The sequence below is a fragment of the Phaeacidiphilus oryzae TH49 genome (assembly GCF_000744815.1).
Classification (GTDB): domain Bacteria; phylum Actinomycetota; class Actinomycetes; order Streptomycetales; family Streptomycetaceae; genus Phaeacidiphilus; species Phaeacidiphilus oryzae.
On the sequence record NZ_JQMQ01000005.1, the window covers coordinates 5,258,580 to 5,371,055 of the forward strand.

General features: G+C 73.8%; 101 protein-coding genes, 1 tRNA gene, 1 other RNA gene and 2 pseudogenes (2 of these 105 running past the window's edge). 64 read left to right on the forward strand and 41 right to left on the reverse strand.

The window, feature by feature from the left end; all coding sequences use genetic code 11:
• The 6 genes from BS73_RS27075 to BS73_RS27100 form a co-directional block, all read left to right on the forward strand.
• Window positions 1–420, forward strand: partial view of a hypothetical protein gene (locus BS73_RS27075; protein ID WP_037576823.1) — the 3' portion only. Its footprint begins 15 nt before the window's first position; 420 of the gene's 435 nt are visible here — the last part of the coding sequence; its start codon lies beyond the left edge, outside the window; its stop codon occupies window positions 418–420.
• 17 nt (window positions 421–437) lie between these two features.
• The gene (locus BS73_RS27080) at window positions 438–746 is read left to right on the forward strand and encodes a hypothetical protein (protein WP_037576826.1); all 309 of its coding nucleotides are present in this window, start codon (window positions 438–440) and stop codon (window positions 744–746) included.
• 11 nt (window positions 747–757) lie between these two features.
• Entirely contained in the window at window positions 758–1,465 is a 708-nt protein-coding gene (locus BS73_RS36610) for a hypothetical protein (protein ID WP_084704389.1), read from the forward strand.
• Between the two features lie 269 nt (window positions 1,466–1,734).
• Window positions 1,735–2,082: a type II toxin-antitoxin system RelE/ParE family toxin gene (locus BS73_RS27090; protein WP_037576828.1), complete on the forward strand. Its 348-nt coding sequence runs from the start codon at window positions 1,735–1,737 to the stop codon at window positions 2,080–2,082.
• On the forward strand, window positions 2,079–2,603 hold the full coding sequence (locus tag BS73_RS27095) for a helix-turn-helix domain-containing protein (protein ID WP_037576832.1): 525 nt from the start codon (window positions 2,079–2,081) through the stop codon (window positions 2,601–2,603). The genes BS73_RS27090 and BS73_RS27095 overlap by 4 nt, the downstream gene beginning before the upstream one ends.
• Complete coding sequence (locus BS73_RS27100; protein WP_037576835.1) at window positions 2,600–3,040, forward strand: DUF6941 family protein; 441 nt, start codon at window positions 2,600–2,602, stop codon at window positions 3,038–3,040. Before BS73_RS27095 ends, BS73_RS27100 begins: the two co-directional genes overlap by 4 nt.
• A gap of 168 nt (window positions 3,041–3,208) precedes the next feature.
• Here BS73_RS27100 and BS73_RS27105 read toward each other — a convergent pair whose 3' ends face one another.
• Both BS73_RS27105 and BS73_RS27110 read right to left on the reverse strand, forming a co-directional pair.
• Window positions 3,209–3,475 carry a hypothetical protein gene (locus tag BS73_RS27105; RefSeq protein WP_152617740.1) on the reverse strand — a complete coding sequence of 89 codons (267 nt, stop codon included), beginning with the start codon at window positions 3,473–3,475 and terminating at the stop codon, window positions 3,209–3,211.
• Window positions 3,476–3,520: 45 nt separating this feature from the next.
• The gene (locus BS73_RS27110) at window positions 3,521–4,219 is read right to left on the reverse strand and encodes an HAD family hydrolase (protein ID WP_037576840.1); all 699 of its coding nucleotides are present in this window, start codon (window positions 4,217–4,219) and stop codon (window positions 3,521–3,523) included.
• Window positions 4,220–4,337: 118 nt separating this feature from the next.
• Between BS73_RS27110 and BS73_RS27115 the strand changes: the two genes are divergently transcribed.
• The 3 genes from BS73_RS27115 to BS73_RS27120 all read left to right on the forward strand — a co-directional run bounded on the left by BS73_RS27115 (window position 4,338) and on the right by BS73_RS27120 (window position 6,150).
• Window positions 4,338–5,537 (forward strand): helix-turn-helix domain-containing protein, encoded by a 1,200-nt coding sequence (locus BS73_RS27115; protein ID WP_037576843.1) that lies wholly within the window; start codon window positions 4,338–4,340, stop codon window positions 5,535–5,537.
• Between the two features lie 74 nt (window positions 5,538–5,611).
• Window positions 5,612–5,896, forward strand: coding sequence for a hypothetical protein (locus tag BS73_RS37755; RefSeq protein WP_152617741.1), 285 nt, complete (start codon window positions 5,612–5,614; stop codon window positions 5,894–5,896).
• 56 nt (window positions 5,897–5,952) lie between these two features.
• On the forward strand, window positions 5,953–6,150 hold the full coding sequence (locus tag BS73_RS27120; protein ID WP_152617742.1) for a hypothetical protein: 198 nt from the start codon (window positions 5,953–5,955) through the stop codon (window positions 6,148–6,150).
• Between the two features lie 671 nt (window positions 6,151–6,821).
• On the opposite strand, the gene BS73_RS27125 is transcribed toward BS73_RS27120, so the two are convergent.
• Window positions 6,822–6,896: transfer RNA gene (locus BS73_RS27125), tRNA-Val, on the reverse strand.
• A gap of 150 nt (window positions 6,897–7,046) precedes the next feature.
• Here BS73_RS27125 and BS73_RS27130 point away from each other — a divergent pair.
• From BS73_RS27130 to BS73_RS39960, 4 genes are all read left to right on the forward strand, one after another.
• On the forward strand, window positions 7,047–7,673 hold the full coding sequence (locus BS73_RS27130) for a chemotaxis protein CheB (RefSeq protein WP_235215549.1): 627 nt from the start codon (window positions 7,047–7,049) through the stop codon (window positions 7,671–7,673).
• Between the two features lie 77 nt (window positions 7,674–7,750).
• Window positions 7,751–9,655, forward strand: a complete 1,905-nt coding sequence (locus BS73_RS27135) for a CheR family methyltransferase (protein WP_051940778.1) — start codon at window positions 7,751–7,753, stop codon at window positions 9,653–9,655.
• Window positions 9,656–9,763: 108 nt separating this feature from the next.
• The gene (locus BS73_RS27140; RefSeq protein WP_037576846.1) at window positions 9,764–10,633 is read left to right on the forward strand and encodes a hypothetical protein; all 870 of its coding nucleotides are present in this window, start codon (window positions 9,764–9,766) and stop codon (window positions 10,631–10,633) included.
• The gene (locus tag BS73_RS39960; RefSeq protein WP_051940781.1) at window positions 10,630–11,832 is read left to right on the forward strand and encodes an ANTAR domain-containing protein; all 1,203 of its coding nucleotides are present in this window, start codon (window positions 10,630–10,632) and stop codon (window positions 11,830–11,832) included. Before BS73_RS27140 ends, BS73_RS39960 begins: the two co-directional genes overlap by 4 nt.
• Window positions 11,833–12,063: 231 nt before the next feature.
• Here the strand turns inward: BS73_RS39960 and BS73_RS27155 are convergent, their stop codons facing one another.
• A complete protein-coding gene (locus BS73_RS27155) occupies window positions 12,064–12,657 on the reverse strand; it encodes a TMEM165/GDT1 family protein (RefSeq protein WP_037576848.1) in 594 nt (197 codons plus the stop codon).
• 258 nt (window positions 12,658–12,915) lie between these two features.
• Window positions 12,916–13,677 (reverse strand): ABC transporter permease, encoded by a 762-nt coding sequence (locus BS73_RS27160; protein ID WP_235215550.1) that lies wholly within the window; start codon window positions 13,675–13,677, stop codon window positions 12,916–12,918.
• Between the two features lie 117 nt (window positions 13,678–13,794).
• Here BS73_RS27160 and BS73_RS27165 point away from each other — a divergent pair, with 117 nt between their 5' ends.
• Entirely contained in the window at window positions 13,795–14,790 is a 996-nt protein-coding gene (locus BS73_RS27165; protein WP_037576850.1) for an aldo/keto reductase, read from the forward strand.
• Between the two features lie 23 nt (window positions 14,791–14,813).
• On the opposite strand, the gene BS73_RS27170 is transcribed toward BS73_RS27165, so the two are convergent.
• From BS73_RS27170 to BS73_RS27180, 3 genes are all read right to left on the reverse strand, one after another.
• Window positions 14,814–15,404, reverse strand: a complete 591-nt coding sequence (locus BS73_RS27170; protein ID WP_037576856.1) for a hypothetical protein — start codon at window positions 15,402–15,404, stop codon at window positions 14,814–14,816.
• 104 nt (window positions 15,405–15,508) lie between these two features.
• Complete coding sequence (locus BS73_RS40490; protein WP_037576860.1) at window positions 15,509–16,585, reverse strand: peptidoglycan-binding protein; 1,077 nt, start codon at window positions 16,583–16,585, stop codon at window positions 15,509–15,511.
• A 123-nt stretch (window positions 16,586–16,708) separates the two neighbouring features.
• On the reverse strand, window positions 16,709–17,941 hold the full coding sequence (locus BS73_RS27180; protein WP_037576863.1) for a cytochrome P450: 1,233 nt from the start codon (window positions 17,939–17,941) through the stop codon (window positions 16,709–16,711).
• A 308-nt stretch (window positions 17,942–18,249) separates the two neighbouring features.
• Between BS73_RS27180 and BS73_RS27185 the strand changes: the two genes are divergently transcribed.
• Entirely contained in the window at window positions 18,250–19,419 is a 1,170-nt protein-coding gene (locus tag BS73_RS27185) for a steroid 3-ketoacyl-CoA thiolase (protein ID WP_037576866.1), read from the forward strand.
• A 30-nt stretch (window positions 19,420–19,449) separates the two neighbouring features.
• Here the strand turns inward: BS73_RS27185 and BS73_RS27190 are convergent, their stop codons facing one another.
• The 4 genes from BS73_RS27190 to BS73_RS27205 form a co-directional block, all read right to left on the reverse strand.
• Complete coding sequence (locus BS73_RS27190; protein ID WP_037576869.1) at window positions 19,450–20,202, reverse strand: DUF6585 family protein; 753 nt, start codon at window positions 20,200–20,202, stop codon at window positions 19,450–19,452.
• Complete coding sequence (locus BS73_RS27195; RefSeq protein WP_051940787.1) at window positions 20,199–21,464, reverse strand: hypothetical protein; 1,266 nt, start codon at window positions 21,462–21,464, stop codon at window positions 20,199–20,201. The genes BS73_RS27190 and BS73_RS27195 overlap by 4 nt, the downstream gene beginning before the upstream one ends.
• A 73-nt stretch (window positions 21,465–21,537) precedes the next feature.
• A complete protein-coding gene (locus tag BS73_RS27200) occupies window positions 21,538–23,058 on the reverse strand; it encodes a M48 family metallopeptidase (RefSeq protein WP_037576873.1) in 1,521 nt (506 codons plus the stop codon).
• 82 nt (window positions 23,059–23,140) lie between these two features.
• Complete coding sequence (locus BS73_RS27205) at window positions 23,141–24,097, reverse strand: GntR family transcriptional regulator (protein ID WP_084704394.1); 957 nt, start codon at window positions 24,095–24,097, stop codon at window positions 23,141–23,143.
• A 164-nt stretch (window positions 24,098–24,261) separates the two neighbouring features.
• Between BS73_RS27205 and BS73_RS27210 the strand changes: the two genes are divergently transcribed.
• On the forward strand, window positions 24,262–25,764 hold the full coding sequence (locus BS73_RS27210; RefSeq protein ID WP_322987297.1) for an MFS transporter: 1,503 nt from the start codon (window positions 24,262–24,264) through the stop codon (window positions 25,762–25,764).
• A 115-nt stretch (window positions 25,765–25,879) separates the two neighbouring features.
• On the opposite strand, the gene BS73_RS27215 is transcribed toward BS73_RS27210, so the two are convergent.
• Both BS73_RS27215 and BS73_RS27220 read right to left on the reverse strand, forming a co-directional pair.
• A complete protein-coding gene (locus BS73_RS27215; protein ID WP_037576876.1) occupies window positions 25,880–27,340 on the reverse strand; it encodes a prenyltransferase/squalene oxidase repeat-containing protein in 1,461 nt (486 codons plus the stop codon).
• 232 nt (window positions 27,341–27,572) lie between these two features.
• Window positions 27,573–28,832 carry an MBL fold metallo-hydrolase gene (locus BS73_RS27220; protein ID WP_407675063.1) on the reverse strand — a complete coding sequence of 420 codons (1,260 nt, stop codon included), beginning with the start codon at window positions 28,830–28,832 and terminating at the stop codon, window positions 27,573–27,575.
• A 171-nt stretch (window positions 28,833–29,003) separates the two neighbouring features.
• Here BS73_RS27220 and BS73_RS27225 point away from each other — a divergent pair, with 171 nt between their 5' ends.
• Together BS73_RS27225 and BS73_RS27230 are read left to right on the forward strand one after the other, a co-directional pair.
• A complete protein-coding gene (locus BS73_RS27225; RefSeq protein WP_037576879.1) occupies window positions 29,004–30,467 on the forward strand; it encodes an aldehyde dehydrogenase in 1,464 nt (487 codons plus the stop codon).
• Window positions 30,464–30,697, forward strand: coding sequence for a ferredoxin (locus BS73_RS27230; protein ID WP_037576882.1), 234 nt, complete (start codon window positions 30,464–30,466; stop codon window positions 30,695–30,697). The genes BS73_RS27225 and BS73_RS27230 overlap by 4 nt, the downstream gene beginning before the upstream one ends.
• A 214-nt stretch (window positions 30,698–30,911) precedes the next feature.
• Here BS73_RS27230 and BS73_RS27235 read toward each other — a convergent pair whose 3' ends face one another.
• Window positions 30,912–31,511: a TetR family transcriptional regulator gene (locus BS73_RS27235; RefSeq protein ID WP_037576885.1), complete on the reverse strand. Its 600-nt coding sequence runs from the start codon at window positions 31,509–31,511 to the stop codon at window positions 30,912–30,914.
• Window positions 31,512–31,648: 137 nt separating this feature from the next.
• On the opposite strand from BS73_RS27235, the gene BS73_RS27240 reads away from it, so the two are divergent.
• The 5 genes from BS73_RS27240 (at window position 31,649) to aroQ (ending at window position 36,586) form a co-directional block, all read left to right on the forward strand.
• Window positions 31,649–33,127, forward strand: coding sequence for a glycosyltransferase family 4 protein (locus BS73_RS27240; protein ID WP_084704395.1), 1,479 nt, complete (start codon window positions 31,649–31,651; stop codon window positions 33,125–33,127).
• Between the two features lie 72 nt (window positions 33,128–33,199).
• The gene (locus tag BS73_RS27245) at window positions 33,200–33,955 is read left to right on the forward strand and encodes a class I SAM-dependent methyltransferase (RefSeq protein ID WP_051940804.1); all 756 of its coding nucleotides are present in this window, start codon (window positions 33,200–33,202) and stop codon (window positions 33,953–33,955) included.
• A 101-nt stretch (window positions 33,956–34,056) separates the two neighbouring features.
• Window positions 34,057–35,127 (forward strand): prenyltransferase/squalene oxidase repeat-containing protein, encoded by a 1,071-nt coding sequence (locus tag BS73_RS27250; protein WP_037581318.1) that lies wholly within the window; start codon window positions 34,057–34,059, stop codon window positions 35,125–35,127.
• A gap of 75 nt (window positions 35,128–35,202) precedes the next feature.
• Window positions 35,203–36,036 carry a maleylpyruvate isomerase N-terminal domain-containing protein gene (locus BS73_RS27255; protein ID WP_037576891.1) on the forward strand — a complete coding sequence of 278 codons (834 nt, stop codon included), beginning with the start codon at window positions 35,203–35,205 and terminating at the stop codon, window positions 36,034–36,036.
• Between the two features lie 79 nt (window positions 36,037–36,115).
• Window positions 36,116–36,586 (forward strand): type II 3-dehydroquinate dehydratase, encoded by a 471-nt coding sequence (aroQ, locus tag BS73_RS27260; RefSeq protein ID WP_037576894.1) that lies wholly within the window; start codon window positions 36,116–36,118, stop codon window positions 36,584–36,586.
• Between the two features lie 175 nt (window positions 36,587–36,761).
• On the opposite strand, the gene BS73_RS27265 is transcribed toward aroQ, so the two are convergent.
• Together BS73_RS27265 and BS73_RS27270 are read right to left on the reverse strand one after the other, a co-directional pair.
• A complete protein-coding gene (locus BS73_RS27265; RefSeq protein ID WP_063837188.1) occupies window positions 36,762–38,663 on the reverse strand; it encodes an ABC transporter ATP-binding protein/permease in 1,902 nt (633 codons plus the stop codon).
• A gap of 95 nt (window positions 38,664–38,758) precedes the next feature.
• Window positions 38,759–39,670: a substrate-binding domain-containing protein gene (locus tag BS73_RS27270; RefSeq protein ID WP_037576897.1), complete on the reverse strand. Its 912-nt coding sequence runs from the start codon at window positions 39,668–39,670 to the stop codon at window positions 38,759–38,761.
• Between the two features lie 185 nt (window positions 39,671–39,855).
• On the opposite strand from BS73_RS27270, the gene BS73_RS27275 reads away from it, so the two are divergent.
• Both BS73_RS27275 and BS73_RS27280 read left to right on the forward strand, forming a co-directional pair.
• Window positions 39,856–40,377, forward strand: coding sequence for a TOBE domain-containing protein (locus tag BS73_RS27275; protein WP_037581323.1), 522 nt, complete (start codon window positions 39,856–39,858; stop codon window positions 40,375–40,377).
• Between the two features lie 91 nt (window positions 40,378–40,468).
• The gene (locus BS73_RS27280) at window positions 40,469–42,277 is read left to right on the forward strand and encodes an MFS transporter (protein WP_051940810.1); all 1,809 of its coding nucleotides are present in this window, start codon (window positions 40,469–40,471) and stop codon (window positions 42,275–42,277) included.
• A gap of 103 nt (window positions 42,278–42,380) precedes the next feature.
• On the opposite strand, the gene BS73_RS27285 is transcribed toward BS73_RS27280, so the two are convergent.
• From BS73_RS27285 to hisD, 3 genes are all read right to left on the reverse strand, one after another.
• A complete protein-coding gene (locus BS73_RS27285) occupies window positions 42,381–43,208 on the reverse strand; it encodes a nitrilase-related carbon-nitrogen hydrolase (RefSeq protein ID WP_037576900.1) in 828 nt (275 codons plus the stop codon).
• Window positions 43,208–44,710, reverse strand: a complete 1,503-nt coding sequence (locus BS73_RS27290) for an APC family permease (protein ID WP_161789711.1) — start codon at window positions 44,708–44,710, stop codon at window positions 43,208–43,210. Before BS73_RS27290 ends, BS73_RS27285 begins: the two co-directional genes overlap by 1 nt.
• A 100-nt stretch (window positions 44,711–44,810) precedes the next feature.
• The gene (gene hisD / locus BS73_RS27295) at window positions 44,811–46,130 is read right to left on the reverse strand and encodes a histidinol dehydrogenase (protein ID WP_037576905.1); all 1,320 of its coding nucleotides are present in this window, start codon (window positions 46,128–46,130) and stop codon (window positions 44,811–44,813) included.
• 71 nt (window positions 46,131–46,201) lie between these two features.
• Here hisD and BS73_RS27300 point away from each other — a divergent pair, with 71 nt between their 5' ends.
• On the forward strand, window positions 46,202–47,116 hold the full coding sequence (locus BS73_RS27300) for a LysR family transcriptional regulator (RefSeq protein WP_037576908.1): 915 nt from the start codon (window positions 46,202–46,204) through the stop codon (window positions 47,114–47,116).
• A gap of 127 nt (window positions 47,117–47,243) precedes the next feature.
• Here the strand turns inward: BS73_RS27300 and BS73_RS36615 are convergent, their stop codons facing one another.
• The 6 genes from BS73_RS36615 to BS73_RS27325 all read right to left on the reverse strand — a co-directional run bounded on the left by BS73_RS36615 (window position 47,244) and on the right by BS73_RS27325 (window position 53,181).
• Window positions 47,244–47,420, reverse strand: a complete 177-nt coding sequence (locus BS73_RS36615) for a substrate-binding domain-containing protein (protein ID WP_084704397.1) — start codon at window positions 47,418–47,420, stop codon at window positions 47,244–47,246.
• A 15-nt stretch (window positions 47,421–47,435) separates the two neighbouring features.
• Window positions 47,436–48,452: an LLM class F420-dependent oxidoreductase gene (locus tag BS73_RS27305; protein WP_037581329.1), complete on the reverse strand. Its 1,017-nt coding sequence runs from the start codon at window positions 48,450–48,452 to the stop codon at window positions 47,436–47,438.
• 138 nt (window positions 48,453–48,590) lie between these two features.
• Window positions 48,591–49,619, reverse strand: a complete 1,029-nt coding sequence (locus tag BS73_RS27310; RefSeq protein ID WP_051940813.1) for a DUF5336 domain-containing protein — start codon at window positions 49,617–49,619, stop codon at window positions 48,591–48,593.
• Window positions 49,620–49,926: 307 nt separating this feature from the next.
• Window positions 49,927–50,928, reverse strand: coding sequence for an N-acetylmuramoyl-L-alanine amidase (locus BS73_RS27315; protein ID WP_051940816.1), 1,002 nt, complete (start codon window positions 50,926–50,928; stop codon window positions 49,927–49,929).
• A 65-nt stretch (window positions 50,929–50,993) separates the two neighbouring features.
• Window positions 50,994–52,058, reverse strand: a complete 1,065-nt coding sequence (locus BS73_RS38400) for a hypothetical protein (RefSeq protein WP_051940820.1) — start codon at window positions 52,056–52,058, stop codon at window positions 50,994–50,996.
• Window positions 52,059–52,494: 436 nt separating this feature from the next.
• The gene (locus BS73_RS27325; RefSeq protein ID WP_051940823.1) at window positions 52,495–53,181 is read right to left on the reverse strand and encodes a class I SAM-dependent methyltransferase; all 687 of its coding nucleotides are present in this window, start codon (window positions 53,179–53,181) and stop codon (window positions 52,495–52,497) included.
• A 323-nt stretch (window positions 53,182–53,504) separates the two neighbouring features.
• Here BS73_RS27325 and BS73_RS27330 point away from each other — a divergent pair, with 323 nt between their 5' ends.
• A complete protein-coding gene (locus tag BS73_RS27330) occupies window positions 53,505–54,386 on the forward strand; it encodes a MaoC/PaaZ C-terminal domain-containing protein (protein ID WP_037576914.1) in 882 nt (293 codons plus the stop codon).
• A 78-nt stretch (window positions 54,387–54,464) separates the two neighbouring features.
• The gene (locus tag BS73_RS27335) at window positions 54,465–55,424 is read left to right on the forward strand and encodes a 3-oxoacyl-ACP reductase (protein WP_037576917.1); all 960 of its coding nucleotides are present in this window, start codon (window positions 54,465–54,467) and stop codon (window positions 55,422–55,424) included.
• A 3-nt stretch (window positions 55,425–55,427) separates the two neighbouring features.
• On the opposite strand, the gene BS73_RS27340 is transcribed toward BS73_RS27335, so the two are convergent.
• Together BS73_RS27340 and BS73_RS27345 are read right to left on the reverse strand one after the other, a co-directional pair.
• Entirely contained in the window at window positions 55,428–55,628 is a 201-nt protein-coding gene (locus tag BS73_RS27340) for a hypothetical protein (protein ID WP_037576920.1), read from the reverse strand.
• Window positions 55,618–56,067: a hypothetical protein gene (locus tag BS73_RS27345; protein WP_037576922.1), complete on the reverse strand. Its 450-nt coding sequence runs from the start codon at window positions 56,065–56,067 to the stop codon at window positions 55,618–55,620. The genes BS73_RS27340 and BS73_RS27345 overlap by 11 nt, the downstream gene beginning before the upstream one ends.
• Window positions 56,068–56,246: 179 nt before the next feature.
• Here BS73_RS27345 and BS73_RS35155 point away from each other — a divergent pair, with 179 nt between their 5' ends.
• Window positions 56,247–56,696: a helix-turn-helix domain-containing protein gene (locus BS73_RS35155; protein WP_051940826.1), complete on the forward strand. Its 450-nt coding sequence runs from the start codon at window positions 56,247–56,249 to the stop codon at window positions 56,694–56,696.
• Window positions 56,697–56,759: 63 nt separating this feature from the next.
• A complete protein-coding gene (locus BS73_RS27355; protein WP_037576924.1) occupies window positions 56,760–57,035 on the forward strand; it encodes a hypothetical protein in 276 nt (91 codons plus the stop codon).
• Between the two features lie 139 nt (window positions 57,036–57,174).
• Here the strand turns inward: BS73_RS27355 and BS73_RS38405 are convergent, their stop codons facing one another.
• The 3 genes from BS73_RS38405 to BS73_RS27370 are packed head-to-tail and all read right to left on the reverse strand — an operon-like array spanning window position 57,175 to window position 63,031.
• Entirely contained in the window at window positions 57,175–58,038 is an 864-nt protein-coding gene (locus tag BS73_RS38405) for an alpha/beta hydrolase family protein (RefSeq protein WP_051940829.1), read from the reverse strand.
• The gene (locus BS73_RS38410; RefSeq protein ID WP_051940835.1) at window positions 58,035–59,624 is read right to left on the reverse strand and encodes a hypothetical protein; all 1,590 of its coding nucleotides are present in this window, start codon (window positions 59,622–59,624) and stop codon (window positions 58,035–58,037) included. Before BS73_RS38410 ends, BS73_RS38405 begins: the two co-directional genes overlap by 4 nt.
• Window positions 59,621–63,031 (reverse strand): class III lanthionine synthetase LanKC N-terminal domain-containing protein, encoded by a 3,411-nt coding sequence (locus tag BS73_RS27370; RefSeq protein ID WP_152617746.1) that lies wholly within the window; start codon window positions 63,029–63,031, stop codon window positions 59,621–59,623. The genes BS73_RS38410 and BS73_RS27370 overlap by 4 nt, the downstream gene beginning before the upstream one ends.
• A gap of 532 nt (window positions 63,032–63,563) precedes the next feature.
• On the opposite strand from BS73_RS27370, the gene BS73_RS27375 reads away from it, so the two are divergent.
• The 3 genes from BS73_RS27375 to BS73_RS27385 are packed head-to-tail and all read left to right on the forward strand — an operon-like array spanning window position 63,564 to window position 66,459.
• Window positions 63,564–64,490 (forward strand): Nif3-like dinuclear metal center hexameric protein, encoded by a 927-nt coding sequence (locus BS73_RS27375; RefSeq protein ID WP_235215558.1) that lies wholly within the window; start codon window positions 63,564–63,566, stop codon window positions 64,488–64,490.
• Between the two features lie 38 nt (window positions 64,491–64,528).
• Window positions 64,529–65,272, forward strand: a complete 744-nt coding sequence (locus tag BS73_RS27380) for a zinc ribbon domain-containing protein (protein WP_084704902.1) — start codon at window positions 64,529–64,531, stop codon at window positions 65,270–65,272.
• A 2-nt stretch (window positions 65,273–65,274) separates the two neighbouring features.
• On the forward strand, window positions 65,275–66,459 hold the full coding sequence (locus BS73_RS27385) for a bifunctional RNase H/acid phosphatase (RefSeq protein WP_051940838.1): 1,185 nt from the start codon (window positions 65,275–65,277) through the stop codon (window positions 66,457–66,459).
• Between the two features lie 48 nt (window positions 66,460–66,507).
• On the opposite strand, the gene yaaA is transcribed toward BS73_RS27385, so the two are convergent.
• Entirely contained in the window at window positions 66,508–67,320 is an 813-nt protein-coding gene (gene yaaA / locus BS73_RS27390; protein WP_037576930.1) for a peroxide stress protein YaaA, read from the reverse strand.
• A gap of 200 nt (window positions 67,321–67,520) precedes the next feature.
• On the opposite strand from yaaA, the pseudogene BS73_RS41030 reads away from it, so the two are divergent.
• Window positions 67,521–69,386, forward strand: a pseudogene (locus BS73_RS41030) (NEW3 domain-containing protein); the annotation flags it as partial.
• A gap of 974 nt (window positions 69,387–70,360) precedes the next feature.
• On the opposite strand, the gene BS73_RS27400 reads toward BS73_RS41030, so the two are convergent.
• Complete coding sequence (locus BS73_RS27400) at window positions 70,361–71,434, reverse strand: sigma-70 family RNA polymerase sigma factor (RefSeq protein ID WP_152617747.1); 1,074 nt, start codon at window positions 71,432–71,434, stop codon at window positions 70,361–70,363.
• Window positions 71,435–71,613: 179 nt separating this feature from the next.
• Here BS73_RS27400 and BS73_RS27410 point away from each other — a divergent pair, with 179 nt between their 5' ends.
• Together BS73_RS27410 and BS73_RS40495 are read left to right on the forward strand one after the other, a co-directional pair.
• The gene (locus BS73_RS27410) at window positions 71,614–72,081 is read left to right on the forward strand and encodes an SsgA family sporulation/cell division regulator (RefSeq protein ID WP_051940844.1); all 468 of its coding nucleotides are present in this window, start codon (window positions 71,614–71,616) and stop codon (window positions 72,079–72,081) included.
• Window positions 72,082–72,201: 120 nt separating this feature from the next.
• Entirely contained in the window at window positions 72,202–73,485 is a 1,284-nt protein-coding gene (locus BS73_RS40495; protein ID WP_051940846.1) for a PP2C family protein-serine/threonine phosphatase, read from the forward strand.
• Between the two features lie 151 nt (window positions 73,486–73,636).
• Here the strand turns inward: BS73_RS40495 and BS73_RS27420 are convergent, their stop codons facing one another.
• Window positions 73,637–74,185: an NADPH-dependent FMN reductase gene (locus tag BS73_RS27420; protein WP_037576934.1), complete on the reverse strand. Its 549-nt coding sequence runs from the start codon at window positions 74,183–74,185 to the stop codon at window positions 73,637–73,639.
• Between the two features lie 116 nt (window positions 74,186–74,301).
• Between BS73_RS27420 and BS73_RS27425 the strand changes: the two genes are divergently transcribed.
• The gene (locus BS73_RS27425) at window positions 74,302–74,964 is read left to right on the forward strand and encodes a TetR/AcrR family transcriptional regulator (protein WP_037576938.1); all 663 of its coding nucleotides are present in this window, start codon (window positions 74,302–74,304) and stop codon (window positions 74,962–74,964) included.
• A 111-nt stretch (window positions 74,965–75,075) separates the two neighbouring features.
• An RNA gene (rnpB, locus tag BS73_RS35400) (RNase P RNA component class A) lies at window positions 75,076–75,480 on the forward strand.
• Between the two features lie 89 nt (window positions 75,481–75,569).
• On the opposite strand, the gene BS73_RS27430 is transcribed toward rnpB, so the two are convergent.
• Entirely contained in the window at window positions 75,570–76,928 is a 1,359-nt protein-coding gene (locus BS73_RS27430) for a Tim44 domain-containing protein (RefSeq protein ID WP_037576941.1), read from the reverse strand.
• Window positions 76,929–77,109: 181 nt separating this feature from the next.
• On the opposite strand from BS73_RS27430, the gene BS73_RS40500 reads away from it, so the two are divergent.
• From BS73_RS40500 to BS73_RS27455, 5 genes are read left to right on the forward strand one after another with little or no spacing between them, the layout of a single operon-like run.
• Complete coding sequence (locus BS73_RS40500) at window positions 77,110–78,636, forward strand: glycosyltransferase (protein WP_051940849.1); 1,527 nt, start codon at window positions 77,110–77,112, stop codon at window positions 78,634–78,636.
• A 5-nt stretch (window positions 78,637–78,641) separates the two neighbouring features.
• On the forward strand, window positions 78,642–79,814 hold the full coding sequence (locus tag BS73_RS27440) for a hypothetical protein (protein ID WP_037576944.1): 1,173 nt from the start codon (window positions 78,642–78,644) through the stop codon (window positions 79,812–79,814).
• A complete protein-coding gene (locus tag BS73_RS40505) occupies window positions 79,811–80,395 on the forward strand; it encodes a cupin domain-containing protein (protein WP_037576947.1) in 585 nt (194 codons plus the stop codon). The genes BS73_RS27440 and BS73_RS40505 overlap by 4 nt, the downstream gene beginning before the upstream one ends.
• Window positions 80,392–81,399, forward strand: coding sequence for an ABC transporter ATP-binding protein (locus tag BS73_RS27450; protein ID WP_200886735.1), 1,008 nt, complete (start codon window positions 80,392–80,394; stop codon window positions 81,397–81,399). Before BS73_RS40505 ends, BS73_RS27450 begins: the two co-directional genes overlap by 4 nt.
• Window positions 81,389–82,174, forward strand: a complete 786-nt coding sequence (locus BS73_RS27455) for an ABC transporter permease (protein ID WP_037576952.1) — start codon at window positions 81,389–81,391, stop codon at window positions 82,172–82,174. The genes BS73_RS27450 and BS73_RS27455 overlap by 11 nt, the downstream gene beginning before the upstream one ends.
• Window positions 82,175–82,181: 7 nt before the next feature.
• Here BS73_RS27455 and BS73_RS39995 read toward each other — a convergent pair whose 3' ends face one another.
• Window positions 82,182–82,958, reverse strand: coding sequence for a phospholipase domain-containing protein (locus BS73_RS39995; protein ID WP_235215559.1), 777 nt, complete (start codon window positions 82,956–82,958; stop codon window positions 82,182–82,184).
• A gap of 101 nt (window positions 82,959–83,059) precedes the next feature.
• Window positions 83,060–83,956: pseudogene (locus BS73_RS40000) on the reverse strand (alkaline phosphatase family protein); the annotation flags it as partial.
• On the opposite strand from BS73_RS40000, the gene BS73_RS40005 reads away from it, so the two are divergent.
• The 11 genes from BS73_RS40005 to BS73_RS27515 all read left to right on the forward strand — a co-directional run bounded on the left by BS73_RS40005 (window position 83,955) and on the right by BS73_RS27515 (window position 95,955).
• Window positions 83,955–84,134, forward strand: a complete 180-nt coding sequence (locus tag BS73_RS40005; RefSeq protein ID WP_235215560.1) for a hypothetical protein — start codon at window positions 83,955–83,957, stop codon at window positions 84,132–84,134. The pseudogene BS73_RS40000 and the gene BS73_RS40005 overlap by 2 nt on opposite strands.
• A 1,370-nt stretch (window positions 84,135–85,504) precedes the next feature.
• Window positions 85,505–85,810, forward strand: a complete 306-nt coding sequence (locus BS73_RS27470) for a TBP family protein (protein WP_037576956.1) — start codon at window positions 85,505–85,507, stop codon at window positions 85,808–85,810.
• Window positions 85,811–85,827: 17 nt separating this feature from the next.
• Window positions 85,828–87,063 (forward strand): amino acid--tRNA ligase-related protein, encoded by a 1,236-nt coding sequence (locus tag BS73_RS27475; protein ID WP_051940852.1) that lies wholly within the window; start codon window positions 85,828–85,830, stop codon window positions 87,061–87,063.
• Window positions 87,064–87,077: 14 nt separating this feature from the next.
• Window positions 87,078–87,956: a transketolase gene (locus tag BS73_RS27480; protein ID WP_037576959.1), complete on the forward strand. Its 879-nt coding sequence runs from the start codon at window positions 87,078–87,080 to the stop codon at window positions 87,954–87,956.
• A gap of 29 nt (window positions 87,957–87,985) precedes the next feature.
• On the forward strand, window positions 87,986–88,921 hold the full coding sequence (locus BS73_RS27485) for a transketolase family protein (protein WP_037576962.1): 936 nt from the start codon (window positions 87,986–87,988) through the stop codon (window positions 88,919–88,921).
• Entirely contained in the window at window positions 88,921–90,366 is a 1,446-nt protein-coding gene (locus BS73_RS27490; protein WP_051940857.1) for an aldehyde dehydrogenase, read from the forward strand. The genes BS73_RS27485 and BS73_RS27490 overlap by 1 nt, the downstream gene beginning before the upstream one ends.
• Window positions 90,367–90,377: 11 nt before the next feature.
• Window positions 90,378–91,064, forward strand: a complete 687-nt coding sequence (locus tag BS73_RS27495) for an aspartate/glutamate racemase family protein (RefSeq protein WP_037576965.1) — start codon at window positions 90,378–90,380, stop codon at window positions 91,062–91,064.
• On the forward strand, window positions 91,061–92,335 hold the full coding sequence (locus tag BS73_RS27500) for an aminotransferase class V-fold PLP-dependent enzyme (protein WP_051940861.1): 1,275 nt from the start codon (window positions 91,061–91,063) through the stop codon (window positions 92,333–92,335). The genes BS73_RS27495 and BS73_RS27500 overlap by 4 nt, the downstream gene beginning before the upstream one ends.
• Before the next feature lie 19 nt (window positions 92,336–92,354).
• The gene (panC, locus tag BS73_RS27505) at window positions 92,355–93,230 is read left to right on the forward strand and encodes a pantoate--beta-alanine ligase (RefSeq protein WP_051940863.1); all 876 of its coding nucleotides are present in this window, start codon (window positions 92,355–92,357) and stop codon (window positions 93,228–93,230) included.
• 88 nt (window positions 93,231–93,318) lie between these two features.
• Window positions 93,319–94,533: an MFS transporter gene (locus tag BS73_RS27510; RefSeq protein WP_037576969.1), complete on the forward strand. Its 1,215-nt coding sequence runs from the start codon at window positions 93,319–93,321 to the stop codon at window positions 94,531–94,533.
• Window positions 94,534–94,665: 132 nt separating this feature from the next.
• A complete protein-coding gene (locus tag BS73_RS27515; RefSeq protein ID WP_161789713.1) occupies window positions 94,666–95,955 on the forward strand; it encodes an MFS transporter in 1,290 nt (429 codons plus the stop codon).
• A 112-nt stretch (window positions 95,956–96,067) separates the two neighbouring features.
• Here BS73_RS27515 and BS73_RS27520 read toward each other — a convergent pair whose 3' ends face one another.
• Complete coding sequence (locus tag BS73_RS27520) at window positions 96,068–97,786, reverse strand: dihydroxy-acid dehydratase domain-containing protein (RefSeq protein ID WP_051940866.1); 1,719 nt, start codon at window positions 97,784–97,786, stop codon at window positions 96,068–96,070.
• A gap of 529 nt (window positions 97,787–98,315) precedes the next feature.
• Between BS73_RS27520 and BS73_RS27525 the strand changes: the two genes are divergently transcribed.
• The 5 genes from BS73_RS27525 (at window position 98,316) to BS73_RS27545 (ending at window position 103,762) form a co-directional block, all read left to right on the forward strand.
• A complete protein-coding gene (locus BS73_RS27525; RefSeq protein WP_037576973.1) occupies window positions 98,316–99,140 on the forward strand; it encodes a GNAT family N-acetyltransferase in 825 nt (274 codons plus the stop codon).
• Window positions 99,141–99,184: 44 nt separating this feature from the next.
• Window positions 99,185–99,409, forward strand: a complete 225-nt coding sequence (gene infA / locus BS73_RS27530; RefSeq protein ID WP_037576976.1) for a translation initiation factor IF-1 — start codon at window positions 99,185–99,187, stop codon at window positions 99,407–99,409.
• 50 nt (window positions 99,410–99,459) lie between these two features.
• Entirely contained in the window at window positions 99,460–99,870 is a 411-nt protein-coding gene (locus BS73_RS27535) for a RidA family protein (RefSeq protein ID WP_037576979.1), read from the forward strand.
• A gap of 130 nt (window positions 99,871–100,000) precedes the next feature.
• Complete coding sequence (locus tag BS73_RS27540) at window positions 100,001–102,397, forward strand: heavy metal translocating P-type ATPase (RefSeq protein WP_152617748.1); 2,397 nt, start codon at window positions 100,001–100,003, stop codon at window positions 102,395–102,397.
• 87 nt (window positions 102,398–102,484) lie between these two features.
• Window positions 102,485–103,762, forward strand: a complete 1,278-nt coding sequence (locus BS73_RS27545) for a metal-dependent hydrolase family protein (protein WP_037576982.1) — start codon at window positions 102,485–102,487, stop codon at window positions 103,760–103,762.
• Window positions 103,763–103,825: 63 nt separating this feature from the next.
• On the opposite strand, the gene BS73_RS27550 is transcribed toward BS73_RS27545, so the two are convergent.
• Window positions 103,826–105,739 carry a ricin-type beta-trefoil lectin domain protein gene (locus BS73_RS27550; RefSeq protein ID WP_084704400.1) on the reverse strand — a complete coding sequence of 638 codons (1,914 nt, stop codon included), beginning with the start codon at window positions 105,737–105,739 and terminating at the stop codon, window positions 103,826–103,828.
• Window positions 105,740–106,122: 383 nt separating this feature from the next.
• On the opposite strand from BS73_RS27550, the gene BS73_RS27555 reads away from it, so the two are divergent.
• A complete protein-coding gene (locus BS73_RS27555) occupies window positions 106,123–106,722 on the forward strand; it encodes a hypothetical protein (RefSeq protein WP_051940869.1) in 600 nt (199 codons plus the stop codon).
• 7 nt (window positions 106,723–106,729) lie between these two features.
• Here BS73_RS27555 and BS73_RS27560 read toward each other — a convergent pair whose 3' ends face one another.
• Complete coding sequence (locus tag BS73_RS27560; protein WP_037576984.1) at window positions 106,730–107,344, reverse strand: DUF1349 domain-containing protein; 615 nt, start codon at window positions 107,342–107,344, stop codon at window positions 106,730–106,732.
• 244 nt (window positions 107,345–107,588) lie between these two features.
• On the opposite strand from BS73_RS27560, the gene BS73_RS27565 reads away from it, so the two are divergent.
• A complete protein-coding gene (locus BS73_RS27565; RefSeq protein ID WP_051940874.1) occupies window positions 107,589–109,280 on the forward strand; it encodes an APC family permease in 1,692 nt (563 codons plus the stop codon).
• Window positions 109,281–109,395: 115 nt separating this feature from the next.
• Here BS73_RS27565 and BS73_RS27570 read toward each other — a convergent pair whose 3' ends face one another.
• Window positions 109,396–110,325 (reverse strand): SDR family oxidoreductase, encoded by a 930-nt coding sequence (locus BS73_RS27570; RefSeq protein ID WP_037576987.1) that lies wholly within the window; start codon window positions 110,323–110,325, stop codon window positions 109,396–109,398.
• A gap of 113 nt (window positions 110,326–110,438) precedes the next feature.
• On the opposite strand from BS73_RS27570, the gene BS73_RS27575 reads away from it, so the two are divergent.
• From BS73_RS27575 to BS73_RS27585, 3 genes are all read left to right on the forward strand, one after another.
• On the forward strand, window positions 110,439–111,017 hold the full coding sequence (locus BS73_RS27575; RefSeq protein ID WP_037576990.1) for a TetR/AcrR family transcriptional regulator: 579 nt from the start codon (window positions 110,439–110,441) through the stop codon (window positions 111,015–111,017).
• Between the two features lie 158 nt (window positions 111,018–111,175).
• Window positions 111,176–112,213, forward strand: a complete 1,038-nt coding sequence (locus BS73_RS27580; protein ID WP_037576993.1) for an amidohydrolase family protein — start codon at window positions 111,176–111,178, stop codon at window positions 112,211–112,213.
• Between the two features lie 14 nt (window positions 112,214–112,227).
• Window positions 112,228–112,476: the 5' end (the start) of an amidohydrolase family protein gene (locus tag BS73_RS27585; protein WP_051940878.1), read on the forward strand. It continues 723 nt past the right edge of the window; only the first 249 of its 972 coding nucleotides appear in the window; it begins with the start codon at window positions 112,228–112,230; its stop codon lies beyond the right edge, outside the window.

The window sequence follows — 112,476 nt, forward strand, 5'->3', positions numbered from 1 at the left end:
TCCCTCGCCTCCGGCGCGCTCGGCGTCGCCCTCGCGGCTGTCGCCTGGCTGATCGCTCACTCCCAGCAGATCCTCAAGGTCGTCTCCGCCCTGCCGACCGTGCAGAAGGATCTGGAGACTGTGAAGGCCTCCGTCGAGGAGCACATGGCCGCTGTGAAGAGCGGAACCGAGACCACCGGCCGGGACGTCGAGCAGCTCGCCGAGACCGTCGCCAAGAAGCTCACCGGCTTCGTCTCTGCTCCGGCCATCTCTCCGACCGTGGACTCGACTCCGGACACCCCCGCCCCCGCCGCGGCGCCGGCGGCCACCGCTGAGACCGCGACCACCGCGGTGGTGCCGGGCACCGCCTACGCCGTCACCGCAGACGCCTCCGGCCGCCTGGTCCTCCCGGACGGCTCCGTGCTCACCCCCGCCGCCTGACCCGAGGGACGTGATCCATGCCTGACGAGCTGACGCTCGGCGAGCTCGGGCGCCGGCTCGCCGACATGCACGGCGACCTGAAAGAGGACATCAAGACCCTCTCGGGCCGGGTCGACGGCAAGGTCAGCGCAGACGTGCTCGCGCTCCAGCAGGCGGCACAAGACGAGCGCCATAAGGCCCTGGCCGAGCGGGTCACCTCGATGGAGGCCGCCCGCGCCGCCGACGCCCGACGCATCCACGAGACGCGCCGCTGGCTGATCGCCGCAGTCATCATCCCGATCTTGGCGATCATCATCCCCCTGCTCGCGACGAAGGGAACGCTGTGACCACCCGGCGAATGAGGCTCAGCAGACGGCGGCGAGCCGACCTGTGGGCCGGGATCGGCATCGTGCTCGCCTCCGGCTTCGTCGCGTGGATCGTCCTCACCCTGACCCACCTTGGGGCCCAGGTTCGCACGGACGAGGCGGCCCGGGACGCGCTGGCCCGTCAGGTGCAGCAGCTCGGCGGCACGCCGGTCGCCGGTCCCCCGGGGAGCCGGGGCGCGCCGGGCGGCAGCGGCCCCTCCGGGCCGGCCGGGGCGCCGGGCGCGGCCGGGCCGAGCGGCGCGGCTGGCCCGCCGGGGGCGACCGGGGCCTCGGGGAAGACCGGAGCGACCGGGAAGACCGGGCTGGCCGGGGCCACCGGTCCGTCCGGAGCAGCAGGCGCTCAAGGGTCGCCCGGCGCGGCCGGGCCGAGCGGTGCGGCCGGCCCGGCCGGCCAGAACGGCGCCCAGGGCGAGCAAGGACCCCAAGGCCCCGAGGGGCCGCCCGGCCCGGCTGGCCCTACTGGTCCAGCCGGGGCGGACGGCAAGGACGGCTCGCCGCCGGCGTCGTGGACCTGGACGGACGAACTCGGCTCGACGTACACCTGCACCCAGACCTCGGCCAGCTCGACTGACTACAGCTGCACCCGCACCAGTGGCCCCCTCAGCGGCGGATCCGGCTCGGGATCCGGATCAACACCGCAGGCGATCGCCCCCGGTCTCATCGCCTACCGCAGGGAGTGACCCGCGCCCCCTCGTCTGCTTCGGCGGCCGAGAGGGGCGCTCGATCATGCTAAGAACTTCACGAACTGCCCCACATTCCTCCGTAAGCTGAGGCATCGTTCCTCCGTATAGGGAAGCGGGCAACCCGTAAGGCTGACACCGGGCCAATCTCAGGTGTAGACGCCCCACCACTAGCCATCATGAAGAAGGGCGGTACAGTCATAACTGAACTGGAGCGGGCCGACTGCCCTGACTGTGGACGCGTCTACTACGAGCGGGGGCCTCATCACATGATCGAAGCTGCCCATAGCCCGGGCGCTGACTTGGCAGATGCCTACCTGCGTGACCTAGAGCACTCTCGTAGTGGCAAGAAGCTGGACCAGCTTGCCGACATCGCGGTGGTCTTCGAGGAGTTCGCCCACACGGGCGAACTTGCCATCCCCCGCGAGCTAAATGATCTTGTGGATGGCCTCAGGGAGATCAAGGTGGGCAAGCATCGCTTCCCCTTCTTCCATCCCCGCAGCGACACGAAGTACCCTCTCCGGCTCACCCATGGCTTCGAGAAGCAGACGGAGAAGACGCCCCGCAAGCACATCGACAAGGCGAAATGGGTGCGACGAAAGGATTTGGAGTCGTGACCTTGCTATACGAGCGCCTCGCCCGAACAAGCGACGGCTCCCGGCGGCTCGCGGTTGCGCGCCTGAAGCGCGAGGCCCTCAAGCTGATCTACGCAGCCCTTGATGCCTCCGGAGTGACTCAAACCGAGCTGGCGGAGCGTCTTCGCGTCCGTAAGTCCGCCGTAAGCCAAGTGCTGCGTGGCGACGGGAACCTGCGCATCAAGACCATGGCCGAGTACTTGCACGCGCTGGGATACGAAGTAGACATGCGCCTCGTTCAAGCAGGAGAGCCACGGCGCGCCGTCAAGGAGTCACGTGACGTCGTGCCTGCCTTCCCAAGCCGCGATCCGCGATCGGAACAGATCGTCCAGAGCTACGACGTTGGCGATGGTCATCTTCTTCTGGGACTCACCCTTCATGGGGACGGGCACACAGGCGTCACCTTCGAAGGTTCGGCCCACCATGTGCCGAAGGCTCCGTCCCAGGTGAAGGTCGAGGCGAGCGCAGGCCCCTACCAGGTTGGAATGAAGGTCGAGGCGTGAAACTCACGGTCTACACGCTCTGCGACCGGGCAACCGTGCGTGAAGGTCTCCTCCATGTCCTCGGCGGAGGCATCACGAGCGCTCAGCTGACGACGCCTGGCGCCCTCGATCTTGACCTGGCGCTCCTCTTCCTGCCGGATAGCAGGGAGGACATGACGGCGCAACATGAGGCGACCGTCACCATGAGGCAGGTCACTGCGAACGCTGACTTGGCCAAGGTCCAGGTCGCATGGCAGGCGGCTAATATCCCAGATGTGGATCCGCTGCCGGCACTTCCGCTGTCAGTGCCCCTACGCCAAGTGCGTATCGACGCTCCCGGGGACTTCGAAATCACGATCGCCGTAGACGGGAAGCAAGCCGCTCAGCTGAAGCTGGGGCTGCGCGAGCGTTCCAACCCTGTACATACAGCACTCACGAGCGTCGGACCTCCGTCGTAGCCAGTACGCCGCGCGGCTCTCCGTTTCCGGCTGCCGACGGGCACGCGCCCGAGATCCGCAGGTCGCCCATGCGGCGGCCCGAACTCTCCGCCGCATGGGCGGCGCCCCGTCAGCAACTAGCGAGCCCGGCCGTTGCTGATAGCCGCGGCAACGAGGTGTAGTCCTGGCCTACTGCCAGCCCAGCCCGTGTCGCTTCCGCAGGTCCCACACCGGCCGCCACGCGGCGAGTGCGGCCTCCCGCAGCCGGGCCAGCTCCGCCGACTCCGTCTCCGGCCATGTGGCGCGGTCCAGTACCTGCTCCGGCGCGGGGAAGGCTTGCTTCCGCTCGGCCGTGACGCGCTCGACGTACTCGGTCACCGCGGCATCAGCCGCCTTCGCTCGGGCAGTCAGGGTCTCCAGCTCAGCGCGGATCTCAGGTGAAGGTTCGTCGGTCACCTCGTGATCGTAGATCGTGGGTCTGACAGAACGATGAGAAGGCGCTCAGCTGCCTGTCCGCGACGCCGCGAGGTCTCGGGTGAGGGCGACCACGCGCTCGGTGTCGGTGAGGTCCGCCAGCACCACGTCAGCGCCAGCATCCTCCAGCTCGGTCGCGGGGGTGCGGCCCGTCGCCACGCCGACGGTGAATACCCCGACGTCGCGGCCGGCGGTCACGTCGGCCGGGGTGTCTCCGAAGAGGATGGCTGCGGCCGCTGGCGCCTCGGCGCGCTGAAGAGCGACGCGCACCATGTCGGGGCGGTCGTCGGCGTCCTCGCCGTAGGCGCCCCGCGTCAGGTCGAGGTGTTGGTCGAGGCCGAAGGTGGCCACCTTGATCTCGGCGACCCGCCGGGCGTTTCCGGTGGCCGGGACCTGGACGGTGTCGGCGAGTTGGGCGAGCGCATCGAGGGCCGCGGCGGCGCCGGGCAGCGCGTGGCCGCGCGCCCGGAGCTCGCCGGCGCGGCGCAGGTAGGCCGCGGCCAGGGCTTCGGCGTACTCTTCGAACGGCCATGCGTCGCGGGGGAGGCCGTGGGCAGCGAGCGTCTCGCGGAAGATCACCGCTTCGCTCTTGCCGGTGACCTCGGCCGGGTTCTCCAGTGGGCGGCCGGTGACCTGCTCGAAGGCGTCCGCGAAGCAGTCGCGGCCGACGCCCTGCGTCGCCAGCAGCGTGTGGTCAAGGTCCCACAGGACCACCCGGTCGGCCATGCCGCACCCCCAACTCGTCGGATCCTCAGCGTGCCATACCCCGGAGCACCCGACCTCGTCACAGGGCGTACCGGAGGGCCCTACTCTGGGTTCAAGTTTCAGGTGAGGGGAGGCGGTTGTGGTCGCGGCAGACCTGCCGATCGGGCAGCGTATCCGCCATTACCGCAAGCGCGCCGGGCGTGAGCAGGCGGTGGTAGCCGGCCTGTGCGGCCTCAGCACCGACTACCTCTCCCAGATCGAGCGCGGCATCAAGACCCCGTCCCTGCAGGTGCTCCAGGCGATCGCCCGCGAACTCGGCGTCCCGGTCTCCGCTCTCCTCGACGACACCCCCGCCCCCGCCCCGGCCGCCGTAGACGCGACGCCCGCGCCGATCGTCGAGGCCCTCCTCGGCTACGGCCCCGCCCGATCAGCCGCCCCGGCCGAGCCGGCCGCGCTGCGTGAGCGAGTCGAAGGGGCATGGCGCATCTGGCAGTCCAGCCCGAGCAGGTTCAGCGACACCGCCGAGCTGCTGCCGGTGCTCGTCGCCGACGTCGAGCATGCCGTCCGCGCTCTTCGCTCCGACCAAGCCCCGCGCCGCGAAGCACTACGGGCGTCCGCCGACCTCTACTTCCTGCTCCGTTCGTACCTGCGGCGCACCGGCCGGCCAGACCTGGCCATGATGGCCGCCGACCGGGCGGTTCGGGCGGCCGAGGACGCAGACGACCCGCTGCGGATCGCCGCCGCGCAGTGGAACTTGGGGCATGCCCTGCTCGGCGCCGACGAGCCGGAGGGCGCGGAGCAGGTGGCTCTCCGCGCCGCCGAGCGCGTCCGAGCCGATGCACCGGCCAACGCGGAGGCGAAGGCTCTGGACGGTGCCCTGCAGCTGGTAGCCGTCATCGCAGCGGCGCGCCGCCGCGACTGGTGGGGTGCCCGCGACCGGCTGGAGGAGAAGGCCACGCCGACCGCCCGGGTCGCCGGCGAGGGGAACGTCTTCTGGACCGTGTTCGGTCCGACCAACGTCGAGCTGCACAACGTCAGCATCGAGATGGAGGCCGGTCAGGCCACCGAGGCCCTGCACATGGCAGATGCGGTGGACACGAGTCATCTCCCGAGCATGGAGCGGGCGTTCACGTTCACCTTGGACGTGGCGCGGTGCTACGACCTGCGCCGCGAGGATGCGTCGGCGCTGCTGCGTCTCCTCGACCTTGAGCGCATCGCCCCGGAGGACCTGGCCCGGACGCCGGTCGCCCGGCAGATCATCCTGACGCTGCTCGGCCGTGCAAGGGGGATGCATGCGCGGCAGGTCGAGGGCCTGGCGACGCGTCTGGGTATCGTGTGAAGGCGCCCGCCCCGCCAGCTCACTCGACCTGACAGCTCGGGTCGTGATCCGGCCACGCTCATACGGTCGGCGGCATGGAAGCACGATTCCGGAACCGGCGAGCAGGTGAGGCCCTCGCGGGTACCGCGTCTGCGGAGGCCGCCGCGCCGGAGGTCTACCTGTCTCCGCGATGTCGCGACGGTCGGCACGAAGCGCCGCCGACCGGCTGCGGCGGCCGGTACCTCGAGCGGGACGCCCGCGGAGTGCCGACCGGGCGACTCGCGGCCGGCTGCGAGTGCAGCTGCCACGAGGAGCGCCATGCCCGGCTGCTGCGTCTCGCCGCCGAGGAGATCGCCGAGGCAGCAGGGCGGCAGTTCTGATGCCGCGCATGAGCCCTTGGGCGATCCGTTGGGACCGGGAGGGGCGCGCGTGGCGCTTGGAGGACCTCGACGGACCGATCAGCGACGCGCACGGTCGGCTGCTCGGATGGGTGCGCTTCGCGGCGGCCGAGGCTGACCGGGAGCGGCTGGAGGCTGGTCTGCCCCTGCACCCGGACTACGTCGGAGTCGTGCCTGCCGAGCAGATGGGGAGCACGCGCGTGGGGCTGACTCGCGTGCAGGTCACCCGGGAGTGATCCCCTCATCTCGGCCGCCGTCCCTGCCCCTGACGTCCGGCCGGCCGCCCCGGTCCTCCGCACGCTCGGGGCGGCGCCGCCGCTCGGCGACCACCGTCGGGCTGCGGCACAACCTCCCGGCGAAGGTGCTCGATCGCATCCCTGTCGCCACGCCGGGGGTAGGTGGTCCAGTCGCGGTGACGTGAACCGCGGCTGGACCACGGGGCGGCGCCTACTTGGCGGGGTCTCTCCAGTCGTCCGCGAAAAGGTCGCAATACGCCCGCCCGGACCCGTGTGGAGGCGACCGGGTGGGACGAAGGCAGCCCCCGGCTACGCACTCGCCGGGGGCTGTCGCCTGTGTCTGGGGCGGGATCGGATCGGCCGAGGGCAACAGAACGCCCTCCGCCTTGCGGCGGAGGGCGCCTTCCCCAGCGGAGCGGACCGCCTCCACACGTATCCAGCTCCGCCAGGCATCGGCGGAGCGCACTTAGGGCGGCTGGGGATGGCCGCCCCTCCGGACCGCGACCGATGCTACTGAGCCGTTAGTTCGGAACCGTGGGTGCAGTTGATCAAACCGCCCGATCGTGTGATGAGCCGTCGGAGGCCATGATCCACGCGGGATGTGGACGGGATGTGGACTCTGGGCAGCAATAAGCCCGCTGCGTTCGAATATGCAGCGGGCTTTGACCTGGTGGTGGGCGCAGACGGTTTCGAACCGCCGACCCCTGCTTTGTAAGAGCAGTGCTCTACCACTGAGCTATGCGCCCCGGCCGCGCGCGGGCATGCGGAACGCACGCGGAACGAGGGGGACAGACTACCGGATCAGGGGGAGTGGGCGTGCGACGCGGGTCCGGCGGCAGGTGCGGCGCATCGTTGATTGTCATGGTTCCGCAGGACGGAATGGATAGGCTCGCCCGGTGAGCTCGGATGAGGTGGTTTCTTCCGCGGGGCGCTCGGTCGCGGGCGGCGGCGGGTACCGGGTCGTCGCCATCGCGGCGTCCGCGGGCGGCGTGTCCGGTCTCTCGGATCTGCTGGGGGCGCTCGGCGCGAAGCTGGCGGTGCCGGTGCTGATCGTGCAGCATCTGGATCCGCGGCACCAGACGGTGCTCGCCGAGGTGCTGGCCCGGCGGGCGCGGATGCCGGTGAAGCTGGCCGAGGACGGGGAGGCGGCGCGGCCCGGCCGGGTGTACGTGGCGCCGCCCGACCATCATCTGCTGGTGGAGGAGAACGGCCGGTTGACTCTCTCCAGCAGCGCCTCGGTGCATTTCGTCCGGCCTTCCGCAGATCTGCTCTTCAAGTCGGCGGCCGAGGTGTACGGGTCGGGTGTGATCGCCTGCGTGCTGACCGGGACGGGGAGCGACGGGGCCTCCGGGGTACGAGCGGTGAAGGACCGCGGCGGCACGGTCGTGGTGGAGGATCCGGAGACGGCCGCGTTCGGCGGGATGCCGCAGGCGGCGGTGGAGACGGGGGCGGCGGATCACGTTCTGCCGCTGCCGGAGATCGCGTCGAAGATCATTGGACTTGTGGAGGCCAAGCGGAAGTGATGGCGGAACGACGACCCGGACGGCAGTCCGAGCGGCCGGGCGGACGGCGTGTTGAGCCGCACGGCGCTCCAGGACCCGTGGACGGCGAGCAGAACGCGGTCGACGAGGAACTCGAGGCCCTGCTCGGATTCCTCCGTGAGACCCGCGGCTTCGACTTCACCGGCTACAAGCGCTCCTCGCTCGGACGCCGGATCCGCAAGCGGATGGCCGATGCCGGCGTCCGCTCCTATGTGGACTACCAGGACCGGCTGGAGACCAACGCCGACGAGTTCAGCGCGCTCTTCAACACCATCCTGATCAACGTCACCTCCTTCTTCCGGGACACCGAGGCATGGACCTTCCTGCAGCGGGAGGTCCTGCCCGAGGTGCTCTCCTGGGCGGCGGACCAGGATGAGATCAGGGTATGGAGCGCCGGCTGCTCCACCGGTGAGGAGGCCTACTCCCTCGCGATCATGTTCGCCGAGGCGATGGGTCTGGAGGAGGCGGTCGCCCGGGTCAAGATCTACGCGACGGATGTGGACGACGAGGCGCTGCGCGACGCCCGGGCCGGGCTGTACTCGGCGAAGGCCCTGGAGCAGCTCGACCCCGAGCTGCGGGAGAAGTACTTCGAGCAGAACGGCGCGCAGTACGGCTTCCGCCCCGACCTGCGGCGGCGGGTGATCTTCGGGCGGCACGACATCACCCGGGACGCCCCGATCTCCCGGCTGGATCTGCTGGTCTGCCGGAACACCCTGATGTACTTCAACGTCGAGGCGCAGACCCAGATCGTGGACCGCTTCCACTTCGCGCTGCGCGAGGGCGGGTTCCTCTTCCTCGGCAAGGCCGAGATGCTGCTGAACGACGCGGAGAGGTTCGATGTGCTGAGCATGCGCCAGCGAATCTTCCGCAGGCGGCCCGGCGATTCCGGTCCGCCGTACAACTCGGCGCCGGTGAAGCTGCGCTCCGGACCGCTGGGCGGGCAGTTCGGCGCGGGGCGGCACCGTCAGATCCGGGATCTGATCATGGACGCGGTACCTGCCGCCACCCTCGCGGTGGACGAGGGCGGAACGGTGCTGATGATCAACAGCACTGCCCGCCAGCAGTTCGGCCTGACCCCGAACGACGTCGGCCGGCCCTTCCAGGATCTGGAGATCTCCTACCGGCCGGTGGAGCTGCGCTCGCTGATCGAGCAGGCCAGGCACGAGCGCCGGCCGCTGCGGGTGAGCGGGGCCGAGCGGCGGGTCGGTGAGGAGCTGCAGTACTTCGACATCCTCATCCAGCCGGTGACCGGGGCCAACGGGCTGGTCGCGGCGACCGGGGTGACCTTCACCGACGTCACCGTCGCCACCCAGCTGCGCAGCGAGATAAAGCGGGTGCGCGAGGACCTGGAGACCGCCTACGAGGAACTCCAGTCCACGAACGAGGAGTTGGAGACCACCAACGAGGAACTCCAGTCCAGTATCGAGGAGTTGGAGACTACCAACGAGGAACTCCAGTCCACGAACGAGGAGTTGGAGACCACCAACGAGGAACTCCAGTCCGGTAACGAGGAGCTGGAGACCATGAACGACGAGATGCGCACCCGCACCGAGCAGTTGGACGAGGCGCGGGCCTTCCTGGAGGGCGTGGTCGGGTCGATCGCGGCCGGACTCGTCGTGCTGGACGGGCAGTTGGCGGTGAAGTGCTGGAACCGGGGCGCGGTCGACCTGTGGGGCCTGCGGGAGGACGAGGTGCTCGGCCGGACCTTCTTCGACCTGGACTTCGGGCTGCCGGTGGAGCGGTTGCGGGCCGCCGTGGAGTCCTGCCGGGAGCGCGGGGAGCGGGTCGGTCCGCTCGCGCTGCCCGCGCTCAGCCGACTCGGCCGCTCCATCGTCTGCTCGGTGACCTGCAGTCCGTTCGACGGTCACAACGGCGGGGTGGTGCTGATGATGGAATCGGGGGAACGCGAGGAAGGCAGGGACGGCGAGGAAGGCAGGGACGGCGAGGAAGGCAAGGACGGCTGAGGGCGTCGAGGACGGCAGGATCGGCGGCCCACGGAACCCGGTAGACGCGGAGGTCTGACGGAAAGTGAACACACAGCCTCGCAGGTGCCGTTGGCGTAGGCTTTCCGCATGACTGCGGAAGGCGCGGCCTCCGCCCACGCCGAGCTGGCTCAGCTACGGGCGGCGCGGGCGCGGCAGCGCGCCGCGCGGGCGGCCGCGGCCGCCGAGCGCCAGGAGCGTCAGGCGGAACGCACGGGCCAGGCGATCTTCGCCCGTTCCGCCGAGCTGCTCCGCTCCACCGCCCGGGTGCAGGCGACCTCGGCCGAACTCCAGGAGGCGTACGCCCGCCGGCTGCTGGAGGACGCCCGGCGCGGTGGCGCCGAGTCGAACTTCATGACGGGGGTCGCCGAGGCCTGCGGGGCGCCCCGTGCGGCGCTGACGCTGGTCGGCGGCGACGGGACGCAGGTGGCCGTGGCCGCCTCGGACGTGCCGGGCCGGAGAGCGCAGGAGCTGGAGTTCGTTCTGGGCGAGGGCCCGGTGACGGAGGCGGTGGCCGGACGCTCGGTGATCACGGCGGCCGAGCGGGAACTGGTGGAGCGCTGGCCGGCGGCGGGGCCCGAGCTACTGAGGCTCGGGATCGGCGTGGTGCAGGCGGTGCCGCTGGCCGGCTCGACGGCGGGCAGCTGCCTGGGGGTACTGGCGGTCTTCGGTGCCGGCCCCGGGCTGCCGGCGCCACCGGACCGGGTGCGGGACTGCGCGGAAGGACTGCTCCGCGAGGTGCTCCTGGGGACCGACGCGGACCCCGAGCTCTACGGCGGGATCGATCACCGGGACGTGGTGCACCAGGCGGCGGGGATGCTGTCGGCGCGGCTCGGCCGGCCGACGCTGGATGTGCTGGCGATGATCAAGGCGAGAGCATGGACCGAGAGCAGTACGACCTCCGCGATCGCCCGCCAGATCGTGGACGGCCAACTCGACCTGTCGGGGGAGCAGCAATGACGACAAACACGCCCGAGGAGCACCGGGCTCCGGGGGCGCTGACGGGGCCGGGCGGCGGCTCAGGCGGGGTCGAGCACCCCCCGGAGGCGCTGCGGGCCACCGAGCGGCGCACCGCGGAGGCGTTCGTCGAGCTCGCCGGCGGGGCTTTCGGCGAGGGGCTTGATCCGCGCGGGCTGCTTCAGACACTGGTGGTGCAGTGCGCCACCTTCCTGCCGGGATGCGCGGCCCAGGCGGTGGCTGTGGTGCCGGCAATGCCGCCGGTGCGGCAGGGGGGCGGCGCCGGCAGCCGTGGAGGGGCGCCGGGCTCCGGTGGGGCGGTCGAGGGGCCGGCCGGGGGGTCGGGCAAGAACGGGGGACGGAGCTGCGACGTGCCGCTGCTGTGCGCCGGCTCGGATCGACGATCGACCGATCTCGCGTGCAGTGCCGCCGAGTTGGACGAGGGGCCGGCCGCCGACTGCCGGCGGGCCGGGCGCGCGCTCGGCTGGACCGCGCTCGAGGGCGCGCACGCCAGGCAGCGCTGGCCGCGCTTCGCACCGCACGCGCTGCGGCTCGGCCACCGCCGGGTCGCCGCGGTGCCGATGCGCGGGCGCGGGCGCACCGTGGGCGCGCTGGTGCTGCTCGACTCGGCGAGCAGGTGGGAGCCGGGGGCGGCGGGGCCGCTGGACGGGGCTCGGCCGCTGCCGGGGGTGGAACTGCTCGACGGTGGGCGGCAGCACGGGGCCGGACGGCCCGGGGCGGCAGGGGCGCCGGGGGCGCCCGGGGCGCCCGGGGCGTGGGACGGCGGCGGGGCGCGGGGGCCGGGCGGCAGGCCGGAGGCCTCGGACTCGGGCGCGGGCCCCGGAGTGGGCCCGGGAGCGGGCGCGGGCCGGGAAGGGGCGGGGCAACCGCCGAGGGTCCGCCGGGAGCACGAACGGCCGTTCTCCGGTGATGAGTTGGAGCTTGCCCAGGCGATGGCGGATGCCGCCGGGATCGCCCTCGCCCGGGAGCTGGAGGTGTGGGACAGCCGCAACCGCGCCGAGCAGCTGGAGTACGCGCTGAGCCACCGGGTGGTGGTGGAGCAGGCGAAGGGGGTGCTGGCCACCCGGCAGGGGATCGGCGTGGACGAGGCCTTCGAGCTGCTGCGGGGGTATGCGCGGCGCAATCGGCGGCGGGTCAGCGAGGTCGCCCGGGAGATCGTCGACGGCAAGGAGCTGTTCTGAGCGGGGGCGCGGCATGGCGGGTAGCGGACGGCGGACGGCGGACGGCTGGAAGGTTCGCCCCGGCGTCGCCGCCCTTCGCCGCCTCCCGGGGCCGGGCGCCCCGGTCCGGCCAGAAGCCGCAACGGTCACGGTCACGATCACGGTCACGGGTAGGGAGCCGGGGCCCGGGCCTGCGACGGGCACGGGGCCGTGGTGGGCGGCGCCGGGACGCGGTTGCCGGCCCCGCGCAGGCTAGGCGTTGATCGCCTCGTAGACGCTGAAGGCGGCCATCGCGAGCATCGCCGCCGCGGCGATCCGCTGGATCATGTGCATGGGGATCCAGCGCAGCAGGGTCCGGCCGCCGACGATGGCGAGGCCGCCGACCGCCCAGAGGGCGAGGAGCGAGCCGATCGCGACGGACAGCGGATCGTTGTACTTGGCGGCCAGGTTGGCCGTCATGATCTGGGTGAGGTCGCCGAACTCGGCGACCAGGACCACCAGGAAGCTGGTGCCGGCGACCTTGCCGAAGGAGCGTGAGGCGGGGGTGCGGGTGCCCTCCTCGGCCTCCTCCTCGCCGTCCCCGAAGCTCTGCTTCAGCAGTACGGCCGCGCCGATCAGGAAGAGGACCGCGACCACCCCCTGCAGCCAGCGGTGGGGGAGGAGGGCCAGCAGGCTGCCGGCCGCGACCGCGAGCGCCACATGCACGGCGAAGGCGGCGGCCACCCCCGCGAAGACGTGGCTCGCGCGGTAGCGGGTGCCGAGCATCAGGCTGGCCAGGGCCGTCTTGTCCGGGAGTTCGGCGACGAAGATGATGCCGAAGACGATCAGTAGGACGCTGAGGTTCACGCGGGGGTCTTCCTGCTGGGTCGGGCGGCTGCCGCGACCGAGCGACATCCTCAACGGCGACGCCTCGGCGCAGCAGCGTGCGCACGACGGCTTACACGCTGGGCCGAAGGTCTCGCCGACGCCCGCTCCGTGCCGGCCCGCTGACCGGCACTGCGCGCGCCCCGGGCGCCGCCCGCCCAGAGGGCGGGGATATGTCGACGTTCCGGTGGAGGGCTACTCCCCTTCGCTCGGAGGAGTCTAACCCAGGACGCCGGCGGTTCAGGCGGACGGCCGACGGAGCCGTCCCCTGGCGACCAGTTCCAGGGTGGCCAGGATCGCCACCGACTCCACCAGCAGCAGCGCGATCAGCACGAACAGCTGGACCGCGCCCGCGGCCAGCGGCTTCGCCCCGCCGAGGAGGACGCCGACGAAGGCCCCGGGGAGGGTGACCAGGCCCACGGTGCGGGTCTGGTCGAGGGCCGGGATGAGGGAGGAGGCGCCGGAGGTGCGGCAGATCTCCAGCCGGGCCTCCCGGTCGTCGAGACCGAGCGAGAGGGCGGCCTCCACCTCGCCCCTTCGCTGGTGGAGCTCGTCCAGGGCGCGGCGGCCGGCCAGGGTGGTCGCGGTGAGCGCGCCGCCGATCAGGATGCCGGCGACCGGGATCAGTGAGATGCCCTTGAGCGGCAGCAGCCCGGTGAGGAGGAGGACCGCCAGGACCGGCAGCACGCCGAGGGCGAGCGGCACCGCCGCCCACCACCAGCCGGGGCCGGGGGTGATCCGGCGGCCGGCGGTGCGGGACGCGACCGAGAACATCAGCAGCACGAAGAGCAGCAGCAGCGGCAGCGACTTCACGACGAAGGCGATGACCACCGAGACCGCGGCGAGCTGCACGGCCGCCCGCAGGCCGGAGCGGAGCACGGCGTGGCCGAAGCCCAGCCGGCCGCGCCCGGCCACCGCGACCGCGGCGACCAGCAGCACGGCGAGGACGACCGCGAGGGTCGCGTTGACCGGCAGCAGCGAGGAGGACGAACCGGAACTCACCGCGTCAGGTTACGCGCGCCACCACGACGCCGGAGCCCCCCTGCGGCTCTGCGGGGGTCCGACAGACCTACCTTCGGTGCTCGACATGGGCGGGGCGGGCGGTTCAGGGTAGACAGTATGGAATACACGCAGCTTGGGCGTACCGGTCTGACGGTGAGTCGGCTCTGTCTGGGGACGATGAACTTCGGGCCTCAGACCGATGAGCCGGACTCGCACCGGATCATGGACACCGCTCTCGAGAAGGGCATCAACTTCTTCGACTCGGCGAACGTCTACGGCTGGGCGGAGAACCGCGGCCGCACCGAGGAGATCATCGGCAACTGGTTCGCGCAGGGCGGCGGGCGCCGGGAACGCACCGTCATCGCCACCAAGGTCTTCGGCGCGATGCCGGTCGAGGGCTACTCGGGCGACTCCCCGTGGCCGAACTCGGACCGGCTCTCGGCGCGCAACATCCGCCAGGCCGTGGACGCCAGCCTGCGGCGGCTGCAGACGGACCACATCGACCTCTACCAGATGCACCACGTCGACCGCCGGACTCCGTGGGAGGAGATCTGGCAGGCGATGGAGACCCTGGTCGAGCAGGGCAAGATCCTCTACGTCGGCAGCTCCAACTTCGCCGGCTGGCACATCGCCACCGCGCAGGAGGTGGCCCGGCACCGGAACTTCCTCGGGCTGGTCAGCGAGCAGTCGCTGTACAACCTGATGGAGCGGAGCGTCGAGCTGGAGGTGCTGCCGTCCGCGGAGTACCACGGGCTGGGCGTCATCCCCTGGTCGCCGCTGCACGGCGGGCTGCTCGGCGGCGTGATCCGGAAGACCGAGGAGGGCCGGCGGCGCACCACCGGGCGGGCGGCCGAGGCGCTGGAGGAGAACCGCGCGCAGATCCAGGAGTTCGAGGACTTCTGCGACAAGCTCGGTCAGGCGCCGGGCACGGTCGCTCTGGCCTGGCTGCTGCACCAGCCGGCGGTGACGGCGCCGATCGTGGGGCCGCGTACCGACGCGCAGTTCGCCTCGGCGCTGGACGCGCTGGACGTGAAGCTGAGCGCCGAGGAGCTGGCCCGGCTGGACGAGATCTTCCCGGGGCACAAGACGGCTCCGGAGGACTACGCCTGGTGATCCGGGCGTGAGTTGACGGCTCGTCAGCGGAATTGGGGCTCCGGGGAGTTGGCCGGACGGACCTCCTGGAGGAGGCCGTGGGTGAAGTCCGCGGTCCAGCGGGAGCCGTCCTGCGGGTCGGTGAAGTCCAGCTGACTGCGGGTCGGCGCGGAGCCCTCGCGCGGTACGGCCGGCGGGAAGGCCGCGGCCACGTCCGCCACCACGCAGGACCACGGGGTCAGCTCGGCGACGGTGGCGGGGGTGGGCGCGGTCTTCGCGTCCGCGCGCACCAGCCACTCGTTCCAGGGCGCCCCGCCGCCGGGGGCGAGCAGCACCTCGAAACGGAGGTCCGGCCAGAGCGGCAGGGTCCACTGCCGGGCCGTGCAGACCAGGTCGCCGAACCGGCGGCGGAGGGTGCGCTCGGGCGGCCCGAGGATCTCCGGGTGGCGGCGGGCGCCGCGGGGGAAGCCCGAGGAGCGGATCATCGCCTGCCAGCGGCGGTTGGCCTCGCGCATGGAGGTACGGGTCTCGCCGAGCTCGCGGACCGCCCGGTCCACCAGGTCCGGGTTGAAGTCGGCCATCCGCCGGAGGAGGACCAGCTGGAACTCGGTGCTGCCGAAGCGCGGGATGCTCATGGCCTCCAGCCTGTCACCGCGGCGGGTGGGCCGGGGCCCCCGGGGCTGGAGGTCCCCAGGTCCCCAGGTCTCCGGGGCCGGGTCTCCGGGTCCGGGTCTACGGGTCAGCCGCCCGTGATCCGGTCCAGGACGGCGGCGGTGGCCGGGCCGTAGACCCCGGCGGGGTCCGAGGTGATGTGGTAGTCGGCCTGGAGCTGGGTCACCTCGGCCGCGGTCATCTGGTCGTACTGGCCGGTGGGGCGGGCGTGGCGGTAGTGGGCCTCGCGGAGCCGGTACTGGAGATCGGTCACGGCGGGGCCGGAGTCGCCGGGGACGAGCTCGCCGGAGCCTGCGGACGCGGAGCCGGAGCCGGTGCCCGAGCCGGTGCCGGATGCGGAGGTCGTGGCCGAGGCCGGAGCGGAGGCCGGGCTGCTGCCGCCGGTGCCGGTCGGGCCGGGGGTCGGGCTCGCCTTGCCGGGACTCGACGTCGCGGTCGGCGTGGCCGAGGGGCGGTGCGTCGCCGAGGCGGTCGGTGAGGCGGGGGCGGTGCTGGGCGCGGCGGAGGTGCCGCCCGCGCTGCCGGACTCCGTGCTGGGCAGCGGCGCGACCGAGGTGCCGACGGACGGACGGGCGGCGGGCCTGCCCCCGCCGCCGCTGGTGAGGGCGGCGGCGAAGGTCCCTGCCCCAGCCAGTACGACGACGGCCGCGGCGGCGCCGAGCAGCCCGCGCCGACGGCCGCGGGGGCCGCCGGGGTCGCCCGAACCGCTGGGATCGCCGGGACCACCCGAACCGCCAGGGCTCCCGGGCCGCGCGGCCCGGGAGGCGTGCGGCGGCGGCGGCGCTCCGGCGCCCGCGCCCGCGCCGTGCCTGGCCCGGCCGGTGCCGCCGCTGCCGCGGACGCCGGTGCCGCCGCTGCCGCCGCTGCCGCGGACACCGGCGCGGTCCGCGCGGCCCGCGCGGCCCGCCCGGCTGGTGCGCTGGGCGTCGTCGGTGATGCGCGGGATCGGGGCGGTGGCCTGCTGGTCCGGGGCGGGGAAGAGGGCCACGTCGGCGGGCGCGGGCCCGGGCGCGGCCGGATCGCCGACGGGCAGCAGCACCGTGCGTGCGGTGTTCTCGTCCGGAGCGACGGCCTCCGGCTGTCCTTCCCGCCCCTCGGGTATCTCGGTGCCGGCGGTCTCCGAGCGATCATGCGCGTCGTGCATGGGGCCTGATTATGCAGCAGCCGTGAAGCCGGGCGCACATCTCCCGGAGGTGGTGAAAGTCATGTGGGTACGCCGGGTGACCTATGCCGCAGCGCTGCTGACCGGGCGTCAGCCCCGGCGGGCTCAGCTGTACGCCACCCGCAGCTCCTTGATGCCGTTGAGCCAGGCGGAGCGCAGCCGGCGGGGCTCGTCGAGCAGCCGGATGTCCGGCGCCGCGTCGGCCAGCGCGTTGAAGATCAGCTCGATCTCCAGCCGCGCGAGGTTGGCGCCCAGGCAGAAGTGCGGGCCGCCGCCGCCGAACCCGAGGTGGGGGTTGGGGTCGCGGGTGATGTCGAAGGAGTCCGGCTGCTCGAAGACCTCGGGGTCGTGGTTGGCCGAGGAGTAGAACATGCCGACCCGGTCGCCGGCCCTGATCCGCGCCCCGCCCAGCTCCACGTCCTGGGTGGCGGTGCGCTGGAAGGACATCACGGGGGTGGCCCAGCGGATGATCTCGTCCGCGGCGGTCCTCGGCCGCTGCTCCTTGAAGAGCTTCCACTGCTCGGGGTTGCTGAGGAGGGCGTGGATGCCGTGGCTGATCGCGTTGCGGGTGGTCTCGTTCCCGGCCACCGCGAGCACCAGCACGAAGAAGCCGAACTCGTCGCTGCCCAGGTTGCCCTGGCCCTCGGCGTTGACCAGCTGGGTGACGATGTCCTTGGCCGGGCAGGCCTTGCGCTCCTCGGACATCCGCATCGCGTAGGCCAGCAGTTCGGCGGCGGACTCGGTGCCGACCTCCTGGGTGATGGACAGCTCGGGGTCGTCGTAGCCGACCATCCTGTTGGACCAGTCGAAGATCTTCGAGCGGTCCTGCTGCGGCACCCCGATCAGCTCGGCTATCGCCTGGAGCGGGAGTTCGCAGGCCACGTCGGTGACGAAGTTGCCGCCGCCCTCGGCGAGGGCGCCGGAGACGATCCGGTGGGCGCGCTCGCGCAGGGTGTCCTCCAGCGCCTTGATGGCGCGCGGGGTGAAGCCGCGCTGGACGATCTGCCGCAGGCGGGTGTGCTCCGGCGGGTCCATGTTGAGCATGATCAGCTTCTGCATCTCGATCCCGTCCCGCGGGATGTCGGGGTGGAAGCGGATCACGGCGGTGTTGGTGTGGGAGGAGTAGATCTCCGGGTGGGTGGAGACCTCCTTGACGTCCGCGTGCCGGGTCACGGCCCAGTAGCCGCCGTCGTCGAAGCCGCTGGTGTGCGGGGGCTGGGCGATCCAGCTGACCGGGGCGGTGCGGCGCATCACGGCCAGCTCCGGGAGAGGCACGCGCTGCTGGTTGAGGTCGGGGTCGGTGAGGTCGAAGCCCTCGGGGAGTGCCGGGCAGGTCATCGCAGCCTCCAGGAACCGCACCCTGCCGCGCCGGCGGCCGGCAGGGAACTGACGCGCTCTATAACTGACGGTTCGTCAGATTGCGTCTCGAAGGTAGTAACGCGTTCTAGAGGTGGCAAGAGGGTGTGCGGGTGTCGATTGCGTGAGGACGCGGATTCCCTGTGTCAGGACTCTTGCCGAGACAGCCCGGAGCGCATAGAAAGACGGTCAGAACTAGAACTCGTATCAGTTCTGCGTGAGCCGAGCCGGCGGGACCAGCCGAACGCCGCGCGGCAGCTGACCTCACGCGCGACAGGAGATGAGGTTTCATGGCCGCTGAACCCGTCATCGTCGAGGCCGTCCGGACCCCCATCGGCAGGCGCGGCGGCGCGCTGGCCAACCTCCACCCCGCCTATCTGCTGGGGGAGACCTTCCGCGAGCTGCTGGCGCGCACGGGGGCCAAGGCGGACGTCGTGGAGCAGATCGTCAGCGGGACGGTGACCCACGCCGGCGAGCAGTCCATGAACCCGGCCCGCAACGCCTGGCTGGCCATGGGCCTGCCGTACGAGGTGCCCGCGACCACGGTGGACTGCCAGTGCGGCTCCTCGCAGCAGGCGAACCACATGGTGCACAACATGATCGCCGCCGGGGTGATCGACGTCGGCATCGGCTGCGGTGTCGAGTCGATGTCCCGGGTCCCGCTGGGCGCCGGCTCCGCGCACGGGCCGGGGCGGCCGTTCCCCGACGAGTGGAACGTCGACCTGCCCAACCAGTTCGAGGCCGCCGAGCGGATCGCCCGCCGCCGCGGCATCTCCCGCGCCGACGTCGACGCCCTCGGCCTCGCCTCCCAGCGCAAGGCGCAACAGGCCTGGGCCGAGGAGCGGTTCAAGCGGGAGACCTACGCCGTGCAGGTGCCCACCAAGGAGGAGGAGCAGCTGGCCGGCCAGGGGATGTGGCGGCTCTTCGACCGGGACGAGGGACTGCGGGACACCTCGATGGAGGCGCTCTCCGGCCTCAAGCCGGTGCTGCCGAACGCCATCCACACGGCGGGTACCTCCTCGCAGATCTCGGACGGCGCCGCCGCGGTGATGTGGGCCTCACGGCGGGCCGCGCGGGCGCTCGGCCTCACGCCGCGGGCTCGGATCGTCGCCCAGGCGGTCGTCGGCGCCGAGCCGCAGTACCACCTGGACGGGCCGATCGACGCCACCCGCGCGGTGCTCGGCAAGGCCGGGATGACCCTCAAGGAGATCGACCTGGTCGAGATCAACGAGGCCTTCGCCTCGGTGGTGCTCAGCTGGGCCGCGGTGCTGGGCGCCGACCTGGACAAGGTCAACGTCAACGGCGGGGCCATCGCGCTGGGCCACCCGGTGGGCGCCACCGGGGCCCGGCTGATCACCACCGCGGTCCACGAACTGGAGCGGGCGGACAAGGAGTTCGCGCTGATCACGATGTGCGCGGGGGGCGCACTGGCCACCGCGACGATCATCCAGCGGGTCTGACGAGGGGCGGCCACTGTGCCTGACGACCCGTCAGGCGCTCGGCCGCAGACGGGCGATGGAGCGGAGGAGGCAGTCGAGGTTGACCACCTTGTGGGCGCCCACCCGGGCGAACGGCAGCCGCTTGCCCCGGGCGTGGATCCGCACCTCGCCCTGGAGGACGGTGACCCGCTCCAGAGCCTCCCAGGCCAGCAGGCCGCGCGGGGTGGCTATCCCCTCCGGCCGCAGCGCGTACGGGCCGAAGGGGGCCTCCTGGCCCGCGCGGACGGCGGCGACCGCGGAGTCCGCCTGGGCCAGGGTGATCTCCTGCTGGAGGCGGGCGCCGAGCTCGGCGATGTCCTGGTAGAGGTTGGAGAGGGTCTCGGTCCGGCCCTCGGGGTCGGTGAGGACGAAGGCGTAGCGGGTGTTGAGCCGGATCCCGTAGACGTTCGGGGTGACGATGTTCTGCCGCAGCCCCGTGGAGTCGAAGCGGTAGACGGCCTCCGGGCCGTTCCGCCCGCAGATCATCACGCCCCGCTGGTAGAGGTCCACGCGCTTGGCGGCGCTCGCCGCGGAGAGGTTGGGCGAGCGCCGGAGGAGGACGAGCAGCCGGACGGCGAGCGGGATGGTGATCACCATCGCGGTGTTCACCACGATCAGCAGCACATGGGAGAGCACCAGCAGGGTGCTCCAGCGGACCGCCGGGTAGGAGGCGAGCCGGCGGCCCAGGGCGGGGTCCTGCGACGGCGGTTCCTGCGCGGCGGCGACCCGCGCGGCAGCGCCCTGCGGGGGTTGGGGGACGGTCATCGGGCTCCCCCTCGGCCGTTCCAGTACGGCTGGGCAGCCGGACCCGCAGCAGGACCCGGACCCGCAGCAGGACCCGGACCCGACGCCAGCTCCGGCCCCTGGCCCCAGCCCGCCGCCGGCGTCGCGTCGAGCGGTGAGCGGCCGTTCGGAAGCGCCGGCCGGCCCGCGTCCTCCCAGCCCAGCACGGCCTCCACGCGGTTCGCCGTGAACAGGGCGGTGCCGTCGGCGGAGTAGCTCCAGGGCGCGGTCGCCACCCGGTCGCCCAGCTGCCGGAACATCCACACCGCCTCGGCGTACCGCCCGGAGCGGGTGAGGAAGTAGGCGAGCCAGCCGCGCAGCGCGTCGATCCGCAGGTGGGCGGGGTGTGCCGCGGCCAGGTCGGCCAGGCCCTGGTCCACCGCGTGGCGGACCTCCGGGCCGCGCCAGAACGCCCGGCGTTGCTCCTGGTCCTCGGGGCGCAGCTCGTTGTTGAGGAGGTCCAGCCGCAGCAGCGTCAGCAGCGATCCGATCGGCGCGGTGGCGATGGCCTCCTCGACGAAGCCGGTCACCAGCTCGCGCGAGCCGTGCCAGCGGGGCAGCCAGTAGTTCATCGCGCCGAGATGTGCCGGAACGTGGTACGGCGCCCGGGACCTGACCATCGCCCACAGCTCACGGAAGGCCTCGTGGGGGTAGGAAAGGCCGGTGGCCGCGCCGAGGTGGACGATCCACGGGACCGGGTCCTCGGGCAGCAGCGCGGCGGCCTCCTGGCAGGCTCCGGGGGCCGCGGACAGCGTGCGGTGGAACCCCTGCCACTGCTCGGCGGTGACGCCCTCGGCCCGGCCGGTGCCGCGGACCGCCCAGGCGACCTCGACCAGCGACCGCGCGTAGACCACCGCGGCGCCCGGGTCCCGCGGCGCGGCCTGGCGCCAGGCGCGCAACCAGGCGTCCTCCCGCACGGCGAGCTCGGCCAGGTGGCAGGCGCAGAGGTAGCGGAGCTCCCAGTCCGCGCCGACCGCCTCCAGCAGTGCCGAGGCGGGCCGCCAGTCGCCGGTGCGCTCCGCCGCCTCCCCGGCCGCGGTCAGTGCGGGCAGCGGCCGGATGAGGCCGGTCCGCAGCGCCGCCCGCGGAGGCATGCCGTAGGCGGCGGGGTCGATGGTGCGCGCCTCGGCGGCGTCCCGCGGGGGAGCGGGCGCGGCGCTGCGGCGCGCGGCGGCGGCGGCGACGGCGGCCGCCGCCTCGTCCAGCTTGGCGCGGCCGCTGAGGCGTCTCAGGAATCCGGACACGGGGTGTTCCTCCGGGGGGGTCGGCAGCGGTTCGACTGCCGTGGGTTCAGGGGGCGTGCGCTCGGTCCTGCGCTCAGCCCTGCGCCAGCAGGGCGCGCAGGGGCGCGGTGCTCGGGGTCATCGCGACCATGGCGGCGACCGCCTCGCGCAGGGCCTCGGCCGGAATCCCCGGGGCCTCGAAGGCGCCCACCCGCGACCAGCTCACCGGCCAGCCGCCGCGGCCCGAGTCGGCCAGTGCGAGGCGTACCAGTGCGAGGAGGCGCGGCTCCAGATCGGTGCGGAGATGCTGGACCCGGACCGGTCCTGTGGTGCCCTTGGCGAACTCCGGCTCCGGCAGGCGGGCGGCCAGCTCGTCCAGCCAGCCGGCGTCCACCAGGTCGAGGACCAGCGCGAGCGGCGGATACTGCGGCTGGGGCCCGATGCCGACCGGCAGTGCCTCGACGGCCGCGCGCAGCGGCTTCGCCGCCGCCTCGGCGCGGGCCCGGCCGAGGCGGTGGACCAGTGTCGGCCAGTCCGCCTCCGCCAGCCCCGCCGTCCCCTCGGACTTGGCGAGCACATCCCTGGCGACCGTGGCGAAGAGCGCCGCCGGATCGGCCACCAGGGAGAGGGCGCTTCCGGTGTCCCGGCCCCGGCCGTCGTCCGGCATGGCCTCGATCGCGGCGATGCGGGCGGTGATCGGCGGATGGGTGTCGAACGGGGAGGTCTCGGTCTCCGGGGGCTCCCTGCGCAGCTTCTCCAGTTCGGCGGCGCGCTCGGGGTCGGCCAGCAGATGGCGGAAGCCGCCCAGGAACTCGTCGGCGGTCGGCAGCAGCCCGATGCTCCGCCCGGCGGCCGCGTAGCGGTCCAGATAGAAGTCGTATCCGGCGTCCAGCGCCGGGAGTTGGCGCAGTGCCAGCGCGGCGTTGTCGCGGCCGGCGATGCGGGCGGCCTCCCGGTCGGCGGCGATCTCCTGCTGGCGGCTGAGGGCCTCGGTGGTCCGCAGGTAGTGCTCGGCGTACGAGCGGTAGAGGCGGAACAGGGCCGCGTTGCCGGTGCGCCGGCCGGCGAACATCCGGACCGTGTTGAGCATGGACTGCCGGCCCCGCTGGACCAGCCCGGCGAGTCGGGTGTCCTTGTTGGAGTAGTGGCCCAGCTCGTGGCAGAGGACGGCCTCCAACTGCCCCGGCGTCAGCCCGATCAGCAGCGGTACGCCGACGAACATCCGCCGCCTGCCCGGCAGCAGCCCGGCCAGGTGGGGGTTCTCGTGGACGAAGGCGTTGACCTCCGGGACGATCCGCAGCTCGCGCGGCGGGCGGGTGCCCATCCGGTCGGCGAGCCGGCTGACGCTCTGCCAGAGCAGCGGCTGCTGCTGCGGGGTGACCGGGACGCCGGGGGGATTGCGCATGCGGTTGCCCCGGGTGAAGAAGATCCCGCGGACCAGCGGGATGGCGATCAGCACGCTGAGCACCATGAAGCGCCCCACCCCGGTGCCGGAGTAGCCGCTCGCGATCAGACCGGCGTCGATCGCGGCGAGGGCGGCGAGCAGCCCGAAGCCCATGCAGTAGAACCCGATGAGAAGCACCAGCGCCCGGACGGCACGTCTCGGTATGCCCACGATTCCCCCACGGTTGCCCTATGAAGCCGACACACTATGCCGCAGGCTCGGCGGGCACCGCCAGTCGCCGGGGTGGGGACGGTCAGAGCGAGTCCACCAGGGTCTGGAGGCCGTCCAGGAAGCGTTCCAGGGTGAACTCGAAGAAGCGGTCGACCGAGAGGTCCTCGATGTCGGCCATCCGCCGCAGTCCGGTGAGCCCGAACTCGAGCATGACGGCCGCGTAGCGGTGGCCCTGGCGGGCGGTCCACTCGTCGGCGTCCTGGCCGGTGGCGTCCAGCAGCTCGGTCTCCCGTTCCAGGTCGACCGCGAAGCCGCGCGGGATACCGGAGTTGGTGATCGCGGCCAGCACGGCGGCCTCGTCGTCGAGCCCAGTGGCGGTCAGGGCGCGTATCGACCAGTCGGTGATCGACATGCCGTTCCGGCCGATCAGGGGCCGGGTGAACGAGGTGATGTGGGCCGCCCACGGGTGCCGGTTGTACGCCGCCCAGGAGGCCCGGGCGACCAGCGTCAGCGCCTCCCGCCAGGGCGGGGGCGGTTCGGGGAGGCTGCGGCGCACCTCCCCGTAGACGCGGTCGCACATCACGGTGAGGAGTGCCTCGCGGGTGGGGACCAGGGCGTTGACCGCGCTGGTGGGGACGGAGAGGGCGGCGGCGATCCGGCGCATGGTCAGGGTGCGGAAGCCCTCCGTGTCGGCCAGGCGGACGGCGGTGTCGGCGATCCGGGCGGTGGTGAGCTCGCGGGGCGGGCGGACCGGCTGCCCGGCCTCCGCCGGCGCCGGGGCCGGGGCGCCGGTGACGAAGGTGCCCGCGCCGGGACGGGTCTCCACAAGGCCCGCGTCGCGGAGGATCGCCAGGGCGCGGGTGGCGGTGGCCATCGCCACCCCGAACTCCCTGACCAGCGCCCGGGTGGAGGGCAGCCGGGCACCGGGCGCGAGCTCGCCGTCGTCGATCCGGCGGCGGAGGGCGGCGGCGATCCGCGCCGCGGGGGAGGGGCTGGGCGCGGGACTGGGCGAGGGGCTGGGCGAGGGGCTGTCGGTCAAGGCGGCCTCCCGGGTCGAAGCGCACTAGTGCGCTCGGGGAGTCTCGCACAGAGCGCTCCACCCCGGCGGGCGGACGGCCGGGGACTCTGATCCCTGTTCGCAGACGGATCGGAGGGGGAGTCATGTCCCAGGCGGTACAGGCGGCGGAACCAAGGTCGGAGGGCTTGCCCGCGCCCCGGGCGGGGCGGCGGGAGTGGACCGGGCTGGCGGTGCTGCTGCTGCCGCTGCTGCTGGTCTCGATGGACGTCTCGGTGCTGTACTTCGCCGTCCCGTTCATCAGCCGGGACCTGCGGCCCAGCGCCACCCAGCAGCTCTGGATCATGGACATGTACGGCTTCGTGCTGGCCGGCCTCGTCCTCACGATGGGCTCGATCGGCGACCGGATCGGGCGGCGGCGCCTGCTGCTGGCCGGCGCGGCGGCGTTCGGGGCGGCCTCGGTGGGGGCGGCGTACTCGGGCAGCGCGGAGATGCTGATCGTGATGCGGGCGCTGCTCGGACTCGGCGGGGCGACGCTGATGCCGTCCACGGTGGCGCTGGTGCGGAACATGTTCCACGACCCGAAGCAGCGGGCCACCGCGATCGCCATCTGGACCGGGGCGATGACGGGCGGGGTGGCGCTCGGGCCGGTGCTCTCCGGGCTGCTGCTGGAGCACTTCTGGTGGGGGTCGGTGTTCCTGATCAACCTGCCGGCCATGGTGCTGCTGGTGGTGCTGGCGCCGCTGCTGGTACCGGAGTTCAGGAATCCCCGGGCCGGGCGGTTCGACCTGGCGGGCTCCGCGCTGTCGCTGGGCGCGGTGCTGCCCGCGATCTACGGGATCAAGCGGGGCGCGGCCGAGGGCTGGGACGGGTACGCCTGGGGCGCGCTGGCGACCGGGCTCGTGGTCGGGGCGCTGTTCGTCCGCCGGCAGCGGACCGCGCGGCACCCGATGGTCGACCGGCTCGTGCTGCGGGCGCGAGGGTTCGCGGCGGGACTCACCGTCAACTCGGTCGCGATGTTCGCGATGATCGGCTTCGTCATGTTCACCACGCAGTACCTGCAGTCGGTGCGCGGGTACAGCCCGCTGGGGGCGGCGCTGTGGGCGGTGGCGCCCTCGGTGGTGGTCGGCGCGGCGGCGCCGGTCGCGGCGCAGGTGGCCCGGCGGACCGGGCGGACCGCGGTGATCGCGGGCGGGTTCGCCGTCTCGGCGGCGGGCTACGGGCTGATGGCCACGGTGGGGGTGGAGGCGCCGCTGTGGCGGGCGCTGGTGTTCCTGACCGTGGGGTCGGTGGGCGTCATCGCGGTCACCACCCAGGTGATGGACATGGCGCTGACCGAGGTCCCGGCCGAGCGGTCCGGAACGGCGGGGGCGCTGATGGAGACCGGGTCGGAGTTCGCGGGGGCGCTGGGGATGGCCCTGCTGGGCTCGCTGGGAACGGCGGTGTACCGGGGCCGGGTGGAGGTGTCCGGGTCGCTGCCGGGACCGGTGCGCGGAGCGGTCCGGGAGACTCTGCCGGACGCGCTGGCGGTGGCCTCGCGGTTGCCGGGCGGGGCCGGCGCGGGGGTCCGGGCGGCGGCCCGATCGGCGTTCATGGACGGCCTGCATGTGGCCGCGCTGGGCGCGGGGGGCGCGATGGTGGTGGGGCTGGCGGTGACGCTGCTGGCGCTGCGCGGGCGCTCGGCGTCCTAGGGGGTGCGTTCGAATCCCCGTGCGGCGCGGGCGCCGCACTCGGTGGCGGCGATCGGGCGGCGACCCGGGCTCCGCCGCCGGGTGCGGCGCCGTCCGCGTCGCGAGGGGAGCCGCTTCAGTGCCGCCGGGGGCGGGAGTAGCGGCGCAGCAGGGGGGCCGCGATGGCCGCCGTCGCCGCCAGGCCGACGATCCACCAGAGGGTGGAGACGCTGTCCTCGGCCCGCCGCGGGGACGCCGTCTCGGCGGGGCGGACCGGGGCCGAGGGCGTCGCCGCCGGCCGCGGCCCCTGCGCGAGCAGCGCGGCCAGCCGGTCGCCGCCGCCCAGGTCGCGGGGGTTGAGGTCGGTGGCGTCCGCGGTCAGCACGAGGAGCGAGAGCGCCGAGGTGGGGTCGGCGGTGCTGGACGTCCAGTCGTCGGCGTGGGAGGCCAGCCAGTCCATCGCGTCCCGGGCGTCCGCCGGGCGGCCGGCGTGGGCGAGGGACAGCACCGCGTAGGCGGTCGACGCGTAGTCGGGCTGGGCGGGGCTGCTGCCGGGGAGGTCGAGGTGCTCGCCGCCGGCCCGGATCCGGGTGCTGAGGTAGGAGGCGGCGTACGCGGCCGGCGCGGTGTTCTCGGCGCGGCCGGTGAGCGGGAGGTAGCCGCCGCCGATGGGCAGGGCCGCCCGCGCGGTGAGGGCGTCGTCCGGGGGCGGGGCGTGGCCGGGGCTGCTGCGGAGGGTGGAGAGGTCGGCGAAGGCCCCGCGCTGGCTGCTGGGCACGGTGGTGCCCAACTGGAAGGAGTGGAGGGCGTCGTAGGCGTTGGGGGCGTTCCCGCCGCCGCCGGCGCCGCCGCCCTCGCCGCCGTCGCCGGCGGTCGCGCTCGGGCTGCTGCTGCTGCCGCCGCTGCTGCCGCCGCCCGTGCCTGTCTCTGTGCCCGTGCCGACGCCGACGCCGACGCCGATGCCGGTTCCGGTTCCGAGGACGGGCCGGACCTGGCGCGGGTCGAGGCGTGCCGCGCGCAGGGCGCTGTTCGCGGCGGCGGTGGCCGCCGCGGCACCGTGGGCGTGCGGCGCGTCCGGGAGGTCGGCCCAGGTGCCGTCCGCGGCCTGGGTGCGGCGCAGCCAGTCGACGGCCTGGTCCACCGCGTGCTGGTGGCCGCCGAGCGCGGACAGGGCCTGGATGGCGGCGGCGGTCGCGGTGGTGGACTCGACGCCGGCCGGGCAGGCCGCTGTCCCCGGTTCCGGGCGGTACGCCGTCCAGCCGCCGTTCTCGCACTGCTGGGCGGTCAGCCAGCGGACCGCCGAGGCGGACGGGGTGATGTGCTGCGAGTCGAGCGCGAGGAGGGCGAGCGACTGGCGCTCGACGCCGTCCTGGTCGGGGGAGGCCAGGCCGTAGAGGCCGGTGCCGGTGCCGGTGCCCGCACCGGCGGTGGCGGCGGACGAGGTCGCGTCTGCCGGGGCCGCGCCGGCGGGCGCCGCGGGTCCGGTCGAACCGGCCGGGGCGGCGGGGGCGGTGGACGGGGTCGCCAGGGCGAGCGCGCCCATCGCGCCGACCGCGGCGGCGAGCGCGGCGGCACGCGGCCGCACTGTCTTGACCATGCTGGGCGTACCTCGGCCGGCTCGGGCTGACGGGCGGACTGACAACTGGGTCAGGAGGGCGGGACAGTCTACCCCGCCGTCCGCTGCGCACTTCGCAACCCAGGCGGAACCGGTGCCAATCGGATGCCGGACGGTCACCGGGCGGGCGCGGCTTCGGCACAACCCCGTCCGTGCCGGCGGTCGGCAGCCCGCGGTCGGCAGCCCGCGGTCGGCGGCCGGCGGCCGGCGCGGTTCAGAGCGCCCGGTAGAGGAACGGCTGAGCCTCCGGGATCTGCTCGGCGAGGCCGGTCTTGACCAGCCTGCGGAGGTGGGCGGCGGCCTCGGAGAGCGCCATGTGCCGGGAGAAGAAGGAGAGTTCGGCCCACGGCCGGTTCCAGGTCATCGCCTGGGCGCACTCCCACTGGGTGAGCGGCTTGGCGCGCAGCGCAGCGTGGAGCTCGGCCAGCCGGTGGGCGTGGTGCTCCAGCAACTCGCGGACCCGGGCCGGGGCGCCGGTGAAGCGGTACTGGTGGGCGGGCAGCACCTCGTGCGGGTCGAGGGCGGCGATCCGCTCCAGGGAGTCCAGGAAGTCACCGAGGGGGTCCCCCCCGCTCGAGCCCATTCGAGAGCCTGGGGGAGGGTCGGAGTTCTCGCCGGCGTCGTCGGGATAGAGGGAGATCTGCGGCGAGATGGTCGGCAGCAGGTGGTCGCCGGTGAGCAGCCGGGTGCGGTCCCCGTCGGTGAGGTGGAGGCAGACGTGCCCGGGGGTGTGCCCCGGCGTCCAGACCACCCTGACGTCCCGGCCGGGGACGCCGGCCTGCTCGGAGTGGACAAGCTCGCGGTCGGGGAGGGCGTTGACCAGGTCGCGGTCGAGGGCGGGCTCCTCCGCGCCGCCGCTGCCGTGGAACTGCTCCTCGGGGAAGCCGCCCTCGGTGTCCGAGACGGCCTCCGCGTCCGCGCCGGCGGCCGAGCCGGCGCCCGAGCCGGCGGTGTGCCGGGAGCGGCCGGACCGGCCCGGGCGGCCGCGGAGGGAGCGCAGGGCGTCGGCGTAGTCCTCGGGGAGGCCGGCGTGCCGGAGGTGTTCCAGCATCCGCCGGCCCCACTCGGCCTCGGGGATCGTCCGCATCGCGCGGACCACCTGCGCCTCGGCCGCGTGCATCCCGATCCAGGCGCCGGACTCGGCCCGCACCCTGCCGGAGAGGCCGTGGTGGTCGGGGTGGTAGTGGGTGACCAGGATGCCGTGGACGTCGGAGACCGAGGCGCCGGTGGCGGCGATGCCGTCGGCCAGGATGTCGTAGCAGTCCGGCGAGTCCCAGCCGGTGTCGACCAGCACCGGGCCGCGGTCGCTCTCCAGCAGGTAGACGAGGGTGTACTGGAGGGGGTTGTCCGGGATCGGGACGGGCACCGCCCACACCCCGCCGCCGACCGACCGCACCGGCGGGCGTACGCGGTTCCGCCAGGCGCTCCGCTCCTCGGCGGACACGGGGGTCACCGGGGCTGCGTCTGCGTCCACGGGGCTCTCCTCGTACTCGGCCTGACGGGGCGTCAAACCCGCGCCAGAGGCGGATGTGTCATACAACCAACATTCCGTCGAGCGTACTCGACGGTCGGTGCACGAGCATTGATACCTGAAACTAGAACTGGTATCAGTTCTGCGGGATGCCAGCTCGGAGGGAGCACGGTGATGGCCGAACTACTGGAGAAGGACCGGCTGTTCATAGGCGGCGAGTGGGTCGCCCCGCAGGGCGGGGAGGTCATCGAGGTCGTCTCCCCGCACACCGAGAAGGTCTTCGGAAGGGTGCCGCACGCCTCGCGGGCGGACGTGGACCGGGCGGTGGCGGCCGCCCGAAAGGCCTTCGACGAGGGGCCGTGGCCGCGGATGCCGCTGGCGGAGCGGCTCGCGGTGATCACCCGGATCAAGGACGGACTCGCCGCCCGCGCCGAGGAGTTGGCCCGGCTGATCAGCTCCGAGAACGGCTCGCCGATCTCCTTCTCACTGATGGCGCAGGGCTTCGGCCCGGTGATGATCTGGGACACCTACCTCCAGGTCGCCCGGGACCACGCGTTCCAGGAGCGGCGCGACGGCGTCCTCGGACCGATCCTGGTGCGCCGGGAGCCGGCGGGCGTGGTGGCGGCCGTGGTGCCGTGGAACGTACCGCAGTTCACGGCGGCGGCGAAGCTGGCGCCCGCGCTGGCGGCGGGCTGCACGGCGGTGCTGAAGCCCTCGCCGGAGGCGCCGCTGGACTCCTATCTGCTGGCCGAGGTGGTGGCGGAGGCCGGGCTGCCGGAGGGCGTGCTGTCCATCCTGCCGGCGGACCGGGAGGTCAGCGAGTACCTGGTCGGGCATCCCGGGGTGGACAAGGTCTCCTTCACCGGCTCGGTGGCCGCGGGCAAGCGGATCATGGAGGTGGCCGCGCGCAACCTCACCCGGGTGACGCTGGAGCTGGGCGGCAAGTCGGCGGCGGTGCTGCTGCCGGACGCCGACCTGGACGCGGCGGTCACCACCCTGATGGGGGCCTCCTACATGAACAACGGGCAGGCCTGCGTCGCGCAGACCCGGGTGCTGGTGCCGGCCTCGCGGTACGAGGAGATCGCGGAGCGGATGGTCGCGGCCGTCGGCGAGTTGACGGTCGGTGACCCGCTGGACGACGCCACGAAGATCGGGCCGCTGGTCGCACAGCGGCAGCAGAAGCGGTCGCTGGACTACATCCGGCTCGGGCAGGAGGAGGGCGCCAAGGTCCTCACCGGCGGCGGCGTCCCCAGCTCGCAGCCGACGGGGTGGTACGTCGAGCCGACGCTGCTGGGCGGCGTCGACAACCGGATGCGGGTGGCCCGGGAGGAGATCTTCGGGCCGGTCGTCGGGCTGATCCCGTACGCGGACGAGGCGGAGGCGCTGCGGATCGCCAACGACTCGGAGTACGGGCTCTCCGGGAGCGTGTGGACGGCGGACGTGCGGAAGGGCATCGAGTTCGCGTCGCGGGTGCGGACCGGGACGATCTCCGTCAACACCTTCAGCCTGGACTTCCGCGGGCCGTTCGGCGGCTTCAAGAACTCCGGTCTGGGAAGGGAGTTCGGGCCGGAGGGGCTCGCGGCGTACCTTGAGGACAAGACGGTCAACCTGCCGCAGGGATGGACGGATTCGGAATGACGGATCGCTGGAGGGTCGAGGTCGACCGGTCGCTGTGCATCGGCTCGGGGCTGTGCGCGGCGACCGCGGCGGGGGAGTTCTCGCTGGACTCGGCGCGGCAGTCGCGGCCGGTCGCGCCGGAGGTCGACGCGAGCGAGGCGGTCCTGGAGGCGGCCGAGGGCTGCCCGGCCGAAGCGATCACGCTCCGCGTGGCCGGCACCGACGAGGCGGTCTTCCCCCCGGCGGAGTAGCCACAAGTGCGCGCGCCCCTCGCCCCCGATTCGCGCGGCGAATCAAGGAGCGCGGGGAACTGCGCGCCAGCCGCCCGCGGCGCCGGCGCCGGGGTTTGCCCCCCGCACTCCGCTGTCGGCTGCGGCACGGTTCGCGGCGGGCCGCGCAGTTCCCCGCGCCCCTGAAGCGGCCCTTCGGGCCCCGGTTCGCGCAGCGAATCCGCACACCCCCGCGTCAATCCAGCGTCAGCAGGCGGCAGACCGTCTCCAGGTCGACGCGGACCTGCGCGATGGACGCGCGCCCGGAGAGCCAGGTGACCAGCGCCGAGTGCCAGGTGTGCTCGATGACCCGGATCGCGGACAGCTGCTCGCGGGTCGGCGCCCGGTCCAGGCCCATCGCGTCCACGATGATCGTCGTGGTGATCCGGGAGACCTGGTCCACCTCCGCGGAGACCGAGCGGTCCGCGAAGGTCAGCGACCTGACCATCGCCTCGGCCAGCTGCGGCTCCCGCTGCAGCGCGCGGAAGGCCCGCATCAGCGTCTCCGCGACCCGCGCGCTCGGCTCCTTCGCCGTCGGCGGGTGCTTGCGGATCTGGTCGAGCATCAGCTCCAGCTGGTCCTGCATGGTCGCGACCAGCAGATGCACCTTGGAGGGGAAGTAGCGGTAGAGGGTGCCCAGCGCCACCCCGGAGTTCTCGGCGACCTCCCGCATCTGCACCGCGTCGAACCCGCCGCGCGACGCCAGCTGCGCGGCGGTGTGGAGGATGCGCCTGCGCCGCGCCTCCTGCCGCTCCGTCAGCGGCGGCGTTCGCGTTGCACGCTGCAGGTTCTGCATGTCGGCGGCCTCCGGTACGTCCTGCGCTGCGGCTGATGATGGCGTATCACCGCCGCGTGGCGCGAATCACCCCACGATTCACCGGTGAATCGGTCGGCCCGAGGCCCCGAGGTGCCGCGAAAAGCTACGGGCGGGTAATGTTTGCGCCTGTTCAGCTCCCGCGCTGCCCCTCGGCTACCCCTGGCCCGTTGGGGCCTGCTCCCGGAGCGGTGGAACTTGTTCTAGATTACCCTGGCCGGGATCTCCAGCGAGAGGGGCCGACCGTGACCGTACGCGCGGAGAGCGAGCGCGCAGCAGAGCGGGCCGACCGGCCGTTGCGGATCGCGCTGCTCTCCTATAAGGGGAATCCTTTCTGCGGGGGCCAGGGGGTGTACGTACGCCACCTCTCCCGCGAACTGGCCCGGCTCGGGCATTCGGTGGACGTGATCGGCGCCCAGCCCTACCCCGTCCTGGACGACGTCTCGGACGCGCCCGGCTCGGTGCGCCTGGTCGAGCTCCCCAGCCTGGACCTCTACCGCCAGCCCGACCCCTTCCGGACGCCCGCGCTCAGCGAGTTCCGGGACGCGATCGACCTCCTGGAGGTCGCCACCATGTGGACCGGCGGCTTCCCCGAGCCGCTGACCTTCTCCCTCCGCGCCCGCCGCCACCTGGCCAGGCACCGCGGCCGGTACGACGTGGTCCACGACAACCAGACCCTGGGCTACGGCCTCCTCGACGTAGAGCGCCACGGCTTCCCGCTGGTCACCACGATCCACCACCCGATCACCGTGGACCGGGAGTTGGAGCTGGCCGCCGCCCGGGCGAGCGGCAGCCTGCGGAAGCGCTTCGGGGTACGCCGCTGGTACGGCTTCACCCGGATGCAGAAGCGGGTGGCCCGCTGCCTCGGCTCGGTGGTCACCGTCTCCGGCAGCTCGGCGCGGGAGATCACCGAGCATCTGGGCGTCCACCCGAGCCGGGTGCACGTCGTGCCGATCGGGGCCGACGTGGACCTGTGGTCGCCGGACCCCTCCGTTCCGGTCGTCCCCGGGCGGATCGTCACCACCTCCAGCGCCGACGTCCCGCTGAAGGGCCTCGTCCATCTGGTGGAGGCGCTGGCGAAGGTCAGGACCGAGCGCGAGGCGCATCTGGTGGTCGTCGGCAAGTCCCGGGAGAAGGGCCCGGTCGCGGAGGCGATCCGGCGGCTCGGGCTGGAGAAGCAGATCACCTTCCGCAGCGGGATCAGCGACGACGAGTTCGTCGACCTGGTGCGCAGCGCCGAGGTCGCCTGCGTGCCCTCCCTCTACGAGGGCTTCTCGCTGCCGGCCGCGGAGGCCATGGCCACCGGGACACCGCTGGTCGCCACCACCGGCGGGGCCATCCCCGAGGTCGCCGGGCCGGACGGGGAGACCTGCCTGGCCGTGCCGCCCGGCGACGCCGGCGCGCTGGCCGCCGCCCTCGGCCGGCTGCTCGACGACCCCGGGCTGCGGGCCCGGATCGGCGCGGCCGGCCGGTCCCGGGTGCTGGAGCGCTTCACCTGGAAGCGCGCGGCCGAGCTGACCGTGGAGCGCTACCGGGCCGCGATCGCCACCGGCGACGGGCGCCGGGCCCGCGAGGGCGCCGGCTGGCGGTACGTCTGACCTCCCGCCCCGACTCCGTACCGTCCCGTCGTCCGACGCACCGTCAACTCCCTCGATAGGAGCACATCCACCGTGCTGACCGTGGACTTCTCCCGCTTCCCGCTCGCCGCCGGCGACCGGGTGCTCGACCTCGGCTGCGGCGGCGGCCGGCACGCCTTCGAGTGCTACCGGCGCGGGGCCCGGGTGGTCGCCCTGGACCGCAACGCCGAGGAGATCGCCGAGGTGCGGAAGTGGTTCGCGGCGATGGAGCAGGCCGGCGAGGCCCCGGCCGGCGCCTCCGCGATCGCCGTGGAGGGGGACGCCCTCTCGCTGCCCTTCCCGGACGGCAGCTTCGACAAGGTGATCATCTCCGAGGTGATGGAGCACATCCCGGACGACAAGGGCGTCCTCGCCGAGATGGTGCGGGTGCTGAAGCCCGGCGGCTCGATCGCGATCACCGTGCCGCGGTATGGGCCCGAGAAGGTCTGCTGGGCGCTCTCCGACGAGTACCACGAGGTCGAGGGCGGCCACATCCGGATCTACCGGGGCGACGAGCTGGTCGGCAAGATGCGCGAGGCCGGGCTGGCCCCGTACGGCACCCACCACGCCCACGGGCTGCACAGCCCGTACTGGTGGATCAAGTGCGCGGTGGGGGTGGACAACGACAAGGCGCTGCCGGTCCGGGCCTACCACCAGCTGCTGGTCTGGGACATCGTCGGCAAGCCGGTGGTCGGCAGGCTGACCCGATGGACCGAGCGCGCGCTCAACCCCGTGATCGGCAAGAGCTTCGTGGTCTACGCGACCAAGCCGCGAACCGGCGGCGGCGCGGTCGAGGGGAGCGGCGAGTGAGCCGGCGCGGAGCGGACCCGCGTCAGGACGGTCCGCCGCAGCCGGGCGAGCGCCGGCGGGCGGGCGGGGAGCCGCGGGCGGGTGGGGAGCCGCGCGCCACCCTGCCGGAGAGCCTGCTGCTGCCCGGCGTCCTGGACCGGGCGCAGGCCGCCGCCACCGTCCGCTCGATCCTGGCCGAGCAGCGGCCGGACGGCTCGATACCGTGGTTCACCGGCGGGCACCTCGACCCGTGGGACCACATCGAGGCCGCGATGGCCCTGGACGCGGCCGGCGAGCACGCGGCGGCCGAGGCCGCGTACGACTGGCTGCTCGGCCGGCAGAACGCCGACGGCTCCTGGTACGCCGCCTACCGCGACGGCCGGCCGGAGGACCGCTCGCGGGAGTCCAACTTCTGCGCCTACATCGCCGTCGGTGTCTGGCACCACCACCTCAGCACCGGCGACGACGCCTTCCTGGAGCGCGCTTGGCCGGCCGTCGCCCGCGCCGTCGAGTACGTCCTCGCGCTGCAGCGCGGGGACGGCACCGTCGCCTGGCGGCGCGAGGAGGACGGCAGCACCGCCGACGGGGCACTGCTCACCGGCTGCTCCTCGGTCCACCACGCGTTGCGCTGCGCCCTGGCCATCGCCGAGGCGGTCGAGGAGCCGCAGCCGGACTGGGAGTTGGCGACCGGGCAGCTCGGGCACGCGGTGGCCGCGCACCCCGAGTACTTCCTGGACAAGTCCCGGTACTCGATGGACTGGTACTACCCGGTGCTCGGCACCGCGCTGCGCGGGGCCGCCGCGGAGGCGAGGATCAAGGAGGGCTGGGACCGGTTCGTCGTGCCCGGCCTCGGGGTCCGCTGCGTCGACGACCGGCCGTGGGTGACCGGCGGCGAGAGCGCCGAACTCGCCCTCGCCCTCTGGGCGGTGGGCCAGGCCGACCGCGCGGTGACGATCCTCCGGGACATCGGCCACCTGCGGCACGAGCCGGACGGCGGCTACTGGACCGGCTACGTCTACGAGGACTCGGCGATCTGGCCCGAGGAGCGCACCACCTGGACGGCCGGCGCGGTGCTGCTCGCCTGCGCGGCACTGGGCGGGGACCAGGCGACGGCGGCCGTCTTCGGTGGGGACCACCTGCCGGCCGGCCTCTCGGTCGGCGAGGAGTGCTGCGCCGAGGCCGACCGGGGCTGAAACGAGGGGCGGTTGTCAGTGGCCGCGGCTAGCGTGTGACCGGTCGACCGACGCTTCCGCACAGGGGGGTTCCGTATGGACTGGTTGCCGCATGAGCGGTATCTCGACGAGCTGGGGCGGCAGGCGGAGGCGTTCGCCTCCACCGTGGCCGGGGCGGACGGCGGGGCGCGGGTGCCGAGCTGCCCGGAGTGGACGCTGACCGAACTGGTCGGCCACGCGGGCGGGGCCGTCTGGTGGGGCGGCGAGATCGTACGGCGGCGGGCGGACCCCGACCTGGAGCCGATGAGGCTGGAGGAGCCGGAGCCGCCGAAGGAGCTGCCGGCGGCCGCGGAATGGCTGGTCGCGCAGGCCGGGCGGCTCTCCCGGGAGAGCGCCGAGGCGGGCCCCGACGCCCCCTGCTGGTCCTGGGGGGACGCCCAGCGGACCGGCTTCTGGGCCCGGCGGATGACCCACGAGCTGCTGATCCACCGTCTGGACGCGGCCCTGGCGGTGGGCGGGGCCGGTCCGGACGGGGACGGCTTCGAGGTGGCCGCGGAGCTGGCCGCGGACAACATCGACGAGTACCTGGGCGCCCTGCGGCCGATCGCCCGATGGGGCTTCAGCAAGCGGCTGGCGGAGCTGCCGGGCGAGGACCGGACGGTCCGGCTGGTGGCCACCGATGCGGCCGGCGGGGCCGCCGAGGCCGGCGAGGCCCGCGCCTGGGCGCTGCGGCGGCTGCCGGACGGCTTCACGGCGGGGCCGGCCCCTGCGGACGGTCCGGCCGACGCGATACTGCGGGCGCCCGTGCGCAGCCTGATGCTGCTGGTCAACCGGCGGCTGCTGGACGGCTGGCGGGCGGCGCCCGGACTGCGGCTGAGCGGAGACGCGGAGCTGGTCCAGTACTGGCTGGACCGCCTGGCGTTCGAGTGACGCGGTCCGGGGCGCCGCCGGGGGATGCCCCAGAATGGCCGGAGACCATCGCGTCCCCGATGCCGAGGAGCCCCACCGCATGTCGCTGACCGTCTACGTCTTCAACGGCCCGAACCTCAACCTCCTGGGGCGGCGCGAGCCCGGAATCTACGGTGCCCAGACGCTGGCCGACGTCGAGGCGCTGTGCGCGGAGACGGCCGGCAAGCTCGGCCTGTCGCTGGAGTTCCGGCAGACCAACCACGAGGGCACGCTGGTCGACTGGATCCAGGAGGCGGGTACGGCGCAGGCGGAGGGCCGGGCGATCGGGGTCGTCCTCAACCCGGCCGCCTACACCCACACCTCGGTCGCGCTCCAGGACGCGATCAAGGGCGCCCAGGTGCGGGTGATCGAGCTCCACATCTCGAACGTCCACCAGCGCGAGGAGTTCCGCCACCACTCGTTCGTCTCCCCGGTCGCGGCCGGGATCATGGTCGGCTTCGGCACGGACGGCTACCGCCTGGCGATCGACGCCCTCCACGCCAAGGCGGAGGCAGAGGCGATGCGCGCGTAGCGGCGGAAGCGGGCCCGCAGGGCCGCTTCAGGGGCGCGGGGAACTGCGCGGCCCGCCGCAGTCGGCAACGGAGTTCGGGTGACAACCCAGGATCCGCTGCCGACTGCGGCGCCGTTCGCGCGGGCCGCGCAGTTCCCCGCGCCCCTGAAGCGCGCCTGCGGCGCCACCTCCGGCGCTATGGTGCCGCCGTTGGCGAGGTGTCCGCCACGCGCGGGTGCGCGGGCGCGCTGGGCCAGATCGTGACGGCGCGCGGTGGCAGGTCGATCCGCACGGTGTCGCCCCCCGGCGGCGCCGGTGTCAGCGCCGCCAGCTCCAGTTCGCCGCCGACCAGGAGCGTCAGCTCCGTCAGCGGGCCGAGGCGGACGCGGTCCAGGACGCGGGCCTGCTGCCCGCCGTCGGCGGTCAGCCGGACGTCCTCGGGGCGGATGCACCAGGTGACCTCGCCGTCGGCCGGGGCCTCCGCGCCCAGCGGCAGCGCCACCCCGCCGGCCGCCCGCAGCTCGCCGTCGGAGACCCGTCCGGGCAGCAGGTTGCGCAGCCCCAGCAGCCGGGCCGAGCGCGGGCCGGACGGGCGGGCGAAGACGTCCTCCTGCGGACCGGACTGGAGGAGGCGGCCGTCGGAGACCAGCAGTACGTCGTCGGCGAGCAGCGCGGCCTCCTCCGGGTCGTGGGTGACCAGTACGGTCGCCGGCGCCGCGCCCTCGCGCTGGAGCCGCCGCAGCTCGCGGCGGAGCTCGTCGCGGACGGGGGTGTCGAGGCCGGTGAACGGTTCGTCGAGGAGGAGCAGCCGCGGCTCCCGGGCCAGCGCCCGGGCCAGCGCGACCCGGCGGCGCTGGCCGCCGGAGAGCTGGTGCGGAAGCCGTCCGGCCAGCTCGGCCAGGCCCAGCCGGTGCAGCCAGTGCGCGGCCACCGCCGGGTCGGTGCCGACGCCGAAGGTGATCTGCTGCCAGACCGTCAGGTGCGGCAGGAGGCAGGCGTCCTGCGGGAGGTAGCCGATTCCGCGCCGCTCGGGCGGAAGCGGGGTGAGGTCCTCGTCGCCGAGCCGGATCCGGCCGGAGGCGAGCGGGGCGAGCCCGGCGAGGAGGCGCAGGGTCAGCGACTTCCCGGCGCCCGAGGGGCCGAGGATCGCCAGGTGCCGGCCCCGCGCCGGATGGTTGACCGCCAGGTCGAAGCCGCCCGCGCGGGCGGCGAGTTCGAAGGAGGGCAGGGCGGTCGCCGGAGCGGCCCGGGGCGCGCGCGGTTCCGGCAGCGCCGGCGTGCGGCGCAGCCGCCGGGCGCGGCCCATCGAGACGCCGATCTGGCTGAGTGTCAGCACCACCACGGCCGCGGCCAGGCAGACCGCGACCGGGACGAGGGTGGAGTCCAGCCCGGTGCTGCCGAACTGCACATAGGTGAAGACCGGCAGCGAGGAGGGGTGGTAGGCGAGGATGACGGTCGCCCCGAACTCGCCGAAGGCACGCAGCCAGGCGAGCAGCAGTCCGGCGCGGATGCCGCCGAGCGCGCCGGGGAGGGCGACCCGGGCGAACCGCGACCACGGGCCGTGCCCGAGGGTGGCCGCGACGTCGGCCAGGTCCCGGTCGGCGGCGGCGAAGGACGAGCGCGCCGCGATGACCAGGAACGGCGCCTCGACGAAGACCTGGGCGAGGACGATCCCGATCCTGCTGTCCGTCAGCGACCAGCCGAACCGGGCGAAGAACCCGCCCAGCGCCGAGTACGGCCCGACCACGTAGAGCAGCAGGATGCCGCTCATCAACGGCGGGAGGGCGAGCGGGAGTTGGACGGCGACCCCGATCAGCCCGGCCAGTCGCCCGCGGGCCCGGGCCAGCACATACGCCAGTGGGACGCCGAGGACGGCCACCACCCCGGTGGCGATCGAGGCGGTCTCCACCGAGACCAGCAGGGCGTCCCCGACGCCGGGTGCGGAGAGCGAGGAGCCCGAGCCGGAGCCGGCCGCCCGTCCGAACCGGAGGAGGAAGAGCGCGACCGGCAGCAGCAGGTACAGCGCCAGCAGCCCGCCCAGCCAGGGCAGCGGCGTGCGGGCGCGCGAGGGCGCGAGCGCCTGCCTCGTCCCGCCCATCTGGACCACCTGGACCACCTCACCTCGGGGATCACCGACTGCCGATCGTAGACGGCCCGCCCGGACCGTTCCGTCCCGTCTGGCCGGCCGCGCCGTCAGCCACCGACGGTCTTGCGGAGGGCCGCGGGGACGGCCGACGGGGAGCCGCTGAGCTTCGGGGTCTCGACGGTGAGGCCGTCGGCCCTAAGCGCGGCGGATCCGTTCGCGCCCAGCAGGTAGCCGACGAAGGCCGCCCCGGCGGCCGGGTTCTGCGCCTTGTCCAGCACCGTGACGGTGTAGTGGGCGGCGAGCTTGACGCCGCCCAGGCCGACCGTCGGGAGCTTCTGCTCGGTGGCCTCGTTGGCGTAGAAGAAGCCGGCGTCCAGCTGCCCGGACTCCAGCCGGCCGATCAGCGTCTCCTCCGGGAAGACCGACGAGTTCTTCTCGATCCTCGCGGCCAGCCCGGACTGCCCGGTCTGGGTCTGGGCCTCCTGCTCGGCCTGGACCGAGAGCTTCCCCTTGGGGTCCAGCTTGGGGTCGGTGTGGCCGAGCCGGAAGCCGCTCTCGGTCACCACCTGGTACCACGGCTTCGACCTGAGGTCCGCGGCGAACCTGCTCTTCGGGTTGTAGGCGAGCATCAGGGGGGCGCTGGCGAACTCGGTGTACCAGGAGACGTTGTCGCCGTTGGCGGAGCCCTCCAGGTCGGCGTTGGTCTTCGGGCTGGCGCTGATGAAGACGTCGCCCCGGCGGACCTTGCCCTTGATCTCGTTGGCGATCTGCGAGGAGCCCTCGCCGACGCCGGAGTAGCCGTACCCGGTGGCCGAGGAGAAGGCCGGCCCGATGTGCTTCTCCATGAGGTTGACCAGCGAGCCCGCGTACAGCACCTGGGCCTTGCCGGAGGCCTTGGCCGAGGAGGAGGCCGCGGCGTCGGAGGTGCCGGAGCTGTTCGAGCCGGACGAGCAGCCGGCCGCGGCGAGGACGGTGCCTGCCGCCGCCAGCAGGGCCAGGGCTCGGGCGGTAGTGCGCATGTCGCTCTCTTCTCCATCTCCGGGGACCGGGGCGTGCCGTGTTCACGCTATCCGCAGATGCCAGCTTGATCCAGAGTCCGAGACGAAGATGCAACGCGGAACGGCATGTGGGCTCGCATCTGCGAGGGGCATGATCCGATGGTCCGGGCGGTCGGCGACGGCGCGGACGCCGTAGGGTGCTGGCCATGCGCTCCTACACCATCGGCCGTGCCGCCCGGCTGCTCGGCGTCAGCCCGGACACCGTGCGCCGCTGGGCCGACGCCGGACGGCTCGGCACCCGTCGCGACGGCTCCGGGCGGCGGCTGATCGACGGTCGGGACCTGGCCGCGTTCGCCGTCGCACTGGCCGCGGGGGACACCGGCGGCAGCGGAAGCGCGAGCGGGAGCGGGAGCGGCAGCGCGAGCGGGAGCGGCAGCGCGAGCGGGAGCAGCGGCGGGAGCGGAAGCGGCGGGGGAGCCGGGGGCGCAGGGGGTGGCACGAGCCGCGAGGAGGACGAGCGGCCGGCCACTTCGGTCCGGAACTCCTTCCCCGGAATCGTCACGGCGATCAAGCTCGGCGACGTGGCGGCCCAGGTGGAGATCCAGGCCGGGCCGCACCGGCTGGTCTCCCTCCTCACCCGCGAGGCGGTGGAGGAACTCGGCCTGGAGGTGGGGATGGAGGCGACCGCGAGGGTCAAGTCCACCAACGTCCATGTCGATCTGAGCTGAGAGTGCGCCCTTCCCGGCGGGGCCTCACCGGGTAGGTTAATGGTTGTATGTAGCTGCCAAATAGCGTAGTGCGCAAGGGAAGTTGAGGCCCATGCCCGTCGCGGAACGCAGTTCAGGCCACTCCGACCGCTACAAGTGGATCGCGCTGTCCAACACCACCCTCGGTGTGCTGATGGTGATGATCAACCAGTCGATCGTGCTGATCGCCCTCCCGGACATCTTCCGGGGGATCAGGCTTGATCCCCTCGACCCCTCGAACACCAGTTATCTCCTCTGGATGCTGATGGGCTTCATGGTGGTCACCGCGGTGCTGGTGGTCGCCTTCGGCCGGCTCGGCGACATGTTCGGCCGGGTGCGGATGTACAACCTCGGCTTCGCCGTCTTCAGCGTCTGCTCGGTGCTCCTCTCCGTCACCTGGATGCACGGCACCGCCGGGGCGCTGTGGCTGATCGGCTGGCGGGTGGTGCAGGGGATCGGAGGGGCACTGCTCTTCGCCAACTCCACAGCGATCCTCACCGACGCCTTCCCCGCCGACCAGCGCGGAACGGCGCTGGGGATCAACACCATCGCCGGCATCGCCGGCTCCTTCATCGGGCTGATCCTCGGCGGGGTGCTGGCGCCGGTGGACTGGAAGCTGGTCTTCCTGGTCTCGGTCCCGGTCGGGCTCTTCGGCACGGTGTGGGCGTACCTCAAGCTCAAGGACACCGGGGTGCGGCGGCCGGCCCGGATGGACTGGTGGGGGAACGTCACCTTCGCGGTCGGCCTGATCGCGGTGCTGGTCGGGATCACCTACGGGATCCAGCCGTACGGCGGTTCCACCATGGGGTGGGCCAACCCGATGGTGCTGGGCTGCATCATCGGCGGGCTGGCCGTGCTGGGGCTCTTCGTGGGGATCGAGACCAGGGTCGCGGAGCCGCTCTTCCGGCTCTCCCTCTTCCGGCTGCGGGCGTTCACCGCGGGCAACATCGCCAGCCTGCTGACCGCCCTCGGCCGCGGCGGGCTGCAGTTCATGCTGATCATCTGGCTGCAGGGGATCTGGCTGCCGCTGCACGGCTACAGCTTCGAGCGGACGCCGCTCTGGGCCGGTATCTACATGATCCCGATGACCGTCGGCTTCCTGGTCTCCGCACCGGCCTCCGGCTGGCTCTCCGACCGCTTCGGGCCGCGCGGCTTCACCGTCCTCGGGACGCTGGTGACGGCCGGGTCCTTCCTGGTGCTGATGACGCTGCCGACGGACTTCGGGTATCCGGTCTTCGCACTGCTGCTGGTGGTCAACGGGCTGGGCTCCGGGCTGTTCGCCTCGCCGAACCGGGCCGAGGTGATGAACTCGGTCCCGCCGGACGCGCGCGGCGCGGGCGCGGGGATGACCGCCACCTTCCAGAACGTGGCGATGGTCCTCTCCATCGGCATCTTCTTCAGCCTGATGGTGGCCGGGCTCTCGCACAGCCTGCCGGCGACGATGACCAGCGGCCTGATCCAGCACGGGGTGCCGGCGGCGGAGGCCCGCCAGATCGCCGCCCTGCCGCCGATCGCCCTCCTCTTCGCGGCCTTCCTCGGCTACAACCCGCTGCGGCAGCTGCTGGGCCCGCATCTCTCCGGACTCCCGGGCGGCGGCAAGGAGTTGACGAGTACTCAGTACTTTCCGCACCTGATCGCGAAGCCGTTCCACCAGGGGCTGGTGACCGCCTTCTGGTTCGCGGTGGTCGCGTGCGTGGTCGCGGCGGTGGCGTCGATGCTGACCAGCAGCCTGCGGCCGCGGCGGCGGGAGTCCGTGGTGCGCCACGAGTCCCTGGGCTCCGAGCTGGCCGCGGCGGCGGGTGAGTCCGGCACCACCATGGCCGAACTGGTCGTCCCCGACGAGGAGTCGGCGCGCGGGGGCGGTGGCCGCGAGACGCCTTAGCGTTTCCTGGAGGCGTCTTAGCGTTTCCTGGGTCCCGCTTCGGCCGCCCCGGGACGACGCCCGAAGGGGCGGCGCTTCCGGGGCGAAGAAGCCCGCCGGGCCCTCAGCGTCCCGACGGGTAGAGGTCCGTCCGCCGGTCCGCCAGGACGTCGTTGCGCGGGTTGTAGGACTTGTCGCGGGAACGCGCGAGGTCGAGGTCGGCGGCGGCCTCCGCGTCCGCGCCCGGGCCCGCCTCGGCGACGAGCCAGCCGTCCGGGTCGATCAGGGCGGTGCCCTCGTTCCACCGCGTGCCGCGTTCGACGCCGCTGCGGTCGCAGCAGGCGATGGCCAGGTGGTTGATCCGGGCGGTGCCCTGGGCGATCACCACCTCCGGCGCGTGCTCGCCCTCCGGGCGGTCCGTCCAGGGCCAGTTGGTGGGGATGGCGAGGAGGTCCGCGCCGGCCAGCGCCACCGCGCGGGTGAACTCCGGGAACTCCAGGTCGTAGCAGACCATCACGCCGATCCGGCCGAAGGCCGTCTCCACCACCGGCGGCAGCTCCGAGCCCGGGGTGAAGAAGAGCTTCTCCCGGTCCCAGAGGTGCGCCTTGCGGTAGACGGCGAGGGTGCCGCCGGCGTCGACGACGGCCGCGCTGTTGTAGAGCAGGCCGTCCGCGCCGAGCTCGGCGAAGCCGCAGACCAGGACGGCGGAGGAGGAAGCCGAGCCCGCGATCGCCGCCGACCACTCGCCGAGCAGCGGGTCGTCCGCCGTGATCGCGCAGGCCTTGAGCTCCTCCTCGGTCTCGAACACGTAGCCGGAGGTGGCCAGCTCCGGAAGGACGATCACCTCGGCCCCGGCGGCGGTCGCCTCGGCGAGGGTCTCGACGATCCGCCGCTGGTTGGCGGCGAGTTCGCCCAGGCGCGGGGCGAGTTGGCGGCAGACGATCCGGGTCATCAGGACTCCTCGGGTTCGAGGTGGTGCTCGTGCTCGGACTGGGCGATCCGCCCCCGCAACCGCTCCGCGAGGCCGGGCACGGCGCTGACGACGAGGGTCGCGACCGCCAGCACCCCGAGCGCGATGTACGGGAAGACGCGGTAGGGCCCCTCGACGCCCACGACGTTCTTGAAGATGGTGTAGACGATGAAGGCCAGTGCGAGCAACGGTACGACGACCTGCCAGCGCGGTGCCCGCCGCTGCCCGCCGAGGAAGAGGAAGCGCAGCGCCCCCGCCGTCGCCAGCGCGTACGCCGCGAGCAGCGCGATGGTGCCGAGGGTGAGCCAGTAGAAGGCGGCGTCCACGACGCCGGTACCGGCCAGCCGCTGGCCTACCGCGCAGCACAGGATGATCGCGCTGGTCACGCAGATCATCCCGACCGGGGCGCCGCGCCTGGTCAGCCGCACGGCCGGCCCGCGCACGCCGGCGTCGCGCAGCACCGCGTAGCCCACCCGGGCCGCGCCGTTGACCGTGCCGAGGGTGATCGCGAAGACGCTGAAGGCGGCGACCAGGTCGAGGAGGACGCCGAAGGCGCTGCCGATGTACTGGTCCGCCAGGCTTCCGTAGGGGTCCTCGGCCGCGGCGAAGACCGCCGCCCCGGCGGAGGTGGAGCCGTAGCCGACCGACTCGCCGACGATCGCGAGGAGGAAGAAGGAGCCGACCACGGCCATGGTGATCTTCAGCGCGCGGGGGATCTCGCGCTTGGGGTTCACCGTCTCCTCGCCGAGCGCCGCCGCGCCCTCGAAGCCGGCGAAGGCGAGGAAGCCGAAGACCGCCGCGCCGGCGATGGTGCCGAAGCCCGTTCCGCTCGGCAGGCTGAGGAAGTGCCAGCCGAGCGTCCGCCCGCCGGGGGCGTGGCCGGTGCCGGTGCGGACCAGGATCACGATGCTCAGCACCCCGACCAGCACCGCACCGACCAGCTCGCAGCAGAGGAGGATCCGGGTGAGGACCCGGACCTCGCTCAGTGAGAGCGCCACCACGACCGCGAGCCCGACCAGGTCCGTCCAGATCCACTCCGAGGTGCCCGCGCCGAGCAGGTGGAGCCGGGAGAGCACCTTGTTGAAGAAGAGGGCGACCTCGATCGTCGACCCGGTGCCGATGGTGGCGTAGGCCATGAAGAGGGCGCAGCCGGCGACGAAGCCGGTCCGGGCCCCGATCGTCCGGCCGACCAGCGCGTAGACCGACCCGGTGTGCGAGACGTGCCGGGACATCTTGATGAAGCCGTAGCCGACGAGCAGGACGCCAGCGATGGCGAAGACGAAGGCCCAGGTGGCTCCCTGGCCCAGCAGTCCCGCCGCGCCCACGCCGAGCAGGGCCATCGCCCCGACCGGTCCGATCAGCCCGACGGAGAAGGCCGCGGCGTCGGTGACCTTCAGCTCGCGACGGAGGCCGTCGGGGGAGGGCGAAGCGGGGGAACCGTCGGTTCTGCCGGTTCCCCCGGCTCTGTCGGCGTTCACTGTCATCGGTGGGCCTCGGTCTCGTTCGATGGATCGGTTGAACGGCTGAACTGCTGAGCTGCTGAACTGCGGAGCGGCTGAACTGCTGAGCGGTCGGGGCCGGGGGTCAGCCGGAGTGGCGGATCCTGCGGAGGGTCGCGGTCGCCCTGTGCGCGGCCATCCCCTCGAAGTCGGAGATCGCCTCGACATGGGCGGCCAGGTCCGGGGTGGCCTCCGCGGAGACCTTCTGGAAGGTCAGCGGCTTGAGGAAGCGGGAGACCGAGAGGCCGGCGGACGCCCGGGCGCCGCGGCCGGTGGGGAGGACGTGGTTGGTGCCGGCGATGCCCTTGTCGGAGTAGGCGACCGTGGACCAGGCACCGAGGAAGATCGAGCCGTAGTTCTTCAGGTTCTGGTGGTAGTAGTCGTCGTCCGCGCTGATGACCTCGAGGTGCTCGGGGGCGAGGAGGTCCATCAGCTCCACAGCGGTCTGCCGGTCCTCGGCGACATACACCGTTCCGTGGTCCCGCCAGGCCGGCTCGGCGATGTCCCGGGTGGGCAGCTGCCGCAGCTGCTTCTCCACCTCCTCCAGCACGGCCAGGCCGAGCTCGCGGGAGGTGGTCACCAGCGAGGCGGGGGACTGCCTGCCGTGCTCGGCCTGGCCGAGGAGGTCGGCGGCGACCAGTTCCGGGTCGGCGGTCTCGTCGGCGATCACGGCGACCTCGGAGGGGCCGGCCAGCAGGTCGATACCGACCCGACCGAACAACTGCCGCTTGGCCTCGGTGACATAGGCGTTGCCGGCGCCGACCAGCATGTCCGCCGGCTGGTCGCCGAGCAGCCCGAAGGCCATCGCGGCCAGTGCCTGCACCCCGCCGAGGGCGAAGGCGCGGTCGACACCGGAGAGGTACGCGGCGTACAGCACGGCGGGGTGGCCGCCCTGCTCGGCAGTGGGGGGAGTGCAGGCCAGGACGGTGGGCACGTCGGCCGCCTTGGCGACACCGACCGTCATGAAGGCGCTGGCCAGGATCGGGAAGTTGCCGGCGGGCAGGTAGGCGCCGACCCGGGGGACCGGAAGGTACTTCTGGCCGGTGACCACGCCCGGGATCAGCTCGGTCTCGAAGTCCTGGAGGTGCTCGCGCTGCTCGACCGCGAAGAGGCGGGTGCGCTCGGCGCCGGCGGCGAGCGCCTGCCGCAGCTCGGGGGAGAGGCTGTCGCCGGTGCGCTTCAACTCGGCCGCGCTGATCTCGACATCGCCGCCCTGCCAGCCGTCGAGCTCGCGGGAGTATCTGAGAACGGCGTCCATGCCGTTCTTCTCGATGTCGGAGAGCATCCGGGAGACCGTCTCCACCACTGCGGGGAGCCGCTGGGCCGGAACGCCCCCGACGGCCGGCTGCTTGAGGGTGTCGAAGTTTCCGTGGATGTAGGCCAGGTCGGCCTTGTTGATCTGCATGCGCCGACGGTAGGCCGAGCGCAGTCAAAGGACAACCCTGAGTCATGCGATGCGGGCTATAGGCTTTCCCTGTGACCTTGGCTCAACTGAAGGCGTTCCTCGCCGCCTACGAACTCTCCTCCTTCACCGCCGCTGCGGGCCGGCTGGACACCAGCCAGGCCTCCGTCTCGGAGCTCGTCGCCCGGCTGGAGGAGGAGGTCGGCCTGCGCCTCTTCGTCCGCGGCGGCCGGCGTCTGGTGCCCACCGCGGCGGCGGCCGAGCTGCGCGTCCACGCCCTGGACGCGGTCAGCGCGGTGGAGAACGGGCTGACCGCGATGCGGTCGCTGACCTCGCTGGAGGGCGGGGTCTGCACCTTCGGCGTGCTGCGCAACGCGGCCTACTACGACCTGGCCGACCTGGTGCAGCGGTTCCATGCCCGCTACCCCAACATCCGGATCCGGATGGTCGGTCTCAACTCCGGCCTGGTCGCCTCCTCGGTGGCCTCGGGCGAGATCGAGGCCGCGCTGGTGGTGCTGCCGGTGCCGGACGAGGGCCTGGTGGTCAAGCCGCTCTTCCGGGACGAGGTGCTGTACGCCTCGGCGAGCCGCGATCCGCGCCGAGGGCCGGTCACCATCGAGGAGTTGGCCGCGGCCGACCTGGTCCTCTACGACGCCCACTCCGGCTGGCAGGACCCGACGCGGCGGCAGCTGCTGGAGCGGGCGCAGCTGGCGGGGGTGCGGATCAGCCCCGCGATCGAGGTCGAGCATGTGGAGACCGCCGTCAACCTGGTCGCCAACGGCGCCGGCGACACCATCGTCAGCCGCGCGATCGCGGAGAGCCCCGGTTTCCCGAAGAGCATCCACACCACCGGCTTCGCCGAACCCCTCCACGACACCATCGCCCTGATCCGCCGAGAGGGCGGCCTGATCTCCCCCGCCACCCAGAAGATCGTCGAACTGGCGGAACGCACGCTCCGCGCGCGAATGCGCAGCGGCCGACCCGCCTGAGCCCACCGGCGCCCGCCGGGCGGCGGCCACGCCTCGGTCTCCCACCGAAGCCAGGCCGCCCGCCGGCGCGGGTCCCCCGCCGCCGGCACGGCGGGCCTTCGGCGAGGGGCGCGGCAGGCGGGAGCGCTCAGTCGGCCGGGGCGTGGGTGGCGCGGGGGACGAACTGGGTGGGCTGGACGAGGCGTTCGTCCGCTGGGTCCGCCTCCCCGTCGATCCGGCGGACCAGCAGGCGGGCCGCCTGGCGGGAGAGTTCGCGGAGGTCGTGGCGGACGGTGGTGAGGCGGAACGCCTCCCACGCGGCCATTGTCAGGGCCAGTGGTCAGAGCGCGAGTTCGGCCAGGGCGCTCAGGGTCTCGGGGTCGCGGGTGGTGAGGAGGAGGTCGGTGGCCCGGCTGGCCTCCCAGGCGGCCAGCCGGTCCGCGATCCGGGCGCGCGGGCCGACCAGGGAGATCTCGTCCGCGAATGACTCGGGGACGGCGGCGATCGCCTCCGCCCGGTGGCCGCCCAGGAAGAGCTCCTGGATCTTCCGGGCCTCCGCCTCGTACCCCATCCGCGCCATCAGGTCGGCGTGGAAGTTGCGGCCGCGGGCGCCCATCCCGCCGACGTAGAAGCCGAGCGCGGCCCGGATCGGGGCGAGGCCCTGCTCGACGTCGTCGCAGAGCTGGGCGTGGACCAGGGGGGCGATGGTGAAGCCGGCGGGGGCGGCCGAGAGCGGCTCGTCCCACAGGCCCTCGCGCTCGCGTTCGGGGGAGTAGTAGAGCGGCAGCCAGCCGTCCGCGATCCGGGTCGTCTGGGCGATGTTCTTCGGGCCCTCCGCGCCCAGCAGGATGGGGAGTCCGGCGCGCAGCGGGTGGACGATCGGCTTCAGCGGCTTGCCGAGTCCGGTGCCGTCCGGGCCGGTGTAGGGGAGCGGATGGTAGGCGCTCTCCGAGGTGACCGGACTCTCCCGGCGCAGCACCTGCCGGACGATGTCGACGTACTCCCGGACCGAGGTGAGCGGCGAGCGCGGGAACGGCCTGCCGTACCAGCCCTCGACGACCTGGGGGCCGGAGAGGCCGAGGCCGAGGATCATCCGGCCGCCGGAGAGGTGGTCCAGGGTGAGGGCGTGCATGGCCGTGGCGGTCGGGGTGCGGGCGGCGAGCTGGGCCACCCCGGTGCCCAGGCGGATGGTGGAGGTCTGCGCGGCGATCCAGGTGAGCGGGGTGAAGGCGTCCGAGCCCCAGGACTCGGCGGTCCAGACGGAGTGGTAGCCCAGCCGCTCGGCGTGCTGGGCGAGTTCGACGAATCCAGGGGTCGGGGCCGCGCCCCAGTAGCCGAGCGCCAGGCCGAGTCGCAGCCGCGGCATGGGTGCACCTCCGTAATCTGACGGTCCGTCAGATGGTAGGTGCGGCGGAGGCGGACGTACAGGGGGAGCGGCCCTCCACCCGGTACGCCCGCCCGGTCGTGCGGGTGCGCGTGGGCGCGGGCGCGGGCGCTAGCCGCGCTGGATGCCGGTGGTGTCGGTGAGGAGGCCGCGGCGGCCGTCCTGGGTCTGGGCGATCAGCGCGCCGCCGCGCTCACCGACGGCCAGGTACCAGATGCCCGGGTTGAGTTCGCCGACCGGCGCGCCCACCGGGTCGTCCTCGGGGGCGAGTCGGCGCTGGGCCGGGACGGCGAACCAGAACGGAGCGAAGGCCGGCTGCCCGGCCGGCGGCTGCTCGGCCGGCTGGGACGCGGAGGGCTGGGGCGCTGAGGGCTGCGGCGCGGAGGGCTGCGGGACCGAGGCCCGCCCGCCGGCCTGCGCGCCGTCCGGGCCGCCGGCCCCGGCCGGCTGCGGCCCGCCGGCCCCGGCCGGCTGCGGGGCGCTGCCCGCGGGCTGCCCGAAGCCCGGTCCGGCCGGGGCCGGGTAGCCGCCGGAGGCCGAGGCGCCGGCCGGCTGCGCCGCCGCAGGGCTGGCCCAGCCCGCCGGGGTGGGGTCGCCCTGGGCGTAGCTCTGCTGCGGCTGGTAGCCGTAGCCGCCGGGGGCGCCCGGTGCGCCCGGGGCCATGCCCGCCGGGCCCCCGGCGGCGACCGGCTTGGGAGCCGGCATCAGCGGGGCCTCCAGGGCGGAGACCCGCGGAGCGGCGACCGCCGCCGCGGTCAGCACGACCGCGAAGAGGAACTCCAGGTACGCGCCGATGCCGTGGCTGAATCCGCTCACCCCCTCGCCCATGCTGCCGAAGAGCGACCACAGCGCGGCCCAGGCGGCGGTCGCGCTCAGCGCGGTTCCCCACTGGCTCACGCCGAGCCCGGCGATCCGCAGCTCCTTCGGCAGGAAGCGCGCGGCGACCAGCAGCGCGGCGCCGATCAACCCGGCCAGCACGACGGACGGCAGCAGCGGGAAGAACTCCGCGGCCCAGGAGTTCTTGGAGCAGGTCGCTCCGGCCGGGCAGTGGTCCACCGTCCAGAAGGGCAGGAACGAGGAGATGAGCAGCAGCAGCCCGGCGAGGGCGGCCAGCGCGTCCCCCCTCGTGACGGATCGCATATTCACCGTAGGACCTTTCGATCGTGGTCTCGTGGTCGTGGAGCTGTGAGCTGGGGTTGCGTCGACGGGCGCGGCGTCGGGGCTCCTGGGCGGGGTCCAGCGTAGGGGGCGGGGGTGCGGGCGAGCACCCCGCTCCCGGTCATCCCCGAACCCTCCCATATCGGTTGACACGCCCGGGCGCGGCTCGGCAGTTGCCGATCGCACGAGGCCGGTCGCGCACGAGGCCGGCCGCACGAGGCCGGGGGCACGAGGCCGGTCGCACGGGCCCGGGTGCCCCGGCCGGCGGGGGACCGAGCCGGCGGCCCGTTCAGCCGGACGGGTGCTCGAGGAACGCGGTCAGGCCGTCGGCCAGGCCCTGCGCGGCCTTCTGGCGCCAGCTCGCGCTGGTCATCCGGGCGGCGTCGCCGGAGTTCCGCATGTTGCCGCACTCGATGAACACCTTCGGCACCTTGGAGAGGTTGAGCCCGCCGAGGTCGCTGCGGGTGTCCATGCCGAGGCCGCCGGCCAGGTAGTCGGCGTAGTGCTGGCCGGTCACCGACCGGAAGGCGGAGCGGATGTCCAGCCCCAGGGTGTGGGAGGGCTTGGTGATCGCGCTGGTGTCGGCGGCGCCGGCGACCACCCGGGCGGGCATGATCACGTGGAAGCCGCTGCCGGAGGCCGGGCCGCCGTCGCCGTGGATCGAGATCGCCGCGTCCGCGTGCGCCCGGTTGCCGATCGCGGCGCGCTGGTCGACGCACGGGCCCCAGGGGGTGGCGCCGTCCTGGGTGAGGACGACCTTCGCCCCCTCGGCCTGGAGGAGGGTGCGCAGCCGCCGGGAGACGTCCAGGGTGAACCGCGACTCGGTGTATCCGGCGTTGCTCTCCGTACCGGTGGTGTCGCAGGCCTTGCGGCTGTTGCCGACGTTCACCAACCGGTTGATCTCGGTGGCGTGTTCGGCGTTGTTCGGGTTGTGCCCGGGATCGATCACCACGGTCTTGCCGGCCAGCGGCCGGGCCGCCGAGGCGGAGGCGGAGGAGGACCGCGAGCCGTGCGGCGAGGCGTGCGGCGAGGACCCGGCGGACGGCGGGCCGTTGCGCGCCGGGGAGCCGGAGGCGAGTGCGGAGGCCGCGTCGCCGCCGCCCGCCGAATCCTTTCCGCCGTGGTGGATCGCGCCCCACGCGCCCCAGCCGAACCAGCCGGCGCAGCCGAGGACGGCCACCGCGACCGCGCTGAGCACCACCGCGCGTCCGCGTCTACGCCGGGGCGGCGGCGGTTCGTCGGATCCCGGATAGCCGGGCGGGCCGGAGAAGAAGCCGTACTCGTCGCTCAAACCGTGTCAAATCCCTTGCTGCGCATTCGACCAGATCGAGCAGCACTGTATCGACTCCGATCGGATCAGATCGCGTCCCACGTCCGGGAGGGGAGACCGTATTGTGCGGCGATCTGGTTCCAGCTCAGTACGAACCGCCGCTTGGCCGCCGTCGCGTTGTCGCTGTCCTGGTTGGCCGTGCGGAAGTCGCCGGTCTGCGGGGTGTCGTTCGGGGAGCAGGTGGTCGCCGCGGACCGGGCCCAGGCCTGGAACGCCTGGTCGGCGCCGGCCGACTGCTGCCAGGCGGACTGCAGGTCGGCGATCGAGGCCCGGCCGCCGGGCAGCGCGCTCACGTCCAGCGCCTCCAGCCGGCCGATGAGCCGGCGCCGGCCCTGGTACGCCGTGCCCAGCGCCTCGGCGGCCGAGCGCACCGAGTCGGGGGAGACGCACTGCTGCACCGCGGCCACCGCGTCCACCACCTGCTGGCGGTCGCTCATCGACTGGTCGATCAGCGCGTTGACGGCCTGGGCCGCGGCGGCGGCCCCCGGTCCCGGGGAGGCCGGGGCGGAGGTCGTGCCGGAGGCGGAAGGCCGGGCGGGGGAGGGGGAGCCGGAGGCCGCCGGCGGGGCCGAGGCCGGGGCGCCCGATGCGGAGGCGGCCGGCGCGTTGCCGGGGACGGTGGCGTCCGCCCTGCTCTTCGCGCCCCCACCGGACAGGCCGGCGTAGGCCCAGGCCCCGCCGCCGCCGAGGAGCACCACCAGCAGCGCCACCAGGGCGATCAGCCTGCCCCGGCCGGGACGCGGTCCGCCGCCGCCCTCGGAGGGCTCGGAGGGGGCGTAGGGCTGGTGCACCTGGTGGCCGATGTAGGCGGGATCGGCGTAGCCGAGGGTGCCGGGAGGGGGCGGCGGGCTCTGCGGGCTCTGTGGAGGCGTGTGGGGCGCGTGGCCCGGCGGGGGCGCCGGGGGCGCGTAGCCCGGGGGCGGCGGGGTCGCCGGGCGCTGCGGGTAGCGGTAGCCGGCGCCGTTCGTGCCGCCTGAGCCGGGGGCGCCGGGCGAGCCGGCCGCGCCGGGGCGATGGCCTCCCTCGGGCCCGGCTTCGGGGCCGGGGGCGTACGGCCGGGTCAGCGGCGGGTCGACCTCCTCGCCGATCACCTCTTCGCCGGCTCGGGCGGCGGGCAGGGGGCGCGTGGCGTCATCGGTGGCGCCCCGGCTGGAGGGCGCGCCCCCACTGGAGGGTGCGCCTCGGCCGGTGGGCGTGCCCCCTCCGGAGGGCGCCCCCGCGCCGGAGCCCCGAGCGCCGCCCGACGGCGCGTCGGCCTCCGCCCCGCGCCGTACCCAGCCGCCCGCCCCTCCGCGGGCGGAGGGGTCCCAGACCGCCGCCGGTCCGCTCTCCCGCCGCTCGCCGCCAAGGCCGTCAACCCCGTCGCCGCTGCCCATCGCTTCCGCCCCGATCCGGGCCGTTGAGTACCCGTGCCGTCACTCGCAGTCCGGGGCCACCGTACCGGCCGCGGGGGTTCCGCGGGCCCGCCGTCGGCTACTGGGCCTCACGGCCTGCCGCCGAGCGGGTGCGCGTGCGCGTGCGCGGAGCTCAGCAGCCGGTCTTCCGCCCGGGCGGCTGATCCCGCGTCAGCACCCGCAGCGAGCCCGTCACCGAGACCTCGCGGAAGCCGTCCGCCAGCGCCCGCCGGTAGATCCGGTACGGGGCCTGGCCGCCGTCCTCCGGGTCCGCGAAGACATCGTGGATGACCAGCGTCCCGTCCGCGGCCAGGTGCGGGACCCAGCCGTCGTAGTCGTTGCCGGCATGCTCGTCGGTGTGCCCGCCGTCGACGAAGACCAGGCCGAGCGGGCGCCCCCACACCGCCGCCACCTGCGGCGAGCGGCCGACCACGGCGACGACGTGCTCCTCCAGCCCGGCCCTGTGGAGGGTGCGGCGGAAGCGGGGGAGGGTGTCCATCAGGCCGACCTCGGGGTCGATCAGCGTCGGGTCGTGGTACTCCCAGCCGGGCTGCTGCTCCTCCGAGCCGCGGTGGTGGTCGACCGTCACCGCCACCGCGCCGGTCAGCCGGGCGGCCTCGGCGAGGAGGATGGTGGAGCGGCCGCAGTAGGTGCCGACCTCCAGCAGCGGCAGCCCGCCGGTCCGCCGGGCGGCGTCCAGTGCGGCGGCGTAGAGGGCGAGGCCCTCGTCGACCGGCATGAAGCCGTCGGCCTCCTCGAACGACCTCCGCGCCTCGGCGCGCAGCGGCGTCGTCGTAGCCGTCGCCGTAGCCGCCCCCATCGCCTCCGCCGGCTCCGCGCCGCCCGCTGCGCCTGCCGTCCCTGCCGTACCCGCTGTGCCCGCCACCTGGGACTCCTTTCGACCCCGGAACCATACTCGGGAGTAGGTGCGGTTCGGCGTCCACCGCCCGAGTTTCTCTGACGGTGTGTCAGATTCCTTGCCGCACGGGGTTCTCATCGACATCCCCATCGGCTATACAGGATCGCGTCGGCTAGAACCTGTTCTAGCCGACTGGCGCGGTCCCGGCCGGGCGGAGGTGCGGCCGTCCGGCCGGGACCGCGCAAGCCGCACAGCCACCCGGAACCGACTACGGGAGCCGCAGCATGCCGATCGACGCAGCCGCCGCCCTCGCGGCCCCGCCGCGCAGCACCGAGATCGCCTGGGAGCGGAAGGACGTCCTCCTCTATCACCTCGGCGTGGGCGCCGGCGCCGGGCTGCCGCCCACCGACCGCGACGAGCTCCGCTACACCTACGAGAAGAACCTCCAGGTGCTGCCCAGCTTCGCCACGGTGGCCGGCGGCGGGCTGGCCAAGGCCGGCGGCTTCCAGCAGCCGGGCATCGACGTGGAGCTCGCCAAGGTGCTCCACGGCGGCCAGCGGATCGCCCTCCACCGGCCGCTGCCGCCGGCCGGCCGGGCGGTGCTGGAGAACAGCGTCGCCGCCGTCCACGACAAGGGCAAGGCCGCCGTCATCGTGATACGCGGTCAGGCCTCGGACGGCGACGGGCCGCTGTGGACCAGCGACACCGAGATCTTCGTCCGGGACGCCGGCGGCTTCGGCGGCGAGCGCGGCTCCACCGCCCGTTTCCCGGCCCCCGACCGCGACCCGGACTGGACCGTGGACCGCCCCACCCGCCCCGACCAGGCACTCCTCTACCGGCTCTCCGGCGACTGGAACCCCCTGCACGCCGACCCCGACTTCGCCAAGCTGGCCGGCTTCGACCAGCCGATCCTCCACGGCCTCTGCTCGTACGGGATCACCCTCAAGGCCCTCGTCGACACCCTGCTGGACGGGGACGCCACCCGGGTCGAGGAGTACTCCACCCGGTTCGCCGGGGTGTTCTTCCCCGGGGAGACCATGCGGGTGCGGATCTGGGAGGACGTCACCGCTGCCACCGCCGACGGGCGCAGGCGCCTGGTCGTCAACGCCGTCTCCGCCGAGCGGAACGCCCCGGTGCTCACCGACACCGTCCTGACCTACCGCTGACCTACCACCGACCTACCACCGACCGGCCCACCCACCCCCCACCTGATCGGCCGTCAACCTTCCCTGGAGGAAACGCAGATGAGCGGCGGTACTGCCGAAGGCACCTCGCTGTCCGGGCTGACCGCGGTGGTCACCGGCGCCGGCCGCGGCCTCGGCCGCGCGGAGGCGCTGGAACTCGCCCGGCTGGGCGCCAACGTGGTGGTGAACGACTTCGGGTCCACCGCCCGCGACGGCACGGCCGCCGGCGGCCCCGGCCCCGCGGAGGAGACCGCGGCGGCGATCCGCGCGGCCGGCGGCAGCGCCGTCGCCCACGCCGGCGACGTCGCCGACAGCGCCTCCGCCGGGGAGCTGGTGACGCTGGCCGTGGAGACCTACGGCCAGTTGGACATCCTGGTCAACAACGCCGGGATCCTCCGCGACCGGATGATCTTCTCGATGAGCGACGAGGAGTGGGACTCCGTCCTCCGGGTCCATCTCCGCGGCCACTTCGCCACCAGCCGGGCGGCGGCGATCCACTGGCGGGAGCGGTCCAAGGCGGCCGGCGGGCCGATCCACGCCCGGATCGTCAACACCTCGTCCGAGTCCTTCATCGGCGGCTCGCCCGGGCAGCCCAACTACGCGGCGGCCAAGGGCGGCATCGTCGCCCTGACCACCAGTTGCGCGGCCGCGCTGGCCAAGTACGGGGTGCGGGCGAACGCCATCGCCCCGCGGGCGCGGACCCGGATGACCGATGACATCTTCGGCGAGCGCCCGTCCGAGAACGCCGGGATGGACCCGCTGGCGCCGGAGCATGTGGCCCCGCTGGTGGGCTACCTGGCCTCGCCGGCCTCGGACGGTGTGAACGGCCAACTGCTGGTCGTCCACGGCGGGATGGTGGCCGTGATCGGCGCCCCGCAGGTGGTGGCCAAGTTCGACTCGGCCAAGGAGGCCTTCACCCCGTCCGAGCTGGACGAGACCCTCTCCCCGTGGTTCGCGGACCATCCGGCCGGCTACGCGAACACCGGGATCCTCGCGCTCAGGCGCGGCGAGGCCGGCTGAACGTTACTGCCGGGGCCCGGAGTCGCGGACGGTCTGCGCGCGGCGGTGGCGCCCGTGGCCGGCCGGCTCGCGGCGGCCCACCAGGTCGTCGGAGGCGGCGTGGCCGCGGTGGCGTCCCTCTGCGGCCGCGTCCGGGTCCGCCGCCGCGTCAGCCGGCGGCGCGCTCCGGTGCTCGGTGGTCTCGGTCTGGGCGTCAGAGGACATGTGGATGGCGTCTCCAGCGGTCGGGGCGGAGGTAGGGGCGGGGGCCGATTCGGCCAGACGGGTGGAGTCTAGCCAGGCGATGACCATGGGTGCGCAGGCGGTGTCGGCGTGTCAGCTCCATCAGGAGGCCGGTCAGCAGCGCCAGCGGGGCGACCGCGGCGGCGACCGGAACGGTCCGCGGCCCGGCCCCCGGCGGCCGTCGCAGCTGGTTCCGCCGCGGCCCCGGCGCCCCCTCGGCGGCCCTCCCGGCATCCCTCCCCGAGTCCCGCGCCTCGTACTCGTCCAGCCGCCGCATCAGGCGGTCCTTCCACACCGCGGCTCGCACCGCCAGGGTGAGGAGGGTCAGCAGGGGGATCACCAGCGCGGCCCACTGCGCGAGAACCGGCAGTGCCCCGCTGGCCAGTGCGTCCGGAAGATCGGTTGAATCCGTGATTCTCATGGCATCGCCGCAGGCCAGACGGTTGAGTAGAGCTGACGTCCAATCAAAATAGAGGCGTGCCCAGGTGGTGTCCACAGCCCCGGTCGACTTTCTTTACAGTTGATCTCGCCCGCTCATACACTCGCCGTGATGGCTCGGTACGCCGTCCGTCAGCCGGGGAGAGCAGGGGTGAGGCTGCCATGGTGCCCAGTCGCCCGCAGACCCGTCTCGGAGCACTGATCGACAAGTGGCGGGCCGCCCGCGGGCTCACCATGACGGACCTCGCCAAGCGCTCGGGGCTCAGCGAGGCGGGGCTCTACAACCTCAAGTCGGGCAAGACCAATCCGCAGCGCCGCTCCCTGCAGCGGCTCGCCGCCGCGCTGGACGTCCCGCTGATCGACCTGTGGGAGGCGGCGCAGGAGGACACCCGTCCGCAGGACGACTCCGGGGAGCTCTTCGCCGGGCCGGACGGGGGCGTCTGGCTGCTGTGGGCCCGGGGCATCATTCTTGCCACTCGTCATATGACCGAGGGTGACAGAGAGCAATTGCGACAGACGCTCGCCGATTTCGTTGAGATCCAGGCGCGTCGGGCACAGACTGTCATGGACGACGGAGAAACCGACAACGCACGCGAGTCCGGGGGGAGTTGAGACTCCCGGCGCCCGTCGGCCTTCGTCACTCTCGGTGGACCGGCGTCGAGGAGATGATCAACGGTGCGGGTCGAGGCGCTCCCGGCGGTCATGCATGGCGTGGTGCTGTACGACGTCCCGGCGGACACCCTCTTCATCGACCCGGAGTTGGGCCTGGACGGAACGGTGGAGCTGGTCATGGCTCTGCTGGACCGGGCCGGCTACCCGCTCCGGGAGGAGGAGGTCCGCGGCGGGGTGGCCGAGTTCCTCGGGCTCCTCGGGTGTCCGGAGCGAGTCCTCCAGCCAGTTCTGACCGAGGGTGACCGCGGTCGGAAGCGGTCATCCGACGACGGTAAGTGAGCGGCCGTCAGCAGGATCCCGTACTGGTGCCCGGCGGATCGCCTCTCCGCCCGTCCCGGTGACTACCCTCAGCGACCGAATCGCCTTTCTCGGTCAACCCGTCCACTTCGGCCACTGGCCGAAAACCGACGCCCGGGGGCTACCCGGCCGGACGGCCGTCCCGCAGGAAGCCCGCCAGCAGCTCGTGGAGCATCGGCGAGCCGGGCTCGGCCAGCAGGTCGTGGCCCGCCCCCGCCGCCTCGACATAGCGGAAGTCGGTGCCCTCCATCCGCCCGATCCGCAGCAGCTCCTGACGGAGCGTCCGGGACTGGCCGACCGGGACCACCTCGTCCTGGTCCCCGTGCACCAGCAGCAGAGGGGCCACCAGGCGGTGGCACCAGCGCAGCACGTCACGCGGGCCGCGGGCGTCCCGCAGCTCCTCGGCCCCGCCCAGCCGCCGGGTCAGCGCCTGGACCGCCGGCGAGGCCTCGGCCAGCAGACGGGCCCCGGAGAGGAACGGCGCCACCACCGCGCACCGCACCACCTGGTCGGCGGCCGTCGCCGCGGCCAGCAGCGCGAGGAAGGCACCGTAGCTGACCCCGAAGAGGGCCGGCGGTTCCAGGCCGAGCGCGGCGCGTTGGGTCGCCACCCCGTCCAGCAGCACCAGCACGTCCTCCAGGTCGGGCCCGCCCCAGGAGTTCTGCAGCGCGGCGGCGAAGGACTCGCCGTAGCCGATCGAGCCCCGCTGGTTGGGGGCCACCACGGCCAGCCCCTCGGCGGCCATCCGCTGCAGGGCCGGGTCGAACTCCAGCCGCCAGGCGTCCGCCGGGCCGCCGTGGAGGGCGAGCACCAGGTGCTCGGCGGTCAGCCAGGCGTCCCCGCCGTACACGACGGCCTCCAGGGCGCCCGCGGCACCGGCGAGTTGGACGGTGTGGGCGCTGTGCCAGTGGCCGCCGTCCGGGGCCGGGGCGCTGCCGTCCAGCCGCCAGCCCGGTTGCCGGGCCACCCAGCGCGCGGCCGTCACCAGCCGCCGCCGGGGCGCCCGGGCGCCGGGCCGCCGGGAGCGGCGGGGGCGGCGGGGGCGGGAGCGGCGCCGGTGGTGTCGGTCCCGACCGGTGGGGGCGGCAGGGGCGGCATCGGCGGCATCGGCGGTACGGGCGGAACGGCCGACGGCCCGCCCGGTGTGAGCGCCCCGGGGCCCGCGTTGTCGGGCGCCAGGCCGGGCGGCTGACCGGGTGCCTGACCGGCCCCCGGGCCGGACAGCGCCGCGAGTCGCTGCCCCGGCAGCTCGCCGACCGAGGTGGTCGTCGGCAGCCGGGGTGCGGCATGCGGGGCGGTCGGGCGGCCAGGTGTGTCCGGGCTCAGCGGGGCGAGCCGCAGCGGCAGCGGCGCCGGCACCGAGACCGGCGGCAACTCCGCGGCCCCGCGCAGCAGATCGGCCTGCACCGTCGCCACCGCGGCCGGGTGCTCCGGAGCCGAGTACGGCATCCGCAGCCCCGAGGCCGACCAGTGGCCGACCCCGCCGAGCCGCCCGGGCGGCACCGGCACCGCCTGCAGCCTGCCCGTCGACGGCTGCCACAGCGCGAGCCGGGAGCCGGTGCCCCGATCGATCTGCACGGCCACCCGCGGCTCGGCCGAGCCGCGGCCCGGGCCCGCGCCCCCTCCCTCGGCGGAGGGATCGGCGCCGGTCCCGGGCGGTTCGACCGCGACCGGGTGGAGCACCGCGCCCGGCTGGTTCAGGCACTCGGGGAACCGCACCGGCACGTTCTCGCCGAGGATTCCCCAGCCCAGCCGGTCCGTTCCGGGCGCGTCACTGCGCAGCACGATCAGACCGGTGGCCGGATCGGCCAGCGCCAGCCGGTCGTTGCTCTCCGGGGTGATCTCCAGCAGCGGGGAGACCGTGCCCTCGGCCAGGTCCACCACCACCGACTTGACCCGGTCCTCCAGCACCCGGTCCAGCGCCAGCATCCGCCCGCCGGTGTCCAGCCACAGTCCGCCGCCGTACAACCCCGGTATCTCGGCGACGCGTTGCGGTCCACGAGGGCCGGCCGGGAGACCGGCGACCGGCCCGGCGAGGCCGCTGGGCCCGCCGAGGCCGCCGGGCCCGCTGCCGGGCCCGGTTCCGTCGTCGGCGAAGATCAGCCAGGCGGTGGTGACCGGTCCCTGCCGGTCCGTCGTGGCGGTCGCCAGGGCGACCGCCACCGGCCCCGGCCCGGCCGCCGCGGGCAGCGGCAGCAGCCGCAGTCCCGGGGCGTACAGCTCGGCCACCGGCTGCTCGACGGCCACCGAGCCGCCCTCGCCGGCGCCGTCGCCGTCCGTCCGGGAGAGGACCACCACCTCGTGCCGGTCCTCCTGATGGCGGCAGACCAGCACCCGGCCGTCGGGCAGCGCGAGCAGCTGGGAACGCAGACTCTCCCAGCGCCCGTCCGGCAGGGCCAGGGTGTGCGGCTCGGGCACCCCGGTGCCGAGCCGCCAGACCTCGGGATGCCAGCCGCCGTCCGGGGCGCTGGCCAGACAGGCCGCGTACGAGCCGTCGTCGGCGAAGGTGAAGCCGACCCGGCGGAGGGCGCGGGTGGTCCGCGCGGGGAGGGTATGGGGGAGGGCGGTCATCGGAGTCGCACCGTCGCAGGGTCGTGGGGGCCGTCGGTCGGGGGCCGCGTGCCCGCCGCCCGGGGCGCGGGCAGCGCGGCCGAGGCGGAGGCGGGCGGCGGAGCGGGATCGGAGGGCTCGATCCGTTCGATGGGTTCGGTTTCCGTTCGGGTCCGTGCGGGCGGCCGCTGCCGCTCTGTAGGCCGCACCGACACCGCCGCGGTGGCCCCACCGGCCCCACCGGCTGCGGCGCAGCCTGCGGCACCGCCTGCCGCGCCGACCGCGGAAGCGGCCCTGGCACCGGCCACGGAACCGACTCCGGAACCGACTCCGGAACCGATTCCGGCGACACAGGGCCCGGCAGTGTCGTACGAGTCAGGCGGCGGCTCGGGGTCGACCCACAGCCGGCGGCCGCCGTAGCGCAGCCGCAGGAACCAGCCGAGCACCCCGGCGCTGCCGGTGCCGTAGCCGGTGCCGCAGGCCAGGCCGGTCTCGTCGGGCAGGACCAGCCGGCCCGAGCGGAGGGCGCAGCGCGCGCCCGCCAGCGCGGCCAACTCCCAGGCGCCGTCCAGGAAACGGCGCCGACGCGGGTCCTCCTCCGCGGGCACCGAGCCCGCCGGCGCCGAGCCCGTCGGCCCGCCGTCCGCCGCACGGGCCAGGTCGAGGAGGAACTCGCCGTTCCCGGCCAGCCCGTGGCAGATCGCCACGGTGCTGTGCCAGCGGGAGCGGAGCACCGCCTCGCCCGCCGCGAAGGCGAGCTCCCGGACGGCCTCCTCGCCGGTGGCCCGCCACAGCCGCACCAGGAAGGTGCCGATCTCGGCGGAGCCGCCGCACCAGTGCGCCAGCCGGAGCCTCGGCGACTCGCCGGGGCCGGCCGGCCACCAGGCCGCGCCGTCCTCCAGCCGGGCCGTACCGGCCAGGGTCTGGCCGACCCGCACCGCGGCGTCCAGATAGGCCTGCTCGCCGGTCGCCTCGGCGGCCGCGAGGAGGAAGGCGCCGATCCCGGCGGCGCCGTGGGCGTAGCCGAGCCGGGTGGCCCCGGCCAGCTCGGAGTCGAATCCGCGCGGCACCCGCCACAGCAGCCCGTACGGGCTCTGCCGGGCGGTGTCCAGCAGCCCGTCCGCGCAGTCCCTGATCCGCCGCAGCCGCTCGTCCTCGCCGTACAGCACCGAAGGGGGAGTGCGGAGTTGGAGCATTCCGGCGCCGGCGGCGCCGTGGCAGACGTCCGCGTTCGGCCAGCGCAGCGGCACCGAGGCGGCCAGCGCGCCGGCCCGGGCGGCCAGCCGCCCGTCGCCGAGCAGATCGGCCGCGTCCAGCAGCGCCCAGGCCGTACCGGACCGGCCGACATGCAGTCCGGGCAGCACGACCGGCTCCCGCTCCACCCGGCGGAGCAGCCAGTCCGCCGCCACCCGGGCCGAGTCGCGGGCGAGATCCCTCACCCCGTCCGGGAGCCGGGGCTCCCGCGCGGCCCGGACCAGGACCGCGAGGACGCCGGCGGCGCCCTCCCGCATGTTGCACGGGTCGGTCCTGGTCAGCGGCCCGGCCGAGACCGTCGCCGGCGGCCAGAGGCAGTCCGGCCGCTCGGGCGACATCCGGGCGGCCAGATCGCCGATCCCGTCCCGGATCATCCGCTCCACCTCGGCGCGGACGGTGACGGCGGAGGCCGCCGCGGCGGCCGAGGCGGCGGGGACCGGCTGGCCCCGGTGCAGCGGCTGGGCCAGCGCGACCACCGGACCGGTGGAGGCCGCCGAGGCGACGTCGAGGACCCGCTCGGGGGCCCGCGGGCGCGGCGCCCGGGAGAGGACGTCCCGCACCCGCGCCGGCGAGGGGCGGTCGGCGGGCTCCTGCGCGCGCAGCGCGTTGATCACCGGCGCCAGTATCCGCGCGCTCTCGCCGTCCCGGGCGGCCAGCGCCAGCCAGCGGGCCAGCCGCTGCTCGGCCGGCCGGCAGCCGGCCGGGAAGTCGTCCGGGAGTATCGGCTCATGCCCGGTGGCCAGCAGGAAGAGGAGGCCGCCCAGGGCGAAGAGGTCCGCGGCCGGATCGGCCGGCACGCAGCCGGAGGGCACCTCGCCGCTGGGCACGGCGTACAGCCGGCGCTCTGCCGCTCCTGGTGCCGCCCCCGCTCCTGGTGCCGCGCCCGCCCCCGGGCCGCCCGGCAGGACCGTCAGCCGCCGCCTGCGGCCCGTTCCCGCCGTGGCCTCCGGCGGCTGGTACCCCGGCGTCCCGCCGCAGGGCGCCACCGCGCCCGCCGGGGCGGCGAGTTCGAGCTCGACCAGGTGGAGCGAGCCGTCCGGCCCGACCTGCACCGCGCTCGGCGAGAGGTCGCGGATCACCATCCCCGCCGCGTGCACCCGCTCCACCAGGTCGACCAGGCCCAGCGCCAGCGGCCCCGCCTGCGGCCAGGGGACGTCCGGCGCGCCGTCCCTGGTGAGCCGGGCCGACACCCAGGCGTTCAGCGGCTGGCCGGGCAAGCGCTCGGTCACCAGCAGGGCCTGCCCGCGCTCCTCGACCAGGTCGATCACCCGCGGCACCAGTCCGGTGGCCGCGAGCTGCCGCATGGCCGCCGCCTCCGCGCGCAGCGCGGACACCGCGTCCCGCCCGGAGGCGTCCACCTCGACCAGCGCCCGGGCCTGTTTGACCAGCACCTCGGCGCCGGTGCTGACGTCCTGCGCGGAGTAGACGCCGCCGTCCGCGCCCTGCCGCAGCGCGCCGGTCAGCGCGTAGTCCCGGCCGAGTAAGGCCATCGCGGAGGCCGAGTGGAGCCCGGCCCAGCCGGACGCCGCCCAGCCCCGCGCCCCGCGCGCCCCGGCGGGGCTCCAGCGCGGCCCGTCCTCCGCGGCGCCGGCGGTCCCCGGCGCGGGGGCGACCGGCGGGTCGGAGGCCCACGGCGGGCGGAGGGTCAGGCTCCGTTCCTCTTCCCACTGCTCGCCCTTCGGCCCGGTGAGCAGCGCGCGGTAGCGGCCGTCGTTCCCCAGCACCGGCTGTTCGGTGAAGGCCCCGTACCGGTAGTGGACGGGGCTGCCGGGCCGGAACGGCCGGTCGGAGAGGACGGCCGGGCCGGCCAGCCCGGCCGTGGCGTCGTGCAGCCGGAGCACCAGCCGGGCGAAATGATGGTCGTCGTCCGGATAGAGGGTGATGAACTTTCCGGACGAACTACGGTCCGCGCCCCGGGAGTTGATGGTGTGCAGCTGTTCCAGCCCGGGAGCGAAGCGGAACGCGCAGGGGTCGACCGCGGCCACCGAGGCGACCGCGTCCAGCACCGCCCGGGCGTTCTCCGTGGAGGCGCTGACGTGAATCTTCCAGCCGTGCGCCCGCGACCGGTGGCCGGGCGGCCGGGCCGTGCACCAGAAGGCGTCCGCGTGGAAGCTCCAGCTCCACGGGTCGGTGCCCGCCGTGCGCGCGGCCACGGCCGCCCTTGCGACCTCCACCAGTCCCTGCCGGTCCCGGCCGGGAACGCGGCCCTCGCCGCGGCCCTCGGCCGGGACCGGCGCCCCACCCCCCGGGACGTCTGCGGACGGTCCGGGCGGACCCCCCGGTACAGGCCGTGCAGGCCCTTCGAACTCCGTGCCTGCGCCCGTACCCATTGCCCGGACCCCCTTCCCCGTACGCTCCCCGTGTCGGCCGGCGGATCGGTGCCCCTCGTCGGCGGCGCCGTTCCCCCCTGTCGCGGCACCGAAGTTACTTTCGGGGCGGGTGGTGCGGACCGATTTCCGAGTCACTTCACTCATAAGGGTGGTCCGGTCCCGGCTTCCCTGCGGCGCACCTTGGAAAGCCCACGGACCAGGTTCTCCCGCGAGGTTGACGCCCTCCCCGAGAGGCCCCGGAGGAGGCCCGGCCGCGGGCCCGCCGGCCGGTCGCGCCGGACCCTCCGGCCGCCCCGGTGTGACCTGTGTCCCACCGCTGCCGGGCCGGGCTTCCCGCGCTGCCCGCCGCCGATCCCCCGCGCGGTAACCTCGTCTGGTGCCCAGCAAGCTCAGCGAACCCGTGTCCGGCTCCCACCCCGCCCCCGCCCCTCCGCTCTCCGCGGTGCTGGGCGCGCTCGGCGAGCGCTATCCGGCGGCCTGGGCGGAGTCCTGGGACGCCGTCGGCCTGGTCTGCGGCGACCCCGCGGCGCCGGTCCGCCGGGTGCTGTTCGCGGTGGACCCGGTGCGGCAGGTCGCCGAGGAGGCGGTCGCCTTCGGCGCCGACCTGGTGATCACCCACCATCCCCTCTACCTTCGCGGCACCACGACCGTCGCCGCGACCGGCTTCAAGGGCCGCGTCCTCCACACCCTGATCCGCGCCGGCGAGCACGGCATCGCCCTGTGGACCGCGCACACCAACGCCGACTCCGCCGACCCGGGCGTCTCGGACGCCCTCGCCGAGGCGATCGGCCTCCGGGTCACCGGCCCGCTGGTGCCCGACCCGACGGACCCGGCCGGGCGCCGCGGCACCGGCCGGATCGGCGAACTCCCGTCCGCCGAACCGCTGGCCGCCTTCGCCCGCCGGGTGGCCGCCGGACTCCCGGCGACCGCAGCCGGGGTACGGGTGGCCGGCGACCCGGAGCGCCCGATCCGCCGGGTCGCCGTCTGCGGCGGCTCGGGCGACTCCTTCTTCGACCAGGTCCGCGCGGCCGAGGTGGACGCCTACGTCACCGCGGACCTGCGCCACCACCCGGCGTCCGAGGCCGCCGAGCACTCCGTCCCCGGCGACCGCCCGGCCCCCGCGCTGGTCGACGCCGCCCACTGGGCCACCGAGTGGCCGTGGCTGCGGCTGGCCGAGCGCGAGCTCCAGCAGATCGCCGAGAAGCACGGCTGGCAGCTGGAGACCAGGGTCTCCACCCAGGTCACCGACCCGTGGACGCTGCACGCGCCGATGCCGGCGGCCGAGGCCGGCCCGGCCGCCTGATCCCGACCAACCGCCCCACCTCACCCAAGGAGCACCCGCTGAACGCCGCGCCCGCCGACCAGAACCGCCTGCTCGACCTGCAGGCCCTCGACTCCCGCCTCGACCAGCTTGCCCACCGCCGCAAGTCGCTGCCCGAGCACGCCGAGATCGAGCAGCGCGGCTCCGAAGTCACCCAGCTGCGCGACCTCGTGGTCGCCGCCCGTACCCAGCTCACCGATACCGAGCGCGAGCAGACCAAGGCCGAGCAGGACGTGGAGCAGGTGCGCAACCGCGCCGCCCGCGACCAGAAGCGCCTCGACTCCGGCGCCGTCACCTCGCCCAAGGACCTCGCCAACCTGCAGAGCGAGATCGCCTCGCTGGCCAAGCGCCAGTCCGACCTGGAGGACGTGGTCCTCGAGGTGATGGAGCGCCTGGAGTCCGCGCAGACCCGGGTCACCGAGATGACCGCCCGCAAGGAGCACGCCGAGCGCTCCCTCGCCGAGGCCGAGGAGCGCCGGGACGCCGCCACCGCCGAGATCGACGCCGAGCGCGGCAAGGTCGAGCGCGAGCGCGAGACCGTCGCCGCGGTCATCCCGGCCGACCTGATGAAGCTCTACCAGCGGCTGCGCGAGCAGCAGGGCGGCATCGGCGCGGCCCGGCTCTACCAGCGGCGCTGCGAGGGCTGCCGGGTCGAGCTGTCCATGGCCGACCTCAACGCCGTGCGGGCCGCGGCCGCCGACGAGGTCCTCCGCTGCGAGAACTGCCAGCGGATCCTGGTCCGCACGGGCGAGTCGGGCCTCTGACCATGTCCGCCTCCGGGCCGGACGCCCGCGGGCCGGAGGTCTCCGGGCCGGGCCGCCGGCTGGTCGTCGAGGCGGACGGCGGCTCGCGCGGCAACCCCGGCCCGGCCGGCTACGGCGCGCTGGTGCGGGACGCGGAGAGCGGTGAACTCCTCGCCGAGGAATGGGAGTTCCTCGGCGTCCGGACCAACAACCAGGCCGAGTACCAGGGCCTGATCGCCGGCCTGCGGGCGGCCCACACCGTCGATCCGGCGGCGGCGGTCACCGTCCGGATGGACTCCCGGCTGGTCGTCGAGCAGATGTCCGGCCGCTGGCGGATCTGGAACGAGACCCTCCGCGCCCTCGCCGCCGAGGCCCGCGCGGTCCACCCGCCCGAGGCGGTCGGCTACGAGTGGATCCCGCGCAAGCAGAACAAGCACGCCGACCGCCTCGCCAACCGCGCCATGGACGCGGGCGCGAAGCGCGGGCGCAGGGCGCCGCAGGCCACCGGGGTCGCCGGGACAGCCGCGGCCGCCGGGACCGCCGGGACAGCCGGGGCCGCCGCGGCCGCGTCGGAGCCGGGCCCGAGGGTGGTGGCCACCACCTTCCTCCTCCTCCGCCACGGCGCGACCGCCGTCACCGCGGAGAAACGCTTCTCTGGGATCGGCGACCCGCCCCTCGCCGCCGAGGGCCGCCGCCAGGCCGCCCGCGCCGCCGAGTCCGTCGCCACCGCCTACCCCGCGCCCGACGTCGTGATCAGCTCACCCCTGGCCCGCTGCCGCGCCACCGCCCAGGTGGCCGCCGACCGGCTCGGCGGGCTTCCGGTACTGGTCGAACCCGACCTCCGCGAGACCGACTTCGGCGCCTGGGAGGGCCTCACCTTCGCCGAGGCCGCACGGGAGCATCCAGCCGCGATGGAGGCCTGGCTCAACGACCCGGACGCGGCCCCGCCGGCCGGCGAGAGCTTCACCGAGGTCACCGAGCGCGTCGCGGCGGCCCGCGACCGCCTCCTCGCCGCGCACACCGGCCGGACCCTCCTGATCGTCAGCCACGTCACCCCGATCAAGACCCTGGTCCGCCTGGCCCTCGCCGCCGGCCCCGAGGCCCTCTACCGCATCGAACTGGCCGCCGCGTCCCTCACGGACCTCCGCTACTACTCCGACGGCCCGGTCTCCCTCCGCACCCTCAACGACACCGCGCACCTGCGCTGACGAGCCCGGCTCCCGAGCCCCGCGCAGGCTGCGGGGGATGCCCCGGGGCTAGATCTCCGAGACCACCACGTCCAGCGGGACGATTCCGCTCGGTGTCGCGGGGCCGACCTCTACCGTGTGCTTCAAGTCCCTCAGGGCGACGACGAGTTCGTCCGGTGAGACCGGGTCCGCGCCCGACTCCAGCAGGGCGCGCAGCAGCCGTCCCTTGGTCGCCTTGTTGAAGTGGCTGACGACCGAGCGCTTCAGCACCCCGCCGACCTCGCGCTCGTGGAGCACCCGCACGGTCGCCGTCCGCCGGGCGACCTCGCCGGCCGGCTTCCAGGCCGCCGCGTAGGCGCCGGAGCGGAGGTCGAGCACCAGGCCGTCGCCCGAGGCCGCCGGCAGGGTGTCCGCAAGCGGCCGCTTCCAGTACGCGGCCAGCCCCTGCGGCTTCCCGCCCGGCCCCACCGGCAGGCCCTTGACCCCGATCGAGCAGCGGTACGGCGGCACCCGGTCGTCCAGCCGCAGCGCGCCCCACAGTCCGGAGGCGACCAGCACGGACGAGGTCGCCCGCCGCCGCGCCTCCGGCCCGAGGGTGGCCAGTTCGAGGGCGTCGTACAGCACGCCGGTGTAGAGCTCGGCCGCCGGCAGCGTCGCCGCCTCCCGTAGTGCGGCGTTCCGCGCCAGCTCACCGGCCTGCCCCGGGCTCAGCCCGAGGACGTCCAGGGCCTGCTGCCCGCCCTCGGCGGACAGCGCGACCAGCGCGTCCAGCACCCGTTCCCGCGCCTCCCGCAGCCCCGGCAGCGACAGCCCGGCCGGATCCAGCCGCGGGCCCCCGCCCGTTCCGGCCTTCCCCTCCGACGGCGGCAACAGGACCAGCACGGCAGCGCTCCTCAGAATCTCCGGACGACCGATCCACGGTACCGGACCAACAACCGGCAACAGCAACGCACGAACCCGGTGTGCTCTCTTGACCCGTCCTGTGTGCTGCGCTTCTGTGTTCTTTACGTTCTGCACAAAGCGCACCAGCACCAGCACCTCCCGCTCACACCACATCTGGCACCGGCAGGAGAACCATGCGCATGCGCACTTCCCACCCCCAGCGCCACCCCCGTCGCAGGCGGCGCACCGCCGCCGCCCTCCTCGCCTCCGCGGCCCTCACCGCGGCCCCCCTGATCGGCCTGACCGCCGCTCAGATCGCGAGCCCGACCCCCGCCGCCGCCCTCGACAACGGCCTGGCCCGCACGCCCCCCATGGGCTGGAACGACTGGAACGCCTTCGGCTGCAAGGTCAGCGCGAGCCTGGTCGAGCAGACCGCCGACAAGATCGTCTCCAGCGGGATGAAGGCCGCCGGCTACCAGTACGTCAACATCGACGACTGCTGGATGAGCCCCGACCGCAGCGCCACCGGCCACCTCGTCCCGGACCCGGCCAAGTTCCCGGACGGCATCAAGCCGGTCGCCGACTACGTCCACAGCAAGGGCCTGAAGCTCGGCATCTACGAGACGGCCGGCACCAAGACCTGCGCCGGCTTCCCGGCCAGCCTCGGCCACGAGCAGACCGACGCCCAGGACTTCGCCGACTGGGGCGTCGACTACCTCAAGTACGACAACTGCAACAACCAGGGCCTGCCCGCCGAGCCGCGCTACACGACCATGCGGGACGCCTTGGCCGCCACCGGCCGCCCGATCCTCTACAGCCTCTGCTCCTGGGGCCAGGAGTCGGTGTGGACCTGGGGGGCCGCGATCGGCAACTCCTGGCGCACCACCGGCGACATCCGCCCGACCTTCTCCTCGATGCTGTCGATCTTCCACCAGAACGTCGGCCTGGCCCAGTACGCCGGCCCCGGCGCCTGGAACGACCCCGACATGCTGGAGGTCGGCAACGGGATGAGCGCGACCGAGGACCGCAGCGAGTTCTCGCTCTGGTCCGAGATGGCCGCGCCCCTCCTCTCCGGCACCGATCTGCGCAGCGCCTCGGCGCAGACCCTCTCGATCTACACCAACAAGGACGTCATCGCCGTCGACCAGGACCCGCTGGGCAAGCAGGGCACCGAGGTCGCCTCCCAGAACGGCCTGGACGTGCTGGCCAAGCCGCTCGCCGACGGCAGCGTCGCGGTGGCCCTCTTCAACGAGAACGCCGCCCCGGCCACCATCTCCACCACCGCGGCCGCGGTCGGCCTCCCGCACGCCGCCTCCTACGCCCTCAAGGATCTGTGGAGCAAGCGGACCACCTCCTCCGGCGGCCGGATCTCCGCGAACGTCCCCGGCCACGGCACGGTGATGTACCGGGTGCGCGGCGAGAACGCACCGGCGTACCCGTCCAACACGGTGCTGGACGAGCAGTTCCCGCAGATCGCCGCCGCCGGGCAGAGCGGCACGGCGGTGTCCACCTTCACCAACGACGGCCTGGAGCCGGTCACCGGCGTCCACCTCGGCGTGAGCACCCCTAGCGGCTGGAGCGCGAGCGCCCTCGGCGCCAGCGCCTTCCCGGCGGTCGCCCCCGGCGCCACCGTCAGCGCGAGGTTCCGGGTCACCGCGCCCAGCACGGCGAGCGCGCCGATCCTCACCACGGAGCTGTCCGGCACCGCCCGCTACGCCTGGCGCGACCGGCAGCTCGGCACCGCCTCCGGTCCGACCACCGAGCGGATCGCCTTCCCGGTCCAGGCCCCCTGGAAGACCTTCACCAGCACCACCGACCCGGTCCTCTACGGCCAGTCCGGCACCCGCCTCGGCGTCTACGGCGACGGCGCCGACACCTACGGCTCCACCGAGCAGTACTCCGCCGTCTACCAGCCGGGCCTGGAGCACGACGGCTCGACGACCACCGTCGAGGTCACCGCGCAGGCGGACACCAACGAGTGGGCCAAGTCCGGGATCATGGTCCGCAACGACGTCACCAAGCCCGGCTCGGCCGCGGGCTACGTGATCCTGGTGGCCACCCCCGGCGACGGCTACGCCCTCCAGTGGGACAGCGACGGCAACGGCCAGCTGGACCAGAACATCAACGTCAACCAGGGCGCCGGCACCGGGGTCGGCTCGACGGTCTACCCGGTCTGGCTGCGGCTGACCCGCTCCGGCGACAGCTACACCGGCGCGTACTCCACCGACGGCACCAACTGGACCACCATCGGCACGGCCACCGCGCCGGGTGCCGCCGCGAACCAGGACACCGCCCTCTTCACCACCTCGCACGAGGCGGGCCTGCCGGGCGAGGCCGACTTCGACCACTTCACCCAGAACTAGGAACCGCGCGCACGACGACGGGTCCGGCCGCCTCGGCCGGGCCCGTCAGCCTGTGCAGAGGGTCAGCAGGACGAACTGCACGCAACCCGCCGGGTCGGTCCGCGTCGTGGTGGGGCTCGTGGTGGGAGCCGTGGTGGGAGCCGGTGTCGGCTTTGCCGAGGCGGGTGCGGACGCGGGCGCCGAGGGAGGCGTCGAGGCGGGCGGGGTCGCCGTCGAGCTCGGCGCCGCGGGCGGCGTAGGCGTCGCCGTCGGCTTCGGCGTGGCGGTCGCGGTCGCGGTCCGCGTCGGCTTCGGTGTCGACGACGACGGCGGTGGCTGGGGCGCGGGGGAGGCCGGCGCTGTCGAGCCGGCCCCGGTGCTCGGTGCCGTGGCCGTCGACGGCGTTGCCGAACTCCCGCTGGGGGAAGTTGAGTTGGAGGTCGGCGGGGCGGCGGGGGACGAGGCCGTGGGAGCACTGGAGGGCGCGGCCGACGCCCGGGCAGAGGCGGCCGCTGTCGGTGGCACCGCCGAGGCGCCCCCCGTCCGCCGCCCGCCGCCCACAGCGCTCCCGTTCGTCCTCTCGCTCCCGCCCCCGGTCGCCGCCCCGCCGCCGGTACGCGGTGCGCTCAACTGCCCCCTGTGGGCGGAGCCGGCCGACTCGGCGGAGGCCGCCGCCGGCCCGCTTCCGCCGGTTCCGGTCAGTCCGAGGGCCACCGCACCCACCGCCGCGAGGCCGGCCACTCCGGCGGCGCCGGCCAGCACCGTCCGCCGTCCGCCCGCGAATCCGTGCCGGAGCGCGTGCCGGCCGTGCCGAGCCGCACGGCCGGCCGACGCCCCGCCGCCGCCCCACCGGTGCCCGCCGCGCCGGCCAGCAGGAGGCGGGCACCGCCGCCCGCCAGCAGCGCCAGCAGCGCCGGTCCGAGGAGAGCCGGCAGCCGCCGGTTCGCCTGCTCCAGCATCAGCAGCCGGTCGCGGCAATCGGCGCACCAGGCCGCGTGGTCGCGCAGGGCCTCGGCCCGCCGTTCCGCCGCGGTTCCGCGCACCAGCCCGGGCATCCGTTCCCAGTGCCGTGCGCACTCGGGGTCCGCCGGCCGCCCGGGAAGCGCCCGCAGGAACGCCTGCCGCAGCCCCTCCCGGGCCCGGTGGAGGAGCGCGGAGGCGGCGTTCGCATTGGTGCCGAGCTCGGCGCCGACCCCCGCCGGCGACAGGTCCTCCACCTCCGCCAGCCACAGCGCACGCGCCCAGCGCCGCGGAAGCTGCCCGACGAGTTCGCTGAGCAGCGCTGTGTAGGCGACCCGCTGGCCGGGGTCGTCGGCGGCGGGGCCGGCGGTGCCGACCGCCGCCGGCCAGGCCTGCGGATCCCGCGGCAGCTCCTCGTCGGCCCGGCGGACGGTGTGCGCCAGATTGCGGATCGTGGTGTGGAGATAGGCCGGGAGGTCGTCGACCGGATGGCCGCCGGATATCCGGCGCCAGACGCGGAAGTGCGCCTCGGCGGCGAGGTCCTCGGCCAGCCAGCCGTTGCCGGTGAGGCTGCGGGCGTAGGCGACGAGCTGCGGCTGGTGCTCCCGGTAGACCCGGGCGTACTCCTCCACCGACACCGTGGCCGCGCCCGCCGCTGTGGGCGCTGCCGCCGCGCCCGCCACCATGGACGCTGTAGCCGCCGCTGTGGTCGCCGTGGACCGCGTGGCTGCCGTGGGCGACCCGTCCGGTCGGCTGCCCGTGCTGCTGCCCTGGTTCTCGTCCACCCGCGCGCGGCCCTTCGGTACGACCACTCGCGGCTGCGAATGGCGCTGAATGTCTCTGTTGTCCGGTCGACCGCACCGAGTCAAACGAGCCCTGGCGCTGCTGGCTATGACCCAGATCACAAAACCGGCAGCCGAAATCCGCGTAAGCGGAGCGGTCTCTTCCGGGTCTCCCTTTCGCGCAATGCTACGAAAGGAGGCGGAACCCCATGCCCACCCCCATCGACCGCCCGGTCCGGGCCGCCCTGATCGCCGCCACCGGCAGCTGGACGGAGACCGACGTGGTCCTCCGCTACCGCCCGGCCGACCCCTTCGCCTTCCGCATGCTCTTCCCCCCCGATGTCGGCCTGAACGAGCGGGCGACCGAGTGGATCCTCTCCCGCGAGCTGCTCGCCGCCGGGCTGAACGCCCCCGCCGGACTCGGCGACGTCCACATCTGGCCGTGCGGCCAGCACAGCACCGTGGTCGAGCTGAGCGCCGCGGAGGGCACCGCCCGGCTCGCCTTCGTCACCGAGGAGCTGCGTGCCTTCCTCCGGGCCAGCTACGTCGCCGTCCCCTGGGGCGGCGAGTCCTTCCATCTCGACCTCGACCGGGCCCTGGACCTCCTGTGGCGGCAGGCGGCGCCTCCTCCAGACAGGGGGAGTTTCGGAGTGTCGGACGGGCTCTACGACGCCTGACGGCCCGGCTCACCAGTATCGGTTGCGGTCGCACCGTCGAAAGGCGAGGCGGAATCCGGGTTCGAGACGCGGGGCGGAACACGGGTCGTCGCCCGGCCCGGAACAGAGGAGGCCGCAGTCATGCCACGCCGGCGAGATCCGGAGGAGGTCAGCGAGCCGATCCTCACCCGCCTCCGCAGCGAGGCGTGGGTGCTGCCGGTCGCCGTCCTGGTCGGGGTGGTGCTGGTCGGCGAGCTGAGCGGGCCGCAACTCAGGGTCGCCAACTGGCTGCTGCTGGCGCCGCTGCTGGCCGCCGGGGTGTGCACGCCGCCCGTGACCGCCGCCCTGGGAGTGCTGGTGCTGGCCACCAACCGGCTGGTGAACGCCTTCGTCCCGACCGCACACCTGCGGATGGAGGACTTCGCCCTGGCCGTCGTGGCGGTGCTGCTCTCGATCACCGTCTCGCTGCTCCGGGCCAGCGCCCACGACTATCTGGAGCGCCTGCAGGGCGCGGCGGAGACCACCCGGCAGGTGGTGCTGCGCAGGGTCCCGCCCGGCTGGGGCGGGATCGACTCGGCCGCCCGCTACCTGGCCGCAGACGCCGAGGCCCGGGTGGGCGGCGACTTCTACGAGGTGCTGGCCACCCCGTTCGGCGCCCGGGTGCTGCTCGGCGACGTCCAGGGCAAGGGCCTGCCCGCGGTGACCACCGCCGGCGCCATGGTCGGCGCCTTCCGCGAGGCCGGTTACCACGAGCGGGACCTGGCGGTCGTCGCCGACCGGATGGAGGTCCGCCTCGGGCGGGACAACCGGCTGCGCGCCGAACTCGGCGAGACCTCGGAGCGCTTCGCCACCGCCGTGATCCTCGCCTTCCCGGAGGAGGACCAGGACCACGTCCAGGTGGTGAACTTCGGCCACGAGGGCCCGCTGGCGATCGGCCCGCAGGGGGTGCGGCGGCTGCCGCAGGCGCAGGGGCCGCCGCTCGGCATGGCCGAACTGGCCGGCGGGATGCCGCCGGTCGACCGGGTCCCGCTCGGTCCCGACGAGACCGTCCTCCTCTACACGGACGGCACCAGCGAGGCCCGCGACCGCCGCGGCCGGTTCTTCCCGGTGCGCGACTGGCTGGAGGCCCGGACGGGGGAGTATCCCGACGGCGTCGCCCCCGCCGAACTGCTGACCCGGCTGGTCGAGGCGCTCCTCGCCCACACCGGCGGCCGCCTCGGCGACGACACCGCGCTGCTCGCCGTCCGCCGGCTGCCGGCCGGCTCGCGGCCGCCGTGCTCGGCGTCGCTACCGGGGGCGGGGAGCGGCCTGGGCTCCCTGGCGCAACGCCGGGCCGACGCCGCCGAACGTTCCGCCGGCGCCCGCGACGCAGGCGGCGCCGGGGGCGCCCACGACCCCGAGGATCCCCCGTTCCCTGGCGCCTGACGGCCGCCCTGCCCTGCGGCCGCTCGCGCCCGCGGCCGCGCCTCGGCCCGCGACCCCTTTACCGTCGCCCCGGGCCCCGGGCCCTGGACGACTCGTCTCCCGTCCCCGTCCCCGCCCTCGTCTCCCGTCCCCGTCCCCCGTCCTGGCCGGATCACCCCTGCCCGTACGGCACCGCCTCGCGGGCGGTGCGCAGCGCGCGGCCCCACCACTCCAGTTGGTCCAGCATCCCCTTGGCCGCCCCCTCGACGACGGTGGGGTCGTGCGGCGCGCCGTCCTCGTCGAAGCAGGACCAGGCGCCGTGGAAGCTGACACTGTCCCGGACCGTCATCGCGTGCAGTTCCGCGAAGACCAGCCGCAGCTGCTCGACGGCGCGCAGCCCGCCGCCGATCCCGCCATAGGAGACGAAGCCGACCGGCTTCGCCTGCCACTGGGTGTAGTGGGCGTCCACGGCCTCCTTGAGCGGGGCGGGGAAGCTGTGGTTGTACTCCGGCGTCACCACCACATAGGCCTCCGCGGCCGCCAGCCGCGGTGTCACCTCGTCCCCCCGCACTCCGTCCACCAGGTCGAGGACGTCCAGCTCGATCCCGGTCCGCTGCTCGGCGAGCCGCCGGAACCAGCCGGCCACCACCGGCGCGAAGCGCCCCTCCCGGGTGCTGCCGATGATCATCGCCACCCGCAGCGGCGAGTCGGTCTCGGACATGGGTCATCCCCTCCTCCTGGCGGCCTCCGTTCGTCGGTCGCCTCCGCTAAAGTACAACGGAGATGGCAATAATTACAACGACCGTTGTACTCAGCGAGAGAGCCGGAGCCGCCGCGATGCCTCCCACCCACACCCCCCGGCCGGAGAAGGCCCGGGCCATCGGCCAGGCCGCCACCCGTGTCTTCGGCCGCGACGGCTACACCCGCGCCTCGATCGACGCCATCGCCAAGGAGGCGGGCGTCTCCACCCGCACCATCTACAACCACTTCCCGGAGGGGAAGGCCCAGCTCTTCGCCGAGGTCATCCGCTTCACCTCGGCCCAGGTCGCGCGGACGCACATCGATCTGATCGACCGTCACCTCGGCCGGCGCTCGGTCGACCTGGAGTCCGACCTCGCCGGCCTCGCCCTCGACCTGGCCGCCTCCGCGACCCAGGAGGAGGTCGCCCCGCACTTCGCGCTGGTCCGCCAGATCATCGCCGAGGCCGAGCACCTCCCGCCGGACGTCCTCGCCGAATGGCGCCGGATCGGCCCCGGGTCCGTCGGCCGCGCGCTGGCCGACCGCCTCGCCGACCTGTCCTCCCGCGGCCTCCTCGACGTCCCCGACCCGGCCCTCGCCGCCCGCCACTTCCTCCAGCTCACCAGCGCCGAGCTCACCCAGCGCAGCTTCTACGGCGTCTTCCCGGTCTCCGACGCGGAGGCCGAGACCGTGGTCGCCGCCGGCGTCCACGCCTTCCTCCGCGTCTACGCCCCGGCGAAGACCCGGGTCGAGACGGCTTAGCCGACCACCGGCCAGTCGGAGGTCTCGAGCACGAAGTCCGTCCCGCCGGCCGCCGCCCCGGTGACGGCTGGGGCACCGCCCTCGACCAGCTATCCTGTTCCGCACGGCGGACGAGCCGGCCGGGCGGTCGCGTCGGGTCCCTTCGGGACCCGCCGAGGAACGTCCGGGCTCCACAGGGCAGGGTGGTGGGTAACGCCCACCCGGGGTGACCCGCGGGACAGTGCCACAGAAAACAGACCGCCGGGCTTCCTCGGAAGCCAGGTAAGGGTGAAACGGTGGTGTAAGAGACCACCAGCGTCCGGGGTGACCCGGACGGCTAGGTAAACCCCACTCGGAGCAAGGTCAAGCAAGGGCGTCGCAAGACGCCCGGCGCGGACGATCGAGGGCTGCCCGCCCGAGTCCGCGGGTAGACCGCTGGAGGCTGCCGGCAACGGCAGCCCTAGATGGATGACCGCCTCCGCGCGGGCCGCAAGGCCCCCGCGAGACAGAACCCGGCGTACAGGCCGGTCTCGTCCGTCGCCCGGATCGTGCAGGGCCCCTGAACTGCTTTGCAGCTCAGGGGCCCTTTGCGCGCTCGTGGCAGTCCGGTCGCGCCCGGGACGGGGCTACTCCACCGCGGCGGCGGTCACCGTCCAGCCCTTGGCCGAGGGGCCGTCCAGGCGGAGGTCGAAGGTGAAGGTGACCGGGCGGCGCTTGTGGGCGTCGCCGCGGAGGACCTGTTCGGTCCTGCGGTCGACCTCGTAGTAGGCGCCCTCCGCGCGGGCCGCCACGCGGAAGACGATCGGGTCGCGCGAGACCAGCGAGCGGACCTCGATCGACTCGACGGCGGCGTCGCGCATCACGGTCCGGTTGGGGGTGCGGACGCGGGTGAAGTCGAGGCTGCCGTCGTTCATGGCCCACTCCTCGAGGAACTGCTCGACGGCGACCTCGAGGACCGACCGGTCGAACCGGCCGTCGAGGACGCTGAGGTCTCCCGCGGCGGCGTCGGCGTCGGTGCTCCACGAGATGCCGGTGAGGGAGAGGACGTCGCTGCCGCCCGCCGCCGAGGTCTTGCCGGCCACCTCGAGGACGGCCTCCCGGGCGACCGCCTTCTGGTCCCAGCCGTCCGTCTCTATGGCGGCGGTCAGGTGGTGGGCGCCCTCGGCGGCCTGCTCGATCGAGGAGACGATCCACTCGCCGGCCGCGTTCTTGCGCAGCGTCCAGTACTCGACGGGGCGCGTCGAGTCGTCCTTGCGGGCGGCGCGCGCGCCGTTGCCCCGGCGGACGTAGTCGTTGAGGGTGGCGGTGATCCGGAAGGTGACGGTGTCGTTCACCTCGCCCGTGCGGTTGGCGACGTCGACCAGCTGGGCCTCCGGCCTGGAGACCACCTCCACGACGTTGACCTCGCCGCGCGACTCGTAGTCGTGCAGTTCCTCGGCCCACTTGCCGTAGAGGACGGGGGAGAGGATCCCCTTCAGGGTGGCGTGGTCGCGGGCGGTCCAGGCCCGCTGGGCGGTCGTGTACAGCCAGACCGCGCGTTGCCGCAGCGCCTCGGGGTCGAAGCTGGCGTCCGTGCTGGAGAGGGCGTCGACCCGGGCCTCCACCTGGGCGGAGCGCTGGCGCGCCTTGGCGTCCGAGCGGTGGGCCGTGCGGTCCGAGGCGGTGTTCAGACCGCCCTTCTGCCCCGCCTTCCGCATCCGGGACCTGATCACGAAGATCAGGACGAGGATCGCGATGACCACCAGCACGGTGACGAGGCCGCCGCCGCCTCCGTGGCCGCCGACGAAGCCGATGCCGCCGGATCCGGGCACGTGGTAGCCGCCCCCGCCGCCGATGTGGCCGCCGCCGATATGACCGCCGCCGCCGCTGTGACCGCCCCCGCTGAAGCCGTGACTGCCGCTCCCACCGCGGGCGTACGCTGCGGTCGGGCTGGCCAGCGCAGCCGTGACAGCTGCGAGCACGAGTATTCGCCGACCGGTACGCACGCGCGTCCCTCCTCGAGAAGAAAAGCCCAGGAACACGGTACAGGTGAGGGGGCCCAAGGCGAGTCCGCTCTGAGCCGCCGCCGGTGCCCTGCGCCCGCAGGCGCGTACTGCGCGGGAAGCAGCGGCGGTTACCTCCGGTGCGGGACGCCCGGGAGGCGGCTCGCGGCGGAGCATCGGGCGCATGGAAGAGGAGACGATCCGGCGGCCCACGGTGCTGCTGCTGACCGCGGACACCGGCGGCGGTCACCGGGCCTGCGCGGAGGCGCTCGGCCGGGCCCTGGAGGCACGCCGCCCGGGCGGGTGCCTCCCGGTCCTCTGCCGCCCGCTGGACGGGCCGTCGGCGCCGCGCGCGCTGGCCGCCGTCGCGGGGTGGTACGGGCCGGTGGTGCGCCGGGCCCCGTGGCTGTGGGGGGCCGCGTTCCATCTGACGGACTGCGCGCTCGGGGTGCGGCTGCTGCGCCGTGTGCTGCGGCCGCCGGTGGAGCGGGCTGTGGCCGCGGCGATCGCCCGGCACCGGCCGGCGGCCGTCGTCTCGCTGCATCCGCTGACCGGCTGGGCGGCGGTGGCCGCGCGGGACCGGCTGGCCCCGGAGGCCGCGGTGGTCACGGTGGTGACCGATCCGGCCGGGGCCCACCGGGCCTGGCGGGACGCGCGGGTGGACCGGGTGGCGCTGCCGCGGGGCCTCGGGGTGCCGGTGCGGCCGGAGTTCGCCCGGGGCCCGGCGGCGCCCGAGGAGCGGGCGGCGCTGCGGGCCCGGCTGGGGGTGCCGGACTCGCGGTTCACCGTGCTGCTGGTGGGCGGCGGCCGGACGGCACGTCGGGCGGCGGCCCTGCGCGGCCGGTTCGACGAGGAGGTGGCGGTGCTCTCGGCCGGGGGCGGACTGAGCGCGGGGGAGATGGCGGACCGGATGCGGGCGGCGGACGTCGTCGCGGGCAAGGCGGGACCGGGGGTAATCGCCGAGGCGGCCTGTGTCGGAACCCCGATGCTGGTGACCTCTCGTCTGCCGGGGCAGGAGCGGCGGAACCCGGCGCTGGTGGTCTCGGCCGGCATGGGCGTACGGGTCCGGGGGCGGCGCGGGCTGGTGGCGGCGGTGGAGCGGCTGCGGGCGGCGCCCGGGCGGCTCGCGGAGATGCGGTCGGCGGCGCTCGCGGCGGCGGTGCCGGGGGCCGCGGCGGCGGCCGCGTCCGCGATCTGCGACGCCCTGCCCCGCCCGACGACTGACCCGAGGCCCGCTCCGGCGTCCGCTGCGGCGTTCGATTGGGCGCCAGCCCCGAGGCCCGCTCCGGCGTCCGCCTCGGCGTTCGATCCGGCGCCAGCCCCGAGGCCCGCTCCGGCGTCCGCGGTGGCGTCCGATCCGGCGCCAGCACCGACGCCCGCTCCGGCGTCCGCGGTGGCGTCCGATCCGGCGCCAGCACCGACGCCCGCTCCGGCGTCCGCGGTGGCGTTCGATCCGGCGCCTGGCTCCGCGCCCGCCCCGGCGCCCGGCTTCACGTCCGCCCCGGCGTCCGCCTCCGTGCCCGCCCCGGCGCCTGGTTCCACGTCTGCCCCGGCGTCCGCCTCCGTGCCCGCCCCGGCGCCCGGTTCCACGCCCGCCCCGGCGCCCGGCGCCGTGCCCGCCCCGACGCCCGGCGCCGCGCCCGCCCCGGTGTCCAGCCCCATGCCGAAGAAGAAGACGACGACTCTGATCGAAGCGGGGAGCCGAGGATGACGCCGATGGGTACGCGACGGACGGCGGCCGGACTGGCCGCGGGCGCGGCGGCCGCCGCGGTGGCCGGACTGGCCGCGGCCGAACTGCGGGTCGGCCGCGGAGTGCGGCCGGGTCGGGAGGACTGGCGGACGGCTCCGGTGCTGCCGCGCGGCGCCACCCTCCTCGGGGTGAGCCACCGCCCGCTGCAGGCCGCCGAGTTCGGCCTCGATCCGGCGAAGAGCCTCGACGAGCTGCTCCGACTCCCCTTCCAGATCGTGCGGTTGGCCGCGTACTGGAACCGGGTCGAACCGGAGCCGGGCGTCTTCAGGCCCGACGAGCTCGACCGGCAGCTGGACGCGGTGGAGGCCGCCGGCCGGCGGGTCGTGCTCTGCCTGGGGCCGGTGAAGGCGTTCGGCTACCCGGAGTTCTTCGTCCCCGGGCACCATCTCGGCACCCCGCTGCCGGAGGGCGCGCTGATCCGGCCCTCCGACCGGCCGGATCTCCACGCGGCCGGCCTGCGGCACCTGTGGAGGCTCGTCGACCGCTACCGCGACCGGGACTGCGTGATCGCCTGGCAGGTGGAGCACGACGCCGTGGACCCGCTGGGGATGGAGCACTCCTGGCGGCTCTCCGAGTCCTGGGTGCGCGCCGAGGCGGCGGCCGTCCGGGCGGCCGACCCGCGCGGCCGTCCGGTCCTCCTCAACGGGTTCCTGCCGACCTCGTCCGCGGTCGCCGTCCAGCAGTACTGGCGCACCCGCGACCAGGGCGACTCCCTGGACGTGGCCCGGCGGAACGCCGACATCGTCGGCATCGACGACTACCCGCGGCACGCGGTGGCCGGGCTGGGCCCGCTGACCGCGTATCTCGACGGCGGGGCCGCGCCCTGGCTGCAGCGCCGGCGGAAGGCGATGTTCCGGTGGGCGGCGGACGGCCCCGGCCGCGGGCTGATGGTGGTGGAGGGCCAGGCCGAGCCCTGGGAGACGGTCACCCGCCCGCCGGACCCGGCCCGCGGCCACCCCGCCAGCTGCCCGCCCGAGCGGCTGATCGCGAACTACAACCGCTGCCTGGGCTGGGCCCGGAACGCCCCCGTGCCGCTGCGGGCGTACCTCTTCTGGGGCGCGGAGTACTGGCTGCTCCGGGCGCGGCAGGGGGACGACTCCTACCTCCGGGCGGCCCGGCGCGTGCTGGAGGAGTCATGACCCCCGAGACCGGGCGCCGCCCCGAGCTCGCGTTCGAGAACCCGGAGAGCGGGGAGCGGATCGTCCTCCACCCGGACGCCCCCGCCGCCGGGGGCCGGGTGCTGACCTGGGAGCTGTTCCTCGCGCCCGGCGGGCGGGTGCCCAGCACCCACGCCCATCCGGGGCAGGAGGAGCGGTTCACCGTCCGGGAGGGCCGGCTCCGCTTCCGGGTCGGTGCCCGGCGGATCACCGCAGGGCCCGGCGAGACGGTGGTGGTGCCGCCCGGCACCGTCCACCGGTTCTCCAACCCGGGGGGCCTTCCGGCGCACGCGACGGTGGAGACCCGTCCGCCGCTGGCCATGGCCGCGCTGCTGGGCACCGCGGCGGCGATGGCCCGGGAGCGGCAGGCGCGCCGCCGGCGCCTCCCCTTCCGCCCCGGCGACCTTCTCGAACTGGCCCTGTTCATGGAGGAGTTCGGGCAGGAGGTGCGCGCCCCCTACCTTCCGGCGGCACCGGTACGCCTGGCCGTGGCGGCGCTGGCCGGGCTGGCCCGCGCCCTCGGCCGGGACGACCGCTACCGCAGGCTGAGGACCCGGACGTGACGGCCGCGCAGCCCGCGGTGGAGGTGCGGGACCTGGTCAAGCGCTACCGGGGGACGGACCGGAACGCGGTGGACGGGGTGTCCTTCGCCGTCCCGGCCGGCCGGCTCTTCTGCCTGCTGGGCCCGAACGGCGCCGGCAAGACCACCACCGTCTCGATCCTCACCACGACCCTCTCGCCCACCTCGGGGACGGTGCGGATCGCCGGCCACGACCTGGCGGACGGCGCGGCGGCGGTCCGGCGCGCCTCGGGCGTGGTCTTCCAGCAGCCTTCCCTGGACGCCAATCTGACCGCCGAGGAGAACCTCCGGCTGCACGCGGTGCTCTACGGGCTGCACCCCTGGCGCCCCAGCTACCGGCTGATGCCTCCCGGCTACCGCCGCCAGGTGGGAGAGCTGGCCGAGGTGTTGGGGGTGGAAGGGGTCCTGGGCCGCCGGATCCGCCGGCTGTCCGGCGGTACCCGGCGCCGGCTGGAGATCGTCCGCGCCCTGATGCACCGCCCGCGGGTGCTGTTCCTGGACGAGCCGACGGCAGGCCTCGACCCGGAGAGCCGCCGCTCGCTGTGGGCGCACCTCTCCGAGGCCCGCCGGGCGGACGGCACCACGGTCTTCCTGACCACCCACGACCTCACCGAGGCGGAGGCGGCGGACACGGTCTGCGTGCTGCTCGGCGGGCGGATCGCGGCGGCCGGCACCCCGGCCTCGCTCAAGGCCCGTCACGCCCGGCGCGAGCTGTGGCTGGACGCGGCGGACCGGGAGGGCCTCCGCCGTGAACTGGCCGGCCTGGGGCTGAAGCCGGAGCCCACGGAGGTGGCCGGCGCGCCCGGCGTCCTCCCGTTGCGGGTGGCACTGGACGGCCCCGGCGGCCCGGGCCCCGCCGGGCCCCAGCACCTTCTCCGCCGCCTGCGCAGCGAGTTGACGCGCTTTCAGGTAAGCGAGCCGTCCCTGGAGGAGGCCTATCTGCGGCTGCTGGACGAGGCCAGGAGCGGCGGTCCCGATGGGCGGTGAGGGCAGCGCCCTGCTGGCGATCGCCCAGCGCGACGTGCTGAAGCTGCTGCGCGACGCCCCGCGGCTGGCGGTCAGCCTGGCCTTCCCGGTGCTGCTCATCGCCGGGCTCGGCAGCGTGCTGCAACCGACCGTGGGCCGGGTCACCGGGGTGGACGCGGTGACCCTGGCCTTCGCCGGCGTGCTGGCGGCGACCCTCTTCCAGTCCACGGCGGCGGGCATGATCTCGCTCGCCGAGGACCGCGAGACGGACTTCGCCCGGGAGCTGTTCGTCACGCCGGTCTCCCGGCTGACCCTGGTCGTCGGGAAGATCCTCGGGGAGAGCGGAGTGGCGCTCCTCCAGGGGGTGTGCGTGGTCGTCTGCGCGCTCCCCTTCGGCGTCGCGATGAGCTGGGGCCAGCTCGCCCGGATGCTGCCGGTGGCCGCGGCCTGCTGCCTGCTGGGCGGTGCCTTCGGGCTGGGGGTGGTGGCCTGGCTGCCCAACCAGCGCTCGGCGATGCAGGTCTTCCAGTTCCTGATCATCCCGCAGTACGTCCTCGGGGGCGTGCTGGTCCCGCTGCACGGCCTCCCGGGGTGGGCGGCCGCCGCCGCCCGGGCGATGCCGCTGCGGTACGCCGTGCAACTGGGCAGGGCGGCGTACTTCGCGGGGCGCCCGGGCTACCCGGCCGCCGTGGGCGCGGGATCGGCGGCGGCCGCGTGGGTGGTGGTGGCGGTGCTCTTCGCGGTGCTGCTGACCGGCGGGGTCCTGGTCTTCGACCGCCGGGAGCGCGCCCGCTGACTGAGCGTCAGGGGTAGAGCCGCCCCGCGAACCGGCGGGCGAAGCCGTCGCCGGTGTCGGCGGTGACGGTCAGGTCGTAGCGGCCGTCGGAGTCCGCGGAGAGGGTTCCCTGCCAGCTGCCGCCGGCGGCCACCGAGCGGGTGGAGCCGTCGGGGAGGGTGAAGGTGACCGCGGCGCCGCCGGAGTTGGCGAGCCCGAGGGTCAGCTGCCGCCCGTCCCCGGCGTCGGTGACGTACGCCTCCGGGTGGCCCTTCGTGCTGTCGCTCCAGGTGCGGACGTCGCCCTGGAAGCCCCGCAGATAGCCGTCCGGTCCGTGGAGGTCGACGTCGTACGGGCCGCCGCCGTAGGTGAGCGCGCTGAAGTAGTCGGAGATGGAGGAGCCGGTCGCGCAGGTGTACGGCCAGGCCGCGTAGGCCCGGTGGTTGACCGTGTAGGCGGTGAAGCCGCCGCCCAGGGAACCGGAGTTGACGGTCTTGAACCAGAGCCGTCCGGTGGCCGGGTCGGTCCAGGAGGTGGTGTCGAAGCGGTAGCCGAGCGGAATCGCCGGGCGGCTCCCGGTCTCCTGGGGCGGGGTGCTGGAGGAGGCCGGGGCGGTGGCGGCCGGCAGGGACTTCTCCGCGTCGGCCTCGCTGACCAGCCGGGCCGTGTCCGGCAGGCCGGTCGGGAAGGCGGTGGGGGTCTGCGAGAGGGCGAAGGCGGCGGTGAGGTCGCCGCAGACCTCCCGGCGCCAGGCGGAGATGTGGGGCTCGGCGACGCCGGTCCACGTCTCCAGGAACCGCAGCACCGAGGTGTGGTCGAAGACCTGCGAGCAGACCCGGCCACCGCTGCTCCAGGGGAGATGACGGTCATCGGCACCCGGGGGCCGAGGCCGATCGGCGCCCCGCCGATGAACTCGTCGGCGGTGCCGGACGGCGGGGCCGGCGGGGCGACGTGGTCGAAGAAGCCGTCGTTCTCGTCGTAGTTGAGGAAGACCGCGGTCTTCGCCCAGACGTCCGGGTGCGAGGCCAGGGCGTCCAGCATCCGGTAGACGTAGTCGGCGCCGTAGGCCGGCGGGTTGGCGGGGTGCTCGGACTCCGCGGTGGGGGCGACGATCCAGGAGACCGCGGGGAGGTCGTCGGCGGCCACGTCGGCGGTGAACTCGGCGACCGAGTCGGCGGACTTGTACATGCCGCGCTGGTAGAGCTCCGAGCCGGTCGCGGCGGTGCGGAACTTCGTGAACCAGGCCAGCGGGTTGTCGTCGTAGTTGTCGGTCTCCTGGTAGACCCGCCAGCTGATCCCGGCGTCCTGGAGGCGCTCGGGGTAGGTGGCCCAGGTGTAGCCCTTCTCGCTGTTGTCGGTGACCGGGCCGCCCGCGGTGCCGGCGGGATCGATCCAACCCGACCACTGGTAGAGGCGGTTGGGGTTGGTCGGGCCCTGGACCGAGCAGAAGTACTGGTCGCAGACGGTGAAGGCGTCGGCGAGGGCGTACTGGAAGGGGATGTCGGCGCGGGTGTAGTAGCCCATGGTCTTGGTCGTCTTGGCCGGGATCCAGTTGTCGTAGAGCCCGTTGTTCCAGGCCGAGTGGGTGCCGGACCAGGAGTGGTCGAGGTCGGAGATCCGCTGGGCGTCGGTGTTCTGGGTGTTCAGGTGCCAGGGCTTCAGCACGCTGCCGCCGGCTGGGCCGAGGAGGGTCTGCTGGAAGACGTCCGCGCCGCCGGGGAAGCGCAGCAATGAGGTGTCGCCGTAGCCGCGGACGCCGCTCAGGGCGCCGAAGTAGTGGTCGAAGGAGCGGTTCTCCTGCATGAACACCACGACGTGGGCGATCGAGGAGAGGCTGCCGCCGGCCGCGGGCGCGGCGGCGGCGCGGCGTACCGAGGAGGGCAGGGCGTCCAGACCGAGCGCGGCGCCGACCGCGGCGGCGGAGCCGAGGAAGGCGCGGCGGTTGAGCGGAGGAGGGGGAGGCGTCATCGCGGTCTCCTGACCTTGCTGTCACGGGTGACTCGACTGGCCCGCCGGCGAGCCCGGCAGCTTCGGCCACTCTGGGCCCGCGGGTTGGCGCGGGCCCCGGCCCATGGTGTCCCTGGCATGAACACTTCGATACGAGCGGTCCAGACCCGTTACCGATCCGATATATCCGGTGGGTCCGAGTTGTGCGGGTCGGGCGGGAAGGGCCGCGGTAATCGCGTGGGGGCGGCGCCGCCGGAACACTTTCCGCGGAGTGGGGGCCGGGCAGGCGATTCTCCGGTGCGGTGGCCCCGGCCCCGGGAAAACCACGGTGCCGCGGACGCGGCTGTCGCGAAACGGACATGTGGCGAAGACGGATATGCGTGTAGAGGCCACTGTTTTGCGAAGGAGAAAGAATCTTGCGCCGGCGGACTGTCGGAGAAGCCGTGGACGAAGCAAAACCGTACGTCTAGCTGCGGTTTCTCAGATGGTGAGAACACGAAGTCATTGCATTGACTGTGATCTCGGCCGCACCCTAGACTCCCCGGCAAGCCCAGAAAGACTCTCGCCCAAGCCACAAGCCCAGAGAGAGTAGAGGGTACATGAAGAGCACCGGCCACTTGGCTGTTCTTACCCGGATCGGCGCCAAGTCGCAGCACACGAGCAATTGGCCCGGCATACCCCGCCCTGCGGGGGCGTGATGGACAAGGACCAAGCCCTGCTTCGCTTATCCATATATCGCAACGGAAAGCCCTGCGTCATAGGCGCGGTAAGGCTGGTCATCGCCTTCGTCTCCGCTTCGTTGCGGCTCGCCGCGAACCGGCGGGTCTCCGCTTCGCACGCCGCCGCCGGCGCCCTGCGGGTCCGGCTCCCCGCGGATGGCCGGGTTCCGGCCGCCGCGTTCTGCTTCGCGCTCGTCAGCGCCTATCCCGTCGGCGCGGCCCCGCCTCCGGCGTTCTCCGCCGTGGCGCTCCGAGCACTGTCGGCAGCGGCGCTCACCGCATTCCGCACGTTCGGCACGTGGTACTCCGTGCCTGCTCGTCCACCGTCGTCCCGGTTCTCGATGCCGGCCCCCTGGAGGGCCGCGGTCCCGAGACCGTGAGCGGACGCCGCCCGGCTGCGGCCGGCTCCGCGGCGTGACCCGACGAGCTACGACGTCTCTCTTTCCACGGGGTGTGTCACCCCGGGCGGCCTGCGGCCCTCGATGCCGCGGCCGGAATCGACACGGGGGTTCTGTTTCTGGTCTGTGATCGCGCACGCCGCAGGAACTGCGGTGCGGCGCCCGTCTGCCTGCCCACCGCCCGACCCATCCCGCGGTGGTCATCCGGAATCCTGGAATCAGAGAAGGGGGAAGCACATGGACAGCCGCCGGCTTGTGCCAGCCGTCGCTCGGGGGGTGAATCCCGAATGACCGCTCCGGTCGTGAAGTCCATCGAACTCAGGCCTTTCGCGCGCAATTGCGACAAGTTCATCGTGGAACTCGAAGAGGCCATCGAAATCGCCCGTTTCGCCGAGGCCGGACTGCCCGTCGACAACTACAGCGAGCGGTTCGGGGTGGTGATCCTGAATCTCGGCTCCGCGAATTGCAGCCTTTTCCGCACCGGCAAGGTGGTGGTCAAGGGCGCGGATACCGCGGAAGAGGCCCAGGAGATCATGATGGACCTCCTCTCCCGCGGTGGAATGAACCACCTGCGGATCACCCTCCCGGCGTGACGGAAAGGACGAGCACCATGAGCACTTCGATTCTGCGCGGCTGGCTCCAGGCCGCCGAGGCCGACTGGCTGGTCCTGCGCACGGCGCAGGGGGAGCTGAAGATCCAGCTCCCCGACGACGCGTCGGTCCGGGCCGGCCTGGCGGACATCACCCCGGAGTCCTCGGTGATCTGCGAGGTCGAGCAGGGCGGGCAGGGCGAGGAGGGCGGGCAGGAGAGCTGTCCGGTGCTCTGTCGGCTGACCCTGTGTCACCCCTCAGAGCCGTTTCCACTGGATCCCGGGAAGGACTATTCCCGGGATCTTTCCGTTCGCCATCTCTGGCTGCGGCAGCCGAAAGCGGGCCACATCCTCCGGGCCCGGCACAAGATCCTCAAGGCGATCCGCGAGGCGCTGGAGGAGCACGGCTTCATCGGTGTGCAGACACCGCTGACCACGCAGGCCGCCTGCGTCTGCAGTGGCTCGGTCTTCGAGATCCCCTTCTACGACCAGAAGGCGGCACTGAACCAGAGCCCCTGGATGTACGTCGACTGCCTCGTCAACAGCGGTGTGGACAAGGCCTATGCGGTGATGCCCTCGTTCCGCAAAGAGCAGGAGCCGACGCCCAGCCACCTCTCCGAGATCTGGCACATCCAGTGCGACCAGGCCTGGTTCGACCAGGAGGAGTCGATGGCCTTCGAGGAGAACCTGGTCTCCGCGGTGGTGGAGCGGGTGCTCGACGACTGCGCCGCCGAGCTGGCCTTCCTCGGCCGCGACGTCGCGGAGCTGGAGCGGGTCAAGCCGCCCTTCGAGCGGCTGAGTTACGACCGGGCGGTGGAGATGATCACTGAGGCCGGCCACCGGATCCGCTGGGGGGAGGACATCGACAGCGATGCGCAGCGCGTCCTCTCCGGCTTCTTCGACAAGCCGTTCTTCCTGGTGGAGCCGCCCTACGAGACGGCCAACTTCTTCTTCAACCGCAATCCCGAGCGGCCCGAGGTCGCCATGGTGCACGACCTCTATGTGCCCGGCTGCGGGGAGATCATCGGCGGCGGCGAGCGGGCGTCCGACATAGAACTGCTCTACGAGAACCTGCTGCACTTCGGCCATCTGCCGGAGGACTACGAGTGGTACCTGGACGGGAAGAAGTACGGGCCGATCCCGCACACCGGGTTCAACTTCGGCTTCGACCGCTTCACCATGTGGCTGCTCGGCCTGGAGGACATCCGGCAGGGCGTCCCGTTCCCGCGCGTTCCCCACACCGCCCCCCGGCCCTGAGGAGCGACCTGACGATGATTTCGAGCGAGAGGCTCGCAGAGCTCCGACTGGCCGCCACCCAGGTGCGGTTGGACTGCATCAAGATGGTCCGCTCCTGCCGTTCGGGCCACCCGTCGGCGTCCTTCTCCCTGGCCGACATCCTGGTCGCGCTCTTCCACGACCACCTGACGATCCGTCCGGACGACCCCGCCTGGGACGACCGCGACCGGTTCATCCTCTCCAAGGGGCACGGCGCGCCCGCGCTGTACTCCCTCCTCTCCCGCACCGGCTACTTCGACCGCGCCGAGCAGGAGAGCCTGCGCCGGGTGGACTCCCGGCTCCAGGGCCACCCCGACCGGCTGCGCACCCCCGGGGTGGACGCCAGCACCGGGTCCCTCGGGATGGGACTGTCGATGGGCGTCGGGATGGCCATGGCCGCCCGGCTGGCCGGCCGGGGCAACCGGGTCTATGTGGTGCTCGGCGACGGCGAGTTGGACGAGGGCCAGGTGTGGGAGGCGATGCTCGCCGCGGCCCACCTCCGGCTGGACAACCTGGTGTGCATTGTCGACCGCAACGGCACCCAGTGCGACGGTGACACCGAGACCGTGATGGCCCTGGAGCCGCTGGCCGAGAAGTGGGCCGCGTTCGGCTGGCACGTGCAGGAGGTGGACGGCCACTCCCTGGAGGAGCTGGACGAGGCCATCCGGACCGCCCAGCAGGCCGAGGGCAGGCCGGCGGTGGTGATCGCGCGCACCGTCAAGGGCAAGGGGGTCTCGGCCATCGAGGGCCGCTCCGAGGTGTACGGCGTCCTCCCGGACGCGCTGTTCGACGAGATCGAGACCGAGCTGCGCGACCGGATCGAGGAGCAGGCGGTGGACCGGGGCGCCCGGTCACCGATCGAGGCCACCCGCTGACGAGACGCTCCACCGGAGAGGAGGAAACGATGGGCGCAATGCAGGAGCACACCGTCGCGGCGCTGGTCCGGCTGGCCGAGGCGGACCCCCGGGTGGTGGTCATCACCGCGGACCTGTGCCAGGTCCTGGGACTCGAACCGTTCCGCGACCGTTTCCCGGACAGGTTCTTCAACCTCGGCATCGCCGAGCAGAACATGATGGCGACGGCGGCGGGGCTGGCCCTGGACGGCTACGTCCCCTACATCGCCACCTTCGCCATGTACGCCACCCTTCGCGCCGGCGACCAGCTGCGCAACGGAGTGGCGCTGCAGAACGCCAAGGTGCGGGTCATCGGCTCGCACTGCGGCATCAGCGCCGGCGAGAACGGCGCCTCGCACCAGTCGCTGGAGGACCTCGCCGTGGCCCGGGCGATCCCCAACATGACCGTGCTGTCGCCGGCCGGCGGCCCGGAGGCGGGGGCGCTGATCGAGCAGTCCCTGGACTGGCCTGGCCCGGTGTACGTGCGGCTGGCCAAGCCGAGCGAGGCGTACGGCTTCGGCGAGGAGTACCGGCCGAGGATCGGTGCCGCGTCCGTGGTCCGGGAGGGCACCGACGCGGCGATCCTGTCCACCGGCTTCCTGCTGGACCGCGCGATGGCCGCGGCCGAGGCGCTGGAGAGCGAGGGCCTGGACACCGCGGTGCTCAACGTCCACACGGTGAAGCCGCTGGACGAGCGGGCGGTGCTGGACGCCGCCCGGTCCACCGGCGCGCTGGTGACCGTGGAGGACCACTCGGTGGTGGGCGGCCTCGGCGGGGCGGTGTGCGAGCTCGTGGCGACGAGGGCACCGGTCCCGGTCGAACGGGTCGGCGTCGGCGACACCTTCGGGGAGTCCGGCGACTACGCGTCCCTGCTGGCCAAGTACAGGCTCGATGTCCCCGATATCGCGTCCGCCGTGCGGACCGCCGTGAAGCGGAAGGAAGGGTAATGGCCGAGCGCAAGATCGTGAACCCGGCGAACGGGGAGGTCCTGGCCGTCGTCGAGGAGACGGACGTCCAGGGCGTCGAGGCCGCGGTGGCCCGGGCCAAGGAGGCCTACGACAGCGGCCGCTGGTCGGGCCTGGACGCCTCCCGGCGGGGCCGGATCGTGTCCTCGGTCGGCGACCTGATGCTCGCCCACCTGGAGGAGCTCGCGGTCCTGGAGAGCGGCAGCAACGGCAAGCCGGTCCGCGACACCAGGAAGGAGGTCGAGTCCGCCGCCCGGACCTTCCACTACTACGGCGGGCTGGCCGACAAGCTCCAGGGCGACGTGATCCCGGTCGACGGGAAGTACCTGAACATCGCCGTGCGGCAGCCGCTGGGCGTGGCCGCGCTGCTGCTGCCGTGGAACTCGCCGCTGCTGCTCCTCTCCTGGAAGCTGGCGCCGGCGCTGGTGGCCGGCAACACCGCGGTGCTGAAGCCCTCCGAGTTCACCCCGCTGAGCACGCTGCGGCTGGCCGAGCTGCTGGCGGAGACCGAGATTCCGGCCGGCGTGGTCAACGTGGTGACCGGGCTCGGCGACCCGGTCGGGGCGGCGCTGGTGCGGTCCGCGAACGTGGCCAAGGTGTCGTTCAGCGGCTGCGTGGGGACCGGCCGGGCGATCGCCGCGGAGGCCGGCGACGGACTGAAGCGGGTCAACCTCGAACTGGGCGGCAAGTCGGCGAACATCGTCTTCCCGGACGCCGACATCAGGGCGGCGGCGCGGTCCGCCGCCCGGGCCGCGTTCGGCGGTGCGGGGCAGTCCTGCGCGGCCGGCTCCCGGCTGCTCGTCCACGAGGACGTCTACGACGAGTTCATGGCGGTCTTCATGCCGATCGCCCGGGGCATCGTGGTGGGCGACCCACTGGCCGAGGAGACCGAGATGGGCCCGGTCAGCAACGCGCCCCAGTACGAGAAGACCATGGCCTTCATCGAGTCCGCCCGGAAGGAGGGCGCCACCCTCCTCTGCGGCGGCGGCCGGCCCGAGGGCGAGGGGCTAAACCAGGGCTACTTCGTGGCGCCGACCGTCTTCGCCGACGTCGAGCCCGGCATGCGGATCGCCCAGGAGGAGATCTTCGGCCCGGTGGTCTCGGTGCTGAGGTTCGGCACCGAGGAGGAGGCGGTGGCGCTGGCCAACGGCGTCGGCTACGGCCTGACCGGCGCCCTCTGGACCGCCGACCTGAGCCGCGCGCTCCGGGTCACCCAGCGGATCGACGCCGGTTCGCTCTGGGTCAACTGCTACAAGGCGCTCAGCCCGGCCTCGCCCTACGGCGGCTTCAAGTCGAGCGGCTACGGCAAGGAGAACGGCCTCCTCGGGCTGGAGGAGTACACGCAGTGGAAGAGCGTGTGGTTCAACTACGGCGAGCCGGTGGGCAGCGGGTACGCCTGCGACCCGGACGCTCCGACGGCGATCTGAGGGGGACGGACATGGCGGACATGAACGGGAGAGTCGCGCTGCTCTACACCGACCTGGTGCTGGTGCCGTTCACCGTGGAGCTGGCCCGGACCGAGCTGCCCGGGCTGCGGGTGATGAACATCGTGGACGACGCCATCCTGGCCGGGGTCCGCGGCGGCACGATGGACCAGGTGGACCTGCGCCGGCGGATCCTCGAACACGCCCTGCGGGCCGAGGAGGCCGGTGCCGACGCGGTGCTCTGCACCTGCTCCTCCGTCTCCGACGCGGCCGCGGCGGTGGCGCCGCTGCTGCGCGTCCCGCTGCTGCGGATCGACGACGCGATGGTGGCGGAGGCCGTCGAGAACGGCGGCGACATCGGCGTGGTGGCCACCGTGGAGACCGCCGCCGACGAGGTGGTCGGGAAGATCGAGGCGCTGGCCGGCGAGCGGGGCGTGGTCGCCCGGGTGCGCCGGACGGTCGTTCCGGGCGCCTTCGACGCGCTCAGCCGCGGCGACGCGGCGGCCCACGACGAGGCCGTGCTCAAGACCGTCCACGACGAGCTGACCCGCAGCGACTTCGTGGTGCTGGCCCAGGCCAGCATGGAGCGGGTGGTGGCCGCGCTGGACGACGCGGACCGTCCGCGGGTGGGCGCGCCGCTCCGGCCGGCCATGCGCGGACTGATGCGCCACCAGCGGACCGGAGGCGGTGTCCTCGTATGAGCCGGCACACCACGGTCGCGCCGGCGCCGCTGCCCGGCGCCGCACTCGACGTCGACGCCGTGCGGCGGGACTTCGACCTGCTGCGGGGCGGCCCGGACGGCAACGCCTACGTCTACCTGGACAGCGCCTCGACCTCGCTCACCCCCCGGCCGGTGGTCGACGCCATCACCCACTACTACCGGGACCTCAGCACCAACATCCACCGGGCGTCGTACGCGAAGGCGGTCGAGACCACCCGCCGGTACGAGGAGGCGCGGGAGACCGTCGCGGACTTCGTCCGGGCCGAGCCCGACGAGATCGTCTTCACCGCGAACGCCAGCGCCGGGCTCAACCTGGTGGCCCGGCTGCTGGAGTACAACGGGCTGTTCGAGGACGGCGGGACGGTGCTGACCACGCTGGCCGAGCACCACTCCAACCTGCTGCCCTGGCGGCGGCTGGGCAAGGAGGTGCGGGTCGGGTACATCGAGCTGCTGGAGGACTGCTCGATCGACCTGGACAGTCTGGCCGGCCAGTTGCGGGCCGGCGGGGTCCGGGTGGTGGCGGTCAACCACGCCTCCAACGTGACCGGGACCGTCAACGACCTGGCGGCGGTCAGCCGGCTGGCCCGCGAGCACGGCGCCCTGGTGGTCGTCGACGGCACCCAGTGCGTGCCGCACCGCGGCTTCTCCGCCCAGGAGCTGGACGTCGACTTCCTGGCCTTCTCGGCGCACAAGATGCTGGGGCCGACCGGGATCGGTGTCCTCTACGCCAAGAAGGGCCACCTCGGCCGCCTGGACCCGGTGTTCGTCGGCGGCGGCACCGTGCAGAGCGTCTCCGCCTCCTCCGAGCGCCCGCTGGACGGCCCCTCCCGCTTCGAGGTGGGGACGCCGAACATCAGCGGCGCGCTCGGCCTGGCCGCGGCCGTCGAGTACGTCAACGGCTATGGGATGGAGGCGATCCAGGCGCACGAGGCGGCGCTGACCGCCGAGGCGCTGGACCGGTTCGACCGGATGGAGGGGGTCACCCTCTTCGGGTCGCGGGAGAGCGCCAACCGGGTCGGCACCTTCTCCTTCCGGCTGGACGGCGTCCCCGCGGACACCGTCTGCCAGGTGCTGGCCGACGCGTACAACATCGCCACCCGGGGCGGCCACCACTGCGCGCAGCCGCTGGTGGACCGGCTGAGCGGGGACGGCGTCTGCCGGATGAGCACCTACCTCTACAACACCCGGGCCGAGTTGGGGTTCTTCTTCGACTCCCTCCAGGCCGTCCGGGACGAGTTCGCCCGAGTCTGACCGAGTCCGAGAGGTGGCCATGAAGATCTACCGCGATCCGATCGAGTTCCGCGACCACAACCTCAAGGTCCGCGAGAGCGGGCGGCGCATCGGGCTGTTCGCCTCCCTCGGCTCGCTCCACGAGGGGCACTTGAGCCTGGTGGACCGGGCCAGGGCGGAGAACGACTACGTGCTGTCCAGCGTGTTCGTGAACCCGCTGATATTCGACCGCGTCGAGGACGCCGACGCCTACCCGTACGACCCGGAGCGCGACCTGGCCAAGCTGGAGTCGCGGGGGGTGGACGCCGTGGTGGTGCCCCGGCGCGAGGCGGTCTTCCCGCCCGGCCACGTCACCCGGGTCACGGTGACCCCCCGGGAGGGCCGGTACGAGACCGCGACCCGGCCGAACATGGTCACCGGCATCGCCACCATGTGCAGCAAGCTGTACCAGTGGTGCGTGCCCCACCGCTGGTACTTCGGCGAGAAGGACGCCGAACAGGTGTCGCTGATCACCCAGTTCGCCAAGGACATGGACTGGCCGACCGAGATCGTCCCCTGCACCAGCGTCCGCGAGCCGGACGGGCTGCCCCGCAGCTCGCGCAACGCGCTGATGACGCCGGACGAGCGCGCCCTCGCCACCTGCGTGGTGCGCGCCATCCGGGCCGCCAAGGCCCGCTACGACGCCGGCGAGCGCACGGCGGATGCGCTGACCCGGGCGGCGGCCGACGAGGTGAAGGCGGCCGGCGCCCGGGTCGACTACGCCGCACTGGTCGACCGCGCCAGCTTCCAGGACCTCGCCGAGGCCACCGACGACGCGCTCCTCGCGGTCGCCGCCGACCTCGGGCGCCTGCGCGTCCTGGACAACCACCGGCTCTCGCAGCCGCTGCCCCCGGAGGTGGCCGGCCACACCGGCTGACGACCACCGTCCGGGACCGCTCCGCCCCGCCCCGCCTCCGGGGCGGGGCGGGACCCCAACCGCAAGACCACCATCTGGAGAGATAGTCGTGCCTGTTGCACTCATAGCCTTGGCTCTGGGCGCTTTCGGAATCGGGACCACCGAATTCGTCGTCGTCGGGATTCTCCCCGAGGTCGCCAAGGACACCGGTGTCACCATTCCGGCCGCCGGGATGCTGGTGACCGGTTACGCCCTCGGGGTGGTGATCGGCGCACCGATCATGACCGTGCTGGGCAACCGCCTGCCGCGGAAGACGATGCTCCTCTCGCTCATGGCGATCTTCGTCGTGGGCAACGCGCTGTGCGCGGTCGCGCCCGGCTTCCCCGTCCTGCTGGTGGGGCGGCTGGTGGCGGCGCTCTGCCAGGGCGCGTTCTTCGGGATCGGCTCCGTGGTGGCCGCCGACCTCGTCGCGCCGGAGCGCAAGGCCGCCGCGCTCTCCATGATGTTCGGCGGCCTGACCCTGGCCAATGTGCTCGGGGTGCCGCTGGGCACCGCGCTGGGCCAGTGGACCGGCTGGCGCTCCACCTTCGGCTTCGTCGCGGGGCTCGGGGTGCTGGCGATGGTCGGGATCGCCGCCCTGGTGCCGCGCGGAGGGCGGTCCGAGCGGACCGACCTGCGGGCCCAGATCGCGGTCTTCCGGCGCAGCCGGGTCTGGCTCGCGCTGGCCTGCACCGCCTTCGGGTTCGGCGGCGTCTTCGCCGCCTTCACCTACGTCACCCCGATGCTCACCGGCGTCGCCGGGTTCTCCAACGGCGCGGTCTCCTGGCTGCTGGTGATCTTCGGCGTGGGGCTGTGCGTGGGCAACGTGGTCGGCGGCCGCTCCGCGGACCGGGCCCTGATGCCCTCGACCTACGCGGTCCTCGGCTCGCTGGTGGCGGTGCTGGTGCTGTTCGCGGTCCTGCTGCACTGGCAGATCGCGGCGGCGATCACCCTCTTCGTCTTCGGCATGGTCGGCTTCGCCACGGTGCCGCTGCTGCAGAGCCGGGTCCTCCAGCAGGCCTCGGACGCCCCCGCGCTCGCCTCGGCGGCCAACATCTCGGCGTTCAACATCGGCAACGCGGTGGGCGCCGCCGTCTCCGGCTGGGCGCTGGCCGCGGGCTGGAACACCGTCTCGCCGAACCTGATCGGGGCGGCGTTCACCGCCGTCGCCCTGGTGCTGGCCGTGGTCAGCGGCCGGCTCGACCGCCGGGAGCTCGCCCTGGGCCCCGAGGCCGAGCGGATTCCGGAACAGGCCGAGGCGCTGAGCAATCCAGAAATCGGTTGACCGAGCATTCATCGAATTCGCGGGGCCGGCACGGGCGGTCGGCCCCGCGAGAAGGCAGCGTGCTTTATGGACGACGGTAGACGTATGGGGAACGCGGCGCTGGCGAAAGCCGGGCGCCGATTGCTTCCGGTGATGGCGGCCTGCTATTTCTTCGCCTATCTGGACCGCACGAATCTCGGCGTGGCCTCGCTGACCATGAACCACGACGTGGGCCTGTCGCCCGACGCGTACGGGCTGGGGGCGGGGCTGCTCTTCGCCGGCTACGTCCTCCTCGACGTGCCGAGCAACCTGATCCTCCACCGGGTGGGCGCCCGGCGCTGGATGTTCCGCATCATGGCCACCTGGGGGATCGTGGCTGCGGCCGGGGCGCTGACCGAGGGGGCGAAGAGCTTCTACCTGCTGCGGTTCCTGCTGGGGGTGGCGGAGGCCGGGTTCTTCCCCGGGATGATCCTCTACCTCACCTACTGGTTCCCGGCGGACCGGCGGGCCCGGATCACGGCCCAGTTCATGATCGCGGTGCCGCTCTCCTCGGCGCTGGGCTCCCCGCTGTCCGGACTGATCCTCAGGATGGACGGCCTGGCCGGGCTGCACGGCTGGCAGTGGCTGTTCATCCTGGAGGGCGTGCCCTCGGTGGCGATGGGCTTCCTGCTGCTCAGGCTGCTTCCCGACCGGCCGGCCGACGCGCGCTGGCTGACCGGGGAGGAGCGCGCCTGGATCACCGCCAACCTCGCCGAGGACGAGGCCGCTGTCGCCCGGCGGCATCCGCTGACGGTCCGTCAGGCCCTGGTCGACCGGCGGGTGCTGACCCTCGCGCTGATCTACTTCGCGATCGCGTTCGGCCTGTACGGGCTCGGCTTCTGGATGCCCCAGATCATCAAGGCCAGCCTCCGTATGAGCAGCGACCTGGACGTCTCGCTGCTGACCGCGGTGCCGTACGTCCTCGGGGCGGCGACCATGGTGCTCTGGGGGCGCCGCTGCGACCGCGGCGGCCACCGGGTGGCCTTCGCGGCGGCGCCGATGGCGGTCGGCGGGGCCACCCTCGCGGCGTCCGCGGCGCTGACCGGGCTTCCCTGGGTGGGCTACGCCGGGCTGTGCGTCTGCGCGATGGGGATCATGGCGGCCTTCCCGGCCTTCTGGGCGCTGCCCTCCCGGCTGCTCGCCGGGACGGCGGCGGCCGGCGGCATCGCGGTGATCAACTCCATCGGGAACATCGCCGGTTTCGTCGGCGCCTACTGGGTCGGCTGGATGACCACCCTCTTCGGCAGCGGCAAGTGGGGGCTGGTGACCATCGGCCTGGTGATGCTCCTGGGCGGTGCGCTGCTCCGCGCGCCGCTGCTCCGCCGCCTGGAGCCCGGCCGCGCGCCCGGCGAGCCGCCGGCCCCGACGGGTGCTGCGGTTCTCGGCCGGCGCTCGGCGTCCTGACGCGTCCACGGGACCGGCCTCCTTGAGCCGGCCCCTGCACACGGGCGGCCGCCCGGCATTCCGCCGGGCGGCCGCGCGTTCGCGTTCGTGTTCGTCCCGCCGGGGGCGGGGGCTACTCGGGGAGGCCGTCCGAGAAGCCGCCGCCCTGCAGCGGGAGGCGGGCGCTGGCCCGCATCCGGCGCAGCAGGCGGGCGCTGACCGGGCGGATCCGCGGATGGATCCCGCCGTTGCCGTCGGTCTCGGCCTGCCAGCGGGCGCGGCGCTCCTCGGCGGTGGCCGGGTCGTCGAGCTCGGTGCAGTCCAGGGTGTCCTGGTTGACGTCCACCACGATGGTGTCGCCGTCCTCGATCAGGGCGATCGGACCGCCCTGCGCCGCCTCGGGCGAGACATGGCCGATGACCAGCCCGACCGAGCCGCCGGAGAAGCGGGCGTCGGTCATCAGCGCGATGGTGATGCCGCGCTGCCGGCAGAGCGCGGTGATCCGCGAGGTCGGGTCCAGCATCTCCGGCATGCCCGGCGCTCCGCGCGGCCCCTCGTAGCGGATCACCACCATGTCGCGGTCCTGGAACTCCTCCGGGGCCGAGGTCAGGGCGTCGAGGAGGGCCTGCTCGCTGTCGAAGACCCGGGCGCGGCCGACGAACCGGCCGTCCTCCATGCCGCTCTCGACCCCCGCCAGCTTGATCACGGCGCCGCCCTCGGGGGCGAGGTTGCCGCGGAGCAGCCGCAGGCCGCCGGTCGGCTTGAACGGGGCCGACAGCGGGTGGATGACGTCCCCGTCCGGGGCCGGCGGGTCCAGCCGCGCGACCTGCTCGGCGAGGGTCTCGCCGGTGCAGGTGAGGCAGCTGCCGTCGAGCATCCCGGCGGCGAGCAGCTCGTTGACGATGACCGGCAGGCCGCCCTTGGCGTCGATGTCCACCATCGAGTACCGGCCGAACGGCCAGGCGTTGACCAGCACCGGCAGCCGGCGGGACATCCGGTTGAACTCGTCCTGGCTGATCACCTCGCGCCAGAAGTCGATGCCGGCGGCGCGGGCCAGCTCGGGCGCGTGGAGGACGACGTTGGTGGAGCCGCCCATCGCGATGGCCACCAGGGTGGCGTTGCGCAGCGCGGCCGGAGTGACGATGTCCCGCGGCCGGATGCCGCGCTCGGTGAGCAGCTGCAGCACGTCGAGCAGCTGCCCGGGGAACTCCTTGATCCGGCGCGGGTCCTCGGAGGCCGGGCTCACCATGTGCAGCGGCTCCATGCCGCAGGTCGCGATGAACGACTGCATGGTGTTGTAGGTGAACATCCCGCCGCAGCTGCCGTGGCCCGGCGAGGCCTCCAGGGCCACCCGCCGCCGCTCGTCCGGCTCCGCCGCGGCCGCCTGGAAGCAGGTGATGATGTCGATCCGCTCGCCGGTACGGGAGTCGACGCCCGGACGGATCGAGCCGTCGGACATGATCACCGCCGGGACGTTCCGCTCAAGCAGCGCCGCGAGGGTGCCGACCGGCGGCTTGTCGCAGGCGACCACGGCGATCGCGCCCCGGACGTCGCTGCCCTCCAGGTGGAGGCAGATGCCGTCGTTGGTGGTCTCCCGGCCGATCAGCGAATAGCGCATCTGGGGCGTGCCGTTGCGCTGCCCGTCGGAGATGCCTCCGGAGAAGTTGGGCGCGATCACCCGCACCGGCAGGTCGTCGCCCGCGACCCGGTCGCGCAGCTCGGCCTGGATCGCCTCGACCTTGGCGGGGACGCCGGCGTAGCAGATGCTGTCGCCCAGGTTGCCGATGACCCCCCAGGCGGGGCAGTGGATCTTGTCGGGGTCCTGGCCCAGTAGTCGCGCGGTGGCGACCATCTGGGTATCCTGCCCCGGCTTCCATTCCTCCGCATCGTGCACCGTAATCCTCCGTGGCACCCGCCCGATGGTGACATCGGGGCGTCCGAAAATGGGTCCTTCAAGCTGATGCGGAGTCAGTTTAGCAGGGCGCCAACTGCCGCTCCGCCGTTGAATTCCGGACCCGTTTCGCCTTTGATTTCCAATACCTGTGCGGGAGTTCGGAACCAGGGCGGGCAGGGCGGAGGCGGTCGCGTTCGGACCGCCGGCGCCTCGCGGAGGCCGACCGTCCGCCGCGAGGGCGAGGAGGTCGCGGTCCCTCCCGAAGGGCGACCAGGACGCCGTCGTCCTCCTCCGCCGGGTCGAGGGATGGACGGGGGTGCCCGCACCGCTGGTAGCCTGGTCCTGACCGTGGCCCGTTTCGAGGAGGTGAGACCCGTGAACGTCGTAACGATGTGGGTGCTCCCCTCGCCGTCGCGGTCTGGCGATTGACCGAGGCGTCGCCGGCGCACCCCGACCCGTCAATCCCGAAGGGTGCGAACCGACGCCTATGAACTCTGTGCACACCGCCTCCGGCGTCAGCCGGCGCCTGGTGGTGGTCACCCGCGTCGCGGACCGGCACTGGCATGCGCTGGAGGACGACGAGGTGGTCGGCCGCGGGGTGGCCGTCCGCCGGCCGGACGGCCGGTACTTCCTCGGCATCGACTCCTGGCACTGCTCGGTCTTCGACCGGCTCGCCGACGCGATGCTGACGGATCTGCCCCGGCCGCTGTACACCCTGGTCGACGAGACCGACGACGACCTGGCCGGGCACTGGTGGCGGGCGGGTTTCCGGACCCGCCGCCGCGAGCGGGTGTGCCTGGTGCCCACCGATCCGCGGGCCAACGGCCTCGGTTCGGCGGCGCCGCCGACCGGCGTGGCGATCCTGCCCGTCGGCGCGGCGCTGGAGGGGCCGCTGCGCGCGCTCGACCGGGTCGTCCGCGACGAGGTCGAGGCGACCCTCGGCTGGCAGGAGATGCCGGCCGAGGTGCTGCCGCGGCCGGACGGCGGCGCGCTCGGCGGCCCGGTCGGCGAGCCCGTCGTGGACCCGTCGAGGTACGCGGTCGCCCTGGAGGAGGACGGCCGCTACGCCGGCCTCCTGCGGCTCTCCCCGCTGCCGCGGCAGCCGCGGCTCGGCCTGATCGCGGTGCGTGCCGACCGGCAGCGCCGCGGGATCGCCCGGGCGCTGCTGGCCGAGGCGCTCGGGGCGGTCCACCGCTCCGGCGTGCCCGCGGTGTCGGCAGAGGTGAACGAGGCCAACCCGGCGGCGGTGGCGCTCTTCGAGAGCGTCGGCGCCGTGCGCGAGAGCAGCAATCTGGAACTGGTCGCCCGCTGACGGCGGCGGCCGAACCGAGAGACCCGACCGAGAGAAGAGGAAACTTGCCGAGAAAAGCAGGCGGCATCGAAGTAGAGGGCACCGTCACGGAGTGTCTGCGCAACGCGAACTTCAACGTGGAGCTGGAGAACGGGCACAAGGTGCTGGCCCACATCAGTGGGAAGATCCGGAAGAACTACATCAAGATCCTGCCGTTCGACCGGGTGCTGGTCGAGCTCAGCCCGTACGACCTGACCCGGGGCCGGATCATCTACCGCTACCGCAACTGACCGCGTCCGGCCGCGGGCCGGACACTCGACGGAGAGGCAGGGCAGCAGACATGAGCCGTGCAGTCACCTTGATCCGTTCCGACCGGCTCTCGGACGTGGCCGAGTACGCCTACGCGGCGACCGCGCCCGCCGGAGCACGGCTGATCTTCCTGGCCGGCGCCTGCCCGTTGAACGAGGACGGCTCCACGGCGGCGGTGGGCGACTACGCGGGACAGGCGGCGAAGGCCGTCGAGAACCTGCGGACCGCCCTGGCCGCCGCCGGCGCCGACCTGCGGGACGTCGTCAACACCCGGGTGCTGGTGGCCTCCTCCCGGCAGCCGGACCTGGGCGCGGCCTGGCAGGTGGTCCGCGACGCCTTCGGCGACCACGATGTGCCGAGCACCCTGATGGGCGTCACCGTGCTCGGCTACGCCGACCAGCTCGTCGAGATCGAGGCGGTGGCCGCCGTCCTCGACGACTGAGCGCGCGGCCCCGCGGAGGCCGGGTGTCGGCGCCGGCGGGGCCGGACGGCTCTGTTCCGCGCCCGGCCGGTGCGCTTCGCTGGAGAGGCGTCAGGAACAAGCGCTCCGGCCGGCGTTCTGGGGAGGCGGCATGGCGGACCGCAGCCAGGCCCCGCATCCTTCCGGGTTCTCGCACGCCCTGCCGCGGCGGTGGCTGGAACCGGGTCTGCTGGCGATCACCGGGGCGGCCCTGCTGGCCGGCGGGATCGCCTGGATCGCGGGCGACCAGGGCGCGGCCGATCTCTGCTGGGCCGTCGGCACGGTGGCGGCCGTCCCCCCGGCCGTGGGCTGGGTGGTCTCCGCACTGCGCCGCAAGCGGCCCGGGGTGGACCTGATCGCGGTGCTGGCGCTGGCCGGCACGCTGGCCGTGCGGGAGTACCTGGCCGGCGCCCTGATCGCGCTGATGCTGGCCACCGGCCGCACCCTGGACGCCGCCGCCGAGCGGCGCGCCTCCCGGGACCTCCGCACCCTCCTCGAACGCGCCCCGCACTCGGCCCGCCGCCGCTGCGGCGTCGGGGGCGACATGGGCGAGGCGGGCGACGGGGGCGACGGGCGCGAGGCGGGTGACGGTAGCGGCGTCGAGACCGTGCCGCTCGACCGGATCCGCCCCGGCGACGTCCTGGTCGTGGCCCCCGGCGAGGTGCTGGGCGTGGACGGCCGGGTCGCGGCCGGCACGCCGGCCGTCCTCGACGAGTCGGCGCTGACCGGCGAGGCCGCACTGGTCGAGCACGCCCCCGGGGACCGGGTGCGCAGTGGGGTGGTCAACGCCGGGCCCGCCTTCGACCTGGTGGCCGCCGCCACCGCGGCGGACAGCACCTATGCCCGGATCGTCCGGCTGGCCGAGCAGGCCGGCGCGGAGCGGGCACCGGTGGTGCGGCTGGCCGAGCGGTACGCGGCGTGGTTCCTGCCGCTCTCCCTGGCACTGGCCGGCGCCGCCTGGGCGGCGGCCGGCTCCGCCGAGCGGGCGGTGGCGGTCCTGGTCGTGGCCACGCCCTGTCCGCTGCTGCTGGCGGCGCCGGTGGCGATCGTCTCCGGCCTGTCCAGGACCGCCCGGCTGGGCGTGATCACCCGGGACGGTGGGGCGCTGGAGCGGCTGGGCCGGGCCAGGACCCTGGTCCTGGACAAGACCGGGACGCTCACCGTCGGGCGGCCCAGGGTGCTGCAGACCGTCTCCGCCCCCGGCTGGTCGGGGGCCGAGGTGCTGCGGCTGGCCGCCGCAGTCGACCAGGTGTCCGCGCACGTCCTGGCCGAGGCGATCACCCGGGAGGCCAGGTCCCGCGGTCTCGCGCTGCCCGCTCCCGGGCAGGTCGCCGAGGAGCCCGGCCGGGGCGTCACCGGACTCGCCGAGGGCCGCACGGTGGCCGTCGGGCGGACCGCGGTGCCGCCGGCCGCCCGCCCGGACTGGGCCCGCACGGCAGACAACCGGGCGGTCCTGGACGGCGCCGCCACCGTCTGGCTCACCGTCGACGGCGAGCTGGTGGGCGCGATCCTGCTGCAGGACCCGCTGCGCCCGGAGGCCCCGCGCACCCTGCGCCGGCTCCGCCAGGCCGGGCTGACCAGGCTGCTGATGCTGACCGGCGACCGGGCCGAGCCCGCCCGGGAGGTCGCCGCGGTGGTCGGCCTGGACGGCGTACGGGCCGAGCAGCTGCCCGCGGACAAGGTGGCCGCGGTCCGCGCGGAGAGCGCCCGGGCGGTGACCGTGATGGTCGGCGACGGCCTCAACGACGCGCCCGCGCTGGCCGCGGCGGACGTCGGGGTGGCGATGGGGGCGCGCGGCTCCACCGCCTCCTCCGAGGCCGCCGACGTCGTGCTGACCACCGACCGGGTGGACCGGCTCGCCGACGCGATGGAGGTCGCCGTCCGGACCCGGCGGATCGCCGTGCAGTCCGCGGCCGGCGGGATGGTGATGTCGCTGCTGGCGATGGCCGTCGCGGCGGTGGGCCTGCTGCCGCCCGCGCCGGGCGCGCTGCTCCAGGAGGGGATCGACGTGCTGGTGATCCTCAACGCGCTGCGCGCCCTGCTGCCCCGGGCGGGCGCCCGGCCCGCGCTGGCCCCGGAGACCGAGCGGATGATCCGGCGCTTCGCCACCGAGCACGGCGATCTGGCCGACGTGCTGGACGCCGTCCGGGACGCCGCGAGCCTCCTCTCGGACGAGCGCGGGCCCCGGGCGCTGGCCGCCGTCAGAACCGTCGACCGGCTGCTGGCCCAGCGGCTGCTGCCGCACGAGCACGCCGAGGAGCACGAGCTCTACCCGGCCCTGGCCAAGCCGCTCGGCGGCCCCGAGGCCACCGCGACGATGAGCCGCGCCCACACCGAGATCGACCGGCTGGCCCGCCGCATCGCCACCCATCTGCGGCTGGCCGACGCCGCCGGCCGGCTGCGCCCGGACCAGATCGACGACCTCCGCTCCTGCCTCTACGGCCTCCACACCGTGCTCCGCCTCCACTTCGTCCAGGAGGAGGAGAACTACTTCTCCCTGGCGCCCTGAGCCCGGGCTGATCTCTACGGGTGAACGCCCCGTCGCAGGCTGTGGCGCCGTCAGGGCACCGCCGCGGGCGGCGGGCATGCTGGGCGGATGACTGCTCATCTGCCCGCCGAGCCGCCGCTGCTGATCGAGAACGTGCGGGTCTTCGACGGGATCGACGACCGGGTCGGCGAACCGCGTTCGGTGTACGTCGCGGGCGGCCGGATCGCGGCTGAGGGGGAGCCGCCGGCCCCGGACGCCGTGCGGCTGGACGGCGGCGGGCGGGTGCTGATGCCCGGTCTCACGGACGCCCACGTCCACCTCTTCGCCGTCGGGGTCACCATGCCGGAGGCGCTGATGGCGCCCACCGGGGTGCTCTACTACAAGGCGCTGGCCGAGGCGCACCGGATGCTGATGCGCGGCTTCACCACAGTGCGGGACATGGGCGGGGACACCGCCGCCCTGCGCCAGGTGATCGACGGCGGGCTGTTCCCCGGACCGCGGATCTATCCCAGCCAGGCCGCGATCTCGCAGACCAGCGGCCACGGCGACTTCTCCGAGGTGTTCCAGCCCGCCACCGCCTTCGGCGGAAAGCCCTCGCGGGCCGAGGACATCAGCTTCATGCGGGTCGCGGACGGCCCCGACCGGGTGCTGACCTCGGTGCGCGAGCAGCTGAAGCGCGGGGCCACCCAGATCAAGCTGATGGCCGGCGGCGGGGTCACCTCTGCTTACGACCCGCTGGACACCCTGCAGTTCACCGAGGAGGAGCTGCGGGTCGCGGTCCAGGCGGCCTCCGACTGGGGCACCTATGTCTCCGTCCACGTCTTCACCCCGGAGGGGATCCGCCGGGCGGTGGCGGCGGGGGTGCGCTCCATCGAGCACGGCCAGCTGGCCGACGAGGCGACGATCGCGCTGCTCGCCGAGAAGGGCGTCTGGCTGAGCACCCAGCCGTTCCTGGAGGGCGACCACACCTTCGCCTCCGCCGACTCCCGGGAGAAGAACCGCCGGGTGTGCGAGGGCGTGCGGCAGACCCTGGAGTGGGCCCGGGCCCACGGGGTGCGGATCGCCTTCGGGACCGACATGCTGCTCGACCCCTCGCAGAGCCACAAGCAGAACGAGATGCTCACCAGGCTCAGCACGCAGTTCGGCTTCACCCCCGTGGAGGCGCTGCGGATCGCCACCTCGAACAACGCCGAGCTGTTCCGCCTCGCCGGGGAGCGCGACCCGTACCGCCAGGCCGAGTTGGGCGTGATCCGGCCGGGCGCCTGGGCCGACCTGCTGGTCGTCGACGGGGACCCGACCCAGGACCTCTCCCTGCTGGCGAACCCGGAGGCGAGCCTCGCCCTGATCGTGAAGGGCGGCAGGGTCTACAAGAACCTGCTGGGGTGAGCCGGCGGCGCCGCCCCTCGCCTCTGTCGTCGAGGGGGGAGCGGCGCCGGGCGGCCGACGGGCCTACGGCACCGTCCACTTCTGGTTGGCGCCCCCGGTGCAGGTCCAGATCTGCAGCGGGGTGCCGTTGGCCGAGGTGTCCCCGGTGACGTCCAGGCACTTGTCCGCCTGCGGGTTCACCAGGTCGTGGCCGGCGGTGTAGGTCCACTGCTGGGCGGCGGTGCCGTTGCAGCCGTAGAGGTCCACCTTGGTGCCGTCGGCGGTGCCGCCGCCGCTCACGTCCAGGCACTTGCCGAGCGCCTGGACGGTGCCGTCGGTGGCCGTGGTCCAGTGCTGGGCGGCGGTGCCGTTGCAGTCGTAGAGCTGGGCCTGGGTGCCGTCCGCGGTGGCCGCGCCCTGGACGTCCGCGCACTTGCCGTCGAGACCGGTGATCTGGCCGGTGGCCGGCGACCCGGCGGCGGCCTGGGTGCCGGACCAGGTGAAGGTGGCGGAGGTCTGCGCGGGCAGGCTGTAGTCGAAGGACTGGCCGCCCCAGACCACGTGCACCGGCTGGGCCGAGCCGCCGCCGTTGTAGGCGATCAGCGCCTTCGAGCCGTCCGGGTTGCTCCAGGCCACGTTCGGCACCGCGGTGGAGTCGGTGGAGTCGATCCGGTACGCACCGGGCTTCACGAACTTGGTCAACTGGCCCATGTCGTAGTACTCGACGGTGTAGTCGACCTGTCCGCTGCGGCTGTCGCCGTCGTGCACGGTGACCAGGCCGGTGCAGGTGCCGCAGCCGCCGTTGTGGGGGCCGCCGTTCTGGTCGACCGCGAGCGACCACTTCACCACCGACTTACCCCAGTTGCGGGTGTAGTCGATGATGTTGTGCATGTCCTCGTTCTGCTGGTTCGCGATCCAGGTGCCGCCGGAGTGCTCGGTGTCATAGGCGTCCACCGACGGGTACTGGTTGTGGACCGTGGTCTGCTCGTTGACGTCGCCGCCGTAGCCGTGCCAGGCGACGCCGCCGAAGAGCGGGTCGTTCCGCACGGTGGAGTCGTCCACCATGGCGGCGCCGTAGTTCGGGTAGGTGTCCCAGTTCCAGTCCAGGGCCAGCACCTTGGTGGAGAGACCGGCCGCGTGGAAGGCCGGCAGCAGGTCGTTCTTGGCGAAGTAGTCCAGGCCGGAGGCGTTCCAACTCATCGACGGGTAGCCGGAGCAGCAGGTCGGCTCGTTCTGCTCGGAGACGTAGTCGATGTGCACCCCCTGCGCGGCGTAGGCCTGGACGTACTTCACGAAGTACTGGGCGTAGGCGGCGTAGTACTGGCTCTGCAGCCAGCCGGGGGAGTCGAAGGTGTCGTCGTCCTTCATCCAGGCCGGGGCGGACCAGGGCGTCCCCATCACCTTGAGCTGGGGATTGAGCTGCTGGGCCTGCTTGGTGAGGGGCAGCACGTCGGTGAGGTCGTGGCCGATGGAGAAGCGGCTCAGCGAGGGGTCGGTCTGGCCGGCCGGCATGTCGTCGTACGAGTAGTCGTAGCGGGCCAGGTCGGAGGCGCCCATCGGGTTGCGGAGGAAGTCCAGGCCGATGCCGTTGGCCGGGTCGAAGAGCGCGGTCATCACACTGGAGCGGGTGCTCGCACTGAGGGCGCCACTGCTGTTCAGCAGGTAGCCCGCGGTGTCCGTCATCGAGGCGCCGCCGCCGGTGAACTGCTGGTACCGCTGGTTCTCGTCGACGGTGACGGTGTCGGCGCTGGTGCCGCCGCCGGTGCCGTCGTTGAAGGCGATCGGGGACTGCTGCTGGAGGCCGCGGACGACGTGCCGGCCGGCCGAGTCGTCGGTGCTGGTGAGCCAGACGTTCACGGTGGGGCCGGCCGCGCTGGCGTGGTCGGGGGCGAGCCCGGCCAGGCCGGCGCCGAGGAGGGCGGCGCCGAACGCCCCGGCGAGCAGCCGGCGGAGCCGCGTTCGGGGTCTTCTGCTGGGTTCTCTGCTGGTGCTGGACATGGGGACTGACCTTCCGTGGGGCGAAGGACCGATGTCGATGCCATGGCCATGGCTTATTTCAAGGCGTGATTTAACTTGTGAGCTGATCCACCGTCAAGTCCCCGCGTCCGACTAATACTTCTGAACACAAGAGGGGCGTGGTGGCGCGGAGTGCCGTGTGCCAGGGTCGGAAGATGGAGTTCTTCGAGTCGCTGCCGCGTCCGGAGCCCCCGCCGCGGCCGGCGCGACCCCGGCCGCCGCGCTGGATGCGGCCGGACGGCGTGCGCCGGAAGGCCCGCAGCCGTCGTAGGCGTGCCTGGCCCCGCGGACCGATCGGGTGACGCGGGCGGCGGGGCCGTGCGGGTGTTCCGGATCGGGCCGTGCCCGGGGGCAGGCTCGGGTCCATGACCCGTCACCGCGTGCTCCGCGTCGCCGCCGCCGTCGTCCTCCTCACCGCTGCCGCCGCTGCGGCCACCGCGGCCGCCGCTGCCACCGCTGCCACCGCCACCGCAATCACCGCTCCGAGTTGGCCCGCGCCCCCGCCCGCGGAGGTCCCGGCCGCCGCTCACCGTGCGGGTCTGGAGATCCTCGGAGAGGAGGGCACCGTGCTCCACGTCCACGTCCACCTCGATGTCTTCGTGGACGGGCGGCCGGTCACCGTTCCCGCGGGGATCGGCATCGACCCGGTCCGCCGGCTCTACAGCGAACTCCACACCCACGACACCAGCGGCGTCATCCACGTCGAGGCCCCGCGCCAAGCCGTCTTCACCCTCGGCCAGTTCATGGCCGAGTGGGGCCACCCCATCCCCTCCGCCCGCCTCGGCGCCCCGGCCGCCAGCCCTCGGCGAGCGGTCACCGTCTGGCTCGACGGCCGCCTCGCCGAGGGTGATCCAGCGGCCGTCCCGCTCCGCGAGCACGACGAGATCGCCCTCGTCCTCGGCGGGGCCCTGCCCTCGGCCCCGCTGCCGGCGGACTACGACTGGAGCCGCAGGCCCGGGCTCTGACCCCTGCTCAGGAACCGTCCCGCAGGTCCTCGGGGGCGCCCGAAGCGAAGGCGATGCGATCGAAGACGGCGGTGCAGCCGGCGCCCGTCGGCGACTGGCTGAGGAAGCCGACGGCGGTCCGCCCGGGCGCGGGCTCGTCGAGGGTGAAGTAGCGCAGGAGGCGCCAGAGTTCACCGTCCGCCGACGCGTGGAAGGCCCAGGCGCGGCCGGTCCTGGTTATCCGGAGCCACAGGGTGTCGCCGTCCACCTCGAAGGCGTTGGCGTCGTCCGAGCTGCCGCGGGTGACGACGGTGACGGCGGTCGGCCTCTTCTGCGGGGAGTACTCGAAGCACAGCTTGGCCCAGTGCTCCTCGTCCGCGTGGACGAGGAGCACGCCCGCGTCGAAGGTCGAGCCGAAGCCGACCCGGACCCGGGCGGCGAGCCGGAAGTCCCCCTCCGGCGGCACGCCCGCGAGCCGTCCGGTCTCCGCGGGCGGGTGGGCGCCGCCGGGGTCGGTGAAGAGGTCGGTGCCGGCCGCCGCGGTCAGGGTCAGCACGGGGCCTTCGGTGAGGCGGTGGGCGACCGCGGGCGCGCCCTGCGAGGCGAGCGGAAACGGCAGGCCCGGGACGGTGGCTGTGGTCATCGCCCAACCCTCGGCGCCCGCAAGGCGGTTGTCAACGCCGGCCCGGGAGGGCCGAGGGGCCGGGGAGCCGGGGAGCCGGAAGGGGTTGGACAAGTCCGGATCACGGGCAGACGACCATCTGGCATCGAGGTCGGCGCTGCTGTTGCCACTCGCCGGGGTGCTGGGCATAGACCGGCTGGGTCACAAGCTCCGCAGACGAAGCACATTCAACGCACGTTCACGGGACGGACGGTGAGTCGGCTACATGGCTGCTAGGAACACCCTGACCGCCCAGGAGGCCACGGAGCACCTGGGCCGGTCGAAGCTCAAGCGGGACATGGGCATCGTGAGCCTGCTGTTCGCCGGCGTCGGCTCGATCATCGGCTCCGGCTGGCTGTTCGGCGCGCTCAACGCCGCCAAGCTGGCCGGGCCCTCCTCGATCCTCTCCTGGCTGATCGGCGCGGTGATGATCCTGCTGATCGGCCTCTGCTTCTCCGAACTGGGCCCGATGATCCCGCTGTCCGGCGGGGTGGTCCGGTTCCCGCACTTCTCCTTCGGCTCCTTCGCGAGCTACGCGATGGGCTGGATCACCTGGATCGCGGCCGCCACGGTCGCGCCGATCGAGGTCGAGGGCGCGCTCACCTACGCCACCAAGTGGGCGAGGCTGACGACCAGTCACCCCGACGGCTCGCACACCCTCACCGGCCTCGGCTACGCCCTGGCGGTGATCGGGATGGCCGTCTTCGTCGTCGTCAACTACGTCGGCATCCGCTGGTTCGCCCGCCTCAACAACGTGCTGGTGGGCTGGAAGCTGCTGATCATCCTGCTGGTCGTGGCCGCGTTCCTGGCCACCGCCTTCCACGGCCACAACTTCGACGCCACCGAGTACGGCAAGGGCGGCGGCTTCGCCCCCGGCGGTGCCAAGGGCATCTTCACCGCGATCGCCACCGCCGGCATCACCTTCTCCTTCCTCGGCTTCCGGCAGGGCATCGAGCTGGCCGGGGAGACCGACAACCCCAAGCGGAACATCCCGATCGCCATCATCGGCTCGGTGCTCCTCTGCGGGCTGATCTACGTGCTGCTGGAGGTGGCCTTCATCGGCGCCGTGCCCAAGGGCGACCTGGCGCACTCGCACGGCTGGATCAACCTCAACTACGCCAACGACTTCGGGCCGCTGGCCGCCATCGCCTCGGTGATCGGCCTCGGCTGGCTGGCCGTCACCCTCTATGTCGACGCCGTCATCTCCCCGGCCGACACCGGCCTGGTCTACACGACGGTCACCGCCCGCTGCTCGTACGCGATGGGACGCAACGGCAACGCCCCGCGGTCGCTGTCGAGGACGACGGAGAAGAACGGCGCCCCGGTGGTCAGCCTGCTGGTGGCGTTCGTCGTGGGCCTGATCGTCTTCCTGCCCTTCCCGAGCTGGCAGCAGCTGGTCGGGTTCATCACCTCGGCGACGGTGCTGTCCTTCGGCGTCGGGCCGCTGGTGCTGTCCGCGATGCGGCGCCAGGCGCCGGACCTGCCCAGGCCGTTCAAGCTGCCGGGCGGGGACCTCATACCGTTCCTGGCGCTGTACTCCTCGAATCTGATCGTCTTCTGGGCCGGCTGGACGACCGACTGGAAGCTCTTCGCCGCCATCCTCCTCGGCCTGGTGCTGCTGCCCTTCTTCCAGGCGCGGGCCGGCGGCAGCGCTCCCCAGCTGAACCTGCGGGCCGGCTGGTGGGTGGTCCTCTGGCTGGCCATGCTGGCGGTGCAGAGCTGGCTCGGCGGCTTCGACGGCGGGCGGAACATCATCGGCCTCGGCTGGGGCTTCGGCACCAACGCGGTCATCACCCTGGTGACCTTCGTGCTGGCGATGCGGTTCCGCCTCCCCGCCGAGGAGGTCCTCCCGCACACCGAAGCCGCCCTGGCCGAAGCAACCCCCACAGCCGAACCGGCAACGGCAGCCGGCGCCTGACCCCCACCCCGCCTCCCCGCCCGGAGCGCGCCACCCCGACGCGCACCGGGCGCCGCGCGCTCTAGGCTCCGGGCCCGCGCCCCGCACGGGACCGTGGGTGGTGGGCTTGGATGGGTCAGTCTGCCGTGGTGTACGCGCCTGCGGCGATGTCTTCCAGGAGGGTGGGGCCGGTCGGGGTCCAGTCGAGGAGTTTGCGGGTGCGGTCGCTGGAGGCGGGGATGTCCATGCCGAAGAAGCGTCCGATCCAGCCGAAGTGGGCGTCGGCGTCCTCGGCGGCGACGGAGACCGTCGGCAGCCCCAGGGAGGCGCCGATCGCGGCGGCGATGTCCCGGGACGGAACGCCCTCCTCGGCCACCGCGTGCACCCGGCTGCCCGCCGGCGCCTGCTCCAGCGCGAGCCGGACCAGCCGGGCCGCGTCCGAGCGGTGGACGGCCGCCCAGCGGGTGGAGCCGTCGCCGACGTACCCGGCCGCCCCGCGCTCCCGGGCCACCTTCGTCAGCTGCGCGGTGAAGCCGTGGTCGCGCATCCCGTGGACCGTGGGGGAGAAGCGCAGGGCCACCGGCCGCACCCCGCGCTCGGCGTAGGAGAGGGCGAGGTTCTCGCTGCCGCCGCGCATCGAGTCGGCGCCGTGGAACGGGGAGGGGTCCTCCTCGGTCAGCGGTCGGCCGGGGGAGCCGGAGGCGAGCCCGGAGGCGATCAGGAACGGCCGCGCCTCCCCGCTGCCGCCGGCGCTGCCGTTGCCGCCGTCGGCGATCGCGTCGAGCATCCGCAGCACCGCCTGGTGCTCGCTGCGGCCGGCGGCGGCGTAGTCGTCGAAGTCGTGCTTGAAGGCGAGGTGGATCACGGCGTCGGCGGCCTTCGCCGCCTTGGCCAGTCCGTCCGTGTCGTCCAGGTCGCCGCGGTGGACGGCGGCCCCCTTCGCCTGGAGCCCGGCGGCCGAGGCCGCTGAGCGGGCGAGCCCGACCACCTGGTGGCCGTGGGCGAGGAGTTCGTCGGTGACCGCGGAGCCGATCCAGCCGGTGGCGCCGGTGACGAAGACGCGCATGTCGAACGTCCTTCCGCAAGGGAACGGGGAGAAGGCCAGCAGCCATGTCAGCGGCTGACATCACTAAGCCTAGCACTTTATGTCAGCGACTGTCATCGGTAGACTCGCTCGGCATGGGCCGCTGGGAACCGAACGCGCGTGAGCGGATGATGCGTGCCGCGCTGGAGCTCTTCGCCGAGTACGGCTTCGAGCAGACGACGGCGGGGGACATCGCGGCCAGCGCCGGGGTCACCGAGCGCACCTTCTTCCGGCACTTCGCCGACAAGCGCGAGGTGCTCTTCGATGGCGCGGCCACGCTGGACCGGATCGCCTGCGAGGCGATCCTCGCCGCGCCCGCGGACCACACGGCGCTGGACGCCGCGTTGGCCGGCGTGGTGGCCGGCGGCGAACTGCTGGAGGGCCGCCGCGAGTACGCGACCGTCCGCGCCCGGATCGTCGCCTCTCATCCCAGCCTGCGGGAGCGCGAGCTGCTGAAGCTGGCGAAGCTCGCCGAGTCGGTCGCCGAGGCGCTCCGCACCCGCGGGGTGTCCGAGCCGGAGGCGAGCCTGGCCGCGCACAGCGCGGTCACCGTCTTCCATGTGGCCTTCGTCCGCTGGATCGGGTCCGTCGCCGACCCCGGCGCGGCTGACGGCCGGCCGACCTTCGCCGAGTGCGCCGCCGGCATCGCCGCGGCCTTCCGTGCCCTGAAGTGACTTGAAGTGACCTGAAGTGCCCTGAAGCGGGCGGAGGCGACCCGCGGCGACCCCGCAGTGAGCCGGTCTCCCCGCGAGGGGAAAGATTGCCCAAACTATTGTCAACAAAATCGGTGACGGTTAGGCTGCCAACGCTTCGACCTGGAAAGAGGGCACCGATGATCATCGACTGCCATGGGCACTTCACCACAGCGCCGCCGGCACTCGGGGAGTGGCGGAACCGGCAGATACGGGCCGTCGAGGGCGGCGGCGACCCCGCCCCCGCCGCGCCCGCCCCCGCCGACCTCCGCATCGGCGACGACGAGCTGCGCGCGGCCATCGAGGGCAACCAGCTCCGGCTGATGGACGAGCGCGGGATCGACCTCACGGTCTTCTCCCCGCGCGCCTCCTTCATGGCCCACCACATCGGCGACTTCTCGACCTCCTCCCAGTGGGCGGCGATCTGCAACGACCTGGTGCACCGGGTCTGCTCGCTCTATCCGACCCGCTTCGCCCCGGCCGCGATGCTGCCGCAGTCGCCCGGCGTCGACCCGGCGACCTGCGTCCCCGAACTGGTCCGCTGCGCCGAGGAGCTGGGCGTGGTCGCGGTGAACCTCAACCCCGACCCCTCCGGCGGCCACTGGAACGCCCCGCCGCTCACCGACCGGTACTGGTACCCGGTCTACGAGAAGCTGGTGGAGTACGACCTGCCGGCCATGGTGCACGTCAGCACCAGCGTCAACCCGGCCTTCCACACCACCGGTTCGCACTATCTCAACGCCGACACCACGGCCTTCATGCAGCTGCTGCAGGGCGACCTGTTCGCCGACTTCCCCACCCTGCGGCTGGTCATCCCGCACGGCGGCGGGGCGGTGCCGTACCACTGGGGACGGCTGCGCGGGCTCGGCATGGCGCTCGGCAGGCCGCCGCTGGACAAGCACCTGCTGGACAACGTCTTCTTCGACACCTGCGTCTACCACCAGCCCGGCATCGACCTGCTGCTGAAGGTCGTCCCGCGGCGGAACGTCCTCTTCGCCTCCGAGATGATCGGCGCCGTCCGCGGCATCGATCCGGAGACCGGGGAGTACTTCGACGACACCCGCCGCTACGTCGAGTCGGCCGGCCTGCCCGCCGACGAGCTGGCCGCCGTCCAGGAGGGCAACGCCCGCGCGGTCTACCCGCGGCTGGACGCCCTGCTGAAGAGCCAGGGACGCTGAGGGGAGCGACCGCGATGAGCAGCACCACCGGCGGACCCGCCGCCGCCTTCACCAAGACCCCCGGCTGGCTGGACTGGTACCCGAACCCCAGCAGGCCCCGGTTCGCCCTCCCGCCCGGCGCCGTCGACGCCCACTGCCATGTCTTCGGCCCCGGCGCCGAGTTCCCCTACGCGCCCGAGCGCAAGTACACCCCCTGCGACGCCGGCAAGGACCGGCTGTTCGCCCTCCGCGACCACCTCGGCGTCAGCCGCAATGTGGTCGTC

What these genes read in the sequence shown, in the direction of transcription:
- BS73_RS27495 (WP_037576965.1), top strand. Translation starts at nt 90,378, where the DNA reads ATGGCGGACATGAACGGGAGAGTCGCGCTGCTCTACACCGACCTGGTG.
- BS73_RS27325 (WP_051940823.1), bottom strand. Translation starts at nt 53,181, where the DNA reads ATGGGGGCGGCTACGGCGACGGCTACGACGACGCCGCTGCGCGCCGAG.
- BS73_RS27540 (WP_152617748.1), top strand. Translation starts at nt 100,001, where the DNA reads ATGGCGGACCGCAGCCAGGCCCCGCATCCTTCCGGGTTCTCGCACGCC.
- BS73_RS36615 (WP_084704397.1), bottom strand. Translation starts at nt 47,420, where the DNA reads ATGGCCGCGTGGGAGGCGTTCCGCCTCACCACCGTCCGCCACGACCTC.
- panC (WP_051940863.1), top strand. Translation starts at nt 92,355, where the DNA reads ATGAAGATCTACCGCGATCCGATCGAGTTCCGCGACCACAACCTCAAG.
- BS73_RS27290 (WP_161789711.1), bottom strand. Translation starts at nt 44,710, where the DNA reads ATGACAGTGAACGCCGACAGAGCCGGGGGAACCGGCAGAACCGACGGT.
- BS73_RS27410 (WP_051940844.1), top strand. Translation starts at nt 71,614, where the DNA reads ATGCCCACCCCCATCGACCGCCCGGTCCGGGCCGCCCTGATCGCCGCC.
- BS73_RS27440 (WP_037576944.1), top strand. Translation starts at nt 78,642, where the DNA reads ATGGGTACGCGACGGACGGCGGCCGGACTGGCCGCGGGCGCGGCGGCC.
- BS73_RS27255 (WP_037576891.1), top strand. Translation starts at nt 35,203, where the DNA reads ATGGACTGGTTGCCGCATGAGCGGTATCTCGACGAGCTGGGGCGGCAG.
- aroQ (WP_037576894.1), top strand. Translation starts at nt 36,116, where the DNA reads ATGTCGCTGACCGTCTACGTCTTCAACGGCCCGAACCTCAACCTCCTG.
- BS73_RS27425 (WP_037576938.1), top strand. Translation starts at nt 74,302, where the DNA reads ATGCCTCCCACCCACACCCCCCGGCCGGAGAAGGCCCGGGCCATCGGC.
- BS73_RS27285 (WP_037576900.1), bottom strand. Translation starts at nt 43,208, where the DNA reads ATGACCCGGATCGTCTGCCGCCAACTCGCCCCGCGCCTGGGCGAACTC.
- BS73_RS27310 (WP_051940813.1), bottom strand. Translation starts at nt 49,619, where the DNA reads ATGCGATCCGTCACGAGGGGGGACGCGCTGGCCGCCCTCGCCGGGCTG.
- BS73_RS27550 (WP_084704400.1), bottom strand. Translation starts at nt 105,739, where the DNA reads ATGTCCAGCACCAGCAGAGAACCCAGCAGAAGACCCCGAACGCGGCTC.
- BS73_RS27480 (WP_037576959.1), top strand. Translation starts at nt 87,078, where the DNA reads ATGATTTCGAGCGAGAGGCTCGCAGAGCTCCGACTGGCCGCCACCCAG.
- BS73_RS27565 (WP_051940874.1), top strand. Translation starts at nt 107,589, where the DNA reads ATGGCTGCTAGGAACACCCTGACCGCCCAGGAGGCCACGGAGCACCTG.
- BS73_RS36610 (WP_084704389.1), top strand. Translation starts at nt 758, where the DNA reads ATGAGGCTCAGCAGACGGCGGCGAGCCGACCTGTGGGCCGGGATCGGC.
- BS73_RS40500 (WP_051940849.1), top strand. Translation starts at nt 77,110, where the DNA reads ATGGAAGAGGAGACGATCCGGCGGCCCACGGTGCTGCTGCTGACCGCG.
- BS73_RS40505 (WP_037576947.1), top strand. Translation starts at nt 79,811, where the DNA reads ATGACCCCCGAGACCGGGCGCCGCCCCGAGCTCGCGTTCGAGAACCCG.
- BS73_RS27580 (WP_037576993.1), top strand. Translation starts at nt 111,176, where the DNA reads ATGATCATCGACTGCCATGGGCACTTCACCACAGCGCCGCCGGCACTC.
- BS73_RS27485 (WP_037576962.1), top strand. Translation starts at nt 87,986, where the DNA reads ATGGGCGCAATGCAGGAGCACACCGTCGCGGCGCTGGTCCGGCTGGCC.
- BS73_RS27520 (WP_051940866.1), bottom strand. Translation starts at nt 97,786, where the DNA reads ATGGTCGCCACCGCGCGACTACTGGGCCAGGACCCCGACAAGATCCAC.
- BS73_RS27330 (WP_037576914.1), top strand. Translation starts at nt 53,505, where the DNA reads ATGCCGATCGACGCAGCCGCCGCCCTCGCGGCCCCGCCGCGCAGCACC.
- BS73_RS27185 (WP_037576866.1), top strand. Translation starts at nt 18,250, where the DNA reads ATGGCCGCTGAACCCGTCATCGTCGAGGCCGTCCGGACCCCCATCGGC.
- BS73_RS27575 (WP_037576990.1), top strand. Translation starts at nt 110,439, where the DNA reads ATGGGCCGCTGGGAACCGAACGCGCGTGAGCGGATGATGCGTGCCGCG.
- BS73_RS27235 (WP_037576885.1), bottom strand. Translation starts at nt 31,511, where the DNA reads ATGCAGAACCTGCAGCGTGCAACGCGAACGCCGCCGCTGACGGAGCGG.
- BS73_RS27340 (WP_037576920.1), bottom strand. Translation starts at nt 55,628, where the DNA reads ATGTCCTCTGACGCCCAGACCGAGACCACCGAGCACCGGAGCGCGCCG.
- BS73_RS35155 (WP_051940826.1), top strand. Translation starts at nt 56,247, where the DNA reads ATGGTGCCCAGTCGCCCGCAGACCCGTCTCGGAGCACTGATCGACAAG.
- BS73_RS27385 (WP_051940838.1), top strand. Translation starts at nt 65,275, where the DNA reads ATGTCCGCCTCCGGGCCGGACGCCCGCGGGCCGGAGGTCTCCGGGCCG.
- BS73_RS27500 (WP_051940861.1), top strand. Translation starts at nt 91,061, where the DNA reads ATGAGCCGGCACACCACGGTCGCGCCGGCGCCGCTGCCCGGCGCCGCA.
- BS73_RS38410 (WP_051940835.1), bottom strand. Translation starts at nt 59,624, where the DNA reads ATGACCGCCCTCCCCCATACCCTCCCCGCGCGGACCACCCGCGCCCTC.
- BS73_RS27265 (WP_063837188.1), bottom strand. Translation starts at nt 38,663, where the DNA reads ATGGGCGGGACGAGGCAGGCGCTCGCGCCCTCGCGCGCCCGCACGCCG.
- BS73_RS39960 (WP_051940781.1), top strand. Translation starts at nt 10,630, where the DNA reads ATGACGACAAACACGCCCGAGGAGCACCGGGCTCCGGGGGCGCTGACG.
- BS73_RS27525 (WP_037576973.1), top strand. Translation starts at nt 98,316, where the DNA reads ATGAACTCTGTGCACACCGCCTCCGGCGTCAGCCGGCGCCTGGTGGTG.
- BS73_RS27335 (WP_037576917.1), top strand. Translation starts at nt 54,465, where the DNA reads ATGAGCGGCGGTACTGCCGAAGGCACCTCGCTGTCCGGGCTGACCGCG.
- BS73_RS27515 (WP_161789713.1), top strand. Translation starts at nt 94,666, where the DNA reads ATGGCGGCCTGCTATTTCTTCGCCTATCTGGACCGCACGAATCTCGGC.
- BS73_RS27560 (WP_037576984.1), bottom strand. Translation starts at nt 107,344, where the DNA reads ATGACCACAGCCACCGTCCCGGGCCTGCCGTTTCCGCTCGCCTCGCAG.
- hisD (WP_037576905.1), bottom strand. Translation starts at nt 46,130, where the DNA reads ATGCAGATCAACAAGGCCGACCTGGCCTACATCCACGGAAACTTCGAC.
- BS73_RS37755 (WP_152617741.1), top strand. Translation starts at nt 5,612, where the DNA reads ATGGAAGCACGATTCCGGAACCGGCGAGCAGGTGAGGCCCTCGCGGGT.
- BS73_RS27180 (WP_037576863.1), bottom strand. Translation starts at nt 17,941, where the DNA reads ATGACCTGCCCGGCACTCCCCGAGGGCTTCGACCTCACCGACCCCGAC.
- BS73_RS27165 (WP_037576850.1), top strand. Translation starts at nt 13,795, where the DNA reads ATGGAATACACGCAGCTTGGGCGTACCGGTCTGACGGTGAGTCGGCTC.
- BS73_RS27215 (WP_037576876.1), bottom strand. Translation starts at nt 27,340, where the DNA reads ATGGTCAAGACAGTGCGGCCGCGTGCCGCCGCGCTCGCCGCCGCGGTC.
- BS73_RS27535 (WP_037576979.1), top strand. Translation starts at nt 99,460, where the DNA reads ATGAGCCGTGCAGTCACCTTGATCCGTTCCGACCGGCTCTCGGACGTG.
- BS73_RS27570 (WP_037576987.1), bottom strand. Translation starts at nt 110,325, where the DNA reads ATGCGCGTCTTCGTCACCGGCGCCACCGGCTGGATCGGCTCCGCGGTC.
- BS73_RS27080 (WP_037576826.1), top strand. Translation starts at nt 438, where the DNA reads ATGCCTGACGAGCTGACGCTCGGCGAGCTCGGGCGCCGGCTCGCCGAC.
- BS73_RS27475 (WP_051940852.1), top strand. Translation starts at nt 85,828, where the DNA reads ATGAGCACTTCGATTCTGCGCGGCTGGCTCCAGGCCGCCGAGGCCGAC.
- BS73_RS27225 (WP_037576879.1), top strand. Translation starts at nt 29,004, where the DNA reads ATGGCCGAACTACTGGAGAAGGACCGGCTGTTCATAGGCGGCGAGTGG.
- BS73_RS40490 (WP_037576860.1), bottom strand. Translation starts at nt 16,585, where the DNA reads ATGCACGACGCGCATGATCGCTCGGAGACCGCCGGCACCGAGATACCC.
- BS73_RS27190 (WP_037576869.1), bottom strand. Translation starts at nt 20,202, where the DNA reads ATGACCGTCCCCCAACCCCCGCAGGGCGCTGCCGCGCGGGTCGCCGCC.
- BS73_RS27420 (WP_037576934.1), bottom strand. Translation starts at nt 74,185, where the DNA reads ATGTCCGAGACCGACTCGCCGCTGCGGGTGGCGATGATCATCGGCAGC.
- BS73_RS27345 (WP_037576922.1), bottom strand. Translation starts at nt 56,067, where the DNA reads ATGAGAATCACGGATTCAACCGATCTTCCGGACGCACTGGCCAGCGGG.
- BS73_RS40005 (WP_235215560.1), top strand. Translation starts at nt 83,955, where the DNA reads ATGAACACCACGACGTGGGCGATCGAGGAGAGGCTGCCGCCGGCCGCG.
- BS73_RS27170 (WP_037576856.1), bottom strand. Translation starts at nt 15,404, where the DNA reads ATGAGCATCCCGCGCTTCGGCAGCACCGAGTTCCAGCTGGTCCTCCTC.
- BS73_RS27280 (WP_051940810.1), top strand. Translation starts at nt 40,469, where the DNA reads ATGCCCGTCGCGGAACGCAGTTCAGGCCACTCCGACCGCTACAAGTGG.
- BS73_RS27455 (WP_037576952.1), top strand. Translation starts at nt 81,389, where the DNA reads ATGGGCGGTGAGGGCAGCGCCCTGCTGGCGATCGCCCAGCGCGACGTG.
- BS73_RS27110 (WP_037576840.1), bottom strand. Translation starts at nt 4,219, where the DNA reads ATGGCCGACCGGGTGGTCCTGTGGGACCTTGACCACACGCTGCTGGCG.
- BS73_RS27140 (WP_037576846.1), top strand. Translation starts at nt 9,764, where the DNA reads ATGACTGCGGAAGGCGCGGCCTCCGCCCACGCCGAGCTGGCTCAGCTA.
- BS73_RS27240 (WP_084704395.1), top strand. Translation starts at nt 31,649, where the DNA reads ATGTTTGCGCCTGTTCAGCTCCCGCGCTGCCCCTCGGCTACCCCTGGC.
- BS73_RS27090 (WP_037576828.1), top strand. Translation starts at nt 1,735, where the DNA reads ATGATCGAAGCTGCCCATAGCCCGGGCGCTGACTTGGCAGATGCCTAC.
- BS73_RS27275 (WP_037581323.1), top strand. Translation starts at nt 39,856, where the DNA reads ATGCGCTCCTACACCATCGGCCGTGCCGCCCGGCTGCTCGGCGTCAGC.
- BS73_RS27470 (WP_037576956.1), top strand. Translation starts at nt 85,505, where the DNA reads ATGACCGCTCCGGTCGTGAAGTCCATCGAACTCAGGCCTTTCGCGCGC.
- BS73_RS27270 (WP_037576897.1), bottom strand. Translation starts at nt 39,670, where the DNA reads ATGCGCACTACCGCCCGAGCCCTGGCCCTGCTGGCGGCGGCAGGCACC.
- BS73_RS27555 (WP_051940869.1), top strand. Translation starts at nt 106,123, where the DNA reads ATGACCCGTCACCGCGTGCTCCGCGTCGCCGCCGCCGTCGTCCTCCTC.
- BS73_RS27545 (WP_037576982.1), top strand. Translation starts at nt 102,485, where the DNA reads ATGACTGCTCATCTGCCCGCCGAGCCGCCGCTGCTGATCGAGAACGTG.
- BS73_RS40495 (WP_051940846.1), top strand. Translation starts at nt 72,202, where the DNA reads ATGCCACGCCGGCGAGATCCGGAGGAGGTCAGCGAGCCGATCCTCACC.
- BS73_RS27230 (WP_037576882.1), top strand. Translation starts at nt 30,464, where the DNA reads ATGACGGATCGCTGGAGGGTCGAGGTCGACCGGTCGCTGTGCATCGGC.
- BS73_RS27490 (WP_051940857.1), top strand. Translation starts at nt 88,921, where the DNA reads ATGGCCGAGCGCAAGATCGTGAACCCGGCGAACGGGGAGGTCCTGGCC.